The organism is Paraburkholderia caffeinitolerans (assembly GCF_902859945.1).
In the GTDB taxonomy this organism is placed as follows: Bacteria; Pseudomonadota; Gammaproteobacteria; order Burkholderiales; family Burkholderiaceae; genus Paraburkholderia; species Paraburkholderia caffeinitolerans.
This window is the reverse complement of record NZ_CADIKL010000005.1, coordinates 173,015-288,357: the sequence shown is the minus strand read 5'-3', so window position 1 is coordinate 288,357 and position 115,343 is coordinate 173,015. Positions and strand designations below refer to the sequence as shown.

The 115,343-nt window shown below is 59.3% G+C and carries 102 protein-coding genes, 1 tRNA gene and 1 pseudogene (2 of these 104 running past the window's edge); 41 read left to right on the top strand and 63 right to left on the bottom strand.

What is annotated here, in order from left to right; genetic code table 11:
- Nucleotides 1–55: the 3' end of a pyridoxal phosphate-dependent aminotransferase gene (locus HV773_RS07265; RefSeq protein WP_129561622.1), read on the top strand. Its footprint begins 1,139 nt before the window's first position; 55 of the gene's 1,194 nt are visible here — the last part of the coding sequence; its start codon lies off the left edge, out of view; its stop codon occupies nt 53–55.
- A 139-nt stretch (nt 56–194) separates the two neighbouring features.
- Here HV773_RS07265 and HV773_RS07260 read toward each other — a convergent pair whose 3' ends face one another.
- The gene (locus HV773_RS07260) at nt 195–836 is read right to left on the bottom strand and encodes a glutathione S-transferase family protein (RefSeq protein ID WP_129561621.1); all 642 of its coding nucleotides are present in this window, start codon (nt 834–836) and stop codon (nt 195–197) included.
- Between the two features lie 108 nt (nt 837–944).
- Here HV773_RS07260 and HV773_RS07255 point away from each other — a divergent pair, with 108 nt between their 5' ends.
- From HV773_RS07255 to HV773_RS07235, 5 genes are all read left to right on the top strand, one after another.
- Complete coding sequence (locus tag HV773_RS07255; RefSeq protein ID WP_129561620.1) at nt 945–2,507, top strand: 3-hydroxyacyl-CoA dehydrogenase; 1,563 nt, start codon at nt 945–947, stop codon at nt 2,505–2,507.
- Complete coding sequence (locus HV773_RS07250; protein ID WP_129561619.1) at nt 2,504–3,295, top strand: oxepin-CoA hydrolase, alternative type; 792 nt, start codon at nt 2,504–2,506, stop codon at nt 3,293–3,295. The genes HV773_RS07255 and HV773_RS07250 overlap by 4 nt, the downstream gene beginning before the upstream one ends.
- A 45-nt stretch (nt 3,296–3,340) precedes the next feature.
- Nucleotides 3,341–4,456, top strand: coding sequence for a phosphotransferase (locus tag HV773_RS07245; RefSeq protein WP_129561618.1), 1,116 nt, complete (start codon nt 3,341–3,343; stop codon nt 4,454–4,456).
- A gap of 80 nt (nt 4,457–4,536) precedes the next feature.
- Complete coding sequence (locus tag HV773_RS07240; RefSeq protein ID WP_129561617.1) at nt 4,537–5,796, top strand: acyl-CoA dehydrogenase family protein; 1,260 nt, start codon at nt 4,537–4,539, stop codon at nt 5,794–5,796.
- A gap of 167 nt (nt 5,797–5,963) precedes the next feature.
- A complete protein-coding gene (locus HV773_RS07235; RefSeq protein ID WP_129561616.1) occupies nt 5,964–6,680 on the top strand; it encodes a glutathione binding-like protein in 717 nt (238 codons plus the stop codon).
- A 104-nt stretch (nt 6,681–6,784) separates the two neighbouring features.
- Here HV773_RS07235 and HV773_RS07230 read toward each other — a convergent pair whose 3' ends face one another.
- From HV773_RS07230 to HV773_RS07095, 28 genes are all read right to left on the bottom strand, one after another.
- Complete coding sequence (locus HV773_RS07230; protein ID WP_129561615.1) at nt 6,785–7,255, bottom strand: MaoC family dehydratase; 471 nt, start codon at nt 7,253–7,255, stop codon at nt 6,785–6,787.
- Entirely contained in the window at nt 7,252–7,725 is a 474-nt protein-coding gene (locus HV773_RS07225; RefSeq protein ID WP_129561614.1) for a MaoC family dehydratase, read from the bottom strand. Before HV773_RS07225 ends, HV773_RS07230 begins: the two co-directional genes overlap by 4 nt.
- A gap of 46 nt (nt 7,726–7,771) precedes the next feature.
- Nucleotides 7,772–8,893 carry an acyl-CoA dehydrogenase family protein gene (locus tag HV773_RS07220; protein ID WP_129561613.1) on the bottom strand — a complete coding sequence of 374 codons (1,122 nt, stop codon included), beginning with the start codon at nt 8,891–8,893 and terminating at the stop codon, nt 7,772–7,774.
- 11 nt (nt 8,894–8,904) lie between these two features.
- Entirely contained in the window at nt 8,905–10,113 is a 1,209-nt protein-coding gene (locus tag HV773_RS07215) for an acyl-CoA dehydrogenase family protein (protein WP_129561612.1), read from the bottom strand.
- Between the two features lie 68 nt (nt 10,114–10,181).
- The gene (locus tag HV773_RS07210; protein WP_129561611.1) at nt 10,182–10,628 is read right to left on the bottom strand and encodes a DUF1178 family protein; all 447 of its coding nucleotides are present in this window, start codon (nt 10,626–10,628) and stop codon (nt 10,182–10,184) included.
- A gap of 252 nt (nt 10,629–10,880) precedes the next feature.
- Complete coding sequence (locus tag HV773_RS07205; RefSeq protein ID WP_129561610.1) at nt 10,881–11,474, bottom strand: NUDIX domain-containing protein; 594 nt, start codon at nt 11,472–11,474, stop codon at nt 10,881–10,883.
- A gap of 93 nt (nt 11,475–11,567) precedes the next feature.
- Nucleotides 11,568–11,870 carry a DUF2818 family protein gene (locus HV773_RS07200; RefSeq protein WP_129561609.1) on the bottom strand — a complete coding sequence of 101 codons (303 nt, stop codon included), beginning with the start codon at nt 11,868–11,870 and terminating at the stop codon, nt 11,568–11,570.
- A complete protein-coding gene (gene nuoN / locus HV773_RS07195; protein WP_129561608.1) occupies nt 11,870–13,342 on the bottom strand; it encodes an NADH-quinone oxidoreductase subunit NuoN in 1,473 nt (490 codons plus the stop codon). The genes HV773_RS07200 and nuoN overlap by 1 nt, the downstream gene beginning before the upstream one ends.
- A 24-nt stretch (nt 13,343–13,366) precedes the next feature.
- Nucleotides 13,367–14,866: an NADH-quinone oxidoreductase subunit M gene (locus HV773_RS07190; RefSeq protein ID WP_129561607.1), complete on the bottom strand. Its 1,500-nt coding sequence runs from the start codon at nt 14,864–14,866 to the stop codon at nt 13,367–13,369.
- Between the two features lie 20 nt (nt 14,867–14,886).
- Nucleotides 14,887–16,947 carry an NADH-quinone oxidoreductase subunit L gene (gene nuoL, locus HV773_RS07185; protein ID WP_129561606.1) on the bottom strand — a complete coding sequence of 687 codons (2,061 nt, stop codon included), beginning with the start codon at nt 16,945–16,947 and terminating at the stop codon, nt 14,887–14,889.
- Between the two features lie 14 nt (nt 16,948–16,961).
- Complete coding sequence (nuoK, locus tag HV773_RS07180) at nt 16,962–17,267, bottom strand: NADH-quinone oxidoreductase subunit NuoK (protein ID WP_006052894.1); 306 nt, start codon at nt 17,265–17,267, stop codon at nt 16,962–16,964.
- A gap of 11 nt (nt 17,268–17,278) precedes the next feature.
- Nucleotides 17,279–17,956 (bottom strand): NADH-quinone oxidoreductase subunit J, encoded by a 678-nt coding sequence (locus HV773_RS07175; protein WP_129561605.1) that lies wholly within the window; start codon nt 17,954–17,956, stop codon nt 17,279–17,281.
- 183 nt (nt 17,957–18,139) lie between these two features.
- Nucleotides 18,140–18,628 (bottom strand): NADH-quinone oxidoreductase subunit NuoI, encoded by a 489-nt coding sequence (gene nuoI, locus HV773_RS07170; protein WP_129561604.1) that lies wholly within the window; start codon nt 18,626–18,628, stop codon nt 18,140–18,142.
- 14 nt (nt 18,629–18,642) lie between these two features.
- Nucleotides 18,643–19,707, bottom strand: coding sequence for an NADH-quinone oxidoreductase subunit NuoH (gene nuoH, locus HV773_RS07165; protein ID WP_129561603.1), 1,065 nt, complete (start codon nt 19,705–19,707; stop codon nt 18,643–18,645).
- Nucleotides 19,708–22,050 carry an NADH-quinone oxidoreductase subunit NuoG gene (gene nuoG, locus HV773_RS07160; RefSeq protein ID WP_129561602.1) on the bottom strand — a complete coding sequence of 781 codons (2,343 nt, stop codon included), beginning with the start codon at nt 22,048–22,050 and terminating at the stop codon, nt 19,708–19,710.
- 105 nt (nt 22,051–22,155) lie between these two features.
- Complete coding sequence (nuoF, locus tag HV773_RS07155) at nt 22,156–23,484, bottom strand: NADH-quinone oxidoreductase subunit NuoF (RefSeq protein ID WP_129561601.1); 1,329 nt, start codon at nt 23,482–23,484, stop codon at nt 22,156–22,158.
- Nucleotides 23,481–23,966, bottom strand: coding sequence for an NADH-quinone oxidoreductase subunit NuoE (gene nuoE, locus HV773_RS07150; RefSeq protein WP_129561600.1), 486 nt, complete (start codon nt 23,964–23,966; stop codon nt 23,481–23,483). The genes nuoF and nuoE overlap by 4 nt, the downstream gene beginning before the upstream one ends.
- Nucleotides 23,967–24,117: 151 nt before the next feature.
- Entirely contained in the window at nt 24,118–25,371 is a 1,254-nt protein-coding gene (locus HV773_RS07145; protein ID WP_129561599.1) for an NADH-quinone oxidoreductase subunit D, read from the bottom strand.
- Nucleotides 25,372–25,380: 9 nt separating this feature from the next.
- On the bottom strand, nt 25,381–25,986 hold the full coding sequence (locus tag HV773_RS07140) for an NADH-quinone oxidoreductase subunit C (protein ID WP_129561598.1): 606 nt from the start codon (nt 25,984–25,986) through the stop codon (nt 25,381–25,383).
- Nucleotides 25,987–26,008: 22 nt separating this feature from the next.
- A complete protein-coding gene (locus tag HV773_RS07135) occupies nt 26,009–26,488 on the bottom strand; it encodes a NuoB/complex I 20 kDa subunit family protein (RefSeq protein ID WP_035534401.1) in 480 nt (159 codons plus the stop codon).
- A 72-nt stretch (nt 26,489–26,560) separates the two neighbouring features.
- Nucleotides 26,561–26,920 carry an NADH-quinone oxidoreductase subunit A gene (locus tag HV773_RS07130; RefSeq protein ID WP_129561597.1) on the bottom strand — a complete coding sequence of 120 codons (360 nt, stop codon included), beginning with the start codon at nt 26,918–26,920 and terminating at the stop codon, nt 26,561–26,563.
- Nucleotides 26,921–27,081: 161 nt separating this feature from the next.
- Nucleotides 27,082–27,166, bottom strand: a tRNA-Leu gene (locus HV773_RS07125).
- A gap of 110 nt (nt 27,167–27,276) precedes the next feature.
- Entirely contained in the window at nt 27,277–27,663 is a 387-nt protein-coding gene (gene secG, locus HV773_RS07120) for a preprotein translocase subunit SecG (RefSeq protein WP_129563302.1), read from the bottom strand.
- Nucleotides 27,664–27,763: 100 nt separating this feature from the next.
- On the bottom strand, nt 27,764–28,546 hold the full coding sequence (tpiA, locus tag HV773_RS07115) for a triose-phosphate isomerase (protein ID WP_129561596.1): 783 nt from the start codon (nt 28,544–28,546) through the stop codon (nt 27,764–27,766).
- A gap of 178 nt (nt 28,547–28,724) precedes the next feature.
- Nucleotides 28,725–29,741 carry an NAD(P)H-quinone oxidoreductase gene (locus tag HV773_RS07110; protein ID WP_129561595.1) on the bottom strand — a complete coding sequence of 339 codons (1,017 nt, stop codon included), beginning with the start codon at nt 29,739–29,741 and terminating at the stop codon, nt 28,725–28,727.
- Nucleotides 29,742–29,845: 104 nt separating this feature from the next.
- A complete protein-coding gene (gene pnp / locus HV773_RS07105; RefSeq protein ID WP_129561594.1) occupies nt 29,846–31,993 on the bottom strand; it encodes a polyribonucleotide nucleotidyltransferase in 2,148 nt (715 codons plus the stop codon).
- Nucleotides 31,994–32,338: 345 nt separating this feature from the next.
- Nucleotides 32,339–32,608: a 30S ribosomal protein S15 gene (gene rpsO, locus HV773_RS07100; protein ID WP_035534390.1), complete on the bottom strand. Its 270-nt coding sequence runs from the start codon at nt 32,606–32,608 to the stop codon at nt 32,339–32,341.
- Nucleotides 32,609–32,755: 147 nt separating this feature from the next.
- A complete protein-coding gene (locus HV773_RS07095) occupies nt 32,756–33,994 on the bottom strand; it encodes a branched-chain amino acid ABC transporter substrate-binding protein (RefSeq protein ID WP_227875397.1) in 1,239 nt (412 codons plus the stop codon).
- Nucleotides 33,995–34,327: 333 nt separating this feature from the next.
- Here HV773_RS07095 and HV773_RS07090 point away from each other — a divergent pair, with 333 nt between their 5' ends.
- The 7 genes from HV773_RS07090 (at nt 34,328) to HV773_RS07060 (ending at nt 42,371) form a co-directional block, all read left to right on the top strand.
- On the top strand, nt 34,328–34,798 hold the full coding sequence (locus HV773_RS07090; protein ID WP_129563301.1) for a hypothetical protein: 471 nt from the start codon (nt 34,328–34,330) through the stop codon (nt 34,796–34,798).
- 309 nt (nt 34,799–35,107) lie between these two features.
- On the top strand, nt 35,108–35,389 hold the full coding sequence (locus HV773_RS07085; RefSeq protein ID WP_465263027.1) for a hypothetical protein: 282 nt from the start codon (nt 35,108–35,110) through the stop codon (nt 35,387–35,389).
- A 5-nt stretch (nt 35,390–35,394) separates the two neighbouring features.
- On the top strand, nt 35,395–36,795 hold the full coding sequence (gmtY, locus tag HV773_RS07080; RefSeq protein ID WP_175194380.1) for a gamma-mobile-trio recombinase GmtY: 1,401 nt from the start codon (nt 35,395–35,397) through the stop codon (nt 36,793–36,795).
- Between the two features lie 9 nt (nt 36,796–36,804).
- Nucleotides 36,805–39,441 carry a gamma-mobile-trio integrase GmtZ gene (gene gmtZ / locus HV773_RS07075; protein WP_175194379.1) on the top strand — a complete coding sequence of 879 codons (2,637 nt, stop codon included), beginning with the start codon at nt 36,805–36,807 and terminating at the stop codon, nt 39,439–39,441.
- Nucleotides 39,438–40,118: a gamma-mobile-trio protein GmtX gene (gmtX, locus tag HV773_RS07070; RefSeq protein WP_175194378.1), complete on the top strand. Its 681-nt coding sequence runs from the start codon at nt 39,438–39,440 to the stop codon at nt 40,116–40,118. Before gmtZ ends, gmtX begins: the two co-directional genes overlap by 4 nt.
- A 732-nt stretch (nt 40,119–40,850) precedes the next feature.
- Nucleotides 40,851–41,048, top strand: a complete 198-nt coding sequence (locus HV773_RS07065; protein ID WP_115783739.1) for a hypothetical protein — start codon at nt 40,851–40,853, stop codon at nt 41,046–41,048.
- A gap of 15 nt (nt 41,049–41,063) precedes the next feature.
- Entirely contained in the window at nt 41,064–42,371 is a 1,308-nt protein-coding gene (locus tag HV773_RS07060) for an NAD(P)/FAD-dependent oxidoreductase (protein ID WP_115783738.1), read from the top strand.
- 288 nt (nt 42,372–42,659) lie between these two features.
- On the opposite strand, the gene HV773_RS07055 is transcribed toward HV773_RS07060, so the two are convergent.
- Nucleotides 42,660–43,568: a LysR family transcriptional regulator gene (locus HV773_RS07055; protein WP_115783737.1), complete on the bottom strand. Its 909-nt coding sequence runs from the start codon at nt 43,566–43,568 to the stop codon at nt 42,660–42,662.
- A 118-nt stretch (nt 43,569–43,686) separates the two neighbouring features.
- Here HV773_RS07055 and HV773_RS07050 point away from each other — a divergent pair, with 118 nt between their 5' ends.
- The 4 genes from HV773_RS07050 (at nt 43,687) to HV773_RS07035 (ending at nt 50,030) form a co-directional block, all read left to right on the top strand.
- Complete coding sequence (locus tag HV773_RS07050) at nt 43,687–45,168, top strand: sulfatase-like hydrolase/transferase (protein ID WP_229758336.1); 1,482 nt, start codon at nt 43,687–43,689, stop codon at nt 45,166–45,168.
- Between the two features lie 239 nt (nt 45,169–45,407).
- Nucleotides 45,408–46,691, top strand: a complete 1,284-nt coding sequence (locus HV773_RS07045; RefSeq protein ID WP_115783735.1) for an MFS transporter — start codon at nt 45,408–45,410, stop codon at nt 46,689–46,691.
- Nucleotides 46,692–46,747: 56 nt separating this feature from the next.
- Nucleotides 46,748–47,917, top strand: coding sequence for a porin (locus tag HV773_RS07040; RefSeq protein WP_115783734.1), 1,170 nt, complete (start codon nt 46,748–46,750; stop codon nt 47,915–47,917).
- 211 nt (nt 47,918–48,128) lie between these two features.
- The gene (locus HV773_RS07035; protein WP_115783733.1) at nt 48,129–50,030 is read left to right on the top strand and encodes a glycosyl hydrolase family 79 C-terminal domain-containing protein; all 1,902 of its coding nucleotides are present in this window, start codon (nt 48,129–48,131) and stop codon (nt 50,028–50,030) included.
- A 425-nt stretch (nt 50,031–50,455) separates the two neighbouring features.
- Here the strand turns inward: HV773_RS07035 and HV773_RS07025 are convergent, their stop codons facing one another.
- Both HV773_RS07025 and HV773_RS07020 read right to left on the bottom strand, forming a co-directional pair.
- Nucleotides 50,456–50,917 carry a hypothetical protein gene (locus tag HV773_RS07025; RefSeq protein ID WP_115783732.1) on the bottom strand — a complete coding sequence of 154 codons (462 nt, stop codon included), beginning with the start codon at nt 50,915–50,917 and terminating at the stop codon, nt 50,456–50,458.
- 406 nt (nt 50,918–51,323) lie between these two features.
- Complete coding sequence (locus HV773_RS07020) at nt 51,324–52,652, bottom strand: APC family permease (RefSeq protein WP_115783731.1); 1,329 nt, start codon at nt 52,650–52,652, stop codon at nt 51,324–51,326.
- A gap of 619 nt (nt 52,653–53,271) precedes the next feature.
- Between HV773_RS07020 and hisD the strand changes: the two genes are divergently transcribed.
- Complete coding sequence (hisD, locus tag HV773_RS07015; protein WP_115783730.1) at nt 53,272–54,546, top strand: histidinol dehydrogenase; 1,275 nt, start codon at nt 53,272–53,274, stop codon at nt 54,544–54,546.
- Between the two features lie 210 nt (nt 54,547–54,756).
- Here hisD and hemB read toward each other — a convergent pair whose 3' ends face one another.
- Together hemB and HV773_RS07005 are read right to left on the bottom strand one after the other, a co-directional pair.
- Nucleotides 54,757–55,728: a porphobilinogen synthase gene (gene hemB, locus HV773_RS07010; RefSeq protein ID WP_115783729.1), complete on the bottom strand. Its 972-nt coding sequence runs from the start codon at nt 55,726–55,728 to the stop codon at nt 54,757–54,759.
- A 138-nt stretch (nt 55,729–55,866) separates the two neighbouring features.
- On the bottom strand, nt 55,867–56,562 hold the full coding sequence (locus tag HV773_RS07005; protein ID WP_115783728.1) for a cupin domain-containing protein: 696 nt from the start codon (nt 56,560–56,562) through the stop codon (nt 55,867–55,869).
- Between the two features lie 442 nt (nt 56,563–57,004).
- Between HV773_RS07005 and HV773_RS07000 the strand changes: the two genes are divergently transcribed.
- Nucleotides 57,005–58,258 (top strand): aspartate aminotransferase family protein, encoded by a 1,254-nt coding sequence (locus tag HV773_RS07000; protein WP_115783727.1) that lies wholly within the window; start codon nt 57,005–57,007, stop codon nt 58,256–58,258.
- Between the two features lie 162 nt (nt 58,259–58,420).
- Here HV773_RS07000 and HV773_RS06995 read toward each other — a convergent pair whose 3' ends face one another.
- The gene (locus HV773_RS06995; RefSeq protein WP_115783726.1) at nt 58,421–58,972 is read right to left on the bottom strand and encodes a 2,4'-dihydroxyacetophenone dioxygenase family protein; all 552 of its coding nucleotides are present in this window, start codon (nt 58,970–58,972) and stop codon (nt 58,421–58,423) included.
- A gap of 104 nt (nt 58,973–59,076) precedes the next feature.
- Between HV773_RS06995 and HV773_RS06990 the strand changes: the two genes are divergently transcribed.
- The 5 genes from HV773_RS06990 (at nt 59,077) to HV773_RS06970 (ending at nt 64,498) form a co-directional block, all read left to right on the top strand.
- The gene (locus tag HV773_RS06990) at nt 59,077–59,982 is read left to right on the top strand and encodes a LysR family transcriptional regulator (RefSeq protein WP_115783725.1); all 906 of its coding nucleotides are present in this window, start codon (nt 59,077–59,079) and stop codon (nt 59,980–59,982) included.
- A 285-nt stretch (nt 59,983–60,267) separates the two neighbouring features.
- Nucleotides 60,268–61,281 carry an ABC transporter substrate-binding protein gene (locus tag HV773_RS06985; RefSeq protein WP_229758337.1) on the top strand — a complete coding sequence of 338 codons (1,014 nt, stop codon included), beginning with the start codon at nt 60,268–60,270 and terminating at the stop codon, nt 61,279–61,281.
- Nucleotides 61,282–61,372: 91 nt separating this feature from the next.
- Nucleotides 61,373–62,437, top strand: coding sequence for an ABC transporter ATP-binding protein (locus tag HV773_RS06980; protein WP_115783723.1), 1,065 nt, complete (start codon nt 61,373–61,375; stop codon nt 62,435–62,437).
- The gene (locus HV773_RS06975; RefSeq protein WP_217481897.1) at nt 62,434–63,699 is read left to right on the top strand and encodes an ABC transporter permease; all 1,266 of its coding nucleotides are present in this window, start codon (nt 62,434–62,436) and stop codon (nt 63,697–63,699) included. The genes HV773_RS06980 and HV773_RS06975 overlap by 4 nt, the downstream gene beginning before the upstream one ends.
- A 1-nt stretch (nt 63,700) precedes the next feature.
- On the top strand, nt 63,701–64,498 hold the full coding sequence (locus HV773_RS06970; protein WP_115783722.1) for an ABC transporter permease: 798 nt from the start codon (nt 63,701–63,703) through the stop codon (nt 64,496–64,498).
- Between the two features lie 830 nt (nt 64,499–65,328).
- On the opposite strand, the gene HV773_RS06965 is transcribed toward HV773_RS06970, so the two are convergent.
- On the bottom strand, nt 65,329–65,991 hold the full coding sequence (locus HV773_RS06965; protein WP_115783720.1) for a cupin domain-containing protein: 663 nt from the start codon (nt 65,989–65,991) through the stop codon (nt 65,329–65,331).
- Between the two features lie 1,681 nt (nt 65,992–67,672).
- On the opposite strand from HV773_RS06965, the gene HV773_RS06960 reads away from it, so the two are divergent.
- From HV773_RS06960 to HV773_RS06945, 4 genes are all read left to right on the top strand, one after another.
- Nucleotides 67,673–69,298 (top strand): ABC transporter ATP-binding protein, encoded by a 1,626-nt coding sequence (locus HV773_RS06960; RefSeq protein ID WP_115783719.1) that lies wholly within the window; start codon nt 67,673–67,675, stop codon nt 69,296–69,298.
- Nucleotides 69,299–69,309: 11 nt separating this feature from the next.
- On the top strand, nt 69,310–70,416 hold the full coding sequence (locus tag HV773_RS06955) for an ABC transporter permease (RefSeq protein WP_115783718.1): 1,107 nt from the start codon (nt 69,310–69,312) through the stop codon (nt 70,414–70,416).
- Nucleotides 70,417–70,465: 49 nt separating this feature from the next.
- Nucleotides 70,466–71,395, top strand: coding sequence for an ABC transporter permease (locus HV773_RS06950; protein WP_115783717.1), 930 nt, complete (start codon nt 70,466–70,468; stop codon nt 71,393–71,395).
- 414 nt (nt 71,396–71,809) lie between these two features.
- The gene (locus tag HV773_RS06945; protein WP_115783716.1) at nt 71,810–73,261 is read left to right on the top strand and encodes an NAD-dependent succinate-semialdehyde dehydrogenase; all 1,452 of its coding nucleotides are present in this window, start codon (nt 71,810–71,812) and stop codon (nt 73,259–73,261) included.
- 1,880 nt (nt 73,262–75,141) lie between these two features.
- Here the strand turns inward: HV773_RS06945 and fghA are convergent.
- From fghA to HV773_RS06915, 7 genes and pseudogenes are all read right to left on the bottom strand, one after another.
- The gene (fghA, locus tag HV773_RS06940) at nt 75,142–76,032 is read right to left on the bottom strand and encodes an S-formylglutathione hydrolase (protein ID WP_115783714.1); all 891 of its coding nucleotides are present in this window, start codon (nt 76,030–76,032) and stop codon (nt 75,142–75,144) included.
- A 25-nt stretch (nt 76,033–76,057) separates the two neighbouring features.
- Nucleotides 76,058–77,164 carry an S-(hydroxymethyl)glutathione dehydrogenase/class III alcohol dehydrogenase gene (locus HV773_RS06935; RefSeq protein ID WP_115783713.1) on the bottom strand — a complete coding sequence of 369 codons (1,107 nt, stop codon included), beginning with the start codon at nt 77,162–77,164 and terminating at the stop codon, nt 76,058–76,060.
- Nucleotides 77,165–77,234: 70 nt separating this feature from the next.
- Entirely contained in the window at nt 77,235–77,912 is a 678-nt protein-coding gene (locus tag HV773_RS06930) for a glutathione S-transferase family protein (protein WP_115783712.1), read from the bottom strand.
- 13 nt (nt 77,913–77,925) lie between these two features.
- A complete protein-coding gene (locus HV773_RS06925) occupies nt 77,926–79,320 on the bottom strand; it encodes a PDR/VanB family oxidoreductase (RefSeq protein WP_229758338.1) in 1,395 nt (464 codons plus the stop codon).
- A 111-nt stretch (nt 79,321–79,431) separates the two neighbouring features.
- A pseudogene (locus HV773_RS37490) lies at nt 79,432–79,692 on the bottom strand (Rieske 2Fe-2S domain-containing protein); the annotation flags it as partial.
- Nucleotides 79,693–79,710: 18 nt separating this feature from the next.
- The gene (locus HV773_RS06920; RefSeq protein WP_115783710.1) at nt 79,711–80,562 is read right to left on the bottom strand and encodes an aromatic ring-hydroxylating dioxygenase subunit alpha; all 852 of its coding nucleotides are present in this window, start codon (nt 80,560–80,562) and stop codon (nt 79,711–79,713) included.
- Nucleotides 80,563–80,746: 184 nt separating this feature from the next.
- A complete protein-coding gene (locus tag HV773_RS06915) occupies nt 80,747–81,409 on the bottom strand; it encodes a GntR family transcriptional regulator (protein ID WP_115783709.1) in 663 nt (220 codons plus the stop codon).
- A gap of 365 nt (nt 81,410–81,774) precedes the next feature.
- Here HV773_RS06915 and HV773_RS06910 point away from each other — a divergent pair, with 365 nt between their 5' ends.
- From HV773_RS06910 to HV773_RS06890, 5 genes are all read left to right on the top strand, one after another.
- Nucleotides 81,775–82,851: an aromatic ring-hydroxylating oxygenase subunit alpha gene (locus tag HV773_RS06910; protein WP_115783708.1), complete on the top strand. Its 1,077-nt coding sequence runs from the start codon at nt 81,775–81,777 to the stop codon at nt 82,849–82,851.
- Nucleotides 82,852–83,482: 631 nt separating this feature from the next.
- Complete coding sequence (locus tag HV773_RS06905; protein WP_115783706.1) at nt 83,483–84,553, top strand: aromatic ring-hydroxylating oxygenase subunit alpha; 1,071 nt, start codon at nt 83,483–83,485, stop codon at nt 84,551–84,553.
- A 37-nt stretch (nt 84,554–84,590) separates the two neighbouring features.
- A complete protein-coding gene (locus HV773_RS06900) occupies nt 84,591–85,679 on the top strand; it encodes an apurinic/apyrimidinic endonuclease family protein (RefSeq protein WP_162831541.1) in 1,089 nt (362 codons plus the stop codon).
- Between the two features lie 203 nt (nt 85,680–85,882).
- Nucleotides 85,883–87,226, top strand: coding sequence for a nucleobase:cation symporter-2 family protein (locus tag HV773_RS06895; RefSeq protein ID WP_115783705.1), 1,344 nt, complete (start codon nt 85,883–85,885; stop codon nt 87,224–87,226).
- A 274-nt stretch (nt 87,227–87,500) separates the two neighbouring features.
- The gene (locus tag HV773_RS06890; RefSeq protein WP_115783704.1) at nt 87,501–88,463 is read left to right on the top strand and encodes a LysR family transcriptional regulator; all 963 of its coding nucleotides are present in this window, start codon (nt 87,501–87,503) and stop codon (nt 88,461–88,463) included.
- A 145-nt stretch (nt 88,464–88,608) separates the two neighbouring features.
- On the opposite strand, the gene HV773_RS06885 is transcribed toward HV773_RS06890, so the two are convergent.
- Entirely contained in the window at nt 88,609–89,583 is a 975-nt protein-coding gene (locus HV773_RS06885; RefSeq protein WP_115783703.1) for an isopenicillin N synthase family dioxygenase, read from the bottom strand.
- A 540-nt stretch (nt 89,584–90,123) separates the two neighbouring features.
- On the opposite strand from HV773_RS06885, the gene HV773_RS06880 reads away from it, so the two are divergent.
- The 8 genes from HV773_RS06880 to HV773_RS06845 all read left to right on the top strand — a co-directional run bounded on the left by HV773_RS06880 (nt 90,124) and on the right by HV773_RS06845 (nt 99,035).
- Nucleotides 90,124–90,978 carry a hypothetical protein gene (locus HV773_RS06880; RefSeq protein WP_115783702.1) on the top strand — a complete coding sequence of 285 codons (855 nt, stop codon included), beginning with the start codon at nt 90,124–90,126 and terminating at the stop codon, nt 90,976–90,978.
- A gap of 58 nt (nt 90,979–91,036) precedes the next feature.
- Nucleotides 91,037–92,134: a BMP family ABC transporter substrate-binding protein gene (locus HV773_RS06875; protein WP_229758340.1), complete on the top strand. Its 1,098-nt coding sequence runs from the start codon at nt 91,037–91,039 to the stop codon at nt 92,132–92,134.
- A 220-nt stretch (nt 92,135–92,354) separates the two neighbouring features.
- Nucleotides 92,355–92,714: a BON domain-containing protein gene (locus tag HV773_RS06870; RefSeq protein WP_115783700.1), complete on the top strand. Its 360-nt coding sequence runs from the start codon at nt 92,355–92,357 to the stop codon at nt 92,712–92,714.
- Between the two features lie 152 nt (nt 92,715–92,866).
- Nucleotides 92,867–93,832 carry a LysR family transcriptional regulator gene (locus HV773_RS06865; protein WP_115783699.1) on the top strand — a complete coding sequence of 322 codons (966 nt, stop codon included), beginning with the start codon at nt 92,867–92,869 and terminating at the stop codon, nt 93,830–93,832.
- A gap of 1,509 nt (nt 93,833–95,341) precedes the next feature.
- Nucleotides 95,342–96,280, top strand: a complete 939-nt coding sequence (locus HV773_RS06860; RefSeq protein WP_115783697.1) for a LysR family transcriptional regulator — start codon at nt 95,342–95,344, stop codon at nt 96,278–96,280.
- Between the two features lie 126 nt (nt 96,281–96,406).
- A complete protein-coding gene (locus tag HV773_RS06855) occupies nt 96,407–97,609 on the top strand; it encodes an NAD-dependent formate dehydrogenase (protein WP_115783696.1) in 1,203 nt (400 codons plus the stop codon).
- Between the two features lie 8 nt (nt 97,610–97,617).
- Nucleotides 97,618–98,124, top strand: a complete 507-nt coding sequence (locus tag HV773_RS06850) for an HPP family protein (RefSeq protein WP_115783695.1) — start codon at nt 97,618–97,620, stop codon at nt 98,122–98,124.
- A 641-nt stretch (nt 98,125–98,765) separates the two neighbouring features.
- The gene (locus tag HV773_RS06845; RefSeq protein WP_115783694.1) at nt 98,766–99,035 is read left to right on the top strand and encodes a DUF1488 family protein; all 270 of its coding nucleotides are present in this window, start codon (nt 98,766–98,768) and stop codon (nt 99,033–99,035) included.
- A gap of 151 nt (nt 99,036–99,186) precedes the next feature.
- Here the strand turns inward: HV773_RS06845 and HV773_RS06840 are convergent, their stop codons facing one another.
- The 19 genes from HV773_RS06840 to HV773_RS06750 form a co-directional block, all read right to left on the bottom strand.
- Nucleotides 99,187–99,573 carry a hypothetical protein gene (locus HV773_RS06840; RefSeq protein WP_167470555.1) on the bottom strand — a complete coding sequence of 129 codons (387 nt, stop codon included), beginning with the start codon at nt 99,571–99,573 and terminating at the stop codon, nt 99,187–99,189.
- Between the two features lie 733 nt (nt 99,574–100,306).
- Nucleotides 100,307–100,621: a TrbM/KikA/MpfK family conjugal transfer protein gene (locus HV773_RS06835; protein ID WP_115783693.1), complete on the bottom strand. Its 315-nt coding sequence runs from the start codon at nt 100,619–100,621 to the stop codon at nt 100,307–100,309.
- An 11-nt stretch (nt 100,622–100,632) separates the two neighbouring features.
- Nucleotides 100,633–101,079, bottom strand: a complete 447-nt coding sequence (locus HV773_RS06830) for a hypothetical protein (RefSeq protein WP_115783692.1) — start codon at nt 101,077–101,079, stop codon at nt 100,633–100,635.
- Nucleotides 101,079–101,792, bottom strand: coding sequence for a StbB family protein (gene stbB, locus HV773_RS06825; protein WP_115783794.1), 714 nt, complete (start codon nt 101,790–101,792; stop codon nt 101,079–101,081). The genes HV773_RS06830 and stbB overlap by 1 nt, the downstream gene beginning before the upstream one ends.
- 76 nt (nt 101,793–101,868) lie before the next feature.
- Nucleotides 101,869–103,545, bottom strand: a complete 1,677-nt coding sequence (locus tag HV773_RS06820; RefSeq protein ID WP_115783691.1) for an LPD7 domain-containing protein — start codon at nt 103,543–103,545, stop codon at nt 101,869–101,871.
- Nucleotides 103,542–105,323 carry a type IV secretory system conjugative DNA transfer family protein gene (locus HV773_RS06815; RefSeq protein WP_115783690.1) on the bottom strand — a complete coding sequence of 594 codons (1,782 nt, stop codon included), beginning with the start codon at nt 105,321–105,323 and terminating at the stop codon, nt 103,542–103,544. Before HV773_RS06815 ends, HV773_RS06820 begins: the two co-directional genes overlap by 4 nt.
- Nucleotides 105,324–105,325: 2 nt before the next feature.
- On the bottom strand, nt 105,326–105,682 hold the full coding sequence (locus tag HV773_RS06810; RefSeq protein WP_115783689.1) for a hypothetical protein: 357 nt from the start codon (nt 105,680–105,682) through the stop codon (nt 105,326–105,328).
- A gap of 57 nt (nt 105,683–105,739) precedes the next feature.
- Nucleotides 105,740–106,030: a hypothetical protein gene (locus tag HV773_RS06805; RefSeq protein WP_115783688.1), complete on the bottom strand. Its 291-nt coding sequence runs from the start codon at nt 106,028–106,030 to the stop codon at nt 105,740–105,742.
- Nucleotides 106,027–106,254: a DUF3717 domain-containing protein gene (locus HV773_RS06800; protein WP_115783687.1), complete on the bottom strand. Its 228-nt coding sequence runs from the start codon at nt 106,252–106,254 to the stop codon at nt 106,027–106,029. The genes HV773_RS06805 and HV773_RS06800 overlap by 4 nt, the downstream gene beginning before the upstream one ends.
- Complete coding sequence (locus HV773_RS06795; protein ID WP_115783686.1) at nt 106,251–106,514, bottom strand: hypothetical protein; 264 nt, start codon at nt 106,512–106,514, stop codon at nt 106,251–106,253. Before HV773_RS06795 ends, HV773_RS06800 begins: the two co-directional genes overlap by 4 nt.
- Nucleotides 106,511–107,548: a P-type DNA transfer ATPase VirB11 gene (virB11, locus tag HV773_RS06790; protein ID WP_115783685.1), complete on the bottom strand. Its 1,038-nt coding sequence runs from the start codon at nt 107,546–107,548 to the stop codon at nt 106,511–106,513. Before virB11 ends, HV773_RS06795 begins: the two co-directional genes overlap by 4 nt.
- 54 nt (nt 107,549–107,602) lie before the next feature.
- Complete coding sequence (locus HV773_RS06785) at nt 107,603–108,253, bottom strand: hypothetical protein (protein WP_115783684.1); 651 nt, start codon at nt 108,251–108,253, stop codon at nt 107,603–107,605.
- Between the two features lie 11 nt (nt 108,254–108,264).
- Nucleotides 108,265–109,617, bottom strand: coding sequence for a TrbI/VirB10 family protein (locus HV773_RS06780; protein WP_115783683.1), 1,353 nt, complete (start codon nt 109,615–109,617; stop codon nt 108,265–108,267).
- A gap of 18 nt (nt 109,618–109,635) precedes the next feature.
- On the bottom strand, nt 109,636–110,523 hold the full coding sequence (locus HV773_RS06775) for a TrbG/VirB9 family P-type conjugative transfer protein (protein WP_373291941.1): 888 nt from the start codon (nt 110,521–110,523) through the stop codon (nt 109,636–109,638).
- Nucleotides 110,524–110,540: 17 nt separating this feature from the next.
- Entirely contained in the window at nt 110,541–111,380 is an 840-nt protein-coding gene (locus HV773_RS06770) for a VirB8 family type IV secretion system protein (RefSeq protein ID WP_115783681.1), read from the bottom strand.
- 301 nt (nt 111,381–111,681) lie between these two features.
- A complete protein-coding gene (locus HV773_RS06765) occupies nt 111,682–112,554 on the bottom strand; it encodes a TrbL/VirB6 family protein (protein ID WP_115783680.1) in 873 nt (290 codons plus the stop codon).
- Between the two features lie 69 nt (nt 112,555–112,623).
- Nucleotides 112,624–112,869, bottom strand: a complete 246-nt coding sequence (locus HV773_RS06760; protein WP_115783679.1) for a hypothetical protein — start codon at nt 112,867–112,869, stop codon at nt 112,624–112,626.
- Nucleotides 112,859–113,632, bottom strand: coding sequence for a TrbJ/VirB5 family protein (locus tag HV773_RS06755; RefSeq protein WP_115783678.1), 774 nt, complete (start codon nt 113,630–113,632; stop codon nt 112,859–112,861). The genes HV773_RS06760 and HV773_RS06755 overlap by 11 nt, the downstream gene beginning before the upstream one ends.
- A gap of 25 nt (nt 113,633–113,657) precedes the next feature.
- A protein-coding gene (locus HV773_RS06750; protein WP_246282223.1) for a VirB4 family type IV secretion system protein crosses the window boundary here: on the bottom strand, nt 113,658–115,343 show its 3' portion. The gene runs 834 nt beyond the window's last position; 1,686 of the gene's 2,520 nt are visible here — the last part of the coding sequence; its start codon lies beyond the right edge, outside the window; it ends in the stop codon at nt 113,658–113,660.

The following is a 115,343-nucleotide window of genomic DNA, read 5'->3' as shown; positions in this document are numbered from 1 at the left end:
CGGCAAACAGGAAAGCACGCTCGCGACCGCGCTCGAGCGCCTCGCGCGACTCTGACGCCCGGTAACGCGCGATGCATCCAAGAACGACAAGGCGTTCCCGAGCATCGCGCAAGTCGGCGCGGCACTCATGCCCACAGGCCGTGCCACGCCACAAAGCCGCCTGCCAGGCGGCCTATGCCATGCAGGCGCGACGCTTAAGCATTGGCTTCGATATAGGCTTTGCGCTCGGCGGCCACGCGCTGGGCCGCAGGCCGCTCGCCCACGAGCTTCAGGTACGACTTCCAGTCGATGCCGGCATCAGCGACAAAGTCCCGTCCGTAAATCTTCTGCGTCGCCATCGCAACGAGCGGCAAGCTCGCAAACGCCGCGATATCCACGATCCCGAACTGCTCCCCGCCCACATACGGCGCGAACTTCGCGAGCCGCTTGAAGCTTGGGATGTAACGATTCAGGCGCTTCTCGACGCTGGCCTTGACGTCCGCGCTCACCGTCCCGCCAAAAAACGCTTCAGGATAGAGTTCACGCACCGCGAGCTCCAGATGCGTCTCGATCACGGTGATGAGCTCACGCTCCTTGGCCGCCTGCCATGGATCGGCGGAGAAAATGCGCTTCTCGGGATAGCAAGCCGCCAGATATTCGACGATCACCTCCGACTCGCACAGAAAGCCCTGCTCGGTCTCGACAAACGGCACCTTGCCGGTAGGCGACTGGTCCAGTTGCGCCTCGGCAAGCGGGAGTTTCGCCGTCACTTCCTCGAACGCAATGCCATACTCGAGCAGCACGAACTTGACCTTGTTGTAGTAGTTCGACAGCGCAAAACCATGCAGCTTGATCATTCTCATAGCCTCCTTGCAGGCAGCGGCGTCCGTCTTGAACCCGCCGAATCGTTTTCGATGAATTGTACGACCGTGCTATTCTAGGCCAATCATGGAGCCAGGCTTCCAATGACTTCCCATCATTTCAACATTGAGACAATCGGCATCGTCGGTACCGGCGCAATGGGCCGTGGCATCGCCCAGATTGCTGCGCAGGCGGGCCTCGCGGTGCGCCTCTACGATACCAATGCACAAGCGGTCGCTGTAGCGAGCGCGCATCTCGCCGATACCTTCGCGAAACTCGCCGCAAAAGGCAAGCTCAGCGAGACCGATGCCAACGCCGCGCTCGCGCGCGTCACGGGTGTGAACACGATCGACGGGCTTGCGGGCTGCGATCTCGTGGTCGAAGCGATCGTCGAGAACCTGGACGCCAAGCGCGTTCTCTTTCGCGAACTCGAAACCGTGGTGAGCGGCAACTGCCTGCTCGCTTCGAACACGTCGTCGCTGTCGATCACGGCGATTGCTGCTGCCTGCGGCGATCCCTCGCGCGTCGCGGGCTATCACTTCTTCAACCCCGTGCCGCTGATGAAAGTGGTCGAGGTGATCGACGGCCTGCGCAGCGACTCCGCCGCCGGCGACGCGCTCATGGCGCTCGCGCGCCGCATGGGCCACACGCCCGTGCGTGCGAAGGACATGCCTGGCTTCATCGTCAATCACGCGGGCCGAGGCATGAACACCGAAGGCCTGCGCGTGGCCGGCGAAGGCGTGGCCAGCTTCGCCGATATCGACCGTATCATGCGCGAGCAGGCGGGCTTCCGGCTCGGACCGTTCGAGTTGCTGGACCTGACCGCACTCGATGTCTCGCATCCCGTGATGGAGTCGATCTATCACCAGTTCTATGAAGAGCCGCGCTTCACGCCCTCGCCCATTACCGGCGTGCGCCTCGCGGGCGGACTCGTGGGCCGCAAGAGCGGTGAAGGCTTTTATCGTTATATCGATGGCAAGCAGCAAGTGCCGCAAGAGCCCGTCGCGCCCACAAAACTGCCCACGCGCGTTTGGGTGAGCCGCCGCAATGCCGCAGCGCGCGAGGCCGTGCTCGCGCTTGCCGCCCAAGCGGGCATCGCCATCGACGAAGGCGACGCGCCCGGCGCTGACTCGCTCATCGTGATCGCGCCGCTTGGCCTCGACGCCACCACCGCCGCGCTCGACGAGCAACTCGACGCAAGCCGCGTCGTCGCCATCGACACGCTGTTCCCGCTCGTCGGCGCGAAGCGCCGCACGCTGATGACGACGCCCGCCACCACGCGCGCCGCCCGCGACGCGGGCCATGCGCTCTTCGCCGCCGACGGCGTGCCGGTTACGGTGATCCGCGATTCCACGGGCTTCGTCGCGCAGCGCATCGTCGCGACGATCGTGAATATCGGCTGCGACATCGCCCAAAAGCAGATCGCCTCGCCACACGACATCGATCTGGCTGTCACGCTTGGCCTCGGCTATCCGCGCGGGCCGCTCTCACTCGGCGACGCAGTGGGCGCACGCACGATACTCACCATCCTGAACAACATCCACGCCGTGCTCGGCGATCCGCGCTATCGCCCGTCGCCTTGGCTCGCTCGTCGCGCGCAACTCGGCCTGTCTCTCACGCAACCCGACGCCGCGGACATCAACGCAATAAACGAGGCACCGCAATGAGCGCAGAACTCCGCAGCACTCGCCCGCACGACCACGACTCCACGCTCGTGCTGACGTTGTCGAACCCCGGCGCACGCAACGCGCTGCATCCCGACATGTACGCCGCCGCAATCGAAGCGTTCGACGCGGCCGAGCGCGACAACTCGCTGCGCGCGATCGTGCTCACGGGTGCCGACAACTTCTTCTGCGCGGGCGGCAACCTGAATCGTCTGCTCGAAAACCGCGCCAAGGACCCTTCCGTGCAGGCCGCCAGCATCGACATGCTCGCGCAATGGGTCACGGCAATGCGCCAGTCGAGCAAGCTCGTGATCGCCGCGGTCGAAGGCGCCGCCGCGGGCGCGGGCTTCTCGCTCGCGCTCGCCGCCGACCTGCTGGTCGCCGCCGACGACGCAAAATTCGTCATGGCCTACTCGCGCGTGGGCCTCACGCCCGATGGCGGCGGCTCGTGGTTCCTCGCGCGCGCGCTGCCGCGTGCACTCGCGTTCGAATTGATGGTCGAAGGCAAGCCTATCGGCGCGACGCGCCTCGCGGACCTTGGCGTCGTGAACCGCGTCGCAAAGCCGCAGAAGGCGCTCGATACGGCGCTCGCCTGGGCCGACGATCTCGCGAAGATCTCGCCGAACGCGGTCACGCGCATCAAGGGGCTGACGAGCGCAGCGGGCATGCAATCGCTCGACGACCACCTCATTGCGGAACGCGAGACCTTCGTGACCTCGCTGCATCACCGCGACGGGCTCGAAGGCATCACCGCGTTCCTCGAAAAGCGGCAACCGGTCTACAAGCGATAAGCGAATCGTCGCTCCTGTAACGCTTCGACGAGAAGGGAGACGAACATGGCGCAAGCCAATCCGGATGGAGACAAGACAACCGCCAGCGGCTCGCCCGATTTTTCGGCGTTCGAAGGCACGCGCGCCGTCGCCGAGCGTCAGCGTTTCGACACCGGGGCGCTGAGCGCCTGGCTCGCCGCGCATGTCGACGGTTTCGAAGGACCGCTCACGGTCGAGCAGTTTGCGGGCGGCCAGTCGAACCCGACCTTCAAGCTCGCCACGGCAAAGCGCAGCTACGTGATGCGCGCGAAGCCCGGTCCGAAGGCGAAGCTGCTGCCTTCGGCGCACGCGATCGAGCGCGAGTATCGCGTAATGGCCGCGCTCGGCACCACCGACGTCCCGGTCGCAAAGATGCTCGCGCTCTGCGAAGACGAAGCCGTGATCGGCCGGGCGTTCTACGTGATGGAGTTCGTCGAGGGCCGCGTGCTGTGGGACCAGGCACTGCCCGGCATGACGCGCGAGCAGCGTGGCGAGATCTATGCGGAGATGAACCGCGTGATCGCCGCGCTTCACAACGTGAACCCCGCCGCCATCGGACTGGCCGACTATGGCAAGCCCGGCAATTACTTCGCACGCCAGATCGATCGCTGGAGCCGCCAGTATCAGGCTTCGGAAACCGAGCCGATCGACGCGATGAACCGTCTGATCGAATGGCTGCCGCAGCACCTGCCCGACAACACGGGCGCGCGCGTTTCGGTCGTGCATGGCGACTACCGGCTCGACAACCTGATCTTCCACCCCACCGAGCCACGCGTGCTCGCGGTGCTCGATTGGGAGCTCTCGACGCTCGGCGACCCGCTCGCCGACTTTTCGTATCACTGCATGGCCTGGCATGTGGATCCCGGCCAGTTCCGCGGCATTGGCGGCCTCGACTGGCAAGCACTCGGCATTCCCGACGAGCAGCATTACGTGCAACGCTATTGCGAGCGCACGGGCCTCGAGATTCGTGGCGACTGGAACTTCTATCTCGCCTACAACATGTTCCGCATCGCGGCCATCCTGCAGGGGATCATGAAACGCGTGGTCGACGGCACAGCCGCGAGCGCCCTGGCCGCCGATGCCGGGCGACGCGCAAAACCCATGGCCGAACTCGCGTGGCAGTACGCGCAACAGGTGCGCTAGCGCGGTTTGGCCCCCATCGATTCTCGGTATTCCATCGGCACTCGATCCTTACGCAGTGCTCCTTATTTGCGAGGTCCCGGATGAATTTCGACTACTCCCTGAAAGTACAGGCGTTGCGCGAGAAACTGCTCGCGTTCTTCGACGAATACATCTACCCGAACGAGACCGTCTTCCACGAGGAAGTCGAGCGCAATCGCGCGAACGGCAACCCCTGGGTGCCTACGGAGATCATCGAGCAACTCAAGCTGAAGGCGCGTGAAGCCGGCCTCTGGAATCTCTTCCTGCCTGATTCGACGCGTGGCGCGGGGCTCACTAACCTCGAATATGCGCCGCTGTGCGAGATCATGGGCCGCGTGAGTTGGGCACCAGAAGTGTTCAATTGCAACGCTCCCGACACCGGCAACATGGAAACCATCGAGCGTTACGGCACCGAAGAGCATAAGCGCCAGTGGCTGACGCCGCTGCTGGAAGGCCAGATTCGCTCGGCCTTCCTGATGACCGAGCCCGAGGTCGCGTCGTCGGATGCGACCAACATCCAGACGCGCATCGAACGTGACGGCGCCCACTACGTGATCAACGGCACGAAGTGGTGGTCCTCGGGCGCGGGCGATCCGCGCTGCGCGGTGTATATCGTGATGGGCAAGACCGATCCCGATGCGCCGCGCCACGCGCAGCAATCGATGATTCTCGTGTCGGCCGATACAGCCGGCATCACGGTCAAGCGGCCGCTCACCGTGTTCGGTTACGACGACGCGCCGCATGGCCACATGGAAATCACGCTCGAAAATGTGCGCGTGCCGGCGTCGAACATTCTGCTGGGCGAGGGCCGCGGCTTCGAGATCGCGCAGGGACGCCTCGGGCCAGGCCGCATTCACCATTGCATGCGCTTGATTGGCGTTGCCGAGCGCGCGCTCGAATTCATGGCGAAGCGCGCGCTCTCACGCACCGCGTTCGGCAAGACCATCGCCCAGCAGACGGTCACGCAGGAGCGTATCGCCGAGGCCCGCTGCATGATCGAGCAGGCGCGCCTGCTCACGCTCAAGACCGCGTACATGATGGACACCGTGGGCAACAAGGGCGCGCGCGGCGAAATCGCGATGATCAAGGTAGTCGCGCCGAATATGGCCTGCCAGGTGCTCGACTGGGCCATCCAAGTGCATGGCGGCGGCGGCGTGAGCGGCGATTTTCCGCTCGCTTATGCGTACGCGCACGCGCGCACGCTGCGTTTCGCCGATGGCCCCGACGAGGTGCATCGCAACGCCATCGCCAGGCTAGAGCTTGCGCGCTACACCGACCCGGCGGTGGCCTCGCGCGTGGAGAGGCCGATCACGCGTTCATAGACGATCGAGGCTCGAGGCCCGCTTCTGGTCCGCAAAAGATCAAGCCCATAAGCGCAGCAGGGGTGCTCATGCGCCCTCTGCGCGGCCCGCCGATGTATGCTAATTTGCGCCAGTTCACGCGCCGCGCAAGTCCGGCGGCGCCTTCGTCCAGGTGCCAAGGAGCCACGATGATCGACGTCTACAGCTGGGCCACGCCCAACGGCCACAAAGTCCATATCATGCTCGAGGAGACCGGCCTCGAATATTGTGTGCATCCCATCGATATCGGAGCCGGCGATCAGTTCAAGCCCGAATTCCTCGAAATCAGCCCGAACAACAAGATCCCTGCGATCACGGATTCAGAAGGCCCGGCGCGTGCCGACGGCAAGCCGTTTTCGCTGTTCGAATCGGGCGCGATCCTGATCTACCTGGCTGCGAAAACCGGCAAGTTCATGCCCGAAGATCTCGCTGCGCGCTACGACGTGCTGCAGTGGGTGATGTTCCAGATGGGCGGCCTCGGACCCATGCTCGGCCAGGCACACCACTTCCGCATCTATGCGCCCGAGAAGATCGAGTACGCCGTGAACCGCTACACGAACGAGGCGAAACGCCTCTACAACGTGATGGAAACGCAGCTGGAAAAAACCGAATATCTGGCCGGCGACGAATACACCATCGCCGATATCGCCGCGTTCCCGTGGACGCGCTCGTGGCAAAACCAGGGTATCGATCTCGACGCGCTGCCCAACGTGAAGCGCTGGCACGAGACCATCGCGGCACGCCCTGCGGTCCAGCGCGGCGTCGAGGTGCTGGCGAACGCGCGCAAGGCGCTCACGGACGACAAGGCGCGAGAAATCCTGTTCGGCGCGACGCAGTACGAGAAGCACGGCTCGAAGGCAGCCTGACGATCGGAACAAGCCAAAACGAACAAGGGGCGCGCGGCTTATGGCCAGGCGCCCCTTGTTCATTCTGAACGCGCGCAAATGGATAAGCGCGCTCAGCGGTTCGTTCAGAAGTAATGCCGGGTGATGAATTCGGCCACGCACGCGGGTCGTTCGTTGCCCTCGCATTCGATGCCGATGTCCCAGACGACCTGAGCGCCGCCGCCCTCCACGTCGCTCACCTCTTTCACGCCGATGCGCGCGCGCACCCTCGCGCCCACCGGCACCGGCGACGTGAAGCGCACGCGGTTAAGCCCGTAGTTTACGCCCATGCGCTGACGCATCGGGACCGTCTCCGCGAGCAACGCCGGCACGAGCGAGAGCGTGAGAAAACCATGCGCGATCGGTCCGCCGAACGGCGACTCGCGACGCGCTCGCTCCGCGTCGACGTGAATCCACTGGTGATCGTCGGTCGCGTCGGCGAAGCCCTGCACGTTCGACTCGCTCACCGTGCGCCAGTCGCTCAGCAGCGGCTGCGCGCCTACGAGCGCGCGCAAGGCGGTGACGTCGGCAATTTCCACCGCAGTCACCGCGCTCAAGAGGCACCGCCGGGATGGGCCAGCCCGGGATGGGCCAGCCCGAACAATCCCTTCGAGCTCACCGTCACGACGATCTCGCCGTGCTGGTTGCGGCCGTCCCAGCGCGTTTCGACAATCCCGCGGTCCGGTTTGCTCTGCGAAACGCGCTTGCTCACGATGTTGTTGGTCAACGTAATCGTGTCGCCGACGCGCACCGGCTTGATCCAGCGGATCTCGTCGATGCCGGGCGAACCCATCGACGTCGAGCCTTCGAGGAAGTTGCGCACGAGCAGGCCCATCATGACCGAGCACGTGTGCCAGCCACTCGCGACGAGGCCGCCGAAGTGCGATGCCTCGCCGGCCGCCTCGCTCAAATGAAACGGCTGCGGATCGAACTGCTGCGCGAACTGCACGATCTCCTCGCGCCCGAACGTGTGCGAGCCGATTTCATACGCCTTGCCCACTTCGAGATCTTCGTAACTCACACCCATCGATGTTTCTCCGTTTCGTGTTGCTTCACGACGCGCGCATCGAACCTCAAGCGGCTGCCTGCGCAAACCCCGGCAGCGAAGCGAAACGTTCGAGATGGTGATCGACGTCGCCTAGCGTAGTCTCGATGATCGTGAGGCGCTTGAACAAATGCGCCGCCGCGACTTCGTTGGTCACGCCCATGCCGCCGTGCAACTGCACGGCCTGCTGGCCGACATAGCGCGCCGCCTGCCCCACGCGAACCTTGGCTGCGGAAATCGCACGACGCCGCTCGTCGACCGAAGCGCTACTGTAGCGCGCTGCCGCCAGATACATGAGCGAACGGGCCTGCTCGCCATGGATCAGCATTTCAGCCATGCGGTGCTGGAGCGCCTGAAAGCGCGCGATCGGCACGCCGAACTGCTGGCGTGTCTTCGTGTACTCGACGGTCGCGTGATTGAGCGCGTCGATGGCGCCCACGGCTTCCGCGCACAGCAGGAACGTCGCGTAATCGGCGATTTGCTCCCACGTTGCCGCGCTCGCACCGGCAAGGCGACGCGCACTCGCGGCGTCGAACTTGAGCGTCGCGGCGCGCTGACCGTCGATCGTGCGATAGTCGCTCACCTCGACGCCCTTCGCATCGCGCGCCACCACGAACAGCGCGACTTCGCCCGCGAGACGGGCCGGCACGATCCAGTAATCGGCCTGCGCACCGTGCTGCACGACCGATTTGCTGCCCGTGAGCGTAAAGCCGTCGCCGGTTTCCTTCGCGAGCGTTTCAAGCGCGAACAAGTCGTAGCGTGCATCGGGTTCGTGAAATGCCGCTGCGAGCTTGATCTCGCCCGCCGCCGCGCGCTCCAGCAGTTGCGCGTTCTGCGCATTTTCCGCGCACGTAAGCTTGAGCGCCTCGATGCCTACGACCGTCGCCCAGTACGGCTCGATCACGAGCGCACGGCCCAGTTCCTGCATGACCACGAGCATGTCGAACGGCGAACCGTCGAAGCCGCCCTGCTCCGACGGCACCGGCAGCGCCGTGAGGCCGAGTTCGACGAACGCGTTCCAGTGCGAGGCCGACACGCCCTCGGGCGTCTTTACGATCGCCTGGCGTGCTTCAAAGCCGTAATTCTTGTCGAGATAGCGACGCAGCGCGTCGGCAAGTTGCTGCTGCTCTTCGGTGAAATTGAAGTCCATTGCGCCGCTCCTCAAATCCCCAGAATCATCTGCGCGATGATGTTTTTCTGGATTTCGTTCGACCCGCCGTAAATCGACGTCTTGCGATAGTTGAAGTAGTAAGCCGCGAGCGGTGCTGCATCGTCGTCGCCGCCGGCCGCGTGTGCGCGCTCGCCCTCGAGGAACGCCGGATCGAACGGCGCGCCGAGCGGACCGACCGCATCGACCATCAGTTCGGTGAGCGCCTGCTGGATTTCAGTGCCCTTGATCTTGAGCATCGACGCCTCGGGGCCCGGACCTCGCCCATGGCCGCTGCTCGCGATCACGCGCTCGGCGGTCACTTCAAGCCCCATCAACTCGATTTCGACGGCGGCCACGCGCGCCGCGAAAACCGGGTCGTGCAGCAGCGGTTTGCCGTGCTTCTTCTGCTCGAGCGCGACGCGCTTGAGGAACGCGAGTTCGCGCTTGGATACACCCACGCGCGCAATGCCCGTGCGCTCATGGCCAAGCAGATACTTCGCGTAAGTCCAGCCGCGGTTCTCCTCACCGACGAGATTCTCGACCGGCACCTTCACGTCTTCGAAGAATACTTCGTTCACCTCATGGTCTTCGTCGAGCATGATGATCGGGCGCACGGTGATGCCGGGCGTCTTCATGTCGATGAGCAGGAACGAGATGCCCTCCTGCTTCTTCGCGGCGGGGTCGGTGCGCACGAGGCAGAAAATCATGTCGGCGTGCTGGCCGAGCGTGGTCCAGGTTTTCTGGCCGTTCACGACGTAGTGGTCGCCGTCGCTGCCCTTGGTCAGCACGGCGCGCGTGCGCAGCGAGGCCAGGTCAGAACCCGAGCCGGGCTCGGAATAGCCCTGGCACCACCAGTCTTCGCCGGAGAGAATGCGCGGCAGATAGCGGCGCTTTTGTGCTTCATTGCCGTACTTCATGAGCACGGGCGCGACCATCGAGACGCCGAACGGCAGAACCATCGGCGCGCCGATGCGGCCGCACTCCTCGTCCCAGATATGGCGCTGCGTTTCGTTCCAGCCGGGGCCGCCATATTCGGCCGGCCAGGCGGGCGCCGACCAGCCGCGCTGGCCGAGCAGCTTGTGCCAGCTGGCGATGTCGTCGCGGCTGAGGCGCTTGTGATTGAGCACTTTCTCGCGCACGGCTTGAGGCAGATTGGCCTCGAGCCAGGCGCGGACTTCGGCGCGAAATGCGTCGTCGGTGGGGGTGTATTCGAGATCCATGCGGGTTGTCTCCTGGCCGCGGCCGGTGGGGAACACATCCCCAAGCCACGGTGAAGACCCGCATGATCTTATTGCAGCGGACCCTTCAACGCGGCCGGAACCGGCAGCGGCATCACATCGATGCCTTCTTCGACGAGAGCTTGCGCATCTTCCGCGGATGCAACCCCGCGGATGTTGCGCGCCGGCGCTTCGTTGTAGTGAATGCGCCGCGCCTCCTCGGCGAAACGGTCGCCTACGTTCTCAGTCTTTTCCAGGACCTCGCGCATCACGCGCATGGCATGCGCCTGCCATTGCGCCGCCTGGGCGGACTGTGGCGCATGGCCTGCAGCGGACGATGCCTCGCTCGCGCCCGACAAATTCAGTCGGGGCGCGGACGGCACGCGGCTCACATTGGTGGTGCCGCACATCGGACATTCAATCAGCTTGCGCGAAAGCTGCGACTCGTAGTCGTCAGCGGAAGCGAACCAGCCTTCAAACCGATGGCCGTCTGGGCACTGTAAATCGAGGACCTTCATGAGAATCGAGGCTTGCGTTGAGTGTAGCTCAAAACGTAAATTTGTGAACGATCGTTCGTAAAATTTCGGCCAGGGTATTCACTACCCTCTTCGGTACCGAACGGTCGGTTTGCCGGTGATTGTAGCGCCGTCCAGCATGGTGCGCTCAACGCAAAAATGTCCGCCCGATATGAATACGGCGGCCTTCGAAACCGAAGGCCGCCGTATTCAATGAATTGACGCCGCTGCAGCCGCCGGAGCGGCACGCGAAGCTCAGCTCCGCTCGGGCTGCCCAAGCGGCCAGACGCCCGACAGCGCTTTTTCGAGCCAGAACGTGCCGATAATCGTTTTCACATCGGTGATCTTGCCAGTGCGCACCCATTCGAGCAGTTCAGGCAGCGTCGCCGTGAACGTCTCGAGAAACTCGCCTTCGTCGAGTTTGGCGTCGCCTGCGGTCAAGCCGCGCGCAAGATAGATGTCGATGAATTCGGTCGAGTACGAAATCACTGGATGGATCTGCGCGAGATAGACGTACTCGCGCGCTGCGTAGCCCGTCTCTTCCTTGAGCTCGCGGATTGCGCAGGCAAGCGCACCTTCCTGCGGATCGAGCTTGCCCGCTGGAAATTCGGTCATCACCCGCGAAAGCGGATAGCGATATTGGCGCTCCATCAGCACGCGGCCATCGTCGAAGAGCGGGATCACCATGACCGCGCCTGGATGCTGGACGTACTCGCGCGTCGCATGCTTGCCGTCCGGCAAGGCAACCGTGTCGCACTTGAGCGTAAGGAATTTGCCCGCGTGGAGCGTCGTGCTTTCCACACACGTCTCGGCGAGCGCCGGGTCGTGCTTGTGATGTTCAGCAGCCATGTTCAACCTCTGGGAAGCGCGTGTACAGAGAAGTCGCGGGAAACCGCGAAGCGATCGAATGGCATGCCCCTCGTCCAGGACGAGGGGCATGCATTACGCCGGGCGGCGTTTGACGAGATATTGCCAGGTGAAGCCGGGGAACGCGAACACGACAAAGAGACTGAACGTGATGGCGTAGAACTGCCAGCCCTGGTCAAAGCGGTTGCCGGCGCGCGCCTCCAGCATGAAGCCGAACGCACCAACCACAAAATACAGCACGATCATTTCGGCAATGCGAATCCACACGCTTTTCTTCTGCGCGCGCAACGGCACCATGCCCAACAACCGCTGATTGAGAAACGGCAGGTTGGCGCCCGCGAGCGCCAACAACACAATAAACCACCCTGCTGCTGACATTACAGGGGCAGCGTATGCGAGACGGCCTGCAAGCAGAGCGACATCAGCGGTCCGGGGATAATGCCGAGCACCAGCACAGCCACGCCATTGAGCGTGAGCAGCGCGCGATTGCAGGCGTGGCCCTCGATCGGCGCAGTGTCCTGCGGTGCGTCGAAGTACATCAGCTTGACGATGCGCAGGTAGTAGAACGCGCCGAACAGCGAGGTAATGACGGCGAGTACGGCAAGCCACGTCAGGCCGGCGTTCATGGTTGCTTCGAGCACGGCGAGCTTCGCGTAGAAACCAACCGTCGGCGGGATGCCGGCGAGCGAGAACATCATGAGCATCATGACGAACGCAAACACCGGGCTGCGCTGGTTCAGACCCTTGAGGTCGTCGAGCGTTTCGGCCTCGAAGTCACGGCGGGCCAGCAGCATGATGATGCCGAACGCACCGAGCGTCGTGATCAGATAAACGATGCTGTAGAACATCGCCGAACTGTACGCGCTGGCCGCGCCAGTCGCCTTGTTGTCGACGATGCCGGCCAGCAGGCCGAGCAGCACGAAGCCCATGTTCGAGATCGCCGAGTACGCCAGCATGCGCTTGACGTTGCGCTGGACGATACCCGTGATGTTGCCGACGATCATCGAGAGAGCCGCCAGAATGATCAGCATTTCCTGCCAGTCCACGGCCAGCGGCAGCAGACCCATGACGAGGAAGCGCACGGCCCACGCGAACGCCGCGACCTTCGGACCGCCGCCGGTGAGCAGCGTCATGGCCGTAGGCGCGCCTTGATAGACGTCGGGCACCCACATGTGGAACGGCACCGCGCCCATCTTGAACGCCACGCCCGCGACGATGAACACCACGCCGAACAACAGCACGATGTCATTGATATGGCCCGAGGCAACCGCCTTGAACACGTCGCCAAGGTCAAGCGAACCGGTCGCGCCATACAGCATCGAAATGCCATAAAGCAGGAAGCCCGATGCGAGCGCGCCCAGCACGTAGTACTTCATGGCCGCTTCGTTCGACTGCGTCGCGTTGCGGCGCAGCGCGATAACCGCGTAGAGCGACAGCGACATCAGCTCGAGGCCGAGGTACAGCGTGAGGAAGTTGTTGCCGGAGATCATCACGAGCTGGCCGAGCAACGAGAACATGCCGAGCAGGAAGAACTCGCCCCGGAACATGTCGCGGTCTTCGAGGTACTTGCGCGAGTACACGATCGAGACCGCGTAACCAAGCGTGACCACCGACTTCATCGCGCTGGCGAACGCGTCCACCACGTACATCCGCGTGAAGTAGTAGTACACGTGCGGATCGAACGCGATCACTGCGAACCAGATGCCGGCGATAACCGTGGTCAGCAGCGAGATGAAATAGGTCGTACGCCGGCCTTCGGGGCCGGTGAACGTATCGTTGAGCCACGCAACGATGACGCCGGTCATGACCAGCGCGTCGGGTAGCAGAACGTTCAAAGGGGCGTTTGGCATGATCTTTTAGTCCTCCGCTCAGTATTACTGTGACAGCGGCAGTTTCGACACTGCGACGTGGGAGAGGAGGTTTTCCACGGAAACGTGCATCACATCGGTAAAGGGCTTCGGGTAGACGCCCATGAAAAGCGTGAGCAGCGCGAGCACCCCGAGAATCAGGTATTCACGGCTGCTGATGTCCTTCAGCTCGCGAACATGGTCGTTCGCAATGGCGCCGAAGTACACCCGCTTGTACAGCCACAACGTATAGGCCGCGCCCAGGATCAGCGTGAACGCCGCCCCGAAAGCGATCCAGAAGTTGAACTTCACTGCCGCCAGAATCACCATGAATTCGCCGACGAATCCCGAGGTGCCCGGCAGGCCGCAGTTGGCCATCGCGAACAACATGGCCAGCGCCGCGAACTTCGGCATCGTGTTGACGACGCCGCCGTAGTCGGCGATGTCGCGCGTGTGCATGCGGTCATACAGCACGCCAATGCAAAGGAACATCGCGCCCGAGACGAAGCCGTGCGAGATCATCTGGATGATCGCGCCTTCCATCGCCAGTTGGCTCGACGGGCCGAACATAAAGAAGCCCAGCGTCACGAAGCCCATGTGCGCGATCGACGAATACGCGACCAGCTTCTTCATGTCCGACTGCACGATCGCCACGAGACCGATATAGATCACGGCGATCAGCGACAACGTGATGATGACCGGCGCCAGGTAGTGACTGGCATCGGGCGCGACCGGCAGCGAGAAACGCAGGAAACCGTACGCGCCAAGCTTCAGCATGATGGCGGCCAGCACCACCGAGCCGCCCGTGGGCGCCTCAACGTGCGCGTCCGGCAACCACGTGTGGACCGGCCACATCGGCACCTTAACCGCGAACGCGAAGAAGAATGCGATGAACAGCAGGATCTGCGGCGTCATTGCAAGCTGCGCGCCCTGCCACGTGGCGAGGTCGAACGTGCCCGTCTCGCGGTAGAGGTACAGCAACGCGATCAGCATCAGCAGCGAGCCGGCCAGCGTGTAGAGGAAGAACTTGAACGCCGCATACACGCGGTTCGGACCGCCCCACACGCCGATGATGATGTACATCGGAATGAGCGTGGCCTCGAAGAACACGTAGAACAGCAGACCGTCGGCGGCGCAGAAGACGCCGACCATCAGGCCCGACAGGATGAGGAACGCCGCGTAATACTGGGCGACGTTCTTCTGGATCACCTGCCAGCCCGCGATAACGACGATCACGGTGATGAGCGCCGTAAGCACCACGAGCCACAGCGCAATGCCGTCGATGCCCAGGTGATACGAAATATTGAACCGCTCGATCCAGACCGACTTCTCCTCGAACTGGAGTGCAGCCGTGGTCGTGTCGAAGCCCGAAACGAGCGGAAGGGTGACGAGGAAACTAAGCACCGAACCGATGAGCGCGAGCCAGCGGTCCGCGCTCGAGCTCCGAAGGGAACCCACTATAAGAACGATGATGCCGAAAATGATCGGCATCCAGATCGCAATACTGAGAATCGGAGTTGCGTGCATGCGTTATTTTCCTCGCCTTCTTATTTGCCGCCGAGCGTTACAAACAGAGTAAGGAGGCCAAGCATGCCAATGATCATGGCAAATGCGTAGTGGTAGATATAGCCGGATTGCAGGAAACGAATGACCGATGCAAACCAGCCGATAAACTTGGCGCTCCCATTCACGACGCCGTCGATCACGACGACGTCGCCTTCCTTCCACAGCCCTCGACCGATAGCGACCGCTCCGCGAGCGAAGACGACTTCGTTGATCTTGTCGAGGTAATACGCATTCGTCAGCAGCTTGTAGACCGGCGAGAACGTGCGCGACACGACGGCCGGCAGGTCCGGGCGCTTCATGTAGAAGAACCACGCCACGATCACACCCGCGAGTGCAAGCCACACTGGCAGACCCGAGAACGCATGTGCGGCCATCGCGGCCCAGCCGTGGAATTCTTCACCCATCTCAGCAAGCGCGGGGTGATTTTCGCCAATAAAGATGACTTTCTGGAACGCCACGCCGTGCGCGAAGAAGTCGCCGAACAGCAGCGGCTGGATCGCATAGGCGCCGGCGATCACCGAAGGAATCGCGAGCAGGACGAGCGGCACCCAGATCACCCACGGCGACTCGTGCGGCACGTGAGCGTGGTGATCGTCGTGGCCATGGCCGTGACCGTGACCGCCGTGAGCCGCCTCGGCAGCTTCGATGCCCATCGGCGATTCCGGATGCTTCGGACCGCGGAAGCGCTCTTCGCCATGGAACACGAGGAAGTACATGCGGAACGAGTACAGCGCCGTCACGAACACGCTCGCGACCACCGCGAAATAGGCAATGCCCGAACCCGGAAGGTGCGAGGCCTTCACAGCGTCGATGATCGAGTCCTTCGAATAGAAACCCGAGAAGAACGGCGTGCCGATCAGCGCGAGCGAACCGATGAGCGAAGTGATCCACGTGATGGGCATGTACTTGCGCAGACCGCCCATGTTGCGCATGTCCTGGTCGTGGTGCATGCCGATGATGACCGACCCCGCGCCGAGGAACAGCAGCGCCTTGAAGAACGCGTGCGTCATCAGGTGGAACATCGCGACCGGGTACGCCGACACGCCGAGCGCCACGGTCATGTAGCCGAGCTGCGAGAGCGTGGAGTAAGCGACCACGCGCTTGATGTCATGCTGGACGATACCGAGGAAGCCCATGAAGAGCGCGGTAATCGCACCGATCACGACGATGAACGACAGCGCGGCGTCCGAGAGTTCGAACAGCGGCGACATGCGCGCAACCATGAAGATGCCAGCCGTCACCATGGTGGCGGCGTGGATCAGCGCAGAAATCGGCGTCGGGCCTTCCATCGAGTCCGGCAGCCAGACGTGCAGCGGGAACTGCGCCGACTTACCCATCGCGCCCACAAACAGGCAGATGCACGAGACCGTGAGCAGGTTCCACGAGGTGCCCGGGAACGTCAGCGCAGCGATTTCGTTGCCCTTCGCGAACACGTCGTTGTAGTTGAGCGAGCCGCCGTACGCGAGCAGCAGGCCGATACCCAGCAGGAAGCCGAAGTCGCCCACGCGGTTCACGAGGAACGCCTTCATGTTCGCGTAGATGGCGCTTTCACGCTTGAAGTAGAAGCCGATCAGCAGGTACGAGACGAGGCCCACCGCTTCCCAGCCGAAGAACAGCTGCAGGAAGTTGTTGCTCATCACGAGCATCAGCATCGAGAACGTGAACAGCGCGATGTACGAGAAGAAGCGCTGGTAGCCCTCTTCTTCCGCCATGTAGCCGATCGTGTAGATGTGCACCATCAGCGACACGAAGGTCACGATGATCATCATCAGCGCCGTCAACGAGTCGACCAGGAAGCCAACTTCGAACTTCAGGCCTCCCACCGACATCCATTCGTAGACGGTTGCGTTGAAGCTCGCGCCGTTCATCACGTCGAAGAACGTGATGCACGAGAGCACGAAAGCAATCGCGACGCCGAGAATGGTGACCGTATGCGCGCCCGCGCGCCCCACCGTTTTGCCGAACAAACCGGCAATCAGAGAACCGGCGAGAGGCGCCAGCGGGACCGCCAGCAATAGGGTTTCGTTGAGTGTCGTTGCCATAAACAGAGCCTGCCTTAACCTTTGAGCTGATCGAGGTCCTCGACATTGATCGTGTCGAGGCTGCGGAACAGAGTCACAAGAATAGCCAGACCAATTGCGGCTTCCGCTGCCGCAACAGTTAGCACGAAGAACACGAAAATCTGTCCGTGAACGTCACCTAGGTAATGAGAAAACGCGACGAAATTGGTGTTCACCGCTAACAACATCAACTCAATCGCCATCAGGATGATGATGACGTTGCGCCGATTAAGAAAAATGCCAACGATCGAGATCGCAAAGAGGATCGCGCCGAGGACGAGGTAATGGGCCAGGGTCAACATAGTGCTCTCCTCTACGCTTGGCTCTTGGTGCCGGTCGCGGCCGGAGTGGTGTCGGCGTTGCTCGCCTCGGCCACTTCCGGAGCTTCCTTGACGGCTGGCATCTTCACGAGGCGCACGCGGTCCTGGCGACGCACGCTGACCTGCTTCGAAACATTCTGGCGCTTGGCGTTCTTGGGCTCGCGCACGGTCAGCGAAATGGCCGCGACGATCGCCACGAGCAGCACGAGGCCGGCAATTTCGAATGCGAAGATGTAATCGGTATAGATGATCTTGCCGATCAGGTGCGTATTCGACACCGATGCAGCGGCCGCGGCCGAGGTATCCGGCACCGGCGAAGTGGTCGCGCCGTAGCCGTGCCAGAGGATCAGCGCGGTTTCGATCACGATGATCGCGCCCACGATGGTCGCCACCGGAACGAAGCGCTTGAAGTCGCGGCTCAGTACGTCGATGTTGATGTCCAGCATCATCACCACGAACAGGAACAGCACCATCACCGCGCCCACGTAGACGAGCACCAGCAGGATCGCGAGGAATTCGGCCTCGAGCAGCATCCACACCGCGGCCGCGTTGAAGAACGCGAGCACGAGGAAGAGCGCGGACGAGACAGGATTGCGCGAGGTAACCACCTTCAGCCCTGATAGCGTGAGCAGCAGCGCGAAGATGTAGAACAGGACGGTCGTGAATTCCATGATTACTGGTTCATCGTTGAGGCCATCGTAAGGCGGATTGCGCAGCGCAAACTGGCGGCCAGACCAGAAGGCGTCGCGCCGCGGTTCCCGGGCTGCGGTTTCGCGGCGCCCGGTTTTTGACCAGACACACACGCTCCCCACAGCCGGCCCGAACCGCGGGCCGATACAGCGTCAAACTGAAGATCAACGGTACGGTGCATCTGCTGCCTTGTTCGCGGCGATTTGCGCTTCGTAGCGGTCGCCAACGGCCAGCAGCATATCCTTCGTGAAATACAGATCGCCGCGCTTCTCGCCGTGATACTCGAGAATATGCGTCTCGACGATCGAGTCGACCGGGCAGCTCTCTTCGCAAAAACCGCAGAAGATGCACTTGGTCAGGTCGATGTCGTAACGCGTGGTGCGGCGCGTGTTGTCTGCGCGCACTTCCGACTCGATCGTGATCGCGAGCGCGGGGCAAACCGCCTCGCACAGCTTGCACGCGATGCAGCGTTCTTCGCCGTTTTCATAGCGGCGCAGCGCGTGCAGGCCACGAAAGCGCGGGGAGATCGGGGTCTTCTCTTCCGGAAACTGCACGGTGAACTTGCGCTTGAAGGTGTAGCGACCCGTCAGCGCGAGCCCCTTGAGCAGCTCGGTCAGGAAGAACGTCTTGAAGAAGTTTTGGATAGCGGTCATGTTTCCTTCGCCCCTTATTTCCAGATGCTCAGCGGCGACATATACCAGAAGCCGATCACGATCAGCCACACGACGCACACCGGAATAAACACCTTCCAGCCAAGACGCATGATCTGGTCATAACGGTAGCGAGGGAACGTAGCGCGCGCCCAGATGAACACCGACAGGAAGAAGAAGGTCTTCAGCACCAGCCAGAAGACGCCGGGGATGAAATCGAGGAACGCGAACGGTGCGCTCCAGCCGCCCAGGAACAGCACGGACGTGAGCGCCGAGATCACGATCATGTTGATGTACTCAGCGAGGAAGAAGAGCGCAAAGCCCATCCCCGAGTACTCGATCATGTGACCGGCGACGATTTCCGACTCCCCTTCCACCACGTCGAACGGGTGGCGGTTCGTTTCGGCGAGGCCCGAGATGAAGTAGACGACGAACATCGGCAAGAGCGGCAGCCAGTTCCACGAGAGGAACGTGACGCCATGGCTCGCGAACATGCCTTGCATCTGCTGACGCACGATGTCCGACAGGTTCAGGCTGCCCGACACCATCAACACGACGACCAGCGCGAAGCCCATCGCAATTTCATACGAGACCATCTGCGCCGCGGCGCGCATCGCGCCAAGGAACGCGTACTTCGAGTTCGAGGCCCAGCCCGCGAGAATCACGCCGTAGACGCCGAACGACGAGATCGCCATCACGTAGAGCAGACCCGCGTTGATGTCGCCGAGCACCGCGCCCGCCTGGAACGGAATCACCGCCCAAACCGCGAAGGCCGGCACCACCACCATGATCGGCGCAACCATGTAGATCCAGCGGCTCGCCTGGGCGGGCTGAATGACTTCCTTGAGCAGCAGCTTCAGCACGTCGGCGATCGGCTGCAACAGGCCACCGGGACCCACGCGATTCGGGCCGAGACGCACGTGCATCCAGCCGATCAGCTTGCGTTCCCACAGGATCAGGTAGGCCACGCACAGCAGGATCACCACCGCGACGACGAGAATACGCACCAGCGCCCAGACGGTGGGCCACGCCACGCCGAGCAGCTGGCTGCCGCCTGCATTGATCGTATCGAACAAGCTCATTTACGCCTTCTCCACCAGCAGTTCACCGAACAGGCTGCCGAGCTGCGCGGCGGCCGGCGTTGCCGCCGACACACGCACCGTCGTCGGCGCAAGATTCGCATCGCACGTCGCGGGCGCGGTCACCGAGAGCTCGCCCTGGCGCACGCGCACGGCGTCACCCTCCTTCAGGCCAAGCTGGTCGAAGAACGCGGCCGGCAGGCCGATGGTGTTCGCCACGCGTGCCGCCATCGTGAGCTGCAGCGCGTCGCCGCGACGCGCGAGTTGGTCGGCACGGTAGATGGGCACATCGGAGACGCGCTCGAAGCGGCCATCGGCCGCCTTCGCGAGGCTGCCCTGAGTCGCCCGGGCCACTTGAGCCGTGGCCTTGTTCGACAGGCGTGCAGCGAAGTCGCCGTCGCCGAGCGCCTTGCGGCGTACTTCTTCCGACGTCTCGTATTCGAAGCCTCGCGCGCCGAGCAGCGTACCGAGCACGCGCAGGACCTTCCATGCCGGCCGCGTGTCGCCGAGCGGACGCACGACGCCGTTGAACGACTGGACCGTGCCTTCCGCGTTGACGAACGTACCCGAGGTCTCCGTGAACGGCGCGATGGGCAGCAGCACGTCGGCGTAGTCGAGTCCGGTCTTGAACGGCGAGAACACAGCGACCATCTCGGCTTGCGCGAGCGCGGCGCGCGCGGCAGCCGGGTTGGCCGTGTCGAACTCGGGTTCGACGTTGAACAGCAGATAACCCTTGCGAGGCTGCTCGAACACTTCGCGAGCGTTCAGGCCGCCTTGGCCCGGCAGCGCGCCCACGAGGTGCGCACCGACCGTGTTGGAGGCTTCCGTGAGGAAGCCAAGCGTCGCGCCCGTCGTCTCCGCGATGAACTGCGCAGCGGCGTGCAGACGCGAGAATTCCGGATGCTGGACAGCAGCGTTGCCGAGCAACACGAAGCGGCGTTCGCCGCTCGCGAGCGAGGCGGCCACCTGCTTCGCGGCGTCGGTCGCCTGTGCCCCAGCGAAGCCTTCAGGCAGCGCGACACCCTTTGCCTCGGCGGCGGCGGCCGAGATGGCAGCGAGTTCTTCGAGCCATGCCGAAGGCGCGGCGACGATACGCTGCGCGCTCGGGATCAGCGAGCCGTCGGCCGATGCCTGCAGGAACGCGACCTTCGCGCCACCCTTCGCTGCCTGGCGCAGACGCGCGGCAAACAGCGCGTGGTCGCGGCGCAGGAACGAGCCGATCACGAACGCCGAGTCAGCATACGAAAGATCCGCAATCTTGGCGCCAAGCCACGGCGCGCCCGCGAGCGGCGCGGAGAAGTCGCTCTGGCGCAGGCGGAAGTCGACGTTCGGCGTGCCGATCGCGTCCGCGAACTGCTTCGCGAGATAGAGTTCTTCGGTCGTGCTGTGCGGGCTCGCGAGCAACGCGAGCTGGCTCTCGCCGTGCTCGTCGCTGATGCCCTTGATGCCCTTCACCACGTATTCGAGCGCGGTCTGCCAGTCGGTCTCGACCCACTGGCCGCCCTGCTTGATCATCGGGTGCGTGAGACGGTCTTCAGCGTTCAGGCCTTCGTACGAGAAGCGGTCCTTGTCCGAGATCCAGCACTCGTTGACGGCTTCGTTCTCGAACGGCAGCACGCGCATCACACGATTGTTCTTCACCTGCACGACGAGGTTGGCACCGGTCGAATCGTGCGGGCTCACCGACTTGCGGCGCGACAGTTCCCACGTACGCGCGGAGAAGCGGAACGGCTTGCTCGTGAGCGCGCCGACCGGGCACAAGTCGATCATGTTGCCCGAGAGTTCCGAGTCCACCGTCTTGCCGACGAAGGTGCTGATTTCCGAGTGCATGCTGCGGCCGAGCATGCCGAGTTCCATCACCCCGGCGATTTCGTCGCCGAAGCGCACGCAACGCGTGCAATGGATGCAGCGTGTCATCTCTTCCATCGAGATGAGCGGGCCGACGTTCTTGTGGAACACAACGCGCTTTTCTTCGCTGTAGCGCGATGCCGACTTGCCGTACCCAACCGCCAGATCCTGCAACTGGCATTCGCCGCCCTGATCGCAGATCGGGCAGTCGAGCGGGTGGTTGATCAGCAGGAATTCCATCACGGCTTGCTGACCCTGCACGGCCTTGTCCGACGTCGTGCGCACGACCATGCCTTGCGACACCGGCGTCGCGCACGCGGGCACGGCCTTCGGCATCTTCTCGACATCGACGAGACACATCCGGCAGTTGGCCGCGATGGACAGCTTCTTGTGATAGCAGAAGTGCGGAATGTACGTGTCGACCCGTTGCGCAGCCTGGATCACCATGCTGCCCTCGGGCACCTGCACCTTCTTGCCGTCTATTTCAAGTTCAACCATGATGGTTAATCGTCCCTAACCTGTTACCGCTCAATTTCCAGCGGTCTACCCCGTTGCGTACCGCCACGCGGCTCGCGCCCAACACGCCTTTGCCTTTACGCCGCCTTATGCAGCCACAGTCTGCGAGGCCGCGTGCGAGCCGGCATGTCCACCGACCAGGCAACGCTTGTTGTGCACGTGATATTCGAATTCGTCCCAGTAGTGCTTCAGCATGCCGCGCACCGGCATGGCCGCTGCATCGCCGAGCGCGCAGATCGTACGACCCATGATGTTGCCCGCCACCGAGTTCAGCAGGTCCAAGTCTTCCTGGCGCCCCTGGCCGTGCTCGATGCGGTTCACGACGCGATACAGCCAGCCCGTGCCTTCGCGGCACGGCGTGCACTGGCCGCACGACTCTTCATAGTAGAAGTACGACAGACGCAGCAGCGAGCGCACCATGCAGCGCGTCTCGTCCATGACGATGACCGCGCCCGAGCCGAGCATCGAGCCCTGCTTGGCGATGGAGTCATAGTCCATGTCCGTCTGCATCATCAGGTCGCCCGGAATGACCGGCGCCGACGATCCACCCGGAATCACGGCCTTGAGCTTCTTGCCGCCGCGCACGCCGCCGGCGAGCTCCATGAGCGTCGCGAACGGCGTGCCGAGCGGAATCTCATAGTTGCCCGGACGCTCCACGTCGCCCGCGATCGAGAATATCTTGGTGCCGCCGTTGTTCGGCTTGCCGAGCTCCATGTACGCCTGCGGACCGACGGTCAGCAGAAACGGCACCGCCGCGAACGTCTCGGTGTTGTTGATCGTGGTGGGCTTGCCGTACACGCCAAAGCTCGCCGGGAACGGAGGCTTGAAGCGCGGCTGGCCCTTCTTGCCCTCGAGCGACTCGAGCAGCGCGGTTTCTTCACCGCAGATGTACGCGCCATAACCATGGTGCGCGTGCAGCTGGAACGAAAAGTCCGTGCCAAGGATGTTGTCGCCGAGATAACCCGCCTGGCGCGCTTCTTCAAGCGCGGCCTCGAAGCGGCGATAGACCTCGAAGATTTCGCCGTGGATGTAGTTGTAGCCCACGGTGATGCCCATTGCGTATGCGCCAATGGCCATGCCTTCGATCACGGAATGCGGATTCCAGCGCAGGATGTCGCGGTCCTTGAACGTGCCCGGCTCGCCTTCGTCCGAGTTACAGACGAGGTACTTCTGCCCCGGGAACTGACGCGGCATGAAGCTCCACTTCAGGCCCGTCGGGAAGCCTGCGCCACCACGGCCGCGCAGACCGCTTGCCTTCACGTCGGCAATGACCTGCTCAGGCGGAATTTTCTCTTCGAGGATGCGGCGCAGCTGCTTGTAGCCACCACGCGCGACGTAGTCTTCGAGATGCCAGTTCTCGCCGTTCAGGCCCGCGAGAATCAGGGGTTTGATGTGACGGTCGTGCAGCGAAGTCATTTCGAAAGCTCCTCGAGCAGCTGGTCGATCTTCTCGCGGCTCATGAAGCTGCACATGCGGTGGTTGTTCACCAGCAGCACCGGTGCGTCGCCGCACGCGCCCATGCACTCACCTTCCTTCAAGGTGAACTTGCCGTCGGGCGTGGTTTCGCCGAAGTCGATTCCGAGCTTCTGCTTCAGATATTCGGCCGTGCTTTCCGCACCGCCATCCGGGCCGAGCTGGCACGGCAGATTCGTGCAGAGCGTGATCTTGTACTTGCCGACCGGCTTGGTCTCGAACATCGTGTAGAACGTGGCGACTTCCTGGACCGCGACAGGCGGCATGCCAAGGTAGTCGGCCACGAACTGCATGAGTTCGGGCGACAGCCAACGATGCTCTTCTTGAGCAACGGCCAAAGCCGCCATCACGGCGGACTGCTTCTGATCGGCGGGGTACTTCGTCAACGCGCGATCGATTTCTTTCAGGCCTTCAGCTGAGATCATTTTCAGACACGACTCTTTCATTTCCTACCGTTGCAATTCCCGCCACACAAACTCCCGTCGCGCGTGAAGCGTACCTGCTCGCTGCGACAGACGTGGCGTTCCCGGTATTTCGCCATGCGCCCTTTGAGCAGGCGCACCGGCAGTTTGCTGCTTAACGGTCAATTTCACCGAACACAATGTCCTGCGTGCCGATGATCGTGACCGCGTCGGCAATCATGTGACCGCGCGCCATCTCATCCAGCGCGGACAGATGGGCATAGCCCGGCGCGCGGATCTTCAGACGATACGGCTTGTTGGCGCCATCCGACACCAGGTAGATGCCGAATTCGCCCTTCGGATGCTCCACGGCTGCGTAGGCCTCGCCTTCGGGCACGTGGAAACCTTCAGTGAAGAGCTTGAAGTGGTGAATCAGCTCTTCCATGTTCGACTTCATGTTGACGCGCGACGGCGGCGCAACCTTGTGATTGTCGACCATCACGGGGCCGGGATTCTTGCGCAGCCACTCAATGCACTGTTTCGCGATACGAGTCGATTGACGCATTTCCTCGACACGCACGAGATAGCGGTCGTAGCAGTCGCCATTCACGCCCACTGGGATGTCGAAATCCATCTGGTCGTACACCTCATAGGGCTGCTTCTTGCGCAGGTCCCACTCGATGCCCGAGCCACGCAGCATCGCGCCGGTGAGGCCCAGCTGCATCGCGCGCTCCGGCGTCACCACGCCGATGCCCACGAGACGCTGCTTCCAGATCCGGTTGTCGGTGAGGAGCGTTTCGTACTCGTCGACGCAAGCCGGGAAGCGCGTGAAGAAGTCGTCGATGAAGTCCAGCACCGAGCCCTGGCGCGCCTCGTTCATGCGGGCGAGCGCCTTCTCGTTGTGGACCTTCGAAGCCTTGTACTGCGGCATGGCGTCGGGCAGATCGCGGTACACGCCGCCCGGACGATAGTAAGCCGCGTGCATGCGCGCGCCCGAGACCGCCTCATAGACGTCCATCAGGTCCTCGCGCTCGCGGAACGCGTAGAGGAACACCGCCATCGCGCCCACGTCGAGCCCGTGCGAGCCGATCCACATCAAGTGGTTGAGCACGCGCGTGATTTCGTCGAACAGCACGCGGATGTACTTCGCGCGGATCGGCACTTCAATGCCGAGCAGCTTTTCGATCGCGAGCACATAGCCGTGCTCGTTGACCATCATCGACACATAGTCGAGACGATCCATGTACGGGACCGACTGAATGAAGGTCTTGTTTTCTGCGAGCTTTTCCGTCGCACGGTGCAGCAAGCCGATGTGCGGATCGGCGCGCTGGATCACTTCGCCGTCGAGCTCGAGCACGAGGCGCAGCACGCCGTGCGCTGCCGGGTGCTGCGGGCCGAAGTTGAGCGTGTAGTTCTTGATCTCTGACATGCGACCCTCTTAGTGTTTCCTCAGACCACCGTAGCGATCCTCGCGGATCACGCGCGGCGTGATTTCGCGCGGCTCGATCGTGACCGGCTGGTAAACCACGCGCTTCTGCTCCGGGTCGTAACGCATTTCGACGTAGCCCGAAATCGGGAAGTCCTTGCGGAACGGATGGCCGATGAAACCGTAGTCGGTCAGGATGCGGCGCAGGTCGGGATGGCCTTCGAAGACGATGCCGAACAGGTCGAACGCCTCGCGCTCGTACCAATTGGCCGAACTCCAGATGTCGACGAGCGAGGACACGATGGGCACGTCGTCGTCCGGCGCGAACACACGCAGGCGCAGACGCCAGTTATTCGTGATGGAGAGCAGATGCGACACAGCCGCGAAGCGCTGGCCTTCCCACGCGCCGTCGCCGTATGTCTGATAGTCGACGCCACACAGATCAACCAACTGCTCGAAGCGCAGCGACGGATTGTCGCGGAGCTCCTTCGCCACGCTGAGGTAATCTTTAGAGCTTATGACCAAGGTCAACTCGCCGAGCGCTTCGGTGAGACTGACGACGCGCGCACCAAGGGCCGCTTCGAGGTTCGCTTTCAGGGTCTCGAGTTTGCTTGCCATATTATGGGGAGGCGCTTGGCCTTTATTGACGGGCGATGGTGCTGGTACGACGGATCTTTGCCTGCAGCTGAATGATCCCGTACACGAGGGCTTCCGCTGTCGGAGGACAACCCGGCACATAGACGTCGACAGGTACGATGCGATCACACCCGCGTACGACCGAATACGAATAGTGGTAGTAGCCGCCGCCGTTGGCGCACGACCCCATCGAAATCACCCAGCGCGGCTCGGCCATCTGATCGTAGACCTTGCGCAACGCGGGCGCCATCTTGTTGCACAGCGTGCCGGCAACGATCATCACGTCGGACTGGCGCGGGCTCGGGCGAAACACCACGCCGAAGCGGTCGAGGTCGTAACGGGCCGCACCCGCGTGCATCATTTCGACGGCGCAACACGCTAGACCGAACGTCATCGGCCACAGCGAGCCAGTGCGCGTCCAGTTGATCAGCTTGTCAGCCGTCGTGGTGACAAACCCTTCCTTCAAGACCCCTTCGATACTCATGTGCTTTCCACTCCAGACGGACGGCCTGCGGTGTACCCGCAGTGCCACCCATGCTATCCGGCGATTAACCCCTTATTCCCAGTCGAGACCGCCCTTCTTCCAGATGTAGGCAAAGCCCAGCAGGAATTCGAGCAGAAACAGCATCATCGACAGGAAGCCCGGCCAGCCGATATCGCGCAGGGCAACACCCCACGGAAACAGGAACGCCGTTTCGAGGTCGAAGATGATGAAGAGAATGGCCACGAGGTAATACCGTACATCGAACTTCATGCGCGCGTCTTCAAACGCTTCGAAGCCGCACTCGTACGGTGAAATTTTTTCGCTGTCGGGCCGGTTGGGACCGAGGATCTTGCCGATGCTCACCAACGCCACGCCCAGACCAATACCTACGAGAAGGAATAACAGGACGGGGTAATAGGTAGCGAGATTCAAGGCTATCCTCTTTCGGTTGGTTCTGAGGTTCCGCAGGAACTTCAAGTCGCGCTGCGGGAATCACTTTACGTACTTCGCGCCACGAACGAAACGAACACGACGTATAAAGCAAAAATGCCAGCCGAAGCTGAAGCAAGCGGCTGGCATTTTTTAGATAACATTGGTGCCGACGGCGAGACTCGAACTCGCACAGCTTTCGCCACTACCCCCTCAAGATAGCGTGTCTACCAATTTCACCACGTCGGCACTACATGCAATCCGGGACAACAATTTATGCAACCCGCGAATCGCTTCAAGACTTAAATTCTAACTTGTTCCCGCTCTTTGTTCAATGCACAAAAACAAGTTTTTCAGAATTATTTCGGTACGTCGTTGCTGGCGGCGGCCGGCGCTGCAGCCGGGGCGCTGGCCGCGGAAGCCGCAGGAACAGATGCGGCAACCGGCGCCGAAGCCACGACCGGAGCCGGTGCCGTAGCGCCCAGCAAGCCTGCCGAAGGCTTCGAATGATAAGACCCCAAGTAAGTTAGTGCAAGCGTCGAGACAAAAAAGACCGTTGCGAGAATTCCAGTCGTACGCGACAGGAAGTTCGCCGAGCCGGTCGCGCCGAACAAGCTGCCCGATGCACCGCTGCCGAAGGCGGCGCCCATGTCGGCGCCCTTGCCGTGCTGCAGCAGAACGAGGCCGATCACCCCGAGCGCCGACAGAATCTGGACGACGATAATCAACGTTTTCAAATACAGCATCACACTCACCTGAGTCCTTGTTGAGCACAGCCTCCCAGAGGCATGCGCATGTGCAGCCGGCACGAACCTCACGGGAGGCGCCGTGCCCGAGCCTTATTTTTTATCCCGCGACGCTCGCGCCCGTCGCAGCGGCCGCGCAAATCGCGAGGAAATCCCCAGCCTTCAGCGCAGCGCCGCCGATCAGGCCACCATCGATATCGGCCTGACGGAACAACTCCGCCGCATTCTCCGGCTTCACGCTGCCGCCGTACAGCAGCGGCACGTTCGCCACCTGCGCGCCCTTCGCGGCTAGCCGCGCGCGCAGGAAAGCATGCACTTGCTGCGCCTGCTCCGACGTCGCGCTCTTGCCCGTGCCAATAGCCCAGACCGGCTCATAGGCAACGACAATGTGCGCTGCGTCTTCGACCGACAACACCGCCAGCACCGCGTCAAGCTGCGCGCCGACCACTTGCTCGGTCGTGCCGCCTTCACGCTGTTCCAGTGTCTCGCCCACGCAGACGATCGGCGTGAGGCCGGCCGCAAGCGCGCGCTGCGTCTTCTGCGCAACGAGCTCGGAGCTTTCGCTGTGATACGCACGACGCTCCGAGTGACCAACGATCGCGAACCCTGCCTCGAAATCGGCAACCATGCCCGCCGCCACTTCGCCCGTAAAGGCACCCTGCTCGTGCGCGGACACGTCTTGCGCGCCCCAGACTACGCGACTGCCGCCGAGCAGCGCCTGAGCCTGCGCAAGATAGGGGAACGGCACGCACACGCCGACGCGTACTTCGGCGGGCAGCGACTGCACGCCCTGCGCGACGCCTTCGAGCAATGCCGCATTGGCCGCGAGGCGGCCATGCATCTTCCAGTTACCGACTACGAGCTTCGATCGTTGATTCGTCATTGTTCCGGTTGCTGTTAAAAGCAGACGCAAAACGCAGAATTTTACTGCGTGCAATCGAGGCGGGTCAAACCGGCCTGCTCCGGACATACGAAAAAAGCGTCAAAAAATGCCGAAAAATCAAAGCACGAACCCGCCATTGCCCCGCACAGCGGGCCTGTGCGGGGCAATGGCCGCCCAATCAGGCCACCTGCCCCCAATCGAGCATGATCTTGCCGATGTGCTCGCTGCTCTCCATCAGCGCGTGGGCCCCGGCCGCCTGTGCAGCCGGGAAGACGCGGAACACAACCGGCTTGATCCGCCCCTCTTCAAGCAACGGCCACACATGCGCCTTCAATTCCTGGGCGATCTGCGCCTTGAACTCGACCGAACGGGCACGCAGCGTCGAGCCCGTAATCGTCAGGCGGCGGCGCAGGATCTCGCCCATGTTGACTTCAGCCTTCGAGCCGCCGAGCGTCGCAATCAGCACGATGCGACCGCCGTTGGCCAGCGCCGAGAGCTCGCGCGACACATAACCTCCCGCCACCATGTCGAGAATCACGTCGACGCCACGGTCGTTCGTGAGCGCCTTCACGACCTCCACGAAATCTTCGTTGCGATAGTTGATGGCACGGTCGGCGCCCAGTTGCTCACAGGCGCGACACTTGTCGTCCGAGCCCGCAGTTGCGAAGACGCGAAAACCGAGTGCATGCGCGATCTGAATCGCCGTAACGCCGATCCCGCTCGAACCGCCTTGCACGAGCAGCGTCTCGTTCTCGCCGCCCTCGCCCTTGCCGAGCAGGGCGCGTTGGAACACGTTGCTCCACACCGTGAAATAGGTCTCGGGCAGCGAAGCCGCTTCAATATCCGTGAGCCCCTTCGGCACCGGCAGGCATTGGCCGAGCGGCGCGACCGCGTACTCGGCATAGCCGCCGCCCGCGATCAGTGCGCACACGCGGTCGCCGAGTTTCAGGCCGAACGGGTTGTTCTTTTCGTCGATCGTCCCGCCGACGATCTCGCCCGCCACCTCGAGCCCCGGCAAATCGGAAATTCCCGGCGGCGGCGCATACGAACCCTTGCGCTGAAACACGTCGGGGCGATTCACGCCCGACGCGCCCACCTTGATCAGTACCTCGCCTGCCTTCGGCTCGGGCATCGGGCGCTCGGTCAGCTTGAGCACGTCCGGCGCACCGAATTCAGTAATCTCCACTGCCTTCATCTCGCGTCTCCGTAGGGCCTTCAGTTACACCCGCCTCAATCTCACATTCTCATAAAAAAACGGCCGGCGCGCTCATCGCGTGCCGGCCGTTTCAGCAAACCGCCTTACTGCTGCGGCTCGCCCTGCGGTGCGCCGCCATTGGCTTGCTCATTGAGCAGCGCCTTGGCGGACAGGCGCACTCGGCCCTTCTCGTCCGTCTGGATGACCTTGACCTTCACGATCTGGCCTTCCTTCAGGTAGTCGTTGATGTCCTTGATGCGCTCGTTGGCGATCTCGGAAATGTGCAGCAGGCCATCCTTGCCCGGCAGCAGATTCACGATCGCGCCGAAGTCGAGCAGCTTCAGGACCGCGCCTTCGTAGACTTGACCGACTTCGACTTCAGCCGTGATGTTCTCGATACGCTTCTTCGCTTCGGCCATGCCTTCGCTCGACGTCGAAGCGATGGTCACGACGCCATCGTCGGAGATGTCGATGGTCGTACCGGTTTCTTCGGTCAGCGCGCGGATCACCGAACCACCCTTGCCGATCACGTCGCGGATCTTCTCCGGATTGATCTTGATGGTGATCATGCGCGGCGCGTAGGCCGACATTTCGGTGTTCACACCCGCAACCGCCGAGGTCATCTTGCCGAGGATGTGCATACGGCCTTCCTTCGCTTGCGCGAGGGCGACCTGCATGATCTCCTTGGTGATGCCCTGGATCTTGATGTCCATCTGCAGCGCGGTCACGCCAGCTTCAGTACCCGCGACCTTGAAGTCCATGTCGCCGAGGTGATCTTCGTCGCCGAGGATGTCGGTCAGCACAGCGAACTTGTTGCCTTCGAGGATCAGGCCCATCGCGATGCCCGCGACGTGCGCCTTCATCGGCACGCCGGCGTCCATCAACGCGAGGCAGCCGCCGCACACCGAAGCCATCGACGACGAACCGTTCGACTCGGTAATTTCCGAAACCACGCGAATCGAGTAACCGAACTCTTCGGCGCTCGGCAGGCACGCGATCAGCGCGCGCTTGGCGAGACGGCCGTGGCCGATTTCACGGCGCTTCGGCGAACCCACGCGACCCGTTTCTCCGGTCGCGAACGGGGGCATGTTGTAGTGGAGCATGAAGCGGTCGCGGTACTCGCCTTCGAGCGCGTCGATGATCTGCTCGTCGCCCTTGGTGCCGAGCGTCGCGACGACCAGCGCCTGCGTCTCGCCGCGCGTGAACAGCGCCGAACCGTGGGTGCGCGGGAGCACGCCGGTACGGATTTCGATCGGACGCACGGTGCGCGTGTCGCGGCCGTCGATACGCGGCTCGCCGTTCAGGATCTGCGAACGGACGATCTTCGCTTCGAGGTCGAACACGATGTTGCCGACCGTGGCCTTGTCGGCCGCCGTCGTGCCGGCCGCAGCCGCTTCTTCTTCGAGCTTGGCCGACGTTGCTGCGTAGACTTCCTTCAGCTTGGTCGAACGCTGTTGCTTGTCGCGCAGTTGGTACGCTGCGAGCAGGTTGTCGTTGGCGATGGCCGTGACGCGCGCGATGAGCGCTTCGTCCTTCGGCGCCGGCTGCCAGTCCCACTCGGGCTTGCCGCCGTCACGAACCAGTTCGTGGATCGCGTCGATAGCCGTTTGCATCTGCTCGTGGCCGAACACGACCGCGCCGAGCATCACGTCTTCCGGCAGTTGGTCGGCTTCCGATTCCACCATCAGCACTGCACGCTCGGTACCGGCCACGACGAGGTCGAGGCGCGATTCCTTGATTTGCGCGCGCGTGGGGTTCAGCACGTACTCGTTGTTGATGTAGGCCACGCGTGCGGCGCCCACCGGGCCGTTGAACGGCAGACCCGAGATCGCGAGCGCTGCCGATGCGCCGATCAGCGCGGGGATGTCAGCCGGGACTTCCGGGTTGATCGACAGGACGTGGATCACGACCTGGACTTCGTTGTAGAAGCCTTCCGGGAAGAGCGGACGCAGCGGACGGTCGATCAGGCGCGAGATCAGCGTCTCGCCTTCCGACGGACGGCCTTCGCGGCGGAAGAAGCCGCCAGGAATCTTGCCGGCCGAATAGGTCTTCTCGATGTAGTCGACGGTGAGCGGGAAGAAGTCCTGACCCGGCTTCGCGGTCTTCGCGCCAACGACGGTCGCGAGCACGACGGTGTCTTCGACGTCGACGATGACGGCGCCGCCCGCCTGACGGGCGATCTCACCGGTTTCGAGGCGCACATTGTGCTGACCCCATTTGAATTCTTTCACGACTTTATTGAACATGGTCATGGTCACTCACTCCTTACTCATTTGTTATGCATCGCCCGCACACGCGGACGACACGGCAAGACAGAATCCGGCACCGCGCAGGTAGAGGAGTGTTATGCCATTCCAGCGAATCTCGCGAATGCGACGATGACGCGGTGCACCTACGGTGTTTTGTCGCGCACGATTCGATGGAATGACACAAAGCTCTGCCCCGAGGCCCGGCCCTGCTGCTTTTACTGCCGATTTACCGCTATTGGTGCTGCTTCGTACTGCTATCCGGCACGCATCGCATGAAGCATACCGTTCAAAAACAAAATGCCTGCATCAGTGGAACTGACACAGGCATCTTTCGGCAAGACCTTGCGATTACTTGCGCAGACCCAGCTTCTCGATCAGTGCGCGGTAGCGATCTGCGTCCTTGCCCTTCAGGTAGTCGAGCAGCTTGCGGCGGCGGCTCACCATGCGCAGCAGACCGCGGCGGCTGTGGTGATCCTTCTGGTGCGACTTGAAGTGGCCAGTCAGTTCGTTGATACGCGACGTCAGGAGTGCAACCTGGACTTCGGGCGAACCCGTGTCACCGGTGCCACGCGCGAATTGCGCGACGATGTCGGACTTCTTGATATCTGCTACGGACATTTTGCTTTTCCTTTAATACAAACAGGCGGTCACGGAAGAAAGGCCGTGCCGTGGTTGTGACTATTGCTCTCTTGCCGTGAATCACGACAAGACGCGCATTGTAGCACAGGCCCAGTTCGCCGCGAACCGGGCCTGCGCAGGCCCGGTTCAGGGCCGCTTCATTTTGCAGACCGTCGCCGGCACCGTGCGCTCCGCCGGCAGCGCCAGCACCGTGCGAAAGCCGTATCCCGACCCTTCATTGTCGTAGCGCACGCCAGGCGCGCCCTGCTTGTCCATCTGCATCACGTAAAGGGGCTGAATCACCTGGTGGTCATCCGCGCGCATCCACATTGGATGGAAGCTGCCTTCATCCCCCGTGAAGCGCATGCCTTCGAGCGCCCTCGCGACCGCTTCCGGTTGCGCCGAGCCGGCCTTCGTCATGGCCTGGGCGAGCATTTCCACGAGCATGCTCATGCGCAGCACCGGATAGTCATCCTGCGCCGCCGGATAGCGGGCGCGGAACGCCGCATACCAGGCGTCCGAAGCCGTGCCACCCGCGTTCGGATGCCAGTCGGCCACGGCGATCACGCGCTTGACGCCCGCCTCGCCGAGCGCCGCCGGCGCGCCAAGGCTGTTGCCGTAGAACGTGTAGAACCGGGTGTCGAGGCCCTGCTCGCGCGCGGCCTTCACGAGTAGCGTGAGATCGCTGCCCCAATTGCCGGTGATGACGGCGTCCGCGCCGGCCGCGCGAATCTTCGCGACATAGGGTGCGAAATCCTTCACCCGGCCGATCGGATGAAACTCGTCGCCCACCACGGCAATGTCCGGACGCTGCTTCGCCAGCGCCGCACGCGCGAGCGCGCTCACATCGTGGCCGAAGCTGTAGTCCTGATTCAGCAGGTAGACCTTCTTCACCGACTTGTCGGCGGCGATCACGTCCGCGAGCGCATCCATGCGCATGCCTGCGTGCGCGTCGAAGCGGAAGTGCCAGAAGCTGCAATTCGCGTTGGTGAGCGCGGGATCGTCGGCGGAATAGTTGAGGAAAAGCTCGCGGTTATCGGGCTCGCGCGCGTTCTGGCGGTCGATCGCGGCGACGAGCGCTGCCGCTACCGCCGAGCTATTACCCTGCAGGACGAAGCCGATATGGCGGTCCGCCGCCGCGCGCAGCTGCATCAGCGCCGCCTCGGTGCTGCCCTTGCTGTCGAGCACCACCAGTTCGAGCGGATGACGTCCATCGGGCAGCGTGACGCCGCCACGCGAGTTCACGCGCTCCACGCCGAAACGCAGATTGCGCTCGACGGCCGCGCCCGCGTCCGCGAACGGCCCAGACATGCCTTCGATCAGCGCGAGTTGGATCGGCTGGGCAGCAGGCGCTTGCGCGCTCGCCGCGTACGCGCCTGCTGCCATCAGCGCCACGCTCAACCCTGTCGCCGCCAACAGCGCCGTCGCGCGTGTCCATCGTGCATTGATGCCTGCCTTCATGCGCCGCCCTCTTCGTCCATGACCCGGTTCATATGAAGCGCGGATCATAGGACGCCCATGCGCACCACGGCAAGCCATCGTGATCCCGACGTGTCAAAATAACGGTTCCAGAGAGGGTTCCAGACAGTTCGAACCCAGGTTCGAATCCGCGCGGCGTCCATCGCACGCGTGCCAACGGGGGACTTCATGCTCAAGCGTCTTTCATCCGCCATCGCGGCGCGACTGCCGCGCACCACGCGCCGCACGCTCGTCGCCGGCATGGGCGCGCTCGCACTCGCCGGCTGCGTGCAACCGTGGCAGCAATTTCATGCGGGCGACGACGCCCAGGCCGTGGTCGCCCGCTTCGGTCCGCCGCACGAAGTCTACGACCTGCCCAACGGCGGCAAGCGCCTGATGTGGCCGACCCAGCCGATGGGCGAAACCACCGTGGCCGCCGACATCGACGCCAGCGGCAAGGTGCAGAACGTGCGCCAGGTGCTGCAGCCCAACGAGTTCTACCGAGCCGAGATCGGCAAATGGACGCGCACTGACGTGCTCGTGAACTTCGGCCGCCCGGTGGAAACTGCCTACTTCCCGCTGATGAAGAGGGAAGCCTGGACCTACCGTTACCTCGAAGACAACGTGTGGTACATGCTCTACAGCTTCTACTTCGACGACCAGGGCATCCTGCGGCTCACGCAGAAGACGCCCGATCCGCTGCACGATCCGGACCGGCGCAGCGCGTTCTAAGTCCGGCAAGCGCTTCGCGCGCGTCGCCAGCCCGGCAAAACGAAGCCCCCGTGCTCTCGCGTTATTCCCCCCAACGATCAATACATAGTTAGGGTGGTTTAGCTGCCGGAAGGATTCCACGCCCCTCTCGAAGGGGCTTTTTTTTGTCTCAATGTTTTCGTAGTTATGCCGTAAACATGCATCGAATGTATAGCGAACGGGCAGATGCAGCGATGTCTTTGGCTGTTCGAGTAGCCGTCTTTCTTTGAAAGACGAGTAGCAGGTGGGGGTCCGGGGGAGGAGCGGATGGGTCGACGGTCTGTGGATAACTTGACGCTAGAACGCTGGCGGGCGCTTGACGCCCTCTTCGTGCTGGGGAAGCTGGGGTGCTACGCAAAGGTCGACGACACTTTCGAGCCCCTGAGTGCGCAGGGTACGCAGCGCTATCACGTCAATGCTGAAGGACAGGATTTCGAATTGCTCCTTCGCGGCCCCAAGTTCTTCGACACACGGCTCCAGAGAGGCGGAGGCGGTGCAGTGGACCTGGTCATGCATGTGCGCCATGTCGATTTCAAAGCCGCGACTGACTTGTTGCGTCGTCTTGCTGTCTAGCTCCCATGTTCGTCACCGTCAAAGCCCGTGTCCACACCGACGCCACAGGGGCCTACACCGAAATGCCTGCGTTGCTGACACCGGCCGGGGTGTTGGAGCCTTTGCTCGATTATTGCCTGTATCGGAGCCACGACCGTAGTTTGACCTGGATGTCCAAAGTGACCCGCTCGGTACGGATGTTCCTCGAATACCTGCAATCCAACCCCGCCGAGCGCGACACCTACCGTCTGTTTCAAAATTTTGCCCAACGGCTCTATACAGGCACCTTCGACCGCCAGACCGGCCTGGACCCCAGTGACCTGTGCTGGGCACCTCGCTCACCGCAGGACGCTTCGCACATCGTCACCTACCTGACAGACTTCTTCGACTGGCTCGGCGAAATGAGTCCCGAGGCTGCTCAGGTGAACCCACGCTATGCGGGCGGGGCCTTCGACCGGCAGATAGACGAGGCTGCTTATCAGTTCCGGCGCAACAAAGCTTTCCTTGGTCACACCTGGACGACGAACGCATCCCCCAGCGAAACCGGGCATCGTGTCCGGCATCAACGCCTACCTAAGGTCGAAAGAGGTGAGCCCCCGGCCTTCCCTGAGAAGTGCTTCGAGGAACTGCTCGCCAAGGGGTTCAGCGTGGCCGGACGCCAAGACTATCGCGGCATGCTCATCACCTTGCTGCTGCACGGGGCCGGTTTCCGCGAGTCGGAGCCCTTCCACCTCTACATTTCGGACGTGTTTCCTGATCCGGCCAATCCGCGCCAAGCCAAGGTGCTCATCCATCACCCGAGCCACGGTGTTGCGCCCGCTGACTGGTGCGATGAAAGGGGCAAGCCGCGCAAAGGCAACCGCGCGGAGTACCTAGCCCGGCAGTTCGGCCTCGTGCCGCGTACTAAGGTGCTGGACCGCCGCCACGCCGGCTGGAAAGGCGGCATGCACGATGCGGCCTACTACAAGCAAGCGTATTGGTTTCTGCCGGAATATGGCGAGTGGTTCCTGCAACTTTGGTACCGCTACCTTGAGCAGGTTGCTCGCGTCGAGCGCGACCACCCCTTTGCCTTCATCAACCTAAGCCGCGAACCTATGGGCGCGATGTATACGCTGAACCAGTACAACAAGGCGCATGCCGCCGCCTGCAAACGGATCGGACTCGCGATCAGCAAGACACTGGGTACGACACCACATGGCCACCGTCACGCCTATGGCCGCCGGCTGCGCAACGCTGGCGTCGACAAGTCGCTCATCCGACGCTTCATGCATCACGCTTCTGAGGAGAGCCAGGTGGTGTACACGCAAGCGACCACCCACGAGGCTTTGGTGGCGCTGGAAGTGGCCGCACAGCGGTCGCGGGACAAGCATGCCAGGGAGTTGTCCATGCGGGGCCGACAGCCACCGGCCATCGAACTCAACGACTGAGAGATCAGCATGACCGACGGCAATACAACGACTACGCCCACGGCATCTACTGCCGTCGCCCGCAAAGTGAAAGGGATAACGCGTGCTAACGACGTGAACTTAGGTTGGGTCGAGCGCGATTATCCGCATCTGTCTGTCTGGCGCGCGTTGGCGACGGAATGGCTCAAAGGGGAAACGAGAGGCGTCGGGAACAGACTCACGGCCTTGGCGTCTTTCTTCGAGCGCTACCTTGGCCAGCAGGGTGTTCCGCTCGATCCGGCGACGTTCCTGGCTCGCGGCACGGTTCTGCCCGACTTCTACCGCACAGCCTGCCCTGATTCTCGAAGAGGCATCACAACTAACAACTACGTCCAGGCCTTCCTGCACTTTGTGCTGTTGCGCGAGTTCAGCGAAACCGGTGACGAAGGCCAACCGGAAGTCTCGCCAGCCTTTCGAAACCCCGTGCCTCGGATGTCCAAGGGCGGCCAGCCCACGCGCGACGAAAGTGTGCATTCTCCGCTGCCCTACGGCTACATCGACGAACTGCGCCAGATGCTCGCTGCAGGTCCACACTTACGGGACTGGCAGTGGGCGCAGCGCGCCATGGGCGCGGATACCGGCCAGCGCGGACGCGGCGCAGGCAGTTGGTTCGAAGTGACCGAGGCGCAAATAGATCCGAGCGACCCGGATTGCGTGTGGCGGGTGCGCAAGTTGGCTACCCCTAACTATCGCGGCGGCGAGGTGCTGGAGATGTGGAGTCCGGTGCGCTGGATCGCGCTGTTGGTAAAGCTCATCCTGCCACTGCGCACCTTCCAGGTCCGCATGCTCGACTCAGGCGAAGCCGATACATGGCGTTACGCGAAAGGTGGCTGGGCGCCAAACCCGAATCGGCTCGCACAGGGCAGCGAACGACGGCCCTTGCAGCAAGGGGTGTTTCGCCGCGGCAACCCGCTTACCGATGGCGAGGCCGTGCCAACTGTGCTCTATATCAACACCAACAAGACCGCCGACATCGCCAAGTCCGGTCCTGACAAGGGCTACGTGCTGCCCTGGTCTTCTAGCGGGCCGGTGCACCAAGACGTGTTTTACTGGCTGGAGAAGTTGCGTAACTGGCAAGAGAAGTACAACCCCGTCGCGCGGCGCACAGCCTGGGCAAAACTGGACGCCCGCCACCTTCATGCGAAAAGCGCAATGCAATTGGCGGGCTATCCCGACGCCTGCTTTCTATTCCGCATGCCGGAAGCACGCGACGGCGAACACTATCTGCCGCTGACCGCAGATACATTGGACAAACCATGGTTTCTCCTGCTTGCTTCACTGGAATTGCGATTGGCTGAGCGTGGAGAAACGCACCGCAACGGGTCGCCCATTCACTTACTTCCATCATTGGAAGTAAGGGCCAAGAGCGGTACCAACGACTACACCGTAACGCTCTTCCCACTTCACAGCCTGCGTGTTTCCCTCATTACCGCGCTGGCTTTGGAAGGGCAGGTACCGTTTCCGATACTGCAAAAGCTGGTCGGCCACAGCCGCCTGCTGATGACGCTCTACTACACCAAGCCCGGCGCGACGCATATTCGCGACGTATTGCTTAGTGCCGCCGAGCGGCTAGAGGCTGGCAAAGAAAGGAGTATTGAGAACTTCCTGCTCGACACCGAGCACGACGAGTTGTTGCAAAGGGCCATCTGCAACAGCGTACCAAGTCTTGCTGCGGCGATCCCCCAGCACCCGGCCACGCGCAACCCGTTGGGCTGGATGCCAATGCATCACGGGCTGTGCTTGGTCGGCGGCAACACCAGCGAATTCGAGGACAACAGCGCAGTGGGTGGCTGCTACAACGGCGGGCCGATGATCGCCAAGGGTGGTTCGTCAGTGAGAGCCAAGTATGCTCCTGTTCCTGGCGGCAGTCGCAACTGCGTGCGCTGCCGCTGGTTCGTGACCGAGCCGCACCACTTACCTGCGCTGGCAGCGCATTTCAACACGCTTGCCTATCACTTCGACGAGTCCCGCAACGCCTGTCTTGCTCGCGAAAAGGAGCTGGATGGTTTGAAAAAGGAGAAGGCGGATGCGGAGGACGCAGGGCAGCCGTTCGCTCGCCAGGACGCCTACCGGCAGGCCGAACGAGTGTGGGAAAGCGTAATGAAACGCTTCAGCGACCTGGCGGAAGACCTAGTGGCCTGCTGGCGTCTCATCGAACGCTGCAAGTCCTCACTAGAAGCTCCCCCTGGCGACGGGATGCAACTGGTCACGGCCGGCGCGGTTAGTGATGTGCAGGTTGCCTTCGACGAGATAGAGTCCGAACTGCTCCAGCTGGCCGTTGTCTGCGACAGCGTCGAGGCCTACCCCGACCTAGAGCCCGGCAAGGCGGTATTCCGTCGCAGCCAGTTGCTCGATAGCGTACTCTATCGCGACGACCTACCGCCCGTGTTCATGCTGCTGAGCGAGCATGATCAACTGCTCGCGGGCAACGCCTTTATGCGACGACTTGCCCAGCAGATGAACCCTGAAAATCCCGCGCTGGGGCAGAGGGAGGTGATTCGCCTAATGGACGCAGGCGCGCGTCTCAGCCAGCGCTTCGACGTGGACCTCGACTCGCTGCTACCCGCCGCGCAATCGGCCCAGTCGTTACCCACCGCGCTCTGGTCCCTGAAGGAAGATGAAACATGAATGGCGTGACGGACATTCACCCGGACGCCGTGCTGGGGTCGCTGCTCGACAAGGGCGGGCGCTCGAACCGACGAGCAAACCTAGCGAAGATGCACGAACTTTGCCGCCGGCAGCATGCGGCGGGCTCGCGCGACTTCTCGCTGCCCAACATCGGCCGTCTAGCGGAAGCCGAGGGTATTCTGAAGGGGCGTGCCCTCTACAACGCTCCGTCTGCCGACTACCGCACGCTCATCGAAGCCTGGGCCGCGTATGTCGGCCCAGCCGCGCCTAAGCTGCCGAAGACCCTGGCGAGCCATGAATATCTGATGCGTATCGAGGACCCAGCCATCCGCTCCATCGTGCAGGCCATCATCGCTGAGCGCGACAAGCTCAAGGCTCAAATCAACGTGCTGAAAGCCAACACGCTGGTGACCGTGGAGCGGCGTCCCATGGACGCGACGGTTTCTGCTGCCCCCGGTGCTCCGCGGGTTCCCCTGCTCGCTCTATCGGCGAAACTTACACCGTCTGAGCGCGAAGCCTTGCAGAAGGCGGTGTCGGCTGACTACCTCGAAGAGCGCGGTTTGAAGGAAGGCAGCCACGGTGAAATCGTCAACGAGCGTGGTCGAACGGTATTCGAGGTGGGCTTTGCCCGCGCGCTTCGCAAGATACTGGGCGACGAACTTCCCAAATTCACATGAAAAAAGCGCCGATGTTGTCATCGGCGCTTGATAGTTACGATGCATTGCGATGTATTAATGCATCGCAACGAGCGCAGCTAAAGATTCAATATTTGAAGCCCGTTACGGCCATTCACTTCCATACTATGTACGGTTAGGGAATAAGACCTCACGAGCGTGGGGTTTTTGTTTTTTTAAGCGAAGCAACTCCGGGCGGCGCCATATTACGGACATGGCGCTGTTCTTTCGAGGCAGCTCAAGTTGCGCTCACGTTCAGACTCACCTCATCGCCGTCCTCATCGCATTCGCGGGCTCAAGCGGCGCTCCGGGCGTGCCGCGCTCCAGTTGAAAACCTGCATAGGAACAAACCGCCATTCAAAGTCGTGAAGGTTCTTGCGCGAGCCGCCGATGATGCCGGACCCACGCACGGGTTGTACAAGTGACCCGGTCGCCTTAAACCGCGCCTGAAGCGGCAGGTCGCCGTTTCCTGGGCCATATTCAAGAAGACGATAACTAGAAAGAAAAATCTTCCTATAGAGTCAAAAAGTGTCGTCTTTTTTTTCTTAATTTGACTTCCTATAGTTGTGACATGGGCTTGCAACTGACTGTGATTCTCGTGAAACACATCGACATATCAGATGGTTGTTGTGGCTCAGAAAGTGTTGGCTCATGGCCTGTTGTCGTCCGAGCGAATTCCCCGGACGGGTTGGTAGCCACGCCAGTCGTCCTAACCATCAACCTATTGGTGCACAAATGAACTCGTTCGAAACCCCTGTTATCGCCGTGTCCCCGTATCTTGCAACCCGCAGCGCTGAGGCTGTCGTGCGCGTTAGCGCAGATAAGAAGGCTTCGCTTTACGCAGTGATGCTGCAGGCTCCAATGAACGCACTTGCGAGCAATATCTCCGACCGTGCTGATGTTTCGTCTGTCGCGATTCTCGGCTACAACTAACAAAAGGAGCTTGTGATGCATCGCATCGTAATCGTGGGCGGCGGCGCGGGCGGCCTTGAATTAGCTACGCGTCTTGGCGACAAGCTCGGGAAATCGAAGCGAGCCCACATCACCCTGGTTGACCGCTGCCCGACCCATGTCTGGAAGCCGCTGTTGCATGAAGTGGCAGCAGGAAGTCTCGATGCGCATGCACATCAGATTGAGTATGCAGCACAAGCTCATTGGCATCACTTCGAATTTGTCCGCGGCGAAATGGTCGGGCTGGAGCGCGCGTCGCAGTTCCTGCGTCTCGCTCCCATGTTCGACACCGAAGGCGATAAGGAGGAGATTTTGCCCGCGCGAAGCATTGGGTACGACACGCTCGTTCTTGCCTTGGGCAGTCAAACGCACTTCTTGGGGGTGCCGGGTGCGCAGTCAAATGCGATACCCCTTGATACCTTGGCGCAGGCCGAACGATTGAGGCGCAGGCTCCTCCAGACTTGCGTGAAAAAAGCTGCCCGCAACGTCTCGGGCACCCAATCTGCCGTGCACGTCGCAATCATCGGTGGTGGCGCAACGGGCGTCGAACTGTCCGCCGAACTGCGCAAGACGGAGAAGGCGTTCCGCCAGTTCGGCCTTCATGGCTTTGGGCGAGATAGCGATATCCATGTAACTCTTCTTGAGGCCGGCCCCCGAATTCTTCCTGCTCTGTCGACCAGAGTTGCCGAAACTACGACTGAATTGCTCAAAAAGATGGGGATTGAAGTGTCAGTAGCAGACCCGGTCACGGAAATCGGGCGACACGACGTCACAACGGAGAGCGGAAGAATCATTCCAGCAGACGTCATCATTTGGGCCGCAGGCATCAAGGCGCCGGATGTGCTGGCGTCACTGGACGGTATCGCGGTGAATCGCATCAACCAGGTGAAGGTTTCGCGAAGCCTTCAGAGCGAAACCGACCCGAACGTATTCGCCTTTGGTGATTGTGCAAGTTGCTCGTGGAAGGAAGACAGTATGGTGCCGCCGCGCGCGCAAGCAGCGCATCAACAGGCGGCGTTTCTGGCGAAGGCCCTTCGTGCGCGCGTTGAACGACGTCGTCTTGGCGACTTCATCTACACCGACCACGGCTCGCTCGTGTCGCTAGGCTCTTTGTCTGCCGTTGGCAGTCTGATGGGCGGAGTCGTCGGCCGGAACATTCTGGTCGAAGGTCGGGTGGCGAAGGTGATGTACGCCGCGCTCTATCGGAAGCATCTCGTCTCAGTGTCAGGCTTTCGCCGCACACTCGTCGACCTCGTCGTCCATGGCCTCCGCCGCGCTGCAATGCCTCAGGTCAAGCTTCACTGACAAATGACATAACGGCCCCACAACGCAAGTGACCATGGCCGCGCAGGTCTTTGCGTTGTTCATGCTAGTACCTCTCAGATGACACAATCGCAAATCCGCGATGGGGCCGTGAGTCAGCCTGTCGAAACATTCGACATGGCCAACGACGCGTGGCCGCCGACCACTCGGCTTTGGCAAGCAGCTTGCGGATAGCGCCAATCGGTGCCGTAGTAAACGCCTATGGCTCGTCCGCGTAACTTGCGTGGCCGACAACTACGGCCAACGGCAGAAGGCCATGGCGTTCGGCGGTTACGGTTCAATGATCAGGGGAACAAGGATCGCGCGGGCGATATCGATAACCGCTCGGGAAGCAGCGCTAGGCGTGCGTCCTTCCACGTAACTCAAAACGATTGAACGTGTGAGGCTCGGGGACACGATCTTCGATGCCTGCAGTTGGCCGGCGTGCAGTTCCTCGCGGACAGCATGTCGCCCAAGGATTGCATAGATGTGCGAGGTAGCCACTAGATGTTTTTGAAGCGGAATCGAATCGCATTCGATTGGCACGTTTATCTTGATGCCCTTCCGACGGGCATGATGCTCCAGCAGATCCCGGGAGACATTTGGATGCCCTGCAAGAACCAAAGGTATTTCGGCTAGCTTGGAAAACTCAACGGTCGCCGAACTCGTTAGGACATCACCCGGGGGGCCAATCAGCGCGGTCGACAGCGTACCAATGCGTATATCCGAGCGTCGTTCCTCCTTTGTGTTTCTCAGCACAACGCCAAAATCGATTGCTTGAGCCTCAAGCCACTCCGATATTTGTCTCCCAGGCCCATCAAAAATGTGCAAATGGATCTCCGGAAATGCTTCGGTGATCCGCTCATAAAGGGAACTCGTAAAGTCTCTGCTAATTGACGATAGTATGCCCACCTTAACCGTTCCCGCCGGCATGTTTGCCGCGCGGCGTACGTCGCGCGAAAGCTGATTGCCTTCCTCTAACCATGCAACAACTCGCGGGTATATACGGGCGCCGGCTTCGTTGAGCCTGACACCGCGGCCAGTACGCTCGAAAAGCCTGCCGCCGCAAATCTTTTCGATTGTCGCAAGTTGGCGACTTACCACGGACTGCGCCACGTCGCGGGCGCTCGCGACGCGGGTAACGCTTCCATACTCCACGATCTGCACAAACAGTCTCCACAACTGCACATCCATATCCATGGAATACCTTTCAAGCTATGTCTGGATTGACCATCTTGCATCTAGGTGGATGGCGCTTTCATCGCTAGATTATCACCTGGCGGCATTGTAAAAATTCTGACGATCTATGAGGAGCGACGTGGCACAGCCAAACGTTTTGTTTATCGCGGTTGATCAGTGGCCCGGAGCCTTGCTCGGTTGTGCCGGGCATCCCTCCGTGCTGACACCAACTATCGATCATCTTGCGCGCCTCGGTACGCGTTACACCCGGGCATATTCAGAATCGCCCATCTGTATCCCGGCACGGCGATCGATGATGACGGGACTGAGTCCGCGTGGGCACGGTGACCGCTCGTTCAAGCCTGCAGAGCGTCTTCCCGAGGGGCCACTGCTGGCCCAATGTTTTCGCGATGCCGGCTATCAGGCAACGGCGATCGGCAAGCTTCACGTGTTTCCGCAACGCGCGCGAATCGGCTTCGACGACACGATTCTCGCGGAGGAAGGTCGACTGGAACTCGGTACGACTGACGATTACGATACTTACCTAACCGAACATGGGCACGCAGGCGAACAATTCATGCACGGAATGTCGAACAACGACTACATGTTCCGCCCGTGGCATCTAGAAGAGGCACACCACGTCACAAACTGGACGGCGCGCGCGGCTGCGAGGGCAATCAAGCGCCGAGATCCGGACCGGCCGGGATTCTGGCACGTATCGTTCACGCATCCGCACCCACCTTTGGCGCCGCTCGCGTCTTACATCGAAATGTATGACAGGTTGCCGATCGACGAACCAAATGCCGGTACCTGGTCCGAAAGGCTTGAAACGCTACCACAGGCTCTTCAGATCGTACGCGCATACTGGCCGGCGGAGCATAGCGCCCATGTTTTAAGGGGAATCCGGCAGGCTTACTACGCCTTGTGCACCCACATCGACCATCAGATAAGGGTACTGTTCGGTACTCTGCGTGACGAGGGAATTCTTGACGACACGGTGATCGCACTCGTCTCTGATCACGGAGACATGCTGGGTGAGCACGGCCTCTGGGGCAAGTGCGTGTTCTATGAACGCGCCGCGAACGTCCCATTCATCCTCGTCGGAACGGCGAGCTGCAAGCGAATCGGCCGCGGCGTTACAGACGACCGTCTCGTCGCCCTTCAGGACATCATGCCGACCTTGCTCGATCTTGCCGGCCTTCCAATTCCGGAAACGCTCGACGGTATGTCAGCCGTCGGCGCCGAGCGCCGCGAGTTTCTCTATGGTGAATGCCGAGAGATGCGAAGCGCGACCCGCATGATGCACGACGGGCGACACAAGTTGATCTGGTATCCCGCGGGGAACCAGATACAGCTTTTTGATCTCACCGCGGACCCAACCGAAATGCTCGATTTATCGGTCGATCCGGCATACGCCAAAGTTCGAACAAGACTCGAGCATGAACTCGCAAAATGCCTGTACGGATGCGACGAAGCGTGGGTCACGGATGGGCGCCTCATTGGATATCAGCCGGACGAATACACGCCGGAGGCTTCGCGCACTTTCGCGAATCAGCGCGGCCTTCATTATCCGCCGCCCCCTCTGGTCAACCCGGAGAAGAGCGGCGCAATGGCCAGGTAGGTTGCGTTGTGTGCACTAGGGAACGCCCAGTTGGCGGGCAGCGGAGAAAGAAGTCACCGCATCGACCACAGCGAACAAACAGACCTCTGACAGGACGGCGACCTATCCCTCGGGGAAGCCGTACCAAGACATATGAGGCTCGACGGCACCCAGACGGGACTGGCGAGATTGCCTTTCCTATCCGTCGGATGCCTGATCGAGTCGATAGAACTCACATCAAGAGAGAACGGAGACTAGGAATGAAGGAGCGAATGGTTTTAGGGCTTAGATGGTGGATCATAGGACTGGTTTCGGCGGGCATAACGCTGAACTACCTCTCACGGAGTTCGTTGTCCGTCGCCATTCCGGAGCTTAACAAGCACTTCAGCATTTCGACTGAACAATATTCCTACATCGTTTCCGCATTCCAAGGGGCATACATGATTGTGCAGCCTTTATGCGGCTACGTGCTTGATATCGTCGGTACAAAAATTGGCTTCGCCGTATTCGCAGTTGCGTGGGCATTGGCGAACATGCTGCACGGGCTGGCGACGGGATGGATCTCTTTTGCGTTCTTCCGCGGACTCCTTGGCGCCACAGAATCCGCAGTGATTCCAGCATCGGTCAAGGTCGTCTCTGAATGGTTTCCCGACAAGGAAAAGTCGATTGCGACAGGATGGTTTAACTCAGGAACATCTCTCGGGGCCATGTTCGCACCACCTCTGGTCGTGTGGTGCATCCTCCACTACAACTGGCAAATGGCGTTCATCGTCACCGGAGGGCTGAGCTTGATTTGGGTCGTCGTGTGGCTCGCAGTCTACGACCTTCCCCAAAAGCACAAATGGCTTGGCTCTGGCGAGCGCTCAACCATCATCGAAGGGCAAGCGATCGTTCAGAAGGTGAAAGGCCACTGGACCGTTATGCTGCGTTCCCGTGTCCTGTGGGGAATCATGATTTCACGATTTCTCGCAGCGCCAGCATGGGCGACCTTCAGCTTCTGGATTCCAATCTACCTCTCATCCGTTCGGCACATGAGCCTCAAGGAGATCGGCATGTTCGCGTGGTTGCCGTTCCTTGCGGCAGATCTGGGCAGCATCGTGGGAGGATACCTCTGCCCGAGTTTTCAGAAGTGGTTTAACGTTCATCTCGTGACCTCGCGCAAGCTGGTGGTGGTCTTTGGCGCGCTCCTTATGATCGGACCCGCGTGCATCGGATTGGCTACCGACAAATATGTAGCAGTTTTCCTGTTCTGTATCGGCGGTTTTGCGCACCAGGCCCTTTCCGGGGCACTTCTTACACTTCCTGCTGACGTCTTCCAGCGCGAAGAAGTCGCAACGGCCAGCGGATGGACAGGCACGGCGGCATGGTTAGGAAGCTCAGTCTTCTCCCTGATCATCGGGGCGCTCGCCACGAAGATCGGATACAACCCGTTGTTCGCCTGTCTCGTGATGTTCGACGCGCTCGGGGCCATCGTCCTCTGGGTAATGGTTCCTTCCAAGAGAAATAACGAGATTCGGATCACCGGGCTAGGTCAGCAGGCTTGAGGCAGCCCATAAGACACTTTCGACAATTAACTATCCATAGAGCGTGAGGCGAGTAGATGAAAAGCAAGACACTGAACCACGGTGTGCTGTTGGCAGCGATGTACGGCACGAATGTGTTCGCCCAGAGTAGCGTAACGCTTTACGGTGCGGTAGATGACGCAGTCACGTATGTGAACAATCAGAAAGGCCATTCCAACGTTTACTTGCGCTCGGGAAATCTCACGACGTCAGTCTGGGGATTGACTGGGGTAGAGGACCTCGGCGGCGGCTTGGCAACGATCTTCCAGGTCGAGTCGAGTTTTGATATGAATTCTGGTGCTGCGACGACATCTGGCCTCATCTTCAATCGACAAGCGTACCTGGGGCTGAGGGACCAGAAATACGGGACCGTCACGATGGGACGTCAGTACACCCCCTATTTCCTGCTCGTCGGTCCTCTTGCACCCGCTGCGACCATGGCTGGTGCGGTGGGAGCGCAACCAGGCGACATCGACAGCCTGGACAAGACCACGCGCGCCAATAGCTCTGTGACCTACACCTCGCCGGTCTTTCGCGGCCTTCAGGCTAGCGCAATGTATGGCTTTGGCGGGAACCCGGGCAGCATCGGTAGTGGACAGACTATCAGCGCTGCACTGCAGTATTCTTCCGGTCCGCTTGGAGTCGCAGCGGGCTACTTGCGGATGGATAATGCACAGCCGGGCGTCGTGTTCGGATCAACTTCAAGTGCATCACTGGGAACGACGGTCGTCAATCAAGGTTACCTTACTGCTAGCCGGATTGAGGATGCTGCGATCGCGGCAAACTACACGATCGGAGCTCTCCGACTCGGAGCTGTCTATGCGAACGTTCGGTATCTCCCGGGTAACCAGTCGGCGTTCCTTGACACCGCAGTCTTCAATAATTACGGCATCTTCGGGACTTATCGCATACGTCCGGACCTGGAGTCGGCCGCTGCAGTGAGCTACACGGTCGCGTCGAAGGCCAACACTATCCAAGATCGCGCAAAATATCTTCTGTTTTCCCTTAAGCAGGCCTATTTGCTTTCCAAACGAACGACGCTCTATGCGCTCGAGGGGTTCACTCACGCGACCGGAAAGACCCTCGGTGCCAGTGGTATCAAGACAATTGTGGCTGCCGCTCCAGTTGTCGGCGATTCTCAAAATCTCACACCGTCGTCGACACCGAATCAGGTCGTAGTTATGCTCGGTATCGCGAGCAAATTTTGACATCGGAACATGTAGTTCACCTATGCATCGAGTTTAATAGGTGGAAGTCTTAACCCCGATTCCGCCCCGTTACGTTATGAATCTCAGCGGGGGAAATCTATTTCCCAAAAGACAAAAAGCTCGCCTTCCAACGGACTCCAATAAGCCGGTCGGTAAGGTGAAAGATAATTTTCGAGACAGACAGCAAATCAAATTAATATAGGAGGATTTCATGAGGAACGCGAAGACATCAACCTCGATTTGTCAGCTTGCCTCCTGCGAGGACAAGCTCACGGCGGCTGATATGGGTGCTGGACTTTCCCTCGGAAGGTGCGGGCGGTACCCGTGGTTTCTTGCATTTTCGGTCGCGTCAACCCTCCTGACTGCTTGTGGTGGTTCGGATGTGGGAACCAATCCCATAGCTCAGTTTTCCGCGGACAGAACCGCAGTTAGCCAGGGACAAGCAGTCACGCTCTCGTGGAGCGCGCCAAACGCCCAAAGCGTCACGCTAAGTGGCGTGTCAGCAACCGCGGCGTCCTCGGCGGTCGTCGTACCATCGCAAAGCACCACATATACCCTGACCGCGTCCAATTCGTCTGGTGGAATATTTACGAAGACAATAGCCGTGAGCGTCGCCAGTTCCACCCCGATGGCAACAGTCACAGTCGATCCAACTCATCCGGGAACACAAATCCCGAGTGGTTACATCGGCTTCTCACATCCGTGGGGACAAGCCCAACTATTGATGGGTGACCCTGCAATCAGTGTTAATCCGATCTATCGGCAGTTGTTGAAGAACATAACGAAATTCGGCGGTGGACCGGTATCAATCCGAATAGGCGGCACAGTTAGTGACTCGACCACCGAGCCAAATTCGGGAACCGTGCGAGCCTTTGCACAGCTTGCAAATGATCTCTCGGCAGAGGGATCCGGTGCTACGTTCATTTTGGGGATCAACTTTGCCGCGAACAATGTGACGCTCGGATCGGACCAGGTTAGGGAATATACGCACGACATGCCTGCCGGCTCCTTGCAGTCGATTGAACTGGGAAACGAACCAGACCTTTACGCGTATCAGGGAGTTCGAACCTCCCCGTATTCCTTCACTCAATATACCAATGAGGTTCGTGCGTTCACACAGGGAATTTTGAGCAATGTGCCTAATAGCCCGTTGTTCACAGCACCTTCCGACGCATTCTACCCACAGGATCCAACTACAGCTGCGATCGCAGGATCCTTCCTTTCGGCAGCAGGATTGACAAATCTTTTGAACCAGTCTGGATCCGTCATGGCAAACGTCAGCCAGCATTCCTACATCACAACGGGAGGTGCTTGCGGGGGGGCGCCGAAATCCGGTCTGCTTCTTCAAGCATCCTCGTCATCGACGAATCCTTCATACGCTGTACCGTTCGCAGCGGTCGCAAAGGCAGCAGACAAGCCGTACCGGATTGACGAAATGAATTCAATATCGTGCGAGGGGCAGGACGGCATTAGCAACGCGTTTGAGGAGGCTCTTTGGGCACCTGACGCCATGTTTGAGTACGCGAAAGCAGGGGCAACGGGCGTAAATATGATATCGAAGAACTGGAACAGGTTCAGTGCCTGGGATGTTTATGGAGCATTCAACTTCAACATTCCCGAAGCTCAGTACAGCAACCTGGCGAATATCGCGGTCAAGACGTGGACGCCTCCTTCCGGTACCCAATGGTCCAATGGCTATTCGCTCCGGACGGTCCAGGCACTTTATTACGGGATGCTCCTATTTGCAGAGGCGGCAGAGAACCAGTCTAGCCTTCTGCCCGTGACGCTCACGACGTCTGCGAATCTGAAGGCATGGGCAACGCTTGACCCGACGACGAAAAAGGTCAACGTGTTGATCATCAACAAGGATCAGCAAAACTACGGAAACGTCAGCGTGAATGTGCCCGGTTTTACGAGCGCGGCGATTGAACGCATGCGTGCACCGGCCTTTACGTCCAAGAGCGGAATTAGCCTTGGGGGTCAGACCTTTGATGGTAGCGTGGATGGCGTCCCCGTCGGTATCAAGTATGCGGAGACTGCGGCAGCGCAAAACGGCGCGTTTAACGTAGCAGTTGAGCCGACGAGCGCGGTCCTCGTTACCTTGTCGAAATAGAGATTAGCGCCGCCGCTTAATACGCCCCGTTGGGCGCAGATGGCGGCGCTTGCACCTATTGTGTAGCCCGATCACGTCCGCTGGCGATCATTGACCAAGCCAACGAGTTCCCGTACCTGCCGGCGAGCGAGCCATCTATCGACTTACGACCGGTGAACATGATAGGACTCTGGGGGTTCACTGGTCCAGCGCCTGCCCAACTTGTCCTATGAAAGAGCGATGTTTACCCAGCGACTATCGCCGCATCCGAGATGCTGAGCAGCACATTAGTTCAAATTCCTGGAGAGTTGCAAGCTTAAATCACCCTAGATTGGTAGAAAGATGTAGCCGGGCTGGATCCGCCCCGTAATTGAGGCGGGTTTGAAGCCTGTGATGGGGTTCCGTGTTTAGTTCGATTGACACCAGCCCGCACCAAAGTAGAACACCTAGATCGCACCGGCCAAACAGATCTCAAACAGCACCAGGGCCATTAGCGTGTCGTGCCCACTGCACCAGGCTTCACGCGCTACAACGTTGAAGTGTGCAACGGGAACCCGACGCCCGGCGCGCAGGCGGCGCCGGGGTACGTAGAGATGTGCACGAACGAGGTTGAGGACGACGTGGCCGCGTTGGGTGGACCTGAGTTCCGAGGCTGTGATGTCGGTGCCGAGCAGGCGGGCCATAATCGTGCGCTCGCGGCGCTGGGCCAAAGAGTCGGTAGGCTGTGGCTGAACAAGCTTCTGCAGATGCAGGTCCGCGGCTTCGCTTAGATAGTCCAGGCGGGGATCTTCGTTTGGCCACGCGACGGCGTACGCGAACTCCGCCGCGGGGTTGCTTTTGCGAAGGTCGCGATCAATGAGGTGTCGCGAAGGGACTTGCCCCCCAAGCTGTTGCGCATGCTCGTTCAAAAAAAGAGCCCGCGCGTTGGCGGGCCGAATCCACTCCTCGGAGATGTGGAGGAATCGTATCTTCGATTGAATAGCTTGCCCAATTGCTCGGATACTGGGGCCAATTTCTTGTCGCTGTTTTTCCGACCGTGACTAGCTTTTCAGCTCCCAACTGCGAGTCGGCGGACCACAATCTTCGTCAGTTGTATCCCAACACAGCCGCGTCGGATGCCTCTGGCCGTTCGTCGATGTTCCGCGCGATGGTCGACAATGGCGCGCACAACAGCTTTCGATATGAACTCGAATCAGCCGATCTAGCTTCCGGAGTGCTCAGGTGCCTGCATAATGCGGTCCGATCGTCAGTGGCGCCAGCGGAAAATGTTTTGCTTCGCATGTGAACCTCGATAAAAAAAGCACGGCAATTACGTCAATGAACACCGTTCGACATATGAAGCTCGGGCGGCGGGACTCGAAAGAAGCGCGTGAGATATCCCAGATAGACGACGCCGATGGCGAGCCACGACAGTCCGAGCATCACTGCGTTGCGGTCAAGGCTCAACATCAGTGCGATAGTGGAGGCAATACCGAGCACCGGAAGCAATGCATGCATGACCGTGCTCTTCATCCCGCGCGTTCCAAGCCGCAACCGATAATGGAAGATAACGGAGAGGTTCACGAGGGTGAAGGTAAGAAACGCCCCGAAGTTGATGAATGATGTCGAGGTTGTGACGTCCATCTTCAGCGCAAGCAATGCGAACGCTGCGGTCAACAGAATCGTGAACACTGGCGTCTGAAAGCGAGGGCTAAGGTAGGCAAAAATCCTTTTTGGGAACACCGAGTCGCGACCCAGCGCGAAGAGAAGCCGAGAGGCGCTGGCTTGAGCAGCGATGCCCGATGCAAATTGGCCAACGACCATGCCAATGAGAAACAACATAACGAAAACGTCGCCGCCGATGTTTTTCGCGATTTCGTTGGCCGCGGAATCTGCGTCGACAAAAGACGTGGAGGGATGCGCCACTTGAACGATGTAAGACATCGCCACAAAGATGCCGCCGCCAATCAGGGTCACTAGCAAAATCGCCTTAGGTACAGTTCGCTGAGGGTCTTTCGTCTCCTCAGTCAGTGTACTTACTGCGTCGAAACCGAGATACGAATAGCAGGCGATACCCGCACCGGTCATCACGAGGGGGAGGCTAGCACCGTTGCTCCCGAACGGAGTGAGCGTAAACAGAGGCTTCGTTGGGTCACCGAGAACGTAGTGGACGCACAGCGCCCCGAACGCAATCATAACGAGGCACTGCAAAACCAGCAGTGTCACATTCAGCTTGGCTGCGAGCTTCAGACCAATAATGTTGATGGCAGACGAAATAACAATGAAGCCCGGCAGCCAAACGGACTGCGGCACCGTTCGAATGACTGAGTGCAGGTACGCGGCACCAATCAGCCAAATAGCCATCGGTAAGAACAGATAGTCGAGCAGGATGGACCAACCAGTGAGAAACCCCAGGCGCGGGTCGATGGCCTTACTCACATACGTGTACGAGGAGCCCGAAACCGGGTACGCGCGGCACATGTGCGCATAACTGAGCGCGGTGAGAAACATCGCAACCAGTGCCACGAGGTACGACAGAGGTGCCCGGCCGCCGCTAGCTTGCGACAAAATCCCGAACGTTCCCAGAACAATGATGGGCGCCATCAAACCTACGCCGAGCAATACAAGTGACGATAGGGAGAGGGTTCGTTTCAGACTGGACATAGATGAGTGCGTGGCGGTTGGTGCGGTTGCTAGAAACCGTGGGCTGATTGCGCGGCTCCGCAATGCCGAACCGGGTGGACGTTAAAACAGGCTAATGGACTGTATATTGTCCGTTGCGAATTTGGACGTCAACCCTCGCCAGCCCTTCTTCAGCCGTATCGACGCCTTTTGCGGGTAAACCTCTACCTTTCTCTGTCGAGAAACCTATCGACTGTTCCACGTCGCAGCGCTCGACGCAGGCATAAACACCCATGGAAATTAAAATTTCCACTTCTTCGCTACCTGAAGAGGGGATTCGACGCCGTCAAGGCCCGTCCAATTCGCCCATCTTATGCACCGGACGCATAGGCTCTAGGGAAAAACACTGATGCAGCGGCGGAGTATTTTGTGTTCATATGGGCGTTATAACGTCCATATGAATCTTCGTTCGTTTCCAGTTTGCTCCGACGCGCCACATACGCCGACAGGCCGTTCTCTCCGCGATTCCCAGCAATTACCGGTGCAACTGCTTTCCCTGACCAGGGGCGGCATAGGAAAGACGAAGTCCAGATGTGCGTTTAAACGTCCAGTAGTACCGTTGTTTTTTCCATCAACTGTGTCAAAGTCATTGAGGCAAAACATGAGCGCCATTCCGGGCACCACGTACATTAAAGAACCGTCGACCGTAACGACCGCCGAAGAGAATCAACTGCGAGACCTCGTCGCCGGGATTATCAAGGATGTGGCGACTCGGGGTGATGCAGCGCTTCGCGAGTACAACAAGAAGTTCGACAAGTTCGACCAGGAAGCCATCGAAGTCACCGCGGAGGAAATCGAAGCTGCTGGTCGGCAGTGCGACGACAAGCTACTTGAAGACATGAAGTTCGGCATCGAACGCGTGACACAGTTCGCGAAGGCGCAGCTGGCGACGATGAAAGACCTCGAGGTCGAAACCATTCCGGGGCTGCACCTCGGCCACCGCCTGATTCCGATCCAGCGTGCTGGTTGCTACGTACCCGGTGGCCGCTATCCACTGCTCTCGTCGGCCCAGATGACCGTCATCCCCGCAAAGGTCGCGGGCGTCAAGGAAATCATCGTGTGTACGCCGCCGAATGTGCACCCCGCAGTTCTGTATGCTGCACACCTCTCTGGCGCGACCAAGATTTTCAAGGTCGGCGGCGCACAAGCGATTGCCGCGCTGGCCTACGGTACGGAGTCGATTCCGCGCGTAGACAAGATTGTCGGTCCGGGCAACAAGTTCGTGAACGAAGCGAAGCGTCAGGTGTTTGGTCTGGTCGGCATTGACCAACTGGCCGGCCCGAGCGAGATCGGCATTCTCGCTGACGAAACGGCCGACCCGAAGGTACTCGCGGCTGACCTGCTCGGCCAAGCCGAACACGATGTCGAAGCTCGTGCAATTCTGATGACGACATCGCGTGAAGTCGGTGAAGCGACGCTACGCGAGATGGACCGTCAACTGGCTATCCTGTCGACGCGTGAGGTTGCTGAGCCTGCCTGGCGCAAGCACGGAGGCATCGTCCTGTGCGATAGCGAGGAGTCGATGATTGCCTATTCGGACGAATTTGCGGCGGAGCACTTGCAAATCCATACGAAGAACGCGAAGGAACTCGCGCTACGCTTGACAAATTACGGTTCGCTGTTTATTGGCGACAAGGCGTCGGTCGTGTTCTCCGACAAAATTGCCGGCACGAACCATACGTTGCCGACACGCAGTGCTGGCCGCTACACCGGCGGCCTATGGGTAGGCTCCTTCATCAAGACAGTCACTCATCAATGGGTCGAGCAAAAGGCCGTCGACGTGATTGCGCCTATCTGTGTGCGGCAGTCGCACCGTGAAGCTCTGGATGCTCACCGTATCGCGGCGGAGATTCGCCTCAACTACGACGTCATCTAAAGCCCCAGAACGCGCCTAAGAGTGCCGCTACCTGCTCGTTGGAAACGAGGGGGTAGGCGGCGTTCTCGTCTTTCTTTCGACGATTCTGGACGTCGCCCGACAGGTTGAAGCAACCTGACATCCGAGCCCCTCGCAAGGGTTGCGTGCCAAATATGCGGTGGGACGTTGCGGCGCCAAGGCGCTGCAGCCTCCGTTTGATGATAGCGCGCGTCAAATGCCTTGCAGCGCGAGGTCCATCGCGAAGTAGGTGAAAATCATGTCGGCGCCGGCGCGCTTGATTGCGCCAATCGTTTCGCGCACCACGCGCGCTTCATCAATCGCCCCAGCCGCCGCAGCGAACTTAATCATGGCGTACTCTCCGCTCACCTGGTAAGCGCCAAGTGGAAGACGAGTGGCATCGCGAATCTCACGGATGATGTCCAGATAGGCGCCAGCCGGCTTAACCATCAGCGCGTCGGCACCCTCGGCTTCGTCCGCGAGCGATTCGCGGACTGCTTCCCGGCGGTTCATCGGATTCATCTGGTAGGCCTTTCGGTCCCCTAGAAGTGCACTCTCAGCCGCTTCGCGGAACGGACCGTACAGGGCGGACGCAAACTTCGTCGAATACGAGAACACCGGGGTGCCCGTCAGGCCATTGGCATCCAACGCTGCCCGTATAGCGGCAACCTGGCCATCCATGGCAGCGGACGGTGCGATAACGTCGGCACCTGCTTGCGCCGCAGCCACAGCCTGTTTTCCAAGGTTCAGGAGCGTGGCGTCGTTCTCGACATCACCGTTGTGCACCACCCCGCAATGACCGTGGGTTGTGTATTCGCAAAAGCAGGTGTCGGACATAACAATCATGTCCGGGACGGACTTCTTGATGCGAGACGCCATGCGTGCGACCAGCCCGTCGGGGCGCCACGTGTCGCTGCCAGCGTGGTCCTTGTGATGGGATATACCGAATGTCATCACCGACTTGATACCGGCTCGCGCATACTTTTCAATCTCGCGTTCCAATTTGTTCTCGGGGATGCGAGATACGCCTGGCATCGACTTAATCGGCGTGAAGTCGGTTGTGCCCTCGTCAACAAAAATCGGGAGCACGAGGTCGTCCAGTGAAAACTCGACCTCGGTGAATAGTTCGCGAAGGGCCGGAGAACGGCGGAGGCGGCGCAGCCGCGTGAAAGTGGGGGTGTTCAACTTTTTGGTCCAGTCGGTCAACGGCTTGTGGTATGTGCACCGATGGGGTTATGTGGCAACCAGGGTTTCATCGAAACGAGCAATAACCTCGCGGCCTGTGCTCATCATCTGTCGCGCCGCTGCGAGCCCATAAGCCACTTAGAAAGTCGGTGGGGAAACTGCACTGATAACTTCGCACACCTCGTCGAACGGGTTAAACATCCGATGGGGTATGCGACTGTCAAAGTAGTACGCCTCACCTTTGGAAAGACAGCGTTCGCGGCCGCCTACGACAATCATCAACTTGCCGGAAATAACGACCCCACATTCCTCAGCCTGATGCGAATAGGGCTCACCGGTATCTGCGCCGGGCGCGTAGCACTCCGTCAGCATCATGATTGCCTTACCACTCAGATTTTTGCCAATCTGACGATAGGAGAGACTCTTGCCGTCGGCAAGTTCAATCAGCTCGTCTTTACCGAAGAATATCTGCTCCTCGGTTTGGGCTTCCGCATCTGCAAAGAACTGACTCATTGGGATGCGAAGTGCATCAAGGATGCGCTTCATTGAGCCGACCGAGGGGCTGGTCTTGTTGGCTTCAATCTGCCCAATCGTGCTGTGTGTCAAGCCCGCAACTTCCGCGAGCGCCCTAATACTTAGCCCATGTTTGATTCGAAGTTCGCGTAGCCTGTTTCCTATATTCAGGTCATCTGAGGATGGTTCGTCGACGGGCGCGCGTTCGATATTTGGGATTGTGTTTGCGGTTATTACCTTTCGCTTTGCGCCGCCGGAGTCTCGCGCCTTGGCCTTCGACGTGCGCTCCTCGGCATCGCGCGGTACAGCTGCCTGCTGCATGACTGGTCCTTTGGCGGTAGCCAGGTTGGTGGATATTTTAACATCCATGAGTATCAAATAGTACACTGCCACAAAAGTTAAGCAAACACATAGACTTAGCTTGGGCAACGCGTCCCGTCTTCTCGCCAAGGGCCGTATCAAGGGTCAGTTGGCGTCTTGTGCTCCGATTCCGTCGTCTTGAGCCCCGCAGTCCTTCGACATCCCCCGCGGTCAGCCGGGTTTTTGTCGCGGAAGCTGGGTGGATGATAAAAAAACCATTGACCGTTTTTTCGTCCACCTGCACACTTCCAGTCAAATCTCCCTGCAAGCCTTTTTCACGGGTTTCCACGCGATATCCAGTTAGGCACCGGGCGTTGGGAACGCGCGTCATGAGCATGGGGTAGGTAATCGATGTCGACGCTGTGGTAGCGGCGACCGTGTCCGATTTGCACAAGGAAGCAAAATGGCTTATCTCGTTGGTGATGTTTCGAGCTCCGCTCGCTGTTTTCCGTTGATGGACGGAAAGCCGGTCGCTATTGCCCGCAGCAATGGTCCGTATGTGTGGGACGAAACGGGCAAACGATATATCGATACGGTCCTGGGTTTCGGGGGGACGATTCTTGGGCATGCGCCTGCCGCAATCGTTGAGGCCGCATCGAAGGCGTTGATGACGAACCCTCTTCCGGCGGTGAATCATTCGAGCGAAGAGGCTGCGGCAGCAGCCCTCGTGCATCGCACCGGCAAGCTAAACAAGGTGATTTTCACAAATTCCGGTAGCGAAGCCGTTCACCTTGCGTTGCGTATCGCGCGCACGTCGACTGGGAAGCGTCGAATCGTCAAAATTGCAGCGGGCTTTGACGGATGGCTCGACGGGGTGGTCTTTGGAAATGTTGGCTCAGCGGAGGCACGCTTCAAGCCAGGTCATCGACCCGCCAATGACTTCGTGACGGTCATTCGATACAACGACTTCGACGATGTCGACCAGTTGTTCACCGAATTCAATGACATCGCGGCCATCCTGGTCGAGCCCATGCTTGCGAACGCGGCATGTATCCCTGCCAAAGAAGGCTACCTGGCACATCTGCAGGCAACTGCGCACAAGCACGGCGCGCTGCTGATTTGCGATGAAGTGCTCATGGGCTTCCGTCTGCACGCGGGCCTCACGTCGCATCTGTATGGCATCGACCCAGACCTCGTGTCCGTGGGCAAGGCCATCGGCAGCGGTATTGCGGTTTCAGCTGTCATCGGAAAGGCCGAAATCATGAAGGTGGCGGAAGAGGGGCGCGCGCTGCGAGGTGGCACGTTCAGTGGTAACCCGATTGCTTGCGCAGCGGTGCTCTCGACGATGCCTGCACTCGATGAATGTGACTATCACCAACTTCGTACGCGAGGTGACTCGCTGCGCGTATCCATCGTGGAAAGCTTCAGGCGACACGGCAAGACGGTGTCGACGAGCGGATACGGCAATGTATTCAGTATCTGGTTCAGCGACGAACCGCCCGCCACTTACGACGAGGGTTTGGTGCTGGTGAACAACGAGCTGTCAATGGCGTTGCACCTTCATCTACGGCGCGAAGGCATCCTCATCATGCCGTCGCCGTACGGCCGCATGTACCTTTCGTTCTCGCATGACGATGGCGTGGTCGAGGAAATGAAACAAATCTTCGACCGCGTTGCTGAGGCGATGGCCGATATCCCCGTCGCATCCGGGGCATAAGCAAGGTTGTTTGAGGGTGTCGGCGCTGCCGGCGCCCTTTTTTGTTGGGGAAGCGGGAAGGCGTGCGCGTTCCGGGAAAGGTCGCCATGCAAAAAAGGCGCTCCGTTTCCGGTTGCGCCTTTTCAGCGTCGAGTCAAGAAACGTGGCTCGATGACCCCTTCGTTAGCGGATGAACTTGTTGACGTAGTCAGCGCCCAGCCCGATGTTCTCAAAGTGCTTACGGGCTTGCTCGATTTTCGTGAACACGTCTTCGACGGCGAGCGTCGTGCCGTACGGGTCGACGTAAGTGTAGCCGCCCGTCACGTGGAAGAGCGTCATCATCTCTTCGACGTCATCGGGAACAACGAGGGTGTGCGTTTCGCCGGGCGGTTCGGTCACGTAGTCGCCGGCCTTGGCAACCCAGTCGTGCTCAAGATAGTGCCAGCGGCCGCGCAGAGTGAAAGCGTGAACGGTGCCGCTATGACGATGGCGCGAGAGCACGCCCGCTTTACGTACGCGCAAGATGTTGACGAAATAACCGCTGGTTGCGTCGAACAGCAGGGGCTTGAAGCTGATGCCTTCCGCTTGGGACACCCACTCGTTTTCGTCGCTGTCGAGGTCCAGTGCGTTGTGGATGTAGACCTCCGGCTTGACGCCTGCCGGTTGCGGTAACTGAAAGGGGACTTTGGTGCGGTCGGGTTTCGTCACCGGCGCGCGAAAAATTTCGTCGGACATTGCTTGCCTCGTTGATGTGGGGTGTAGTCACTGTAGTGTCCGGCTCGGTAGACGTCGAGGCACCTACGATCAAGGTGATTGTGACGGTCAGTCATAGGTGAACTATGGATAAATTTGCAGAGCTGTCTGCATTCGTCGAGGTAGCCGAGTCAGGGGATTTCTCGAGCGCCGCGAGACGCCTTGATTTAACGCCCTCTGGGGTGAGCAAATCGATGACGCGGCTCGAAGAGCGCCTCGGCAGCACGCTGCTTCGCAGGTCTTCGAAGGGCATTACCTTGACCCGGGAGGGTGTGAATTTTCTTGAAGCCGCGCGCCGCGCGCTGGTCGCATTGCAGGAGGCGGAATCGTCTGCCACGCAAACACCCACGGGGACACTGAGAATCGGCTGTCTGCCGACTTTTGGCATCTATCAGCTCGCGCCTCTGATGCCGAGGTTCCAGCACGAATATCCGGGAATCCGCATTGAGTTCGCTCTCAGCAACGAAACGCGGACGCTTCTCGACCGACAGTTGGATGTTGCGATTGTGAGCGGAAATCTCCCCGACACCTCACTGGTCGCCAAGCGATTCGCCACCAGTCGGTGGCTCGCCTGTGCATCGCCGATGTATCTGCGCCGATTCGGACGTCCATCGACGCTGGAGGAATTGCGAGACCACGTCACGCTGAACTTTACGCAACGCACACCTTGGAACGTCTGGCTAGAGTCGTTGAGTGTTGATGATGACGCTGGGTTGAGGCGTCAGTACGGCGCTAATTACGGAGACATGCTGCTCGCACTCGCGCGTTCAGGCACCGGCATCGTGCGGCTTGCTGAGTATCACCTCAGCAGTGATTTGCGCTCCGGCACCGTTGAAGAAGTGCTGCAGGGGCAGCTGAATGAAGAGGACGAAGTGCTCTATCTACTCTACGAAAAACACAAGCATCTGAGTCGCCGTGTGTCCGCTTTCCTGAGCTTCATGGAGCAAAATTTCAAGGAGGGAAGCGAACCTTGGAAATCGGTCAGAGCCTAGTGTTTGCAGGGTTAACGCGTAGATTTTAGGTGGTAACCCTGATGCCGAACGTTGTGTCTATGGATGATTTTGCGTCCACGTGTAATTAAAACTTGACGGGTGAGTTTTGGTGACAAATATTCTGGTCTACCGGAGTTTATAACGTCCGGTCGAAGAAACGGACAATCGAGTGAGATGCGACAGAAACCACCTCGCTGTGGTCGCATCCATCAGGTTGCGCGACGACCATTTCATCCTAGAGGTTCAATCGTGGTATCAAAACTCAAACTGCTCACGAGTTGTTGTGTGGCCGGCGCGCTCCTGAGCGCTGTCTCTGTCGCTCAGGCTCGAGACCTGACCGTTGTTTCGTGGGGCGGCAATTTCCAGGACGCCCAGCGCGAAATCAACTTCAAACCCTTCCAGCAAATCTTGGGCAAACCTGTCTTGGACCAGAGCTGGGACGGCGGTATCGGCGTCATCCAGGCAAAGCTCAAAGCAGGCGAGCCGAACTGGGATGTGGTCGAAGTTGAATCTGAGGACCTCGGTCAAGGGTGCTCAGACGGCCTGTTCGAGAAGCTGGACTGGACGGCTCTTGGCGGCAAGAAGAGCTTCATCCCGACCGCTGTGAGCGATTGCGGTGTTGGCACGATGGTCTGGTCCACTGGTCTTTCGTACGATGCCAACGTGCTCAAGTCCGCTCCGACTTCTTGGGCAGACTTCTGGGACACGAAGAAATTCCCGGGCAAGCGAGCGCTGCGCAAGGGTCCGAAGTACACGCTCGAATTCGCGCTGATGGCGGACGGTGTTGCCCCGAAGGACGTCTACAAGGTCCTGAGCACGCCGGCAGGTGTCGACCGTGCGTTCAAGAAACTCGACCAGCTTAAGGGCGACCTCATCTGGTGGGACGCAGGTGCTGCTTCGCTGCAACTACTTGCTTCCGGACAGGTCGTGATGACCGCGGCATACAACGGCCGTATCACCGGTATTGACCGCAGCGAGAAGAAGAACTTCAAGTTTGTGTTCCCGGGCAGCATCTACGCTGTCGATTCGTGGGTGATTCTGAAGGGCTCCCCGAACAAGGCCGACGCCATGAAGTTCATCGCATACGCGAGCAAGCCTGACGTCCAGGCAAAGCTCCCGCAATACATCGCCTACGGTATGACGAACACGAAAGCCCAGGCGTTGGTGCCGCCGCAGTATGCAGCTGAGCTGCCGACCGCGACGGAAAACATGAAATCGGCTGTTCCTCTCGATGCCGATTTCTGGACTGACAACATCGGTCCGTTGACGCAACGCTTCAACGCCTGGTTGGCGAAGTAAATGTAGAAGGGCGGAGAGCCCAAAGGTACTCCGCCTCAACGTAGCAAAGCAAAGTCGAAATGAGTCGGTAACGGGACAGGTTGGAGGTTATGTGAGTGCATTCATCAGTTTTGACGCGGTTTCCAAGAGCTACGGTGACGTTAAGGTCATCGACGGTCTCAATCTGGACATCAACCGCGGCGAGTTCGTCAGCCTTCTCGGACCGTCCGGCTCAGGCAAGACCACGATGCTCATGATGCTTGCCGGCTTTGAGTCGCCGACCAGAGGCAAGATTCTCGTTGACGGCAAGCGCGTTGACCATCTACCGCCTCACGCGCGCAACATGGGTGTCGTTTTCCAAAGCTATGCGTTGTTTCCTCATATGAGCATTGCGGACAACATCGCCTTTCCACTCAAGATGCGCGGTCTGGCGAAGTCCGAGCTCAAGGCGAAGGTTGCGCGAGCATTGGACATGGTCCAGCTGTCGTCAGCGGCCGGGCGGAAACCGGCGCAACTGTCGGGTGGCCAACAACAACGTATCGCGCTTGCGCGGGCGTTGGTTTTTGAGCCCGAAGTCGTTCTGATGGACGAGCCGCTTGGCGCGTTGGACAAGCAATTGCGGGAGCACATGCAGCTGGAACTGCGCTCCCTGCATAAGTCGCTCGGACTCACCGTTGTCTTCGTGACGCACGACCAGAATGAGGCAATAACGATGTCGGACCGGATTGCCGTGTTCAACGCAGGGAAAATCGAGCAGATTGACGACCCGAAGACTATTTACTCGAAGCCGTCGACTCGATTCGTTGCGCAGTTCATTGGAGAAACGAACCTCATGAGTGGTTCAATTTCCCAATTGAACTCCGACGGCTCACTCATCGAGCTAACTGATGGCACCACGGTACTCGGTCGCGGCGACGCAAAATTCCGCCAGGGTGCGGACATCATGCTGTCTGTGCGTCCGGAAGCCCTGTCGTTCTCGCAGGTTGCGCCCGGCGCTAATGCATTGTCTGTGACCATTGAGGACCTGGTTTTCCAGGGTGACCATACGCGCGTGCATTTGAAAAGCGGCGATACGACGCTCGCGGCTCGTGTGCCGGGCGCAATCCACACTTTTGAGGTCGGTCAGGCCACAAAGGTGTACTTCGCTCCTGAAGCATGTGCGGTGGTGGCGCCATGAAGCAAGCTCACGCAAACGCAGAGGCGTACATGGCAGTACCTTTGGTTGAATCCAGTCCAGGATGGCTGGCCCGCCTTAATCGGGATGGAAAGTTGAGGGCGGTAGCGCTGGTGTTGCCGTTGGCCGTCTTCCTGTTTGTATTTTTTGCGCTCCCGCTCTTCAATGTTCTGAAGGCTGCAGTGGTGAATGACGCAGTGAAGGTCGGACTTCCGCAAACTAGCAAAGCCATCTCGAAGTGGGATGGCAAGTCGGGGGTTTCGCCTGTTATCGAACAGGCTGTTTTAAAGGACGCGGCGTGGGGCTCGGACAATCAGGATAAGTTTGGCGACGCTGTCCGTCAGCTGAACGCAGATCTTCCAGGATTTCGCAGCCTGATGGCCAAAACACAACGCGCCGTCTCGAACGCAGAAGGCAGTGACGCGTTGTCGCTGAAGCTGATGGAAATCGACCCCCGCTGGTCAGATTCGACGTACTGGCTGACCATCAAGCGGGATTCGCATGTCCTGACTGACAACAACCTGCTTGCTGCTGTCGACATGCACCGCACTGCTACGGGGGATGTCGAGTCGCTTCCGGACGGGACCTCGGCGAACCGTCTCATTATCAGTCGGACGTTTCTGGTTTCGTTCCTTGTGACTCTGCTCTGCGTTGCGATTGGTGTGCCATATGCGCTAATCGCAGCCAAGGCCACCGGTTGGCGCAGGCATCTGATGCTCACGATGGTACTCATCCCTCTGTGGACTTCCCTTCTGGTTCGTTCGGCAGCGTGGGTGGTCATCCTGCAGGACCATGGTGTGGTGAATGACACGCTGGTCGCGATTGGCGCTATCGCGCATCCATTGCAACTGATTTACAACCGCACGGGTGTATTGCTCGCCATGTCCCAGGTGCTGCTGCCGTTTATGGTGCTGCCGGTGTACAGCGCAATCCAGGCTGTTCCGAAGAATCTGATGCCCGCAGCATCGTCGCTCGGCGCGAAGCCATTGACCGCGTTCACCAAGGTGCTGCTTCCGCTTATCTTTTCGGGGATCGTGTCCGGCGCGCTGCTCGTCTTCATGTCCGCGATTGGGTACTACATCACACCGACGTTGGTTGGTGGGGCCGGCGACCAGATGATTAGCTCGGTTATCGCGTTTTACGCGACAGGAACTGCGGATTGGGGGCGTGCAGCGGCACTGGGCCTAATCCTTCTCTGCGCGACGCTCGTCCTGTACGTGGCGTATGCGCGCGTGTCGAAGTCCAACGCGCTAATGGGTGACTAAGATGCTGCGTAAAATTGTTTCCGTTATCGTGGCGGTCGTCATCATGGTGTTCCTTATCGGCCCCATCGTGGCAATCCTGCCATTAGCATTCACCTCGAATATCTTTCTGACCTATCCGATTCACGCGTTCTCGTTTCGGTGGTTCGAGACCTTGATGTCCAGCGATACCTGGCACCGCTCTATAGTGAACAGTCTGATTATAGGCTCATGCTCGACGTTGCTCGCGACCGTGCTAGGAACAATGGCGGCATTGGGGCTCCGCGGTAAGCGGCTCCCGTTCGCGGGAGCCGTCAAAACAGCGTTTCTGCTGCCGATGGTGGTACCTGCGGTCGTGCTTGGTGTTGGTACGCAGATTGTTTTTGGACGCATGGGCATCGCGAGCACCTACATCGGTGTCATCGCCGCTCATACAGTTCTTGCGCTGCCCTTCGTGCTGGTGAACGTGCTTGGCTCGTTGTCGGCAATTAATCCAGCGCTGGAGCGCGCGGCAAGCAGTCTTGGCGCCAAGCCCCTGAGCATATTCGTGCGCGTCGTGATGCCACTTGCAATGCCCGGAATTGTGTCTGGCGCAGTGTTTGCGTTCGCAACTTCGTTGGATGAAGTGGTCATCACGTTATTCGTAGCGGGTCCGAATCAGTGGACGCTTGCACTGCAGATGTTCTCGAGTCTTCGTGAAAACGTCACGCCAGCTGTCACGGCAGCAGCGTTCGTCCTCATCCTTGGGACGATGACCTTGATTGGCGTCACTGCACTGGTCAAGGCGCGTTTGCAACGCGGAGCCGCCTTGAAGGGCGCCTAAGTCGTAGGGCGTCATTCGAGACGGGTGGGTTGGGGATGCCTCAATCCACCCGCTTTTCGTTTACCGTCCGGGTTTCACGCCTGCTGATAGCGAGTGGGCAACCGGTTTCCCGTCTCGGGTGTGATTAAACAATTTTTCCGTGTGAGAAAAGACGTGCGCACGCAAACCTGCTTTACCGCGCACGCACAGGGAGTGATTCCGAGGCATCTCTCACGGCAATTAAGGTAAGCAATCTATATTTATCGATAGGTTGTGAGCGTGCACTCGACAGAGAGGGCGGTGTGCCTAAAGCCAGATGTTGGACCTTGTGGTTGTGAGCCAGGCACAACCGGATGTCCAGCAATATTGACGTCAAAGAGCTACACCTACGACGAGCTGAGAGCTGGCGTTGTCGGGTCACACGCTCGTTTCGATTCGCCGACCGGCACCGAGTATCTGCCGGACTCGATCGCACCGGCGACTGGCGCGCTGAGTTCTCTCTCGTTCGATAACTTCGAAGTGAATGGCCGATGCCAGACAACGCCCGCGATGGCTGCGGTGGCGATGTACACGTACACGAAGAGGCATGTCGCAATGCGGCGGGTTCTGCGGCCCCGAGCTGGCTTACAGTCGGTCTGATGTGCGACTATTCGCTCTCGAAGCGCACGGACCTTTACGTGCAGGGTGTGTATCGACAGGTTTCCGGCAGCGCGCTGGATTTTGCCGCAATCCCTGGCGCTGCGGGTTCATCGTCGAGCAGCAGTCAGATTGCTGCTCGCGTCGCGGTGATGCACCTGTTCTAACCGCTGGAGGCACGGTTCAGCGACAAAGGGCGGCAGTGGCGCCCTTGATTAAAACGTCGGCGGCGAAACGGCGCTTATAACTTCGCACTCTTCGTCGAACGGGTTGTACATGCGGTGAGGCTGACGGCTGTCGAAGTAGTAGGCCTCGCCTTTCTTCAGACAGTGCTCACGCGAACCGACCACGATCATAAGCTTGCCGGTTACAACGACGCCACACTCCTCAGCTTCATGAGAATACGTTTCTCCTGTGTCGGCGCCGGGGGCATATCGCTCATGGAGCATCATGATTGCCTTGCCCTTGAGATTGGAGCCGACCTGGCGGTACGAAAGTTTCTTGCCATCGGCCAGTTCTACCAACTCCTTTGCCGCGAAGAAAATCTTCTCTTCGCTCTTTGTCTCTGCCTCAGCGAAGAACTCGCTCAACGGCACATTCAGCACGTTGAGGATTCGCTTCATCGAGCTAATCGACGGACTCACCTTGTTGGCCTCAATTTGCGCGATGGTGCTGTGCGTCAGACCTGCAGCTTCGGCGAGACCTCTAATGCTAAGGCGGTGGGCCGTTCGGAGTTCTTTCAGGCGGTAGCCAATGTCCAGATGCTGGGAGCCGACATCGCTCAGTTCAGGGCCGCTCGTCTTCGACGCAGCCTTTGAGACCTTTTCGTGCGCCACCGGTGCTTTCTTGCGTTTCAGCGCTATCGCTTGGCCGGGCATGTTGTTGCATCTCCGTTTCAATCTGAGCCGCAGTCCGGGCGGACGCCCAGTATGGCTCGGCGGGGCGATCTGACCCCGACATTATCTGTCCATTTTAACATCCACGCGGTTTCCTACCAACAGCCATCATAGGCGCATGGTTTGAGCACCAGCGACGTCGGAGCCCCTGCCCGGTGGTCCGTGCCAGGCAACGCACACCAGCCTTTCGTCGGCCGGACCTGCGCAGGCTTAAATAGGATCCGCGAGTATGGTTTTATTGACGTATTCAATTTGACAGCCGACTATGTCGACGTCGATTGCATCAGCGGTCAGGTCGAGCGCGGACGGCAGTTCGGGATCTGACTGTTAGCTCTCGCCGCCCCGAGGTCTCAGCTGCTTCCAAAAATGAACATAAATTAGTATAACTAAGATGAAGAACATTATTCTCACGCTGTCGTTGTCGGCCCCTGTCTTCGCCCTAGCTCAGGGGGCTGTCACGTTGCACGGCATTGTCGACGAGGGATTTACACGTCTGGCCCACCTGACCAGCCACCGTCTTTGGCGTGAGCATCCAGTAAGGAGCTGGGACGATTGAAACCGAGCACGACCCCAACACAGCCGGGCGCTTTATTACAAAGTGCAGGGCGGCACGGGCCGTGTAACGACTTCTCCCACGAAACAGAATCGAAGTCTGCTCCGACCTCGTCGGCAGGGGCGGCAGATGGTGAGCCCCACGTTAGCGGACTAGCTCGATAAACACTCCTGGGTAAGCAGATACGCACCTCGCGGTGTCCAGCGATTTGTCATACCGTGCACGTTCGCCAATTCTCGTTCGGCTTCTTTTAGGGAGCTATCAAACCTTGCCTTGCGATTGGCACGCCGTCGTCCAATGAAGCTGACGACCGCGGCGGCTTCATTGGCTGCGTATCTGAGTTGCAACGCCAAGGTTTGCGGGTCCTCATCGATGCGCTCAGCATTTCACGCGCTTCTGTTCGTCCTATTTCCGCTAGGTACTTTCACTAGTTTTGAAAAGCTTGGCAGTTCAGTTTGTTTGCTATACATTTTGGTATACCAGTCTGGCGTACTAAAAGACCAGCGTTGCGCTACATCGAGCCCATCGATTAACCGCAGTCCGGATCTACCCTAGATGACGTGGGTGTCTCTTATGTAGCAATTCAATTTCCATCTGAGAGGAGGTGATGGGCGCATTCAAAGACCGTCGTCGCTGCTGTCACTTGCGATACCTGAGATTGCTGGGCGAGGACGTCGAGCAGAAATTGCCAAGTTGTGTCAAACAAGTGTGCAGATCGGTAAGGGAAAACGGCACGGCCGAGTGCGTTCGCACTCGGCGCTTGCTCTGTGGTAGCCCAGCCTGCCGGTGAGGTGATCTGGATAGGCAGTGGATTTGATCCGGTGAAGGAACGCGGATCTGCCGAGGCGCGGATAGGACAAGGTGCCGCTGTCCGTGTGGGAGCGCTGCGTCAACTGTCGGAATGTCGGTCACTGAGCAATATGAGATCCACGCAGCTGTCTTCGTTGCAAATACGAGCCATTGTCCGCGCCCAAGTTGCATACATCAACATCAAGCTGGCAGCTAAGGTTCATAGATCCAACCCATGTCAGATAGGATAACTAATTAAGTGATTTGGCAACAAACGCTCAATTGCAGGTTCCACGCTGCCAAGTGTCCGTGAGGAAAGATATGTCCGATTCTTCGTTTTCTTGCGATAGCAGGAGTGTCCGCCTAGTTGACGGGTTGCTTCTGGCGCCGCGTATCGAATTGTTAGGAATTACAAAGCAATACCCCGCAGTCCGCGCGAACGAGAATGTCGATTTGATCGTCGCGCCGGGCGAAATCCATGCGGTGCTCGGCGAAAACGGCGCCGGAAAAAGCACGCTGATGAAAATCATCTACGGCGCGGTGCGGCCCGACGCCGGCGAGATTCGCTGGGAAGGCGATTCGGTCGAGATCGCCAGTCCGGCAGCGGCGCGCAAGCGCGGCATCGGCATGGTGTTCCAGCACTTTTCGCTGTTCGAGACGCTCACGGTCGGCGAAAACATCGCGCTCGCACTCGACGAGCCCTTCGACCTGAAAACGCTCTCCAAACGCATCCGCGAAGTCTCGGCGGATTACGGCCTTGACATCGACCCGCAGCGCCACGTGCATAGCCTGACGGTGGGCGAGCGGCAGCGCGTCGAGATCGTGCGCTGCCTGCTGCAGAACCCGCGCCTCCTGATCATGGACGAGCCGACCTCGGTGCTCACGCCGCAGGCGGTGCGCAAGCTCTTCGAAACGCTGCGGCGCCTCGCCGCCGAAGGCTGCAGCATTCTCTACATCAGCCACAAGCTCGACGAAATTCAGGAGCTGTGCGACACCGCGACGGTCATGCGCAGCGGCCGCGTGACCGGCCATGTGAAACCGAAGGGCGAGACCCAGGCCTCGCTCGCGCAATTGATGGTCGGCCATTCATTGCCGGATTACACGCGGCGTGAACACAATCCGGGCGCGGTGCTGCTCGCTGTGAAGGAACTGTCAGTGGAGAGCGACGACCCGTTCGGGACCTCGCTGCGTGACGTGTCGTTCGGCGTGCATGCTGGCGAGATCTTCGGTATCGCGGGCGTCTCGGGCAACGGTCAGGCGGAACTGCTATCGGCGCTGTCGGGTGAAAAGCGGGGCGTGCGCGCCGACGCGGTCACGATTTGCGGCTCGGCGGCAGGGCGCCTTGGCGCGGGCGGGCGGCGGGCGCTCGGCTTCGGCTTCGTACCGGAAGAGCGTCTCGGCCGCGGCGCGGTGCCGGCCATGACGCTGTCGGAAAACGCGCTGCTCACCGCGCATCGCCAGCAGATGGTGAGTTCGGGCTGGATCAAGGCCGGCGCGATGCGCGCATTCGCGAAGCGCTGCATCGAGGCTTTCGACGTGCGTTGCGGCGGCTCCGAAGCGCTGGCGCAAAGTCTCTCGGGCGGAAATCTGCAGAAATACATCATGGGCCGCGAGATTCTGCAGGCGCCCAAGGTGCTGGTGGTCGCGCAGCCCACATGGGGTGTCGACGTCGGCGCATCGGCGTTCATCCGCCAGCAGTTGCTCGATCTGTCCGCGCGCGGCGTGGCGATTCTGGTGATTTCGGAGGAGTTGGAAGAGTTGTTCGACATCTGCGATCGCATCGCGGTGCTTGCTCGTGGCCGACTTTCGCCCGTGCGATTGAAGAGTGATACCGGTACCGAAGAGATCGGAATGTGGATGGCGGGTCTATTCGGAGAAGAAGGGGGTGCTCTTGCGACGTCACAAGGACAGTTGACTACCTCACGTCACATACAACTGCACACCTAAGGAGCTTACACGTGATCTTTTCATATCGACTCGAAGCCCGCACGACGCCCTCGCGCACCATGCAGCTCGCCGTGCCGCTGATCGCCGCGTTGCTCACGCTCGCGATCGGCTTTCTGATCTTCAGCCTCGTGGGCCGCGATCCGCTGCAGGCCATGCACGCGTTTTTCATCGAACCGCTGTCCAGCGTGAACGGCTGGTCCGAGCTGCTGCTCAAGGCCTCGCCGTTGTGCCTGATCGGGCTCGGCCTCGCGATCGGCTATCGCGCCAACGTCTGGAACATCGGCGCCGAAGGGCAGATGCTGCTCGGCGGCATTGCCGCGAGCAGCGTGGCGATCTATTTCGATCAGGCCACCGGCTGGTGGATCCTGCCTTCCATGATGATCGCCGGCGTACTGGGCGGGATGATGTGGGCGGCGATTCCCGCGCTGCTCAAGAGCCGCTTCAACACCAACGAGATTCTCGTCAGCCTGATGCTCACGTATGTCGCCACGCAACTGCTGATCTATCTGGTGAGCGGCCCGTGGCGCGACCCGCAGGGCATGAACTTCCCGCTCTCTGAGATGTTCACGGGCGACGCGCTGTACCCGACCTTCGCCGGCGACTGGCACTGGAAATGGCTGCGCGGCACGCGACTGAACGCATCGGTGTTCGTCACGCTGGTGGCGATCCCGCTCGTGTGGGTCTTCATGCGCAAGAGCTTCGCCGGCTTCCGGATGAACGTCGGTGGCCTCGCGCCGCTCGCCGCGCGCTACGCCGGTTTCTCCGATAAAAAAACCATCTGGACCTCGCTGCTGATCAGCGGCGGCCTCGCGGGCCTCGCCGGCATGGGGGAGATCGCCGGTCCGATCGGCCAGTTGCAGGCGACGTGGTCGCCGGGATACGGCTTCACCGCGATCATCGTCGTGTTCGTGGGGCGGCTGCATCCGCTGGGCATCGTGCTTGCGAGTCTGCTGATGGCGCTGCTGTATCTCGGCGGCGAAGCCGTGCAGACCTCGATGCAACTGCCGCAGGCGCTGTCCGGTGTGTTCCAGGGGCTGTTGCTGTTCTGCCTGCTGGGTGCCGACCTGTTCGTGAACTACCGCGTGCGCCGCCGTTCCCTGACCGCACAGGTTCACTGAGCAGATCACCCTCATTCGCTCATCGCTTACCAATTCCCGCCGGATCTATATGGACATTCAACAAGCCAGCTCGCTCGCCTCGAGCGCCGTCACCGCCGCAATTCCGCTGATGTTCGCCGGCGCGGGCGAACTCGTCGCCGAAAAATCGGGCGTCCTCAACCTCGGCGTCGAAGGCATGATGCTGATGGGCGCGGTAACGGGCTACGCCGTCACGGTGATTACCGGCAACCCGTGGCTCGGCGTGGTTGCCGCGATCGGCGCCGGTCTCGCCATGTCGCTGCTATTCGCGTTTCTCACGCTGACCATGCTCGCCAACCAGGTCGCCACGGGCCTCTCGCTGACGATCTTCGGCATCGGCCTCTCGGCGTATGTCGGCAAGCCCTACACGTCGGCCGCCGTGCGCGCGACCATCGACAGGTGGACCATTCCCGGCCTTTCGAAGATTCCGGTGCTCGGGCCGGCGCTGTTCAGCATGACGCCGCTGGATTACCTCGCGTTCCTGATGTTCGCCGTGATCGGCTGGTTCCTGTACCGCACGCGTGCGGGCCTTGTGCTGCGCTCGGTCGGCGAATCGCCACAGGTCGCGCGTTCGGTGGGCTTTCGGGTGGTCGGTGTGCGTTACGGGGCCGTGGCCTTCGGCGGCGGCATGGCCGGGCTCGCAGGCGGTTATTACTCGATCGTCAATCTGCACCTTTGGCAGGAGCAGCTCACCTCGGGCCGCGGCTGGATCGCGCTCGCACTGGTCGTGTTTTCAACGTGGCGGCCAGGGCGTCTGCTGATCGGCGCGCTGCTGTTCGGCGCGGTGACTGGGCTGCAGTTCTACGCGCAGGCGATCGGCGTGCCGGTGCCGACCCAATTCCTCGCGATGCTGCCGTATGTCGCGACGGTCGTGGTGCTGGTGATGATCTCGCGCAATCCGAACACGATCCGCCTGAATGCGCCGGCGTCGCTCGGCACGTCCTTTTTCAGCGCAGGGTGATCGTATCCGTGTCAGGACGGAATCGATTAGCCGCCTCGAATGCGCGCCAGAACGTGTCCGCACCATTGTCGATCCCGCATCCTACATCTAACGCGAGCGGCATATATCCGATGCCGGGGAGCGCAAACGCACGGTTTTTTCCACCCACAGCAGTTCGCCGACACTAGCATTCGTTTAGCTTCCCGCGGCCCATGCATGGCAGGCATGATCTCGCCAGAAAATGAGGTTGGACACGAGGACTGGATAGTTATGTCGAGGGGCAGGGAGTTAGTAGCCACGCGAGTAATCGGGATAAGCCAAGGCGAATTGTCTCAATGCTTTTTCGGATATGTGTGCGAGAGAAGGAGCGTGCTAAGGTGGGTGCTTCAACGTGGGGGTCAAGATGATCAAATGCGAAGCCGATTTACGTGACCTATGAACCTCAGGTGTCCACATCTCTTCGAGCAGTCGGCGTATGTAGGTGGCATTTGGGTCGACCACACTGATCTTCCGAGGATTTCTGTCACGAATCCGTCGACAGCTGAGATCATCGGCTCGGTGCCGCAAGTTACGACCGAGCAGGTACACCTAGCAATCGCTCGCGCGAACGCTGCGTTGCAGGATTGGCGGGATTGGAGCAGTCGCGAGCGCGCTTCCGTCCTGAAAGCGTGGGCGCGCATGGTTGATAGCCATCGGGAGGACCTCGCTTGGATTCTGTGCTCGGAGCAGGGAAAGCCGCTTCATGAAGCACGAGCGGAGGTCACTCAGGCCGCCAACTACCTCGAGTGGTTCGCAGAAGAAGCACGCAGAATTTATGGCGACAATATTCCTGCTCCGCGCCGTAATCAGCGTATCCGCGTTCTACATCAGCCGATCGGCGTTTGCGGCGCGATCACCTCGTGGACGTTTCCGTCGTCGATGACTGCGAGGCGAGTTGGCGCGGCGCTCGCGGCAGGCTGCACCGTGATCCATTCTCCTGACCCTCAAACACCGTTCTCTGCAATCGCGCTTGGTGTGCTTGCCGAGTGTGCCGGTTTGCCGCGCGGAGTGCTGTCGGTGCTCACAGGTGAAAAAGAGCTCATTGAGGGCGCGTTGGCGGCGAGTCCTGAGGTTAGAAAGGTGTCGTTCACTGGTTCGGTTGCAGATGGCAAGCGGTTGATGGGATTGTGTTCGCCCACTTTGAAGAAGGTATCGCTAGAGTTGGGCGCAAATTGTCCTTTCATCGTGTTTGCTGATGCGGATATCGACCTGGCGGTCAAAGGTGCATTGGATGCGCGTTTTCGGCACTCAGGCCAGGCTGCCATGTGCGCACCTCGATTCTTCGTTCACGAGGATGTGTATGAAACCTTTGTAGGTAAGCTCGTGGCGAAGGTTGCCGTGCTTCGTGTAGGTGACGGGTTCGCCGAAGACTCACAGATCGGTCCACTCATCAGCAATGATGCGGTGGTGCACCTTGAAAAGCTCGTTGATGATGCGGTCATGGCAGGCGCAACAATTGCGACGGGCGGTTCACGGTTAGTCGCGGGCTCTAACTTCTTTCGGCCGACGGTGCTCATGGACGTGGAACCCACCATGAGCGTCTGCGGCGACGAGATCTTCGGGCCCGTTGCAAGCGTCCTCCGGTTTAAGGACGAGACACAAGTTATTGCACTGGCGAATGACACGCGCACCGGACTCGCTGCGTATTTTTATACGACGGACATTAATCGCGCGTTTCGGGTAATGGAAGCGCTGGAATGTGGAGTGGTTGGAGTAAACGATAGCTTGGTGTTCAATGAAGCCGCACCGTTCGGCGGCATCAAAGAGTCGGGCATGGGGCGTGAAGGCGCACATTCCGGGATTGAGGCCTATCTGGAGGCGAAATACGTTTGCTTCGGGAATCTCTGAACAGCGAACGACCGTCATCTTTTCTAAAGTTGATTTCATAGTAACGCAAGTGTCGTGAGACACAGCATCTTGGTATGCGCCGTTGCGGTCGGGTGGACTATCTGATCGGACGAGGAAAGAAGCTCCGCCCCATGAGACAACCTTCGACCTCGCTGTGCGACTAAAGGATGCGGCCGGGCTGACGCACAGATCTGTTCTTAGCCTAGTTTAGTCTTGTCGGTTTGTTCTGAATCTAACAAGACAAGGGGAAAGTAGTAGCGAGGAATCGCTCTACATGGCCAATCGCAATAGCTGCATCACTTCTCTTGTATGTAGCGGTTGATGTCGCCCGTATGCGACCCGAGGAGAAAGGGTATCAGTCGCGCCGCAACGACGGCAGCAAGACTATTGGCTTCGGATCGGCCAGAAAGCCACTCGTGAATCGTGCAAACAAACACTATCCAAAGGAAAGTGCCGACGAGTTTGCCATCCGATGGTTAGAAGCTATTGATAGAGGGGACTACCGGGGCGCCTATATCGGACTTTATCCTATTGCAAACGCGACGATGAGCGAAGGGCAATTTATTAGCGCGATGAAGGAGGCCCGACGCCGCGTTGGTCCGACTCGTGGCAGAACATAAGTGACAAGCCGGATTGTCTATCCACCGCAAAGCCGTCTGCCCGATCGGTCTGAATTCGGTTCTTACTTCCAGACGGCATTTCGTGACGGATACGCATCGAACGAGGTCAGCGAGGTTGTCGGAGTTGGGCGGAGAGATGACGGGAGATGGAGCGTTGTAGAGTATCAGTGCATCTCTTGCGAAAAGTAGACTACACCAATTAGCATTTAGAGATTCTATGTAACTTGCAATCGATGGGGATACTGCTGCAAGGCAAACGTACGATATCCTGAAACTTCAGGAGCAGGGGGCGGCTAGAGGGCATACCCTCAGTGTCGGGCCTGCCGACTTGAAGGCTGCTGCTGTCACTTTGAGCTACGACCTTAAGGAGCCCAAACAAGTTGCGCAAACGAGATGAATAAGACACAGTTATGCAGCAGGACACCGCAACGGCCGAATACAACGGTAAGCGGGATATCTCGTGAAATGCCGCCGCTTGACACGACAACACATGGTCTACTATTTTGTGGGTGCGGGCGCTGTTGTTTAGTACGCTATTGGAATGACCCGCATCGACATTCTTACAGATTTTGCACAAAGATCTAACGGCGTGTTCGGACGCTGGCTGTCTTAACCCTGTCGGAGCAGAATCGCCCCTCAAAAAAGTTGCGAATGATACCGCGGACTGCCTGGACCATTGCTCGACAAAGTCACAAGGGGGCGCTTTCGAATTTGAACGAAGACGGTACCGTGAGCCGGTTATCGCTTCGGGTTATCGGGACACGCAAGTCAACATCTTCCAGATTGTGTCGAGCTCCGCAAAAGCGATTTCTTTGTTCGTATCCACGCGGTTCGACCAAAAAGAACAGCGCAGTGGCTTACGGGGTATTGTCGCTGACTAGTTGTATCCGAGTACTGCAGCGGAGCAGACTTCAGGTCGCTCGTCGATGCTCCGTGTGATGTTTGACAATGGCATTACCAACAGCATGCGATATGCACTCGAAGCAGCCGAAACGCCTTCGTTAGCGATTTGCCGTCTTAACATCGTAATTTGCTCGCTTGCGATAGCAACGAAGAAGGCCTGGATGTTCATTTGAACCTCGATGAAAGGATGCTACGAAAATGTGAATGAAGTCCATGCCGTCTGCGTTTAATGAAATCGACGCGAGGGTTCACAGAAATTTGTCTCGGCGTTGGGCGAAAAGGAAAAAGGCCCCGGGGTAGCGGGGCAAAAAGAGCGCGCGCAGGAGATTGGCGCGCCCCGAGACTATGTACGGATACTTACATCACTTTGACGGGTACCGGTCCTCCCTCAGTTTCGTAAAGACAGAGCGTTCTGGCGTGATGCGCGATGTGATCGCCGATGAAGGTCGAAATGAAGTAGTAGCCGTGGTCGTAATCGGCGAAGCGTCGAAGCGTCAGGTGTTGTCCAGAGTCTTTGCATGCGGCTTCGAGGGCGTCTGGGTGAAGCTGCTCAGCGAGGAACTGATCGCTGAGGCCCTGATCGATCAAAATCCCGCCCGGGAACCTCTTTGATGCATTGCTAATCAGTTCAGTTGCGTCGTATCGCTTCCACGCTTCGACATTGTCGCCGAGGTAGCCCCTGAATGCCTTTTCACCCCACGGGCATAGCGTCGGTGCAGAGATTGGCGCGAACGCGGACACGGAACGATAGATTTCCGGATTTCGTAGAGCCAGTACCAGCGCTCCGTGTCCTCCCATTGAGTGCCCGAAAATGCCAAGCCTTGATCCGTCGACAGGGAAGTGGGCGAGCACCGTCTCGCGTAGCTCGTCGCGGACGTACGAATACATCCGGTAGTGCTTTGCCCATGGCTCCCGGGTTGCATCGACATAAAACCCCGCACCGAGCCCGAAATCCCATGCTTCGCTTTCGCCCGCTACACCTGCGCCGCGTGGACTCGTGTCTGGCGCAACTAGGATAATACCGTGCTCCGAAGCAAATCGTTGCGCACCGGCCTTGGTCGGAAAGGTTTCTTCCGTACACGTCAGGCCCGCCAGATAGAACAGCGCGGGCAGTTTCGCACTAGAACGGAGTGCCTGCGGTGGCAGATAGACTGAAAATCGCATTGGCAGGCAGACGGCCTTCGAGTCATGCTTATAGAAGCGCTGCTCGCCCCCATGACAGGCATGCGACGACACGAGTTCAAGCATTTCGATGCTCCTTTGAGTATGCCTGTTAATACAGGACTACAGAGCGGATCGACTCGCCCTTTTTCATCAGATCAAAGCCTTCGTTGATGCGCTCCAGCGGCAGGTGATGTGTGATCAGATCGTCGATATTGATCTTGCCTTCCATGTACCAGTCGACGATTTTCGGTACGTCCGTCCGACCGCGAGCGCCGCCAAATGCCGAGCCCTTCCACTCACGACCAGTGACCAGTTGAAACGGACGAGTGCTGATTTCCTGACCTGCCGCGGCCACACCGATGATGAACGACTGTCCCCAACCCTTATGGGTGCATTCAAGCGCCTGACGCATCAGCGTGGTGTTGCCGACGCATTCGAACGAGTAATCGGCGCCACCATCGGTGAGTTGCACGATGCTGTCCACGACGCTCTCGACTTCCTTTGGGTTGATGAAATGCGTCATCCCGAATTTCTTCGCAAGCTCAACGCGACCAGGATTGATGTCGACCCCGATAATCTTGTCGGCTCCGACCATCTTCGCGCCCTGGATGACGTTCAAACCGATACCGCCCAGTCCGAATACAACAACGTTCGCGCCCGCTTCGACCTTCGCAGAGAACACGACGGCACCAATACCGGTTGTGACGCCGCAACCGATGTAGCAGATTTTGTCGAATGGCGCATCTTCGCGTACCTTGGCTACTGCGATTTCCGGCACAACAATGTAGTTGGAGAACGTGGACGTGCCCATATAGTGAAACAATGGTTGACCGTCCAACGAGAAGCGCGATGTAGCATCAGGCATAAGCCCTTTGCCTTGGGTCGCCCGGATAGCCTGGCAAAGGTTCGTCTTGCGTGACAGACAGAACTTGCACTGCCGACATTCCGGCGTGTAAAGCGGAATGACGTGGTCGCCCTTCCTCAGAGTGCCGACACCAGGTCCGACATCCACGACCACGCCAGCGCCTTCGTGTCCAAGGATCGAAGGGAAGATGCCTTCGGGGTCGGCACCAGAAAGCGTGTAATAGTCAGTGTGGCAAATACCGGTTGCTTTGACTTCAATCAGCACTTCGCCTGCACGCGGTCCTGTGAGGTCGACTTCTTCGATGGTCAGGGGAGCGCCTGCCTTCCATGCTATTGCTGCTTTCGTCTTCATATTCAAGCCCTTCTAATCAGGATGTAAGGAAAGAGTGTTCTGGTAAATCGTCGCCCGGAGGTCCGTCCGGCTAGAAATCTGCCTGCTGACGCGCTTGGAAGCGTTGCGCCGGTAGCTGGGCAGCAGGAAAGACGCCGGCCATCACAATGAAGCCGGGCAAACGCTTGATGCGGTCGGTCCAGCGGCGAACGGACGGATAGTCGGCAAGCGAAACTCCGCCTTCATCCGACAAAATGATGTAAGGAAAGCAAGCGATGTCGGCCACGGTTGGATGAGCAGCGTCACAGAGAAATTCTCCGCCGGTCTTTTCGCGCAGCCACAAATGCTCGTCGATGATACGCAGCAACTCGTGTGCGCGCTTTCTGCAAGCCTCGTCATCGAAGTCGAAGAAGAAGAGGTCGTGCAAGCGTGCGGCCGAAATCGATCCGGTCAGACTGTCAGCAAACGAAAGCCACATCTGCACTTCGCCCGCGAGCTTGGCATTCGCCGCCGGGTACCACTGTCCACTCCTGTCGTACTGGGCGGCCAGATAAACGAGGATTGCCTGTGCGTCCCGAAGCGTCACCTTGTCGTCGGTGAGTGCTGGCAACTGTCCAAGCGGGTTGATTCGAAGGAACGCGTCAGTCTTGTGTGCCTTGCTCGGGTAAAACTCGACCGGTTCTAACTTGTATTCGAGACCAAGCATGCTAAGGAGCAGTCGGACTTTGTAGCAGTTACCAGAAAGTTCGTAATCGTAGAGTGTAATCATGGAATGACTCACATTAGACGTCCAGCACGAGCTTTTTGCTCTTGCATCGGGAGACACACGGCATGATCCATTTGCCGCTTTCGCGCTCTCGTTTGGAAAGGTAGGTGTCGTGGTGGTCGAGCTCGCCGCTAAGCACCGCGGTCATGCAGGTGCCGCAGACACCTTGTTCGCACGACGCTTCAATCGGTACACCTTCATCCCAGCATGCCTTCAGAAGTGACTTATCAGGCGGCACAACGAAGGTCTTTCCCGACTTTGCCAACGTAACTTCGAATGCTTCGCCGCCCTTCGGGATATCCGTGTTCTTGAAATATTCAAAGCGCACGGACTCTTCGGGAATGCCTCTCTTGCACGAGACATCCTTCACTGTGTCAATCATCGGACCCGGACCGCACGTATAAATTTCGATCTGGGCTGGGTTCAGTTCTTCGACAATTTCCTCGAGCCGCTGTCGAGTTCCCGCGACGTCGAGTCCCGCATGAATGAATACGTTGCTTCCGAGCGAGCGTAGGCGCGCCTGGAACGGTGTGTGCTCCGGTCCGCGAACGAAGTAATGCAATGCATACTTGTCGCCAGTCGCATTCAGTGCTTGCGCCATTGCAAGAATTGGCGTGATGCCTATGCCGCCAGCAATCAGAACGGGGCGACGGCCGTTGCGTCGCAATGGAAATCCATTTCGGGGGACCGCAATTTTCAGTTCCGTGCCCTCCTGTACGTCTTCATGCATGGACTTTGAGCCGCCAAGAGACTGCAACTCCCGCTTGACGCCAATCAGGAAGGCTTCGCGCTCATGCGGCGCGTTGATAATCGAATACTGACGCACAATGCCCGCAGGCGTTGTGACGCTCACGTGCATCCCAGGTGTGAGTTGCGGCAATGACCGCCCGATCGGCGTGAGTGCGAACGATACGATGTCCCCTGTTTCCTGTACGCGAGACGTGACTTTGCAACGATACTCGGCGGACAGCGTCTGAGGCGAGGCCACAACGACCGGAATTGGAACAGGGATCTGCGTTGATTTGCGTGCTGCGAGCGCCGTGGTAACCGGCACCTCGACTCGGACTCGCTCGAGCACTCGCCTGAATTCACCGAGAACGTGCGAGAAACGCTCGAGGAATGAATGGGTCACTGGCTCGTGCAGCAACGCGTTCACATGGACGACAGTCTTGTCGGCAGAGTGTGGCTGAACATAGAAATGCAAACCATAGCGCCCGTTCTCCCCCAGGGTCAGGCCGACTGAGTCGTCGCCAAACTGACGCAGGCCTGCGCCCCCCGGGTCTTGGTCGAAGCACTCAGCGAAACGGAAGCCTGCTTCGAGTAGCCCTTTGGCCACGTCGGCGGCGGGCAAATTGAACGGCAGGCTCCTCAAGAATGTGAGTGCTGCGCCGCTCGTTTGCGTCTTGATCAAGGGCGGCTCGCCAACCGGTGCACCGAGTGACGCCCATATCAGTCCGCCAGACTCGCGTACAGGGAAGGTCGTTACGCATGCCTTGCTGGGCTCAGTAGCATGCCGGTGTGCAGGTACGAACGTGCAACCACCAGAACCGCTTTCGTATGTCCAACCGTGATATTGACAGCGCAGCTCATGTCCAAGGTTCACGCCAAGCGTCAGTCGCAAGCCTCGATGGGGGCAGCGGTTCTCCCACGCGTTCGCGATGCCGTTGTCGTCTCGCCAGACAGCCAACTCCTGCCCCGCGAGGGACGTGTGATAAACGTGCCGCTCAGTGAGGACCTCAGTGCTGGCAATGGGATACCAGCGATTCGAATCAAATGAACTCATGAATCTCAAATCCCTATGTCAGTCACAGATTGCGCCGTACGTAAGACCACCGTCGCGCATCCATTTGCGATATGCCGTTGCGAGAACGTCCGCACGGACCGGGTTCTCGGTCTTCGCCGTAAGGGGGAGGCGCCTCGGAACCTGATTGACGAGAATCATCAAGTCCTGGCCGAAAATGGTCTGCTGGAAATGCCGGAGCTGTTCATCCGAGTTCACGTCGTCCACGTAGCACATCAACGTATGAGCGATGCACCATTCCTCGTCGACAGGCTGCACGAACAGACAGAGGACATCCCACCTCGACGGGTCCGGCGGACACGTTTTGTACAGAATCGCGATGTATGGCCGGGTGACGCGATAGATGTAATCCATATCGAGCGCATCAGTCGCCGTAGCAGAACCACGTGGTTGTGGGAACTTGCATTCAGTAGCGATGATTTCATCGACTTGCTCGTCGTACTTGACGGTATACGGCGCCACGTCGGTGTGCGGCTCGGCGCCGAGAATGTCTGTATGCACGAACGGAAAGTGCGCCATGTCGAGGAAGTTCTCGACTGCTCGCAGACCCGACGTGTGCACGCGAGTCGACCCGGCGCTCACGATGCGCCGATCGGGCTCCGAGAATTCTGGCACCTTGAAGAGACTTCTGGGGTTCGATGAAAAGGACAGCCATAGCGCCCCGTATTGCTCGATTGCAGACATTTTTCTCTCGGTGCCGTCATCGTCCCACTGAGCGGTCACCTCGGAGCCCTTACGGGAATACGACACGACCCGTCCAAGCAGGCGCGTGTGAAATCTGCGGTCCGGAAGAATGTCTTCCGAAGCGGCTACAGGATGCCAGTCATCGAACAGTTGCTCGTCAAAATTCACATGCCCTCCTGGATTGGTTCGTCAGATGCTCAAGCTGGTATACCAGACTCTATAAAAAAAAATTCGCGACGGCAAGCGATTTTTTCTTGGGAATAACACTGAGGCAGTCTCTTTGGGGAGGCGTCGCGGGCAACCATTGGGAGTGGCCGGCCTGCGCAGCAGGCCGGAGATGGCGCAGAGGTACTTATAGTGCTAGGGCCAGTTTGAGGTCCACATCGGGCGTCACCATCGCGTCAAAGCGATACCCGCGAATGACCAGGTTGTAGTGCGACGCGAGGAGTGCCTTCGCCGCGGCAGCGTCTTTCTTCTCGAGACATTCGACCAACTGCCCATGCTCATCACGCAATTGACAGTAGTCGAACCCAACGCGAAACATGGCGTTGATAAGTGCCTCGCGACGCCTTAGATGCTGATGGATTTGATTCAACGTTTCGTTGTTGAGGAACGAGAGGAGTAACACGTGAAATTCACGCCCCAATTTGTCGCCAAGGTCGTGCCTGCCCTTTTCAAATGCCACGCGCTCCTTCACCGTGTGGGCTCGAAGCGCCTTCAGCTGGTCCGGCGTAACCGACTTGATGAGCTGGTCGATGACTCCACTCTCGAGAACGAGGAGCATCTGATATAGCTCGAACGCGTCATCAAATGTCGGGCGCCATACAGCCGAGGACCGCTTTGGTGAGATTTCGACCAACCCATCTTGCGAAAGTCGAATGAGTGCCTGCCGGACTACAGTTCGGCTCACTCCGTAAAGGTCTGCAATATCACGTTCGTTGAGTTTGGCTCCTGGCGGCAATCTACGGTGATAAATCGCGTCAGCAATTGCTCCTACTATTTTTTGGGTCAGCATGGCTAGGAATTGCGCAGAGTTTGCGCGTAGGGGTTGAGCGGGAAGCAAAGCGCTGGTACTTCAGAACGGCGCTCTGGCACCAAAGAAGGGACGACTCACCATCCATGAGCTTGTCGCGCACCGTTTCTTACGCAGGCCGGTCGGTGCCTATATTCTATCGCCCTTTGCTACCAAGACGGGCGAGTCGCATATCGGTGAAAACACTAAGTCGGCAGATTCCTGAATGCAAAAAACACAGAAAACTCCCGGATGCAGGAAATCCCTGATTGCATCTGGTTTTTTTGCGTACTATGTTGGTATACCAGATAGACATTTTGGTCTCTTAGTTTATCGGACCGAAACAACCTACCCCACAGGAGTAACTCATGAGTGCGCGTGAGCAGTTCAAGCCTTTATTGGAGGATAAATCCTATCTTCGGCATTTTTGGCACCCGGTCTGTACCCTTGCCGAATTTGAGCGGGCGAATCCATCGGGCCATGGCCCGATGGGCGTCACGCTGCTCGGTGAGAAACTTGTGCTGGCTCGACTCAACGGAAAAATTGTTGCTGCACCGGACCGCTGCGCTCATCGCTCTGCGCAGTTGTCGATTGGGACCATTGCGAAGTGTGGGGGCCAAGACACACTTCAGTGTCCCTATCACGGCTGGCAATACGGTAGCGATGGTGCGTGCAAGTCAATTCCGGCCTGTCCTGACAAGCCCGTGCCACCGCGCGCAAAACTCGCGATTTACGACTGCGAAGTCAAATACGAAATCGTCTGGGTGCGGCTGGACAACTCCTACGACTGCACGGAAATCCCCTTCCTTGATGACTGGGACAACCCGGACATGCAAGTGATCGTCGCCGACTCATACATCTGGAACACGGTTGCGGAGCGCCGCTGGGAAAATTTCACTGACTTTTCTCACTTCGCGTTCGTGCATCCGGGCACCCTCTACGACCCGTTTTTCGCAAGCCATCCGCTCGTTCTGGTCAACCGTGTCGACGGGGAACTCCAGTTTGAGTTGTCGCCTCCCCGAGAGATGGAAGGCATTCCGGAGGAAGCGCCGATGGGCGACTTCATCTATCGCTGCACGATGCCATATTCCATCAATCTGGAAATCAAGCTCTGGCGTGACGGCTCGCGCTTCATCCTTTGGACGACAGCGTGCCCTATCGACGACAAAACGTGCAGGAACTTCATGGTCATAATTCGCGAGCGCGACGGCCAACCCGACCACATGCACCTGGCGTTCCAGAAACGGGTATTGGCTGAAGATCAGCCGATTATCGAGTCGCAGTGGCCGGCTGAGGTGTCCGCAGGCGAAATTTCAGTCGCTACAGACAAGGTCTCAATCCAGTATCGCAAGTGGCACCGCGAGCTCTCGTTGGCTGCTCCAAACGGAAAGCAGACGTTTCGAGAGGCCTTGCGGACAAACGTCATTGACGATACCGCCGGATAAACGGGACAAGAAGTGTTCGCAGCAAAACGTTGGGTGCCAAGCCGTCAGTTGCAAATGGGCATGGCAGATCCGAGGGAATGTAGTCGAAGGAGAGTGAGATGAACACTGCTGGGATGTCCTTGCGATCGATGGTTGAAAAATGGTTTGCCCCAACTTTGACCACAACGCCGCGGGTAACACGGTTCAGCCACGCACGCTGCGCTTACGGACGATACGTGCGTGTCGAAGCGTCACGGGAAGAGGGTAATGCGTTTGAGCTCTGCTTCTTTCGACACGCAGACGGTGCGTGGCGTGTATTTCCGCCTGATCCAGGCCGCGTAAACCGCATGCCTTCTTTAGGTCTCTTCAACTAGTACGTCGCCAATTGGTGAAGAGAAATATTGAAGCGAATTTTTAACTCGGGACACTAGGTAGTCTATTCCCGGAGTCGCTTTCCGAACCCGGGAGGCACCCTTCTCTTCGTAAGGCCATCCGACTCGCTTGACACGAGCTTATTGACTTCGTAATTTCTGGTGTACCAGGCGAAAGATGTGAAAAGCCAATTGCACTGCAACACACCCCGCAGGATGGGAGAACGGGTTCTCCTTGACCTGTCGGGAATCAGTTCCCCAAAGCAATATAGGAGACGTGAATGGAACACCTACCGCTGATTAAGGATAACCAGTACCTCCGGCACTTTTGGCATCCCGTATGCACGGTGGCCGAGCTTGAAAGGGCGAAGCCTTCGAGTTTTGGTCCGCTGGCAGTTACTCTGCTTAGAGAGCAACTGGTGGTCGCCAGGCTGGATGGCAAGTATGTCGCGATGCGGGACCGATGCGCGCACCGGTCGGCGAAGCTGTCGTGTGGTCAGGTGGTTGGCAGCGAACTCCAATGTCCATACCACGGCTGGAAATACGACGCGGCCGGCGCCTGCACGAAAATTCCTGCATGTCCCGACAGCCCGATTCCGAACAAGGCCCGCGTCGAACGCTTCGATTGCGAAGAAAAATATGGCTTGCTCTGGGTGCGTCTCGACTCGTCGTTCAACTGCACAGAGATTCCGTATTTCAGCGCTGCCGATGACCCCAAGATGCGCATTGTCGTGCAGGAGCCGTATTGGTGGAATGCCTCTGCGGAGCGTCGTTGGGAAAACTTCACGGACTTTTCGCATTTCGCCTTCATTCACCCGGGCACGCTCTTCGATCCGAACAACGCAGAGCCTCCCATCGTACCGATGGACCGCGTCAACGGACAATTCCGGTTCGTGTACGAGACGCCCCCCGGCATGGACGTTCCGGACCAGGCGCCGATTGGCACATTTACCTATCACTGCAGCATGCCGTTCGCTATCAACCTCGCGGTCGAGAAATATTCGACCAACTCTCTGCATGTGCTGTTTAACGTGTCGTGCCCGATCGACGAGACACGAACGAAGAATTTCCTCATCTTCGCGCGCGAGCAAGGAAGTGACTCGGACCATCTGCACATTGCATTTAACGACGTCGTGTTCGCAGAGGACAAGCCGGTCATCGAATCTCAGTGGCCGGCGCAGATGATGGCGGACGAGGTGCCAGTGATCACCGACAAGGTGTCTGTTCAATATCGGAAGTGGATGCGCGAGCTAAGCGAAGCCGCTCGGGACGGTGCCGAGGCATTCAAGGCAGCGCTGCATGAACCGGTTATCGAAAGTGAGCGACAGTACTCGGACCTGCGGACTGTTTAGTCTGTCGATCTGACCTCAATTTCTCCAGGAGTGAGTAATGACAAAGAAGATGTTTAAGCTGGCGTGCGCTGGACGAGGTGTTCAGCTGTCGTCGATTGAGAAACCAGTGTCAGATGAGGAGCTTCCGATTGCAGAGCAGCTGCGTGTGCTGTCGGAGTCGGGACTCTGGGATTTCGTTGACCGCATTCCGGTCGATGACGACCAACTGCATCAGTACCAGAAGGCGAGCGAGAAGTACAACCTTCCGATTTTGTCTGGTAGCTGGACATACGTTCTCGGGAAAGATGATGAGGTCCTGAAGGCCAACCTCAAGCGTGCACACGAGGTCGGCTCCAAGTACCACAACCTGATGATTTGGGCGAAGCATGCCGACGGTCACTATGTTACTGACCAGGAAATCGTCGATTACTACCTGTACACGTACGACCAGGCGAAACCATACGACTTGACCATTTCGTTCGAATCGCACGTCGACATGTGGTCCGAAGATTTTCGCCGTGTCACGCGGGTGGCAGAGGCGGTTCGTAGCCGCGGCATCCCTTTCAACTTCTGCATGGATTACAGCCACTGCATCTTCAAGATTGAAAATGAGGTGGAGCACGCCGTATCCCAGATTCGGGGTGACAAAGAGGCAATCAGGAAACTCGATCCCTACAACGACGACAGCTTTGCTGACGAATGGTTGAAGCAGAACATGGTCGTCTGGACGCAGGTTCGGCCCGCTGCGCCGAACGGCCCGCGCAACTGGTGGGCTTTCGAGACTGGCCCGTGGGACGGCCTCGGGTTTGATAGGCCGGGGCGCTCGATTCAGTACCCGTTTTCGAATCCGAAGCCGGGTGAATGGCACACCGACGAATGGCACGCCCACAAGCTGGCGACGACGAAGGAGCTGGTGCGTAAAGTCATTGACCAGTATCTGGAGGTTGATGACTCGAAGATGGAAATTATGACCATCGACAATATCAACCTTGCGGCCTACGGGACGGGATGGAAATACAACATGTTTGCCGACAGCTGTCTTGTCGCCAGGTTCGTTCGCGAGCTCTACGCGGAGAGAGTGGCGGTGCATGAAGCGAGGAAGCGAGCGGAGAATCTGGAAGCTTTCGTGAACGCTCATCGCGGCTAAGTCAACGTCAAAAAATGCGCTGCCTGCAAGGTAGAAGCGGGTGATCTGTGCGGTGACTCACTCAACAGTGAATCACCGCGTTAAATATAAACGTCTTTTCTTCATTCCAAGGTATTCGTTCTGGTACCCAGCGTCGATAAAACAACGGCGCCCACACGTGGATGCTGGTCGGCCTATGAATCTGCCTATAGTGAGAGTGTGTCATGTTAGATAGTGAATGCGATGAGAAGCTGCCGTTCGGCGAGCTGATTCTTTTGGCCATCCAACACGTGCTTATTATGTATGCCGGTGCAATTGCGACGCCCTTGATTATCGGTGCGGTCCTCAAATTGCCCAAAGACCAGGTTGCGTTCCTTATAAACGCAGATTTGCTGGCGGGCGGACTTGCGACGCTGGTCCAGACGATTGGCTTCAAAGGCGTAGGTATTCGTCTGCCGATTATGATGGGTGTCACCTTCACCGCGCTCGGGACGATGATTGCCATCGGCTCGAATCCCGACTTGGGATTACTTGGAATTTACGGCGCAACGATCACCGCGGGCATTTTCGGCATTCTGGTGGCCCCGCTGATTGGTAAGTTGCTGCGATTTTTCCCTCCCATCGTCACCGGCAGCGAGATTCTCATGGTTGGTCTTTCGCTGATGGGCGTGGCAGCGGCTTGGTCTGGCGGCGGTTTTGGCAATCCGGACTTCGGCAATCCAGTCTATCTGTGTATTGCCGGCGCTGTGCTTGTCTTTGTTTTGTTGCTGGTGAAGTTCGCCCGAGGATTTGTGGGGAACTTGTCGATTCTGTTGGGTCTCGTTTTCGGCTTCCTGCTTGCCATCCCACTTGGGCAGGTCTCGCTCTCGGGTTTGCAGGAGGCTGGATGGATTGGCTGGGTGATGCCCCTGCACTTTGGCCTTCCGAAATTTGACCTTTGGGCAACTGCGTCAATGTGTGTGGTCATGCTAGTGACCTTTGTTGAGTCGGCGGGGATGTTCCTCGCGATTGGCGAAATCACCGGCAAACCAATCACCGAGAAAGAGTTGACGCGCGGTTTCAGAGCGGATGGCCTTGGTAACATCATTGGTGGGCTCTTCAATACGTTTCCCTACACGTCGTTCGCACAGAACGTCGGCCTTGTCGCGGTAACGGGTGTAAAGAGCCGATGGGTGTGTGCAGTAGGTGGGGTCATTCTTATCCTGCTGGGCTTGGTTCCGAAACTTTCGGTAATCGTCGCATCAATTCCTCCATGCGTCCTGGGAGGAGCCGGCATTGTGATGTTCGGGATGGTTGCTTCAAACGGAATCAAGACGCTCACTAAAGTCGACTTCGGCAAAACGCACAACCTTTACATCGTGGCGATAAGCGTGGGTGTAGGGATGATTCCAGTCGTGTCGGACAAACTGTTCGCGAAGCTGCCGAGCGCTCTAGGCCCGATTCTCAACAGCAGCATCCTCCTGACTGCGGTTGTGGCCATCGTGCTGAACGTCATATTGAACGGCCTAGACACGAACGAGGAAGCTGCCCGTCTTACACTGGAGACTGCGAGAGACCTCGAGGTCTGAGGAATTTCGGCGAATTCGATTGCGGGAACGAGGCGCTACGTGTTGTTTATTACGTAGCGCCACTTTGCCTGCGCCTCGCGAACTTTCTGGGCCACCCCGGGACTGAGAATCTTTACCGCGCGAAAATTCACGTTCCTCGCGAACGGTCGTACGTTCTGGTACTCTGGTCACAGCAAGCGACTACGGAACCGGAGCGAAACGCCCTCAGGTTACGGAATGGTTGCACTTTCCGGGAATCGGACGCGAACGTCCGCACCTGCTGGTTTGACTCGCGATGGCACTCGACATCAAGCTGATTGAAGCATTTGCCGTCATCGTGCGGACATGCAGTCTGACGAAGGCGGAGGCGCTTACAGGCATCTCGAAATCCACCCTTAGCCGACATCTGCAACGACTCGAGGAGGATTTGGGCGTAGAGCTCATTGAGCGCTCTTCGAGGCGGGTTGTACCGACGGAGGCCGGAAAAGCCTTCTATATCCGCTGCGAGTCCTTGCTTCTGGAGATGGGCGGCCGGCTGGAACTCGCCAGGGCCGAGGTCCAGGAGTTGAGTAGCGGCGGCAAGGGACGACTCTGCATCCTTGCGGAAAACCACTTCACTACTACGTTCGTGTGCCACGTGACGCGACAGTTCCTGGCGAGATATAGCAATATCGTGTGCGAACTGTACGCAGCCGGTCGACCCGATTCTCCTCGCGTGGAAGATGCGGACTGTTATATCTGTTCCGAGGCACCCGACCTGCCGAATGTGATTGCCAAGCTCATTGGCAGACTCAGCTATGGACTGTATGCGAGTCCCATCTACGCGCGTCGGCAGGGGCTGCCATCGGACCCAAGGGAGCTGGTGAAACACGAACGGATTGCTCTACGCGAGCCTGATTCCGCGAGTCAGACGACGCTCCATTCGCAGCAGACGTCCCATCCTTATATCAGCCGTTCAATCATTGAGACGAATGACTACTGGGTAATGAAGACTTTCTGCGTAGACGGGCTGGGCATTGCGCTTTTGCCCGACTTCTTCGTCCAGCCGGAAATCCGGCATGGAAGCCTGATACCAGTTTTGCCGGCGTGGAAGCCCGAGATGCGGCGAATCTTTTGCGCGTACCATCGGCAACGCTATGGGAGCAAGAAGCTGAAGAGCTTCATCGACCTGGTCGCCCAGAGCGTCGGCGACATACCGACCTTCAATAATTACGTTGCAACGTCCGCGACAATCATTCCTGAAGTAACGCCTGACTGAAAAAGCGATATGGTCAGGTCGGGCGGGTTGCTCTGACTGACTTCTTGGTTAGACCAAAGATTGCCGCCGGATCTGGCACGACTGCGGGGCCGGCGGCCGCGGCTCGCCCAAAAGACTCAGGATTTGCTCCATGCTGGCTCTGGCATCAGGCGACCTTGCCTCCATACGTTTTCGCGTACATCTCGGCGATATGCTCGCCAACCGTATATTCGCGCGCAGGACCGCCCTGTGGGGCGCCGCAAGACGCCAGCGGCTTGATACGGAAGAAATAGTTCGGGTCAAAGAACGTCGGAACCGAATAACGATGTCTGTCTGGCGTGGAATTTAGCACTCGGTGCATGGTGGAGTGATAAAGGCCATTCGTCAGCACAGGAACCATGTCGCCGAGATTGATAATGAAAGTACCAGGGATATGCGGCGCGCGCACCCACTCGCCATCCGCGTTTCTCACCTCCAACCCACCGACCTCATCCTGCAATAGCATCGTCAGCATTCCCCAATCGGTGTGCGCGCCCGCGCCGAGCTGATTCCCTTGGCCGACCCTGGGCTGAGGTGGATAGTGGAGGAGCCGCGTCGTAATCATCGGCATGTCGAGCCCCTCGGAAAAATAGTCCTCGGGCAGTTCGAGCGACAGCGCAAGCACGCTCATCAGGTGTCGACCCAGAGCGAGCATCCCAAGTAGATATGCATCTGTCGTCGGAGCCATACTGGGAACGGCGTCCGGCCATTGATTCTGACTGTTGTACTCCCCCTTGGTCACGTATGCCTGCAGGCCGTTAATGCCCGCCAGGAAGCCTTCCTTCAGGTCTGGCATCGAGCCATCGTCCAGCGCCTGACTGGACATTGGCTCATAGCCGCGCATCGTCGGGTTGTTATTGATATTGATTTTGAGCTTCTCTTCCAGGGGAAGTGCAAAGAACGCGCGTGCAAGGGCAAGTTGACCTTCGGTCATCGATTCCGACATGCGGTGGTTCGAGACATAAAAGAAGCCGGTATCGCGGCAGGCCTTATGAACCTCCCACGCAACTTTCTTTCTCGCCTCGAGGTCGGCGGAAAAGCTTTCTTCAAGGTCGATGACAGGGATGAATTTTGCAGCGGTGGGGGGCGTATAAGTAAGCATGATTCTGGTCCAAAAACAGGCCATGACCCAATCAGCGGGTGCCGCCAAAGGACTATGGCCGGGCGGTAGACCAAATCTATCGCTACAGATTTCGGCGCGGAAGGGCATCCATGAAACGCAACGTTTCAGTTTTGGGACGTAAAACTCTATTTAGCATGAAGATTCATTGACCCCCCCGTACAACGGGCATTCCAGCGAATACCCCTGCACCTTTCCGTTCGGCCTTGTCCCTGGCAACCGTTAAGCCGCCCAGATAGGGATTTTCACTGATTTTGAAACGCTTGGAAATTTGGCTTTTTTGGAATACCTTCTGGTGTACCAGAGTTGCGCACTAGAAGGCCAGGCTGTCAAGCCTCTTGTGGGCATCACACGTGGTGCAGAGAAGATCCTCTGTCCCCGAAATCGGCCTCCATCCCAACAAGGACCGCGGTTGCCGATTATGTGATCCGGTTCCCATGCCGGAAGAAGTAGTAAGGATGTAGCCCACACCTAGGGACGGCAGCATACGATTCAACCGAAACAAGCGTTTAGGAGAACTATATGAAGAAACAAATATTGGCAGTTGCGGCATGCCTCATGGTCGCATCACACGCCCAGGCATTCGAATGGTCGGACGACACGATTTCCTATTGGTACGGTCCGTACTTCAGAATGCCTGGCACAGTCAGCCCGAACCATCCGAATGGCAACAACATCGGTATGAACAATATCGAGTTCACACATACGGACGGCTTCAAGTACGGCACAAACTTCTTCGATGCGCTACTTCTGATGTCGAACAGGCAGGATCCAGCGAATTCGACCGGCCATCAACCTCAAGGAGCCTTCGAAGGCTGGTTCGTGTATCGGAACGACTTGAGCTTCAACAAGATTTTCAACACACAGGCATTCACCTTCGGCCCGTTTTCCGATATTGGCTTCAACTCGGGCTTCAACTGGGATGCAAAGAACAATTACTACGCCTCAGGCGAATTCGCATTTCGGTTTGGCCCGAGCTTCCACATCAACGTTCCTGTCGGGTACTGGCAGATTTCCCCAGGCGCCTACAAGGAAATGAACAACGACGGCTTTAACGGTCCGACCAACTTTCACTGGACATACAACATTGAAAGTTCGTGGAATATTCCGTTCGCTGTCGGCCCGGTTCCGCTCAGTCTCCAAGGTTACTTGAACGTCATTGGGCCGAAAGGCAACGACTTCAAGCAAACGACGAAGACTGAAGTGTTGTTCCATCCAAAGATCATGGTCGACGTGGGCCAATTGGTGTGGGGTAAGAAGAACTGGATTGAGGTTGGTGTGGGGTGGGAATACTGGTATCACAAGTTCGGCGCGAACAACTCTCTGGGCGGTGCAATCCAGAGTACGCCTTTTGTTGAAGCAACGCTCCATTTCTAACAAACGACTGATGACTCGGTCAGCCCCTCCCACAATTCCATCAAACATAGGAAATGCCATGTTGAAGATCTACCACGGAGCGCTTCGCCACACGGCGCTTGCGCTACTCGCTTTGCAATGTCTTGTCACGTCTGTTGAATCGGACGCTGCACCAGCACCCTTGGACATCTCCGTTGTCTACTTCGGAAACCCGGGAGATGGCGGTTGGACACACTCCCATGAGGTTGGCATTGCTGCTGCCGAGAAGCAGTACGGAAATCAGATTAAGGTCACCCGCGTTGAGAACGTCCCCGAGAGCGCAGACGCGTCACGCGTGTTCAGGAACCGTGCATCGCAAGGAGATAAGGTCATCATCGGGACAGCCTTTGGTTACATGAATCCGATGTTGCAGGTAGCACGCGACTACCCGGATACCGTGTTCCTGAATAGCTCGGGATACAAGAGTGCACCAAATCTTGGAACATACAATGGTCGCGTCTACGAAGCCGAATATCTCGCCGGCGTCCTGGCTGGCCAGATGTCGAAGTCACACGTTCTGGGCTTCATCGGTTCCATGCCGATTCCGGAGGTCGTGCGCAACATTAACGCCTTTGCGCTCGGCGCTCGCTCTGTCGCGCCGAACACTGTCGTAAAGGTCCTCTGGATTAACAGCTGGTGGGACCCGGGCAAGGAAAAGCAGGCTGCCGAGACGCTCATTGGACTCGGTGCAGACGTGTTGACCCAAAACACGGATTCGACGGCAATGATGTCCGTTGCTGAAGACCACAAGGTGTACGCGTTCGGGTTTGACTCCGACATGAGTAAATGGGGTCCAAAGGCGCAGATTGGGTCCATCGAATACAACTGGGGTCTCTATTACGTTAAGGTCATCGACGAGATCCAGCATAATACCTGGACGAACAAGCCGGTGTACTGGGGCGTCAAAGAAGGGATGGTCGACCTCACACACGTCAGCGCGTCAGTGCCAGAGCAAGTTCAGCAGGTCACCCGCGATGCTCGGGAATCACTCAAAAGTGGGCGCCTGGCCCCGTTTACCGGTCCCATCAAGGACGACACGGGGAAGATTCGTATTGAGGCGGGAAAATCCCTATCCGATGATCAACTCGGCAGCATGAATTGGTTCGTCGATGGAGTGCAGGGCAAACTGGCGCCATGAAGGTGTCCCATTCTCAATTCTTTCCATTCTCGCAGCGCAGTTTCACTGGCGTGCATCTGTGCGAGCGGGAAGAGTATCCAGTGGGCTAGAAGCTCGAACGGCCGCGTATTCACCTGTGTGGAATACGTGCGCCTGAGTCCCACGCCGATGGCGCAGCTCTAAGCGGCCGACCATGTCGGCCAAGCAAGCAGGTTTAAGCAATCGATAAGGGGAAGACACTATGAAGGTCGGCAACGTTGTTCGTACGGTTTTGGGTGTGGTTTCGGTAGCGTTGGCTTGCAACGCTCTCGCGCAGCCGCCAGGAACGAGCAGTGATACACAGGCTGCAGCCAGTGCCTCTTCGTTGCGGGTAAGCGATGGCACGCTGCGCCGGCAGGTCAAGGCGGCGCTCAAGAAGGCAAAGGGATTGACCGCAATTGACATCGCTGTGCGGGCAAAAAGCGGGCAGATTACGCTCCAAGGCACTGTAAAAAATCAGCAGCAGATTGACCTTGCTGGGCAGGTTGCCAGCAACGTACCCGGAGTCACATCGGTGAATAACACATTGACCGTGAACCGGCCGACGAACTCGTGGCGATGACTCGCGACGATACATCAAGCTGAATCTGAGCGTCTCCGAAGGTTAGCGACGCTCAGAATAGAGAATCGTCAGCGCTCCAATAGCCCACCGCGTATCTGGCATGGACAGCGTGTGACCCGCGGAGCACGCTCGGCATCTGCCAGGAGCAGCAAATGTCAAGTCCGGATCTTTTCCAAGAATGCGAGCGTGAAGAACGCATAGGTTTGCGTTTGTTCACCATACTTGACACTGTCTTGAGAGAACAAAGTGTGTCGCGCGCGGCGGTTCAACTTAATATGTCTCAATCGGGGGTTAGTGCCATCCTCGCTCGGCTACGCGACCTACTCGGTGACCCACTTCTTGTTCGCGGTAAGAACCGACTAGTGCCTACGGAGCGTGCGCTGGAAATTACCGAGTCGCTTTCGATTATCACGGGGTGCGCTGACCTTTTGACAGGTCGAACACAAGGAGGGTTGAATGCTATCGTCCCGAGGAAATGCCTAATCGCCTGCGTAGATGAACTTTCGAGCTTTTTAGTTCCGGCTATCACTGCCGAAATTCTGGGCAGTTCCGAGCACACGACTGTTGAATTCAAATCGATGGACTCGTCCGAAGTGTTTGAGGAACTCGGTTCGGGACGACTCGATACAGCCATCGTGAGCGGATTTGAGACATGCTCGACGGGCCAGGAGTTCTTGGGCAACGATGAGCTCGTCTGTCTGATGAGCGACGAGAATCGATTGTCGCGACAGAGCTACGTGTCTTCCGCTGAGTATGGGCAATCCAACCAAGTTGTCTTGGCATCCAACATCAGGAAACCTCAGCCAGCTTTGGACGTCGTGCTCCGTAACGCGGGCCTTTGGCGCCGAAATACGATTGCCGTGCCTTTCGTGGATGTGATACCACATTTGCTTGAGCGGTCGGATTTGTTATTCACCACGACGAGGAAGTTCGGCGAGCATTACGCCGCCCTCCTGCCGCTTCACATTGGAAGGATTGACGTCACTTTGCCGAATGTCACGTACTATCAAATTACGAGCGTGGCAGCCAGAGACCCGTTGCGCGTAGGTTGGGTCGCGGCTAAAGTCAGACTTGCATGTGCGCCACGTTTCGCGGACGCCGAGGTGAAAGAGAAATAGCGCAACCTCCAAAGCACCCCACTGACCCATGAAAACCCAGCCCGCTTCAGTCTACGGAATCCAACCCATTGCGACGTACCGTACCAAGGGCCAGCGCGATTTTCTAAGACGTCGAAGATAGCGTCGATTTAATTAATTCCGCATCGTTGGAAGGTGAGACTCTACTTCAACCTCGGCCCGCTAGCGTCGGTCACTCTCTTCGTTTGATGCTGCTTGGCGAAATATCGGTCGCGCCAGCACATCGTGCCGTCTGTTCGCCGACCGAGGCGGCGTCTCACGCCACATCGAGCGTTGTTTCTCCGAGAATGATTTTATGGACATTGGACGGGTAGACCCACTGGAGGGCTTGCCGTTCGATAAGTTCCATAAAGGCAGGTGGTCCGCTGCAGATTACTCGCGAGTTCGCTTGAGTAGGGCTGACAGCGTGGGCTGTCGCATTGGCTATCTGCTCCTCGCTGAGCCCGATTTGGTGTCGGATTTGAGCACGCTCACTTAGCTCGTCTAACTCAGCGCGGAAGACTAGCCGTTCAGGCGTCCGCGCGAAATTGTGAACCTCAAAGCAACATCCCGCTGTGGAGGCAAGTCTTCTCGCAAAGCCCGCAATTGCGGTTGCTCCCACACCCGCTGAAAACAGAATATGGCGCGCGCGTGGGTCTATCGCTACCTCAGCGCCCCGAGGAGCTCCGAGATAAATCTCGTCCCCTCGGTTCCACGAAGAAAGCAGACGAAATTCTTCGCATTTTTCTTCCGGCTCTTGCCGCACGTGCACTACGAATGCGTTCCGTCGTGAAGAGTCGTGCCACAACGGGAGCGAGTGCCTGGAATCAATCCCGTTGTGGCGGATAAGATCTACTATCGCACCGTCTTCAAACGGTGGCAGCTCCGAGTTGAGCGTCATCTCAAATTCAACAGCGTAGTAACCTTGTGCGACGGGCCGCTTTCCCGTGACAACAGCTGGAATCCTATCGTCGTGCATGTTTTCCCCACTACGAACTTGCAAAGGGTGGAAAGTTGGCCGGTGTAACGACGCAGATTTGCAGCCAACCGGAAGCGTTGTTCGTGGCATCAAGATTCAGGGTAGAACGCTGTCTTGTGGGCCGCAAGGTGCCGCCAGCAAATAGCGGCTATACGTCAGCCTCGATACTGGAACAAGCTTCCTCATTGCATGTCTCGTTGAAAATTGGGACGCGAGCGCCTTGTTCTGATCATCCCCACGGTTGCAACTTGACGTGCCCTGTTCTGAGCCGCGCCGCAGCTGCCGGCTGCAGATTTCTGGGCCATCGGCGCCGTCGTGACAGGTCGCAACCTTGAACGGAGGCGACGCCTTATAGACGTTATCGCGCCTTGGCGTTATATTCAACAGAATACAGCGAGTTGTTCGTGGCTGTGAATCAGTCAACTGGGCGGCTGATTTTTCTGCTGAAAACTTTTCCTTGTAATCGAGGCCTTTTAAAGCGAGCGCCCTGATTCCAGCTCCCTTTCCTCTTGGCCGACGAAAGCGCACCCACCATGTTCATCAGGCAACTCAAGTACTTGGTTACTCTTGCGACCGAGCAACACTTCGCAAAGGCCGCCGAGATATGCAATGTCTCGCAGCCCGCGCTGTCATCTGCAATACAGAGCCTTGAAGCGGAACTCGGTCTGGCACTCGTCAAGCGGGGACGCCGCTTCTTGGGATTCACGGAAGAAGGTGAGCGGGTGCTCGGTTGGGCCCGCCAAACTCTCGCTGCGCTCGAGAACATGAGACAGGACGCTTCCGCGTCTCAAGTCGGCCTGAACGGCACATTGAGATTTGGGTTCATTCCGACGACGCTGCCGATTGTCGGCCTATTGCTGGGGCCTTGTCGCGCGAAGTACGGTGAAATGTCTTACACGGTTCGCTCCTTAAGCTCTGAGGCCATTCTTCGTCAGTTGGACGAATACGAGATAGACATCGGCTTCACATACCTGGACGAGCGCGTGCAGGCCGGATTCGAAGTCTTGCCTCTCTATCGCGAGCGTTATTTCCTTCTTTCCCCAGCGAACAAGGCGGGGGAATCACGGCGCAGTGCAGTTCAATGGGCCGCTCTTGCGAATCTCCCGTTCTGCCTTCTGAGCACCGCTATGCAAAACCGTCAGGTGATAAATGCGGCGTTCAGGCGAGCGGGCATTCAACCAAACGTGGTGCTCGAAACAGATTCGTTGCTCGCACTGCACTCCAATGTGCAACACGCGGGGATGTACAGCGTCTTGCCACACAGTCTACTGAGTGTTCTTGACGACCTCAAAGAGCGTCGAGTGCGCGCGGTCCGTATCGAGCCAGAGCTCACGCGAGAGATAGGCTTGATTACCCGCAACAAGCCGTCGATGCAGCCTCTGGTAACAGCCATGTGGACCGAGGCAGTAAAGCTTGATCTGCAACATCAATTCGATTCATTGCTGTCAGGCTCAAAGCGTGTGGCCGTTTGATAAGTCTCGTTTATCTATGGATTCGTCGAAACGATTGGACGCGTTCGTTTGGAAATCCGAGACTCCAGTCATCGCCCCGACACAACGCCGTCGGGGCGATTCTTTCAATCAAACGGAGTGAGAAAAATGGCAAAGATTGTTTGCGTGTTGTATGACGATCCGGTTAGGGGCATGCCGAAAAAGTATGCACGCGACACTATTCCTGCGATCACCCATTATCCGGACGGACAAACCGCGCCGACGCCCGCAGCGATCGATTTCACACCGGGTCATCTGCTAGGTTGCGTGTCTGGTGAATTGGGGCTGCGCAGATATCTCGAATCGAAAGATCACCAGTTGGTCGTGACGTCCAGTAAAGATGGTGCCGACAGCGTGCTCGACCGCGAGCTCCGTGACGCCGAAATCGTTATCTCGCAGCCGTTCTGGCCGGCCTATATGACCGCCGAGCGCATCGCGAAGGCACCCAAGCTCAAACTGATCGTCACAGCGGGGATCGGTTCGGACCACACGGATCTGCAGGCAGCGATGGATCGCGGCATCACGGTGGCCGAAGTCACCTACTGCAACAGCAATAGCGTGGCCGAACACGTCGTGATGACGACGCTTGCACTCGTGCGCAACTATCTCCCGTCGTACGACTGGGTGACCAACGGCGGCTGGAACATTGCCGATTGCGTTGAGCGTTCCTATGACCTCGAGGGAATGCACGTGGGCACCGTCGCTGCGGGCCGTATCGGTCTGCGCGTACTGCGGCTGCTCAAGCCTTATGACGTCAAGCTGCACTATCTGGATCGCCACCGCCTGCCCGAGTCCGTCGAGAAGGAACTCAACCTGACTCATCACACCAGTCTCGAGAGCCTCACCAAAGTGTGCGATGTCGTGACGCTGAACTGTCCGCTACACCCGGAAACTGAGCACATGATCAACGCGAAGTCGCTCGCCAATTTCAAGCGCGGCGCTTATCTGATCAATACTGCACGAGGCAAACTGTGCGATCGCGATGCAGTCGCCGCAGCATTGGAAAGTGGTCAGTTAGCCGGCTATGGCGGCGACGTATGGTTCCCGCAGCCTGCTCCGGCCGATCATCCGTGGCGCAGCATGCCACACCATGGCATGACGCCCCACATCTCCGGTACCAGTCTGTCGGCGCAGGCTCGCTATGCCGCCGGCACGCGCGAAATCCTCGAGTGCTTCTTCGAAGGCAGGCCCATCCGCAATGAATACCTGATCGTGCAAGGCGGCAAACTTGCCGGCGTCGGCGCGCACTCGTATAGCGCGGGCAACGCAACGAAGGGTTCGGAAGAAGCCGCGCGCTTCAAGACGAGCTGACGCTGCCCATGTCGTCTCCGTCCGCCGCTCCCTCCGGCGTCGACGGGGCCTCGGCGCGACGCGTCCGGACCGGCAGCATCATGCTCGCCGGCCTGGGTGCGTTCGCGGCCGTGGCTTTCGTCGGCATGCTGGCCGCGAAAACCTCTCAACCGTGGGTACTCGGCTCTTTCGGGGCAACCTGTGTGCTGCTATTCGGGTTTCCGGCCAGTCCGTTTTCACAACCGCGCAACATCGTCGGAGGACACGTTCTGACATCACTGGTCGGTTTGCTGTTTCTTCAGCTATTCGGTCCAGGATGGCTGCCAATGGCCGCCGCCGCTGCATGTGCAACGATGCTGATGATGCTCACGCGCACTGTCCATCCCCCGGCCGGAAGCAATCCGGTCATCATCTTCTTGGCTCAGCCCAGCTGGTCTTTCTTGCTGCTGCCGACGCTCCTTGGGGCCTGTGTGCTGGCCTTGATTGGATGGCTTTACTGGACGATTGTCAAACGCGGTTCGTGGCCGAGTCGCTAGCACCTTCGGGTCAATACGACTCACGTTGCAATATCAATTGATCTAGCGACCTGGCTGAGTGATGTTTGCAAAGTTGATTGGCCACAGCGCTTTTCAAAATTGACGAAGGTTACTTTTTTTGATTTCGCAGCTTGCGATAGCCAGGTGGAGTGATGCAGCATCGTGAACAACAATCAAACGGCTTTGATGACCTATGAGGGGGAGGGCGTGGGGGTTTAAAAAAGTCTTCATATTGTCTTGTCAATACGTGGACAGGTGACGCCGCAGTACGGGCACTTTGTCGACCATCCGGTGTACGATCGGCTGCGCGATCACCCGCTGCGCGTGAGCCCGCCGGTCGTCTGAGGTCGGACGAAGATGTGCCGTCCCGGGGTGGGTTTGAGGTCGCGACAGGGGGCTCGATGTACAAAAAGAAGTCGCTCCACCTCAGGGTGGCGTTACCGTTCGTCGAGCCCATCGCAGAAGTGAACGAAATCACACCTCGCGCGGAGCAGGTGGAAGGGATAGGCAACCACGGGCGGCGGGCGCGCGCCGGATCGTTACGTCGTTGGTGATCGATGGGCTTGTGACTTCTGGTAAATTTATCGCTGCGCGGCGCAGTACAAATACAAAGACCGCGAATGACATCGTCGAGGTGTGTCATGGAAGTTCTTGATCGCGCGGCCGCCGTCTCGCCGGACGGACGCGCCGTGGTTTTCATGCTGTCGGCCCGCGGCCGCGACGCCGAAGGCGCGGTTGCGCGTGCTGCACTCGAAGAACACTTCTGGCTACCGCCCGACGCCGACGCGGCGCGCACACTCAAGACATTTGAAAACGGCCGCAACCGCATCGTCGCGGTCGCACAAAGAAAGTTACTCGCGCGGCCGGACGAGCCGCTGTGGCTGACCGTCAACGACTTTCTGACCCGTTAACCGACCGTTGACTGACGACGAGTGTCGCGTGGATGTGCATCGGATAAAAACCAAAAAAAGCACGACCGTTCAAATGTTGATCATTTCTTTTATGTCAAATTTAGGAATCCTATTTATATTTCACGCGACAATTAGCTCGTCAGAGACTCTGCTACGGCGTCCCCGGAATCGGAGAGTCGCTCTTCCCCTTCAAGAAATGCAGCAACTGGCGCTCAGCGTCCTGCACCTCGTGAAGCCGCGCTTTCGCGATCTGGGCGTCATGCAGGCACAGCAGCGCTTCAAAGTCACTGATGACGTCAGGCTCGAGCCGCCATTCGCCAGTTTCGTGAGCGTGAGCCAACGTGTTCTCGACGGCATATTCCGCGATTTTGAACTGCTCGGCCGGCAGATTCCCATAGCCGGCCCGCTGCAGGTACCAGCCGAGGTACACCGCACGCATGAGCTCATTGATCAGATGGGTATTGCCGTGGCCGTCGCGGCATGCAGCCAGCGCCAGATGACACGCTAGTGAACGTTCAATGGCAGAAGACCGGTCCATCGGCAACAGATGCGCTTTTGTCAGGGATCGATGACCTTGACCGCGGCTCGACTTGTTCTGCCTGGATGACATCTTTGAAGTTATGGCTTTAGGGGACGCGGGAAATTATAGCGAATCCCTGTCATGGATCCTGTCTCGGCCCGCGGCACAGGCCACGCGATGATGGACATCTGCAGTTGCGTCGGGTTGCGCGAACGAGGCGCGGGTTGCGCAACCTGGGCCGTCGACGCGTCGAAACGGGGCGCGAGTGCCTTTGCCTGATAGGTCTCTTCCCGGGCTCCATAAGCCGGAGCAGGCTCCCGGAAGTGCGTTTAATCGAAGTTTCCTCAACATCAACCCGCAGTTTACCGCGCGTATCTTATTCGCCGTTTCCCCCAACGCCCCACAGCGCTGCATGATGCATCATTGCGTCTTCGGGTATAGCGAAGCTGCCAAACTGGCTGCCGCCGCATGAGAGCACCCACCGCGACTTGCCACTAACCATGGGGTTCGCGGTCGTCCGCCCCAGGATGAGGGTATTCAGACGGAGCGCGTCGTGTCCAGCCCTTTGATGGATCTTTCATTGACGAGGATTTCGTTGCCGGCAGGACCTGCGATTCCTGCAGGGTTGGTTGTATTCGGCGAATAATGTTCGTACATCATGTGCTGCAAAAAAACGCCGTCGCCGACGGTGCCAACGACGGTGAAATCCCGGCATCCACGAGGGCAGACGTGCCGGGCTGAGAGAAGCACTTCAGGGGCCGTTCTCGACACCGCCGTATTTCGAATTCACGGAACTCTTCTGGTCACTCCCGACGGAATTGCATTGATTCAAAAAATCGCCCCGGGCGCTCGACGTGCCACTCAGATCGAAATGCCCGTGGTGATAGCGCACAATCGAAAAATAGTCACGTTCATACTGATTGCATTGGCCGCCGCCATTGCCACCGTCCATGAGCCCTGCCAGGCACAGCACCACACCGCAGGCCGAGGTGTTGTCGTCGTCGGCCGTCACCATCGTCGGGATGGCCGCCGCGCTGCAGATCAATACAGTGATCAATCGTTTCATGAGATCTCCAGTCAGATGGACAGCAACCGCAGCGCCGCAAGGGCTCCGACCGTGAGCACCGCTGAGCCAAGCATGGCGCACGCGGTCCATACGGCTAGTTCGATTCGGCCGATGCCGCGGACGCGCTCGTCGCGCAAGACGTCGCGTAGCAGATCGCGACTTCGGCCGTTGGCTTCGTCGTACTGCCTGAGCGAGATCTCGCCAAGCAGTTGATCCCGGGCCTCTGAAAACCGTCCCGCTTCGGCCAGCACATCGGTGCTCGATGTTGCGAACTGGTTGAGGAACTGCTCGTAGCGGGATGTGAAGCGCAGCAGCGTAAGTTCACCGTCGTCCTTGAACTGCTTGCCCGTGGTATCGAGCAGCCGGGACAGGCCCTTCACGTCCCGTCGCAGCAGCGATAGCTCACCCAGTACTGCGCCGATCAGTTCCTCGCGAATCGAATCGTCCGATGCGCCCATCAATGCACCACGAGTTTGAAGACTGCGTCCAGTTCGGTGGTTACCCGCGTGGCCAGACGTTTAATTGCAACCAGTTGGCGAATCTGTGCAAGATGTTCCTCGGGCTCCCCGCTCTCCATTGCTTCGGCGTTCATCGCGACATAGTCGGTCGGATCATTGCGAATATCGATGATGGAGCGATCGAAAGCCTTGATCTTTTCGTAGATAGGGTTCTCATACATCACCGCATCGCGATTCAAGACAAAATTGCGGTTTTCCGCGTAGTAGTCGAAAATTTTCGAGAAAATCTTTGACACGTCGTCTTTCTTGGTGACCGTGTTAAACACGACGCGAATGCGGTTTGCCGGCACACCGATTTCTCCGGTGAGTGCGCGCAATGTCGAAATTGTATCGACCTGTTGTTTAAGCGCAGGAACGGTCGGTACGACGAAGGCATCGAAGTCTTCGTGAGAACCGTGATAGTCCCGCATCAGCGAGACAAAGTCTTCGACATTCGATGCGCCGATATCGACCACGGCATGCCGCAAGGTCATGAGTTTGTCCTGCAGTTCCCCAAACTCCTTCCCACGCATCGCCGATCCTTTTTCGCTGTCGTCCGAGTTGATCGACTCGACAGGAATCACCTGGGCACCCTCCAGCCGCGGCGCGAGAAGGTGATGTGCAACGGTACTCTTGCCAACATTGCCTGAGAAGTTGATTACAGCGATCTTCATGATGGTTTGCTCCTGTTGTTCGATTTGACGATGACGGTCGCGAGGCGATCGCGGCCGCCCGTTGTTGTCCGCCGCCTTATGGTTCCATTTCGAGCGTCGGCCCATCGTGTTCGGCGGTCTGCGACTGCGGGTCCTGTCCGCGCTCCGGCGTCGCCTGTCGGGTGGTCTGCTGTGCTGCGGGAGTTTGGCCCCGTTGCTCCCGCTCGATCTGCTCGCGCACGGCCGCGATCGTTGCTTCGCTTACCTGTGGCATGGGCACGTCCAGTGGCCGGTTAGTTGCGCGCGCCTCGGCCACGGCGCTTTCGAACTCCCCCATTAGCTTCTCCTGCTGCTGCTCCGGCAGACCCTTGATCTCGTCACGCAGCACCTCGCGCGCGGCCTGCGCCTTGATGCGCTCGCGTGCCTCATCGAGCGTCTTCTGCTGTTCCTTCGAGTATTTCCAGTCTCCGCTCAGGAACCGCTCACGCGCCTCATTGATCTGTCGGCGCTCATCAGCTTCGCGCCGCGCGCTGGTCAGCGCTTCGCGCTGCTCGCGCGTGGGCAGACCCGGCACATCGGGCGAGAACACCAGCCATTCGTTACGCCGGCTCTCGACTGACTTTGGCGCGAGCTCGGTACCCTTCTCGTCGAACTGGCGCTGCTGCGCTGTTACCGTCTTGCTGCCGCCCTTTTCCAGCTCGATCCGCTGACCGGGCTGCACACCGCTTTCGCCGATCGCGCGCTCGATGTCCAGTCCCCAGACGGTGCGCTCGCCATCCTCTGTCCGCACCGTCGCGTAGTAGCTGTCGTTCTGCTTTTCATCGTGGTTGAACGGGGCGGGACCGTGCGCCACCAGCACCCCCGCCGTGACACCGGCCGGCGTTGGCTTGCCCTGAACGGGACTCGCCGGCGCAGCCGCAGATGGTTGCGTGGCGGTCGTCGGGTTGCCTCCGGGCGCGGCGTTTTCACGCCCTGTTGTGGCCGTTTTCGCCGACCCCGGCGCTGCAGGTTGCTTTTGCCCCGCTGCATCTGTTGCCTCCATCTCATTCGTGCGCGCCTTGTCTGTATCATTGGATTTGTCACCGGCCCCGATGCGCATCGCCTCGCGCGCAGCGGTCAGTGCCGCCCAATCCTGCGCACCAGGCTTCAAGCCACGCGACGGTACACCGGCGAGTTCGGCCGCGATCCAAGCCTGCCGACGAAACTCTTCGCTGCCCTTAAGCTGCAGCTCACCCCAGTTCTTTGCCTTCGCGACTTCGACCATGTGCGCGATCACGTCGCGGTCCTCGCTGGCCGTCGACAGGGAGCGGCCCTTGTCCTCGAAGTGCACCGTCTCGCTTTTGCGATCGAGAAACTTGCCCTCATGCGCCACGTACCGGTTAGTGACCGACTTCGGCACTTCATAGCCGGTCTTCTCGAAAACCGGCTTCGGGCGGATGGTGTTCTCCGGCTGCTCGCCCTTCTTCCCGAGCGGTTTGCCGGTGCCGGCGGCCGGCTTCACCGCCTCGTCGGTGGCTGTGCTGGTCGCTGCGTCGGTCGATGAGTCGCGCTTGAGCAGCTTCTCGACCTTTTCCCGATCGGCCGCGCGGATCTTCTTCAGGCGCTCTTCGGTTGCGTCATCGACCGGCGTTTCCGGAGTGCCGGGCACAGCGCCCGCGTCCGGCTCGTTCGCCGGCGGCGTGGCGCGCGCGCGAATGGTCGACGCATCGTCGGCGTTTGCCGCGTCGCGTTCGCGGTAGTCGATCCCGTCAGCGGGAAATTCGATCTCGTTCATACGGTCACTCCTTGCGGTTCAGGTTGTGATTGAGGTGCTGCGGTTTGCACCGACACGGCGGCCGCCGCGTCCGGCAGGACTTCTCGCAGATAAGGCATCAACTGGAACAGCGATGCGCGGATGCTGTTACGGTTGGCCAGGTGGACAGGCGCGAGCACTCCGATTTCGTGCTCCCGGACGTCACGCCCCTGACCGGCCGACTGTCTGGCGGCGTCTGCGGCCGCCGCTGCCTGCTGCGCACGTCGGGCCGCGTTCTGTGCCTGCCACCACTGCTCGACGTCGATCTTTGGCACGGGTGCGCACAATTCGCGCGCGACGAACGCGGCGTGTTTCATCTGTACCTCGTTGGGAAACTTCGGACCGAAACCGAACCAGGCGCGCCGGCGGTTGGTCTTCTCAAGCGTCGCCATCACCGCCCGCAGATAGGGACTCTGCTGCACAAGCCGGTCGACGAGTTCGGCGTCTTCGTAGAAAAACGCCTTCTCGCAAAGGATCGGCTCGCACCCCTCCATCGTGATGATCTGTTTGTTGTGCTTCAGCGCCCGCAGCTCCTGCGGCATCATCAGTGCCCTGCCGTGCTCCGACTCGTTGATGCTCGTCGACGAACTCCGCCCGCGACTTCGGTTACGCGAGCGAGCCATGTAAGTGAAGGTCCCCAGCATCTTCGCGTACTCTTCCGATTCCTTGACCGTACGCGGTGCATAGAGGCTGCGCATCTTGCAGTTGATCGCCAGCGTTTCGGCGCCGTGCTTGCCGTACAACTTCGGATCCTCGATCTGCGACATGCCCTGAAAGATCAGCATCAGCCGGAGGTTGTAGCCAGCAATGAACGGGTTGGCCGTATCGATGATGTCGATCTTGCCGGGCGCTGCAAACTCGTCCAGGATCAGCGCGCACTGGTATTTGAGCGCAGGATTCTCGGCAGGCAGCTCGCGCGTGTTCAGGTCGATCAGCTGCGAGAAAAAGAGATTGACCAGCAGCGCACCGGCCTTCAGGTCGCCCGGCTTGATGCCCACATAGATCGACATACGCTTTTTGCGCACATCGGCCAGATCGAAGTCCGAGCGGCTGGTTGCCGCGTCGACCACCGGATTGCTGAAGACGTTCAGCGGCGCGGTCATCGTCGATACGATGTTCGCGAAGGCTTCCTTCGATTGCGACAGGAAACGGTTCAGCGCATCGAGACACTCGAAGCTGAGCACCGGCAGCCCGTCGGTCGCATGCGCTGCATCGGCACGCGTGCTGACGATCGACGAGATGTGTTCACGGATCGCCCTGCCTTTGCCCGAAGCCTGCCGCAGAATCTCGCCGAACGTGCACGGCAGCGAGGGCGTTTCCAGCAGATACAGCACGATCCCGATGAACAGGTTGCGGGCGTTGTCGTTCCAGTACTTCAGACGCGCGTCGACGTTGGACGGATACAGGTGTTCGCCGATCGTCATCACGTCGCCCACGCGCGCATAGGCGGGTCGCTCGGCGATGTATTCGAGCGGGTTGTACGCGTGCGAGCGTCCGTCTTCCGAGAACGGCGCCCACAGATAGGTTTCGTGACCGCATGCCCGCCGGTAGCCGGACGTATAGTGGTAGTTCTCTTCCTTGATGTCCTCGACCACGACGGAATCGGGATAGGTGAGAAGATTCGGGATCACGAGCGACGTGCCCTTGCCGGAGCGGGTGCCGGCAGCTGTCATCAGGAAGTCCTGTCCGTAATACTTCAGGTATTCGCCCTTGTACTTGCCGACAATGAACGGCGGATACAGATGTTGTGAGGTAGTCATGGTTATTTCTTCTCCAGCAGACCGGCTTTCACAATGTCGTTACGGGTTGCGAACCGGGCCTCGCCAAACTGCGCGAGGCGCTTGCGGCCCGACACTAGCGCCATCGTGATCACGACCACTGGCAGGCCGGTGATGACCACCGACAGCAGCGTGCACACCTTGAGCGCGCGCATCACCGCAGGCACGTCGCCGTAGGCATGCCAGTAGTCGTACAGCGTGAACACGCCCGCGCTGCCCTCCGGCAGCTTCTGCATCTTCGCGAAAAGCTGGCCGCCGGCGAACTGCCCAAGGAATGCGAAGCCGCACAGGATCAGCAGGAAGACCACGACGGGAATCAGAATTCGAAGCGGTTTCGGCATGGTTCGGTCCTCAGTGGGTGGACGCGCCGATAGCGACCTGGAATTTCAGATGCGTTGTCATGCAGCCATCTCATGTTGTTGCAGATGCGCGCTCAGGTCGCGATGCAGGCGCATCGCGTCGCGCACGTTACCGAAGGGTCCGTGGAACTGGTTGCTGTTGTCCGCCGTACAGCGATTGATCGGCTCCCACAACAGGTAGTCCCACTCGCCATAGACTGAGTACCGCGCGATCGTCCAGCCCGACGGATGGACCAGCGCAAAGTCGCCGGACGGTCGCCATTTGCACTGGCTGTCATCGTGCGAGTCCGCAGCATCGGCAATCGCGGGAACCGGAAGATCTGCCTTCATTGCGGCAACTCTCTGAGTGGATCGGCGGACAGGATCCGCAAGGCGTCGCGCTGCGCGTCGTCCAGCCCGGCGTCGGTGATACCCTTACAGCCGTGCACGATCACGGCGCCGTAGAGCCGCGCCAGCGCGCGGACCTCTGTGCTGGCAGCAAATGCTTCGTCCGACGGCGAACGCATGCGCCATCCCTCGATCGCCGCCTCGATATCGCTGATCGCGAAGTTCATACACGGTCCTCCCTGCGGACGAGCCAGTTCGCCGTGAAACCGCGCGCCCACGACGCCGCATAGACAAAGCACAGCGCGAGCACGCCGTACTGATGCGCTCGCCACGCCATGTCGAACCAGAACGGCTGCGCGGCCAACCCGAAGACGCAGGCCCAGCGCCGCCAGTGCGCACGCCGGTCCTGCGACAGAAACACGGCGAGCGCACCGCACAGGCTGATCGCGATCTGTTCGATCATCTGCGCCGCGGCATCGGCGCTCATGAGACACAACCCAGCAGTTGCGCCTTGCCGATCGGGTCGAACCAGATCTCGGCCAGTCGCCTGTTGCGCATGAACAGGACGAGATCCACCGTGACCCGCACCTGGTCCATAATGAATTGCCAGTCGAGCGTCTGGCCGACCGCGCTCTGCTTGACCAGCGTCGCGATGCGCGAATGGGCCGAACGTGCATCGTTGCAATGCACCGTCGTGATGCCACCGGGTTTGCCCGTGTTCAGCAGCGTCAGGTAGTCCCATGTTTCGTCACCTCGCAGTTCGGCGAGAAAAACACGATCGAACGTCATGCGCAGGGTCGAGCGCACCAGTTCCTTCGCCGGCAGCGTGTCGCTGAAAAACATATGCACGCGGTTCGGGTGATTCGGCAGCGATAGCTCCGGCGTGTCCTCGATCGTGCCAATCCGCTCATCGGACGGCACGAGGTCAGAGAGCGCCTTGTTCAGTGTCGTCTTGCCTGAGTCGGTGCCGCCGGCGAGCGCAATGTTCAACCGGTTGGTCACCGCCAACTCGAGCATGCGCCTGACGTTGCGCTGACCCTGCGCCTCAAGCATCCCGAGCTCGAACGGCTGCAGGTCGAGCCCCGGTGGCATGTCGCGGCGCGGCGAGACGTCGCGATATCCCTCAAACCATCCGTTGGTCTCATACTCATCAGCCGTAAAGCGCACATTCGACGGGATACGGACGGTGATTGAGATAGTGTCCTGCTCGCAGGCCGGCTGCATCAGAACGTGCCCGCGTTGCCCATCGGGCAGCACCACCGGGTGAATGGGCTCCTTCGTCGAGAACTTGCCGCCCTTCATCACCGTCAGAGCGTTCGCGAGCTTGAAGCACGCGTCGAGCGAGCAGGCAGGTGCGTCGTGTCGTCGCCATCCGGCACCGCCTTTTGTCCAGATCTCACCGGGACGGTTGATCGCCACCTCGGTGAGGCCCCCGTCGAAGAAGTTCGAGATACCCATCTGTTTGAGGAAGCTGCGGGCGATCGTGCCCTTCTCGATCACATCGATTACGACTGCGCTCATTCGCACTCCTATCTTGTTTGGGGTCACATCCGTTAATCAAAGTGCCGCGCAGGTTCAGCGAGACGTGGTGCCCGTATCCTGCAGCTCGATTTGCACTGACACGCGATACGGGCGTCGATCGTCCGGCACGCTGCTGGCAAGCTCGCGGAGCGTTTGCGCCGGCGACGTGGAAACCACGGTTGCACTCAGGGGTACGGCCGGCCGGGTCAATTTCCAGCCCGCACCGCCGATTACCGCAACCGCGCATAGTCCCGTTACAAGCCAGATGCGCGAGATGCGTGGCGTCTGGTGATCGTAAATTGCCGGGATCTCGACGGCTTGACGGTTAGTTGCGTGCACATCCATTGCGTGATTGACTGGCTCATCGAGCGACGGCAACGCGCTGTCGCCCCACTCCGAGATCGTCAGCCCGATACGCGCCCCGACATTACGCAGCAGGTTGCGTCGCAGCGGCGCTGACATGTCGTCGATCCGGCACCCATCGAGCGCCATGCAATCTTCGAACGCGTGCTCGTCGGCGATCTGACGCAGTGGCAACGCATCGGGAACCTCGCGCGCGCGCCGTGCATCCACCCGCTCGGCCAGCTGGCGGACCGTGTTGCCGTAGAAACAGAAACGCAGGGCGTTGCGTAGTTTTGTCTCGAACATGTCGCGATCGAGGCCATGCAGGGGGAAATCGTCCGGGTAGGTGATCTTCAGGTTCATGGGTCCGCTCCTCATTGCTGCCGGTTCTGGCTAACCAGGTTGCCCTGCGCATCGACGTTTTCATACACGCTGCTCAGGTCAATGTCGCGCGCCACAAAGATATTGATGACAGAGCCCTGGTTTGAATACGCCGTCGGCGGGATGTTGATGGTGTTACGCAGCGTCTCCGCGGCCACATCCTGCGTGGCGTTCGAACTGTTGGAGAACGTGATCTGCTGGCCAGACCCGGTTGCCTTGTTCGCGAGCGCCTGGCCGAAGTCGCCGATCAGGCTGACCATCAGCGCGCCCTTGAACCGCAGCCAGAAGTGCTCGTCAACATAGGCTGGAATGCCTGCAGCGCCCAGCGGATCGGTAGCCGGCGAGTTCAGTGGAATGTGTACGTCGCCGTCGTCGATCTCGTCCCAGATCGCGCCGATCACGCCCTGCCCCTGGATCACCGCATCGCGCTGCTCGCCCTTCGCCATCGCACCCTTGCGAACGAGCAGCGTCGTGCCATCGTCGGACCACACGTCCTGCGCGATCGGGCACCCGATCAGGCCCGGCCGGTCGGTACGGATCGCCGTCGATTGACCACAGCGGATCATCGTGTTGCGACCGAGCAGGTAATGCCGGTTCGGTCGGAACGAGGCCTGCATCGGCTGCAGCTTCGATGGCTGCAACGACTGGTCGATCGGAGAGCCCTTGCCGTCGCCCGCGTCCGCCTTGCTGGTTGAGCTGGGCGCACCGCCTGCACTGTCGCCGCGCAGCGCTGACAGACCCATCGACTTCGCCAGACCTGCCAGACCAGACGCATCGTGGCCGCTGACCCCGGCATTGCCGCCGCCGGTGTTGCCACCGCTGTCACCTGCAGTTTCATTTGATGCCACGGGACCATCGTTGCTCTGGCCAGAATCGTTGTTGCCGCTCGCGACGAGCACGCTGCCCTGCAGGCGGCGCTCGGCCGGCGTGAGCGGCCGCAGCTGGTTGCTCACGGCCACCGCCTGTCCGTTCGTCTGCGATGCCGCGCCGGTCGGCGTCGCGAGGTGGGAATTCGCGGCAGCGGCGGCCGCAGCCTCCGACGCTGCACGGGCCTGGTCTTCCGCGCGTTTGATACGTTCCTTCTGCGTCTCCAGATCCGCACCGGCGTCACTCGCGCCGCTGTCTTTCGGTTTTGTCAGCGCCGCCTGTTTCGCGTCCTGATGCTGCTGGAACAGGCGCTGCAGATAGATCGTGACGCCCGATGCACCCAGCGCAATAACGGCGAGCGCGACCAGCACCAGACGCAGCTTGCCCACGCGCGTTTTCCGACGGCCCGGCAGGTCGAGCGAAGGCTGTGGGCCGACGTCGGTCGACGCCGCATGTTCCATTTCGTTTCGTTCAGTCATACCCTGTTCGCTCCCTGATCAGTTCGTCGATGCATCGGTATGGTCACGTGCGATGCGCGCGCTGCCCGGTATCGACGAGCCCGCACGGTTGTAATGACCATCAGGCGAATAGCCGTCGTTGCGGATACCCAGCACCGACTGACCGTAGCGGATGAGAAACGACTTCGACACTTCGTGCACGACGACCGTATCGCCCTCCATATGGAAGTTCGCCGTCGCCTCTCCACCGTCGGGAAGCTTCGTGAAGATCGTCGGCAGGTCACGCGCGGTTGAGTACTTGAAGTACGTGAATCGGCCGTCGTCCCACAGCGCGGTCGGCGCGAGTGCACGATCGCCGCGCATCATGTACTGGATATTCGCCGCAGGAACCGACGCCACAGGCGTGGATTTCGCAGCGCCCACGCTCACGATCGAGGCGGGAATAGCCGGCCCATTGCCCTGTTGACTGCCCAGCGCAGCGCTTACCGCCTGCTGACGGCGCATCTGCGCGCTCGCCGCTTTGGCACGCGTGTCCGGATAATCGAAACGCAGTATCCATGTCGCAGGCTGTGCGGCCGACACGTCAACAAGCGAGAGCGGATAGGTGCGCCGGTTGGTGACCAGCAGAAGATTGGTTTCCGGCTGCGGCGCACCCGGTTTGAGCATCGCGCCACTGTCGTTGATGGCCACGTGCCAGGCCTTGCCGTCTCCGATGCCCTCGCCGCTGTTGATGATGTGTTCGCCCGGCTCGAACTGGATCATTACCGCACGCCCCGGCATGGTGGCCACACGATAGGCCTGGTCCGGATCGTAGGTCGCGCACTGGATGTGCGGGTCTGAACCGCAGCTGCGCGGCGTTTCGAGCGCTCGCGCGTGAATCGGCACCAACGCGAAGCCCAGTGCGACCGCCGCTGCGCTCGCTGACATCCGGATCGTTCGTCCTTTCATGTTCCACCTCCGGCTGCCGCAGAGCCTGACGCCGGCGCAGCATCGGCGGGCGCCCGGGTCCAGTCTCGCGTGACCTCGTAGCTCGTGCAGCGAAAACCGTCCGCGTTGAGATCCTGCTGATCCTGCTTTTCCGGAACGTTCACACGCTCGAATGCGACCGTCGCAATCCAGTACGTCGGATCCGGGCGTTTCGCTGCGGGATTCAGCGGGACCAGCTGACGCGAGAAGAACACCTGTGCGGCGGGCGCGAACGTGATCGAGCCTACGTGTGCGATGACCCGCGCCTGATCCTTCAGAAGCTTGAGCGGGCCCACCGGGCCGCGCACCAGCCGGTCATAGGCTTCCTTCTCGTGGTCGTCGCTCATGAACATCACCGCGGCGTGCGTGTCCGAAATCGTCTCCCAGTCGTAGCCCTCGCGCAGTTCGACGTAACGGTGCAGATCCGCGCGATCGGTCTTCTCGGAAAACGTGACGCGTCCGTTAGCCGTTGTCGGCAGCACATCGACCTTACCGGTTGACGAGTCCACTCGCAGCACAGCCGGTGGGTTCGGGCGCCTTAGGAGTCCTAAAGCCACCATGCCAGAAACAGCGGCGAGAGCGACAACTCCCGAGAGCACCGAGCGCCGGTCCGCGATACGGGCCTTCTCTTCCGCTGCTTCGACCTTCGACTTCTCGAAGGCCTGTGCCTGTTTCAGGTACCAGCTGACCGCATCGCGCTCACCTGACTCAACACCGCTCACCGGCGCGTCTGCGCGCGTGGTCGACCCGGCCGGGCTTCCCTTGCGTTTGCGCGCGTTCGCTCCCGACGCAAACCATTGCCTGATAGTCGATGCCATCCTGTTCCTCACTTCGGTTCCGTATGGCCCGACTGCTGAGCCAACGGTTGATTGACGGGTACCCACTGACCAGTCGGCTCGGGTGGCTTTGGCGCCAAGCTGCACGCCTGCAGCGCGAAAGCCATCAGTAAAATAGCGACAGGAAATTTCATGGTCTCCGTTTCTCCTTTGGATTGAGCAAGACAGGCGTATTGCGTGGCATCTAGTAAAACAGCTTGATCGATACTATCGCGCCGATCGTTGCCACCACCGCCGCGATAAGCCACCAACGTGCGATTGTCTTGAATAACCTGATCATTTTTTACGCCTCACTCAAGCTACCGCCGGTCTTCGACGATCCGCCGCCGCCCATTTTTCCAAGCGAGCCAGCAAATCTCGCGACGCTACCCAGCTTGCCCACCATCGTCGAGATACCGACACCGCCCGCGAGAGACGAAGCCAAACCCGGCAGGTTAAGCGATATAACCCAGAAGGCCAGCCCCATGATGTCCAGGTCAATGACCTGTGCGATAGAGGGGGATCCGTTCAGCGGTACCACGCCCATCGCGAAATTGACTTCGAGTGCACATGCAGCGGCGAAGAGCGCGACCAGCAGGGTGTAGTTCATGCATTGACCGACCCAGTTCCAGAAGAACTGTCGCGACGGCGGGAAGAGCGCCGCTGAGATGAACAACGGACCGAGTGCGAGCAGAAGCCCAAGCGCAAACTTCGCCAGAATGATGTACGCAATGGCTATCGCCATGAACGGGCCACCGAAAATGATCATCAGCGCGATCGTCCAGATGGCCGCAATAACCTTCAGGCCGGACGCCTGTGCATAGATCGCCTGCGCTGCGTTGATGTATGCATTGAGCAGGTTGTCGAGGCCGGACACCGGGTTGCTACCGTTGGTCAACGCGCCGGCCATCTGTTCGCCAAAACCATTGAAGAATGGAACGACGTACTCACTGTAGAACTGGATGTTCATCCCGCAGGTCAGGATGAGCGCCCACGTTGCCATGCGCGTCAGGAAATCGTTGATCGGCTCGTCGTTGCGCCCCTGCCAGTATGTCCAGAGAATCAACAGGACATAGATGCTGAAGCAGGTGGCCATCAATGGCGAGATCAGCGCAATGATGTTGCTCGAACCGGTCGAGATCGTGTTCAAAACGTTCTTGTCGAACGAATTGGTCATTGAGGTGAAAAGCTGGACGTCTGCCACGGATATCTCCTGCTTCGGTCAGTGATTGATGGACGAGCCGGATTACTTCAGCCCGGCCGCGCGGGCTTCGGCATCGTCGCTTGCAGCGTTGATACCCTTCGCCTTGCGCTCGGCGGCAAGCTTCTCGGGCGTCGTGCCGAGAAACGCCGCATCGAACTTCAGATCCTGCTGCTGCTGTTGCTCTTCCTGCACGTTGTGCTGGTGACGATCCCACGCGAGGTATCCGAGATAGCCAGCGATCGCGACCAGCAAAGCGATGATCGAGCCGAGAAGTGTCTTATTGACCATTGGTTTTCCCCAGGAATGCGTTGTCGAATTCACGGTCGCGCTGCTGTTCGGCAAGCTGCAGCTCTGTTTTCTGCAACTGCGCGGTGAGCTGCAAGCGCGTCTGATCGTTCGTGACCATCGTCTCTTCGGCCGCCATGCGGTTCTGCAGATCCGCCTTCTGTGCGGGATCCTGCGTCATGTTCGACTGCTGCATGAGCGACTGGATATTGTTAAAGCGCGCCATGATCGCGCTATACGCATGCTCGTTCATCGCCTTGTTGGCCGCGAGCGTGTCGTAATAGCGCTGCTGACCGGGCGTGCTCGCGCCGGTCATGCTTTCCTGCTGCTCGATCGAACGCATCGACGAACTGATACCCGAGAGACCGCCGTTCTTCGCCTGGTCGTAAATGTTTTGCCACTGTTCCGGAAGGTAGTTGCGCAGCGATGCATCGTTCATGATGTTGCCGAAACTACTGTTGCCAGTCAGCGCCTGATACTGGGCCTCCTGATTCTTGACCTGCTGCATCAGCTGCTCGACCTGCACCATCTGTTGGGCGAGCTCCGCAGGTGAGATGGTCGGCACGCCCTGCGCGTGGGCCTGCGAAAACGCACACGCGCACAGCATCGTGACCAGCGCGCGACGAGGCCAAAGCGTAATTCCCGGCAGATAGGCAAAGGCGCTCATGCCGGCGCGCGTTGATCGTGCCAGCAGCGCCTCGCGAAGGTTCCGGATCGCTGGGTCAACCGGCCGGCGCGCGGCCGGATAGACATCGGTGCTGTTCATCGTTCCCTCCTTGGGTTGCAGCACATCAGGCAAAAACTTCGTCGTCAACCGGCTGATTAACCGGTGGATAAATCTGCGCAAGCTCGGCACGCTTGCGCTCGAGGCTGCGCTGCAGCTCGGCGGACCACAAACGCTCATCGGCGCCGTGCTTCGCCGCGAGCCGCGTGCGCAGCTTGCGTTCGAACACGCGCTCCAGATAGACGGGCAGCCAGACATCCGGATCGTCGCCACACTCGGCGCGGACCCCGTCGCAGATCAGTGCGTTCTCGCGATCGCCAGAGAACACCGCAATCGCGTCCTCAAGCCCGTTCAGGTCGAAACTGGCGAACGCCGACTGGTTGCCCTGCTTGATCAGGAATCGGCGCGACTGTGGCGTGAGTTTTTTGAATTCCTTGAACTCCTTGCGGGTCATGCCGTCACGCAGATAGGCCTCTTCTTCGGCCGCCGGATCGGCCAGCCAGATCTTCGTGGCGATCAGACTGCGCAGCGCGGGAAACAGGTCTGCCGCACGCTGCGCCTGTTCCGGCTGTTGCGTGATCAGTCCCATGAATTCCCCTTCTTTACGCCCGCTGGCCAGCGTTTCCTCGATCTGCTCGCGGATCGTGCGAAAGCGCAGCGGCAGCCAGTACTCTTCGATCACCGTCAGCATCAGGGTGCCTTCCCGACGCATCAGTTTCTTGAGATGGAACAGATATGCAAATGCGGGCTCCGACGGCTCGTAGTTATCGACAAGAAATGCCTCAACATCGAAACCGATCCAGCGTTGCTCGCTCATGTTCAGGTAGAGATTGGGCGGGTTATCGAACACCCACCAGAACCGGCCGTTTTCCGACTTGCACCAGATCGACAGACGTGCGCGCAGGCCGTCGTCGCCTTCGTCCGGAATGCTGTCCAGTAGCAGGCTGAAACGGCGCAGCCGAACGTCATCGACGCCCATTACCGCATCGACAGCGTTGCGGCAGTGAATCTTCTCGGCGGCCGTCAGGTCAATCTTGATTGGCTTACCCTGATGGTCGACACCGTTCTTCCGGCCGCACAGTTCGACGAGTCCGTACAGGAATTCGCGATTGTCTGGTGTGTCGGCGAGCTCGAACGGCGCCCATCCGGTCGGTTTGCCTTTCTCCAGATAGACATAGGCGCCGCCCATCGCCCGGATGAACACTTCCCAGCCACGGCCCTTGTCCAGCACGTACAGCATCGGATCGAAGCGGGACAGCATGCCAGTCGCCGCTACGATGACCGTAGACTTGCCGCTGCCCGTCGTGCCTTTCGCTTCAAAATGCCCGGCCACCTTCTCCGAAACGTTGATGTCCCCCAGCCGGCTCGCGTGCGAACTGTAGTTGTACACACCCGAGTCCGAGCGAAACGGGATGACGGCCGACCCGTCACCGATCGGGTTGCCCTCCGCCTTGCCTGACGAGTAGTCATGGCACGTGTACATCGCCGCAAAATTGCGCGAGGACTGCACTTTCGGTCGCGGTTTGACTCGCGCGCCCGGGACTTGTGAGAAGTACGTGAACGGAGCAGACCCCGTCGCGGGCGACCATTCAACTCCACACTCGTTGCGCGAACGGGACGCAAACCTGTCGGCGTTCTCCAGCGCCTCTTTCGCTGTTTCGCCGTAGATAACCGCCGCGCCGTGATACTCGCCGAACGACAGTTCACCCGTGTTCACGTAACCCTGTGCGTCGCGCAATTCCTTGACCTGATG

Coding starts and splice junctions, on each gene's coding strand:
- HV773_RS07260 (WP_129561621.1), bottom strand. CDS start 836: ATGATCAAGCTGCATGGTTTTGCGCTGTCGAACTACTACAACAAGGTC.
- HV773_RS07255 (WP_129561620.1), top strand. CDS start 945: ATGACTTCCCATCATTTCAACATTGAGACAATCGGCATCGTCGGTACC.
- HV773_RS07250 (WP_129561619.1), top strand. CDS start 2,504: ATGAGCGCAGAACTCCGCAGCACTCGCCCGCACGACCACGACTCCACG.
- HV773_RS07245 (WP_129561618.1), top strand. CDS start 3,341: ATGGCGCAAGCCAATCCGGATGGAGACAAGACAACCGCCAGCGGCTCG.
- HV773_RS07240 (WP_129561617.1), top strand. CDS start 4,537: ATGAATTTCGACTACTCCCTGAAAGTACAGGCGTTGCGCGAGAAACTG.
- HV773_RS07235 (WP_129561616.1), top strand. CDS start 5,964: ATGATCGACGTCTACAGCTGGGCCACGCCCAACGGCCACAAAGTCCAT.
- HV773_RS07225 (WP_129561614.1), bottom strand. CDS start 7,725: ATGGGTGTGAGTTACGAAGATCTCGAAGTGGGCAAGGCGTATGAAATC.
- HV773_RS07220 (WP_129561613.1), bottom strand. CDS start 8,893: ATGGACTTCAATTTCACCGAAGAGCAGCAGCAACTTGCCGACGCGCTG.
- HV773_RS07215 (WP_129561612.1), bottom strand. CDS start 10,113: ATGGATCTCGAATACACCCCCACCGACGACGCATTTCGCGCCGAAGTC.
- HV773_RS07210 (WP_129561611.1), bottom strand. CDS start 10,628: ATGAAGGTCCTCGATTTACAGTGCCCAGACGGCCATCGGTTTGAAGGC.
- HV773_RS07205 (WP_129561610.1), bottom strand. CDS start 11,474: ATGGCTGCTGAACATCACAAGCACGACCCGGCGCTCGCCGAGACGTGT.
- HV773_RS07200 (WP_129561609.1), bottom strand. CDS start 11,870: ATGTCAGCAGCAGGGTGGTTTATTGTGTTGTTGGCGCTCGCGGGCGCC.
- nuoN (WP_129561608.1), bottom strand. CDS start 13,342: ATGCCAAACGCCCCTTTGAACGTTCTGCTACCCGACGCGCTGGTCATG.
- HV773_RS07190 (WP_129561607.1), bottom strand. CDS start 14,866: ATGCACGCAACTCCGATTCTCAGTATTGCGATCTGGATGCCGATCATT.
- nuoL (WP_129561606.1), bottom strand. CDS start 16,947: ATGGCAACGACACTCAACGAAACCCTATTGCTGGCGGTCCCGCTGGCG.
- nuoK (WP_006052894.1), bottom strand. CDS start 17,267: ATGTTGACCCTGGCCCATTACCTCGTCCTCGGCGCGATCCTCTTTGCG.
- HV773_RS07175 (WP_129561605.1), bottom strand. CDS start 17,956: ATGGAATTCACGACCGTCCTGTTCTACATCTTCGCGCTGCTGCTCACG.
- nuoI (WP_129561604.1), bottom strand. CDS start 18,628: ATGACCGCTATCCAAAACTTCTTCAAGACGTTCTTCCTGACCGAGCTG.
- nuoH (WP_129561603.1), bottom strand. CDS start 19,707: ATGAGCTTGTTCGATACGATCAATGCAGGCGGCAGCCAGCTGCTCGGC.
- nuoG (WP_129561602.1), bottom strand. CDS start 22,050: ATGGTTGAACTTGAAATAGACGGCAAGAAGGTGCAGGTGCCCGAGGGC.
- nuoF (WP_129561601.1), bottom strand. CDS start 23,484: ATGACTTCGCTGCACGACCGTCACATCAAACCCCTGATTCTCGCGGGC.
- nuoE (WP_129561600.1), bottom strand. CDS start 23,966: ATGATCTCAGCTGAAGGCCTGAAAGAAATCGATCGCGCGTTGACGAAG.
- HV773_RS07145 (WP_129561599.1), bottom strand. CDS start 25,371: ATGTCAGAGATCAAGAACTACACGCTCAACTTCGGCCCGCAGCACCCG.
- HV773_RS07140 (WP_129561598.1), bottom strand. CDS start 25,986: ATGGCAAGCAAACTCGAGACCCTGAAAGCGAACCTCGAAGCGGCCCTT.
- HV773_RS07135 (WP_035534401.1), bottom strand. CDS start 26,488: ATGAGTATCGAAGGGGTCTTGAAGGAAGGGTTTGTCACCACGACGGCT.
- secG (WP_129563302.1), bottom strand. CDS start 27,663: ATGCTGTATTTGAAAACGTTGATTATCGTCGTCCAGATTCTGTCGGCG.
- tpiA (WP_129561596.1), bottom strand. CDS start 28,546: ATGACGAATCAACGATCGAAGCTCGTAGTCGGTAACTGGAAGATGCAT.
- HV773_RS07110 (WP_129561595.1), bottom strand. CDS start 29,741: ATGAAGGCAGTGGAGATTACTGAATTCGGTGCGCCGGACGTGCTCAAG.
- pnp (WP_129561594.1), bottom strand. CDS start 31,993: ATGACCATGTTCAATAAAGTCGTGAAAGAATTCAAATGGGGTCAGCAC.
- rpsO (WP_035534390.1), bottom strand. CDS start 32,608: ATGTCCGTAGCAGATATCAAGAAGTCCGACATCGTCGCGCAATTCGCG.
- HV773_RS07095 (WP_227875397.1), bottom strand. CDS start 33,994: ATGGCAGCAGGCGCGTACGCGGCGAGCGCGCAAGCGCCTGCTGCCCAG.
- HV773_RS07090 (WP_129563301.1), top strand. CDS start 34,328: ATGGGCGCGCTCGCACTCGCCGGCTGCGTGCAACCGTGGCAGCAATTT.
- gmtY (WP_175194380.1), top strand. CDS start 35,395: ATGTTCGTCACCGTCAAAGCCCGTGTCCACACCGACGCCACAGGGGCC.
- gmtZ (WP_175194379.1), top strand. CDS start 36,805: ATGACCGACGGCAATACAACGACTACGCCCACGGCATCTACTGCCGTC.
- gmtX (WP_175194378.1), top strand. CDS start 39,438: ATGAATGGCGTGACGGACATTCACCCGGACGCCGTGCTGGGGTCGCTG.
- HV773_RS07065 (WP_115783739.1), top strand. CDS start 40,851: ATGAACTCGTTCGAAACCCCTGTTATCGCCGTGTCCCCGTATCTTGCA.
- HV773_RS07060 (WP_115783738.1), top strand. CDS start 41,064: ATGCATCGCATCGTAATCGTGGGCGGCGGCGCGGGCGGCCTTGAATTA.
- HV773_RS07055 (WP_115783737.1), bottom strand. CDS start 43,568: ATGGATATGGATGTGCAGTTGTGGAGACTGTTTGTGCAGATCGTGGAG.
- HV773_RS07045 (WP_115783735.1), top strand. CDS start 45,408: ATGAAGGAGCGAATGGTTTTAGGGCTTAGATGGTGGATCATAGGACTG.
- HV773_RS07040 (WP_115783734.1), top strand. CDS start 46,748: ATGAAAAGCAAGACACTGAACCACGGTGTGCTGTTGGCAGCGATGTAC.
- HV773_RS07035 (WP_115783733.1), top strand. CDS start 48,129: ATGAGGAACGCGAAGACATCAACCTCGATTTGTCAGCTTGCCTCCTGC.
- HV773_RS07020 (WP_115783731.1), bottom strand. CDS start 52,652: ATGTCCAGTCTGAAACGAACCCTCTCCCTATCGTCACTTGTATTGCTC.
- hisD (WP_115783730.1), top strand. CDS start 53,272: ATGAGCGCCATTCCGGGCACCACGTACATTAAAGAACCGTCGACCGTA.
- HV773_RS07005 (WP_115783728.1), bottom strand. CDS start 56,562: ATGCAGCAGGCAGCTGTACCGCGCGATGCCGAGGAGCGCACGTCGAAG.
- HV773_RS07000 (WP_115783727.1), top strand. CDS start 57,005: ATGGCTTATCTCGTTGGTGATGTTTCGAGCTCCGCTCGCTGTTTTCCG.
- HV773_RS06995 (WP_115783726.1), bottom strand. CDS start 58,972: ATGTCCGACGAAATTTTTCGCGCGCCGGTGACGAAACCCGACCGCACC.
- HV773_RS06990 (WP_115783725.1), top strand. CDS start 59,077: ATGGATAAATTTGCAGAGCTGTCTGCATTCGTCGAGGTAGCCGAGTCA.
- HV773_RS06975 (WP_217481897.1), top strand. CDS start 62,434: ATGAAGCAAGCTCACGCAAACGCAGAGGCGTACATGGCAGTACCTTTG.
- HV773_RS06970 (WP_115783722.1), top strand. CDS start 63,701: ATGCTGCGTAAAATTGTTTCCGTTATCGTGGCGGTCGTCATCATGGTG.
- HV773_RS06965 (WP_115783720.1), bottom strand. CDS start 65,991: ATGCCCGGCCAAGCGATAGCGCTGAAACGCAAGAAAGCACCGGTGGCG.
- HV773_RS06960 (WP_115783719.1), top strand. CDS start 67,673: ATGTCCGATTCTTCGTTTTCTTGCGATAGCAGGAGTGTCCGCCTAGTT.
- HV773_RS06950 (WP_115783717.1), top strand. CDS start 70,466: ATGGACATTCAACAAGCCAGCTCGCTCGCCTCGAGCGCCGTCACCGCC.
- HV773_RS06945 (WP_115783716.1), top strand. CDS start 71,810: ATGAACCTCAGGTGTCCACATCTCTTCGAGCAGTCGGCGTATGTAGGT.
- fghA (WP_115783714.1), bottom strand. CDS start 76,032: ATGCTTGAACTCGTGTCGTCGCATGCCTGTCATGGGGGCGAGCAGCGC.
- HV773_RS06935 (WP_115783713.1), bottom strand. CDS start 77,164: ATGAAGACGAAAGCAGCAATAGCATGGAAGGCAGGCGCTCCCCTGACC.
- HV773_RS06930 (WP_115783712.1), bottom strand. CDS start 77,912: ATGATTACACTCTACGATTACGAACTTTCTGGTAACTGCTACAAAGTC.
- HV773_RS06915 (WP_115783709.1), bottom strand. CDS start 81,409: ATGCTGACCCAAAAAATAGTAGGAGCAATTGCTGACGCGATTTATCAC.
- HV773_RS06910 (WP_115783708.1), top strand. CDS start 81,775: ATGAGTGCGCGTGAGCAGTTCAAGCCTTTATTGGAGGATAAATCCTAT.
- HV773_RS06905 (WP_115783706.1), top strand. CDS start 83,483: ATGGAACACCTACCGCTGATTAAGGATAACCAGTACCTCCGGCACTTT.
- HV773_RS06900 (WP_162831541.1), top strand. CDS start 84,591: ATGACAAAGAAGATGTTTAAGCTGGCGTGCGCTGGACGAGGTGTTCAG.
- HV773_RS06895 (WP_115783705.1), top strand. CDS start 85,883: ATGTTAGATAGTGAATGCGATGAGAAGCTGCCGTTCGGCGAGCTGATT.
- HV773_RS06890 (WP_115783704.1), top strand. CDS start 87,501: ATGGCACTCGACATCAAGCTGATTGAAGCATTTGCCGTCATCGTGCGG.
- HV773_RS06885 (WP_115783703.1), bottom strand. CDS start 89,583: ATGCTTACTTATACGCCCCCCACCGCTGCAAAATTCATCCCTGTCATC.
- HV773_RS06880 (WP_115783702.1), top strand. CDS start 90,124: ATGAAGAAACAAATATTGGCAGTTGCGGCATGCCTCATGGTCGCATCA.
- HV773_RS06875 (WP_229758340.1), top strand. CDS start 91,037: ATGTTGAAGATCTACCACGGAGCGCTTCGCCACACGGCGCTTGCGCTA.
- HV773_RS06870 (WP_115783700.1), top strand. CDS start 92,355: ATGAAGGTCGGCAACGTTGTTCGTACGGTTTTGGGTGTGGTTTCGGTA.
- HV773_RS06865 (WP_115783699.1), top strand. CDS start 92,867: ATGTCAAGTCCGGATCTTTTCCAAGAATGCGAGCGTGAAGAACGCATA.
- HV773_RS06860 (WP_115783697.1), top strand. CDS start 95,342: ATGTTCATCAGGCAACTCAAGTACTTGGTTACTCTTGCGACCGAGCAA.
- HV773_RS06855 (WP_115783696.1), top strand. CDS start 96,407: ATGGCAAAGATTGTTTGCGTGTTGTATGACGATCCGGTTAGGGGCATG.
- HV773_RS06850 (WP_115783695.1), top strand. CDS start 97,618: ATGTCGTCTCCGTCCGCCGCTCCCTCCGGCGTCGACGGGGCCTCGGCG.
- HV773_RS06845 (WP_115783694.1), top strand. CDS start 98,766: ATGGAAGTTCTTGATCGCGCGGCCGCCGTCTCGCCGGACGGACGCGCC.
- HV773_RS06840 (WP_167470555.1), bottom strand. CDS start 99,573: ATGGACCGGTCTTCTGCCATTGAACGTTCACTAGCGTGTCATCTGGCG.
- HV773_RS06835 (WP_115783693.1), bottom strand. CDS start 100,621: ATGAAACGATTGATCACTGTATTGATCTGCAGCGCGGCGGCCATCCCG.
- HV773_RS06830 (WP_115783692.1), bottom strand. CDS start 101,079: ATGGGCGCATCGGACGATTCGATTCGCGAGGAACTGATCGGCGCAGTA.
- stbB (WP_115783794.1), bottom strand. CDS start 101,792: ATGAAGATCGCTGTAATCAACTTCTCAGGCAATGTTGGCAAGAGTACC.
- HV773_RS06820 (WP_115783691.1), bottom strand. CDS start 103,545: ATGAACGAGATCGAATTTCCCGCTGACGGGATCGACTACCGCGAACGC.
- HV773_RS06815 (WP_115783690.1), bottom strand. CDS start 105,323: ATGACTACCTCACAACATCTGTATCCGCCGTTCATTGTCGGCAAGTAC.
- HV773_RS06810 (WP_115783689.1), bottom strand. CDS start 105,682: ATGCCGAAACCGCTTCGAATTCTGATTCCCGTCGTGGTCTTCCTGCTG.
- HV773_RS06805 (WP_115783688.1), bottom strand. CDS start 106,030: ATGAAGGCAGATCTTCCGGTTCCCGCGATTGCCGATGCTGCGGACTCG.
- HV773_RS06800 (WP_115783687.1), bottom strand. CDS start 106,254: ATGAACTTCGCGATCAGCGATATCGAGGCGGCGATCGAGGGATGGCGC.
- HV773_RS06795 (WP_115783686.1), bottom strand. CDS start 106,514: ATGAGCGCCGATGCCGCGGCGCAGATGATCGAACAGATCGCGATCAGC.
- virB11 (WP_115783685.1), bottom strand. CDS start 107,548: ATGAGCGCAGTCGTAATCGATGTGATCGAGAAGGGCACGATCGCCCGC.
- HV773_RS06785 (WP_115783684.1), bottom strand. CDS start 108,253: ATGAACCTGAAGATCACCTACCCGGACGATTTCCCCCTGCATGGCCTC.
- HV773_RS06780 (WP_115783683.1), bottom strand. CDS start 109,617: ATGACTGAACGAAACGAAATGGAACATGCGGCGTCGACCGACGTCGGC.
- HV773_RS06775 (WP_373291941.1), bottom strand. CDS start 110,523: ATGTCAGCGAGCGCAGCGGCGGTCGCACTGGGCTTCGCGTTGGTGCCG.
- HV773_RS06770 (WP_115783681.1), bottom strand. CDS start 111,380: ATGGCATCGACTATCAGGCAATGGTTTGCGTCGGGAGCGAACGCGCGC.
- HV773_RS06765 (WP_115783680.1), bottom strand. CDS start 112,554: ATGACCAATTCGTTCGACAAGAACGTTTTGAACACGATCTCGACCGGT.
- HV773_RS06760 (WP_115783679.1), bottom strand. CDS start 112,869: ATGGTCAATAAGACACTTCTCGGCTCGATCATCGCTTTGCTGGTCGCG.
- HV773_RS06755 (WP_115783678.1), bottom strand. CDS start 113,632: ATGAACAGCACCGATGTCTATCCGGCCGCGCGCCGGCCGGTTGACCCA.